General features: G+C 70.1%; 105 protein-coding genes, 2 pseudogenes and 2 riboswitches (2 of these 109 running past the window's edge). Of the genes and pseudogenes, 64 read left to right on the top strand and 43 right to left on the bottom strand.

Features of this window, described 5'->3' with window-relative positions:
• The 4 genes from ACVBD7_RS15380 to ACVBD7_RS15365 all read right to left on the bottom strand — a co-directional run.
• A protein-coding gene (locus tag ACVBD7_RS15380; protein ID WP_458094107.1) for a methyl-accepting chemotaxis protein crosses the window boundary here: on the bottom strand, positions 1-1,497 show its 5' portion. 192 nt of this gene lie to the left of the window's left edge; only the first 1,497 of its 1,689 coding nucleotides appear in the window; it begins with the start codon at positions 1,495-1,497; its stop codon lies beyond the left edge, outside the window.
• Between the two features lie 86 nt (positions 1,498-1,583).
• Positions 1,584-2,324, bottom strand: a complete 741-nt coding sequence (locus tag ACVBD7_RS15375; protein ID WP_458094106.1) for a hypothetical protein — start codon at positions 2,322-2,324, stop codon at positions 1,584-1,586.
• Positions 2,325-2,410: 86 nt separating this feature from the next.
• Entirely contained in the window at positions 2,411-2,773 is a 363-nt protein-coding gene (locus tag ACVBD7_RS15370) for a hypothetical protein (RefSeq protein ID WP_458094105.1), read from the bottom strand.
• A gap of 86 nt (positions 2,774-2,859) precedes the next feature.
• A complete protein-coding gene (locus ACVBD7_RS15365; RefSeq protein WP_458094104.1) occupies positions 2,860-3,555 on the bottom strand; it encodes a Fe2+-dependent dioxygenase in 696 nt (231 codons plus the stop codon).
• Positions 3,556-4,076: 521 nt separating this feature from the next.
• Here ACVBD7_RS15365 and ACVBD7_RS15360 point away from each other — a divergent pair.
• The 4 genes from ACVBD7_RS15360 to ACVBD7_RS15345 all read left to right on the top strand — a co-directional run bounded on the left by ACVBD7_RS15360 (position 4,077) and on the right by ACVBD7_RS15345 (position 8,377).
• Positions 4,077-4,862, top strand: coding sequence for a hypothetical protein (locus ACVBD7_RS15360; RefSeq protein WP_458094103.1), 786 nt, complete (start codon positions 4,077-4,079; stop codon positions 4,860-4,862).
• Positions 4,859-6,226, top strand: a complete 1,368-nt coding sequence (locus ACVBD7_RS15355) for a cytochrome c peroxidase (protein ID WP_458094102.1) — start codon at positions 4,859-4,861, stop codon at positions 6,224-6,226. Before ACVBD7_RS15360 ends, ACVBD7_RS15355 begins: the two co-directional genes overlap by 4 nt.
• Before the next feature lie 170 nt (positions 6,227-6,396).
• Positions 6,397-7,680, top strand: a complete 1,284-nt coding sequence (locus ACVBD7_RS15350; RefSeq protein WP_458094101.1) for an ArgE/DapE family deacylase — start codon at positions 6,397-6,399, stop codon at positions 7,678-7,680.
• A 100-nt stretch (positions 7,681-7,780) separates the two neighbouring features.
• Entirely contained in the window at positions 7,781-8,377 is a 597-nt protein-coding gene (locus ACVBD7_RS15345; RefSeq protein WP_458094100.1) for a hypothetical protein, read from the top strand.
• A gap of 70 nt (positions 8,378-8,447) precedes the next feature.
• Here the strand turns inward: ACVBD7_RS15345 and ACVBD7_RS15340 are convergent, their stop codons facing one another.
• Genes ACVBD7_RS15340 through ACVBD7_RS15320 form a run of 5 tightly spaced genes read right to left on the bottom strand, consistent with a single transcriptional unit; the run spans position 8,448 to position 16,153 of the window.
• Positions 8,448-9,425, bottom strand: coding sequence for an NAD(P)H-dependent flavin oxidoreductase (locus ACVBD7_RS15340; RefSeq protein WP_458094099.1), 978 nt, complete (start codon positions 9,423-9,425; stop codon positions 8,448-8,450).
• A 29-nt stretch (positions 9,426-9,454) separates the two neighbouring features.
• A complete protein-coding gene (locus ACVBD7_RS15335) occupies positions 9,455-11,536 on the bottom strand; it encodes a hypothetical protein (protein ID WP_458094098.1) in 2,082 nt (693 codons plus the stop codon).
• A complete protein-coding gene (locus tag ACVBD7_RS15330) occupies positions 11,537-14,239 on the bottom strand; it encodes a DUF4159 domain-containing protein (protein WP_458094097.1) in 2,703 nt (900 codons plus the stop codon).
• Between the two features lie 41 nt (positions 14,240-14,280).
• On the bottom strand, positions 14,281-15,144 hold the full coding sequence (locus tag ACVBD7_RS15325; protein WP_458094096.1) for a DUF58 domain-containing protein: 864 nt from the start codon (positions 15,142-15,144) through the stop codon (positions 14,281-14,283).
• Positions 15,137-16,153, bottom strand: coding sequence for an AAA family ATPase (locus ACVBD7_RS15320; RefSeq protein WP_458094095.1), 1,017 nt, complete (start codon positions 16,151-16,153; stop codon positions 15,137-15,139). Before ACVBD7_RS15320 ends, ACVBD7_RS15325 begins: the two co-directional genes overlap by 8 nt.
• A gap of 117 nt (positions 16,154-16,270) precedes the next feature.
• On the opposite strand from ACVBD7_RS15320, the gene ACVBD7_RS15315 reads away from it, so the two are divergent.
• From ACVBD7_RS15315 to ACVBD7_RS15285, 7 genes are all read left to right on the top strand, one after another.
• The gene (locus ACVBD7_RS15315; RefSeq protein ID WP_458094094.1) at positions 16,271-16,918 is read left to right on the top strand and encodes a DUF1285 domain-containing protein; all 648 of its coding nucleotides are present in this window, start codon (positions 16,271-16,273) and stop codon (positions 16,916-16,918) included.
• Positions 16,915-17,544, top strand: coding sequence for a CoA pyrophosphatase (locus ACVBD7_RS15310; RefSeq protein ID WP_458094093.1), 630 nt, complete (start codon positions 16,915-16,917; stop codon positions 17,542-17,544). Before ACVBD7_RS15315 ends, ACVBD7_RS15310 begins: the two co-directional genes overlap by 4 nt.
• A gap of 423 nt (positions 17,545-17,967) precedes the next feature.
• A complete protein-coding gene (locus tag ACVBD7_RS15305; protein ID WP_458094092.1) occupies positions 17,968-18,285 on the top strand; it encodes a hypothetical protein in 318 nt (105 codons plus the stop codon).
• Positions 18,282-19,571: a CCA tRNA nucleotidyltransferase gene (locus ACVBD7_RS15300; RefSeq protein WP_458094091.1), complete on the top strand. Its 1,290-nt coding sequence runs from the start codon at positions 18,282-18,284 to the stop codon at positions 19,569-19,571. Before ACVBD7_RS15305 ends, ACVBD7_RS15300 begins: the two co-directional genes overlap by 4 nt.
• Before the next feature lie 45 nt (positions 19,572-19,616).
• On the top strand, positions 19,617-20,012 hold the full coding sequence (locus tag ACVBD7_RS15295; RefSeq protein WP_458094090.1) for a DoxX family protein: 396 nt from the start codon (positions 19,617-19,619) through the stop codon (positions 20,010-20,012).
• A gap of 93 nt (positions 20,013-20,105) precedes the next feature.
• Positions 20,106-21,884: an ABC transporter ATP-binding protein gene (locus ACVBD7_RS15290; RefSeq protein WP_458094089.1), complete on the top strand. Its 1,779-nt coding sequence runs from the start codon at positions 20,106-20,108 to the stop codon at positions 21,882-21,884.
• Positions 21,881-22,459: a HutD/Ves family protein gene (locus tag ACVBD7_RS15285; RefSeq protein WP_458094088.1), complete on the top strand. Its 579-nt coding sequence runs from the start codon at positions 21,881-21,883 to the stop codon at positions 22,457-22,459. The genes ACVBD7_RS15290 and ACVBD7_RS15285 overlap by 4 nt, the downstream gene beginning before the upstream one ends.
• A gap of 36 nt (positions 22,460-22,495) precedes the next feature.
• Here ACVBD7_RS15285 and ACVBD7_RS15280 read toward each other — a convergent pair whose 3' ends face one another.
• Positions 22,496-23,170 (bottom strand): tyrosine-protein phosphatase, encoded by a 675-nt coding sequence (locus ACVBD7_RS15280; RefSeq protein WP_458097711.1) that lies wholly within the window; start codon positions 23,168-23,170, stop codon positions 22,496-22,498.
• Between the two features lie 134 nt (positions 23,171-23,304).
• Here ACVBD7_RS15280 and ACVBD7_RS15275 point away from each other — a divergent pair, with 134 nt between their 5' ends.
• Positions 23,305-23,505 (top strand): hypothetical protein, encoded by a 201-nt coding sequence (locus ACVBD7_RS15275; RefSeq protein WP_458094087.1) that lies wholly within the window; start codon positions 23,305-23,307, stop codon positions 23,503-23,505.
• 3 nt (positions 23,506-23,508) lie between these two features.
• The gene (locus ACVBD7_RS15270) at positions 23,509-23,724 is read left to right on the top strand and encodes a hypothetical protein (RefSeq protein ID WP_458094086.1); all 216 of its coding nucleotides are present in this window, start codon (positions 23,509-23,511) and stop codon (positions 23,722-23,724) included.
• Positions 23,725-23,766: 42 nt separating this feature from the next.
• Here the strand turns inward: ACVBD7_RS15270 and ACVBD7_RS15265 are convergent, their stop codons facing one another.
• Both ACVBD7_RS15265 and hemF read right to left on the bottom strand, forming a co-directional pair.
• Complete coding sequence (locus tag ACVBD7_RS15265; protein WP_458094085.1) at positions 23,767-24,768, bottom strand: Bug family tripartite tricarboxylate transporter substrate binding protein; 1,002 nt, start codon at positions 24,766-24,768, stop codon at positions 23,767-23,769.
• Positions 24,769-25,038: 270 nt separating this feature from the next.
• Positions 25,039-25,959, bottom strand: a complete 921-nt coding sequence (hemF, locus tag ACVBD7_RS15260) for an oxygen-dependent coproporphyrinogen oxidase (protein ID WP_458094084.1) — start codon at positions 25,957-25,959, stop codon at positions 25,039-25,041.
• A 219-nt stretch (positions 25,960-26,178) separates the two neighbouring features.
• On the opposite strand from hemF, the gene petA reads away from it, so the two are divergent.
• Genes petA through ACVBD7_RS15245 form a run of 3 tightly spaced genes read left to right on the top strand, consistent with a single transcriptional unit; the run spans position 26,179 to position 28,881 of the window.
• Complete coding sequence (gene petA / locus ACVBD7_RS15255; protein WP_458094083.1) at positions 26,179-26,799, top strand: ubiquinol-cytochrome c reductase iron-sulfur subunit; 621 nt, start codon at positions 26,179-26,181, stop codon at positions 26,797-26,799.
• 13 nt (positions 26,800-26,812) lie between these two features.
• Positions 26,813-28,090 (top strand): cytochrome b, encoded by a 1,278-nt coding sequence (locus ACVBD7_RS15250; protein ID WP_458094082.1) that lies wholly within the window; start codon positions 26,813-26,815, stop codon positions 28,088-28,090.
• Positions 28,090-28,881, top strand: a complete 792-nt coding sequence (locus tag ACVBD7_RS15245) for a cytochrome c1 (RefSeq protein WP_458094081.1) — start codon at positions 28,090-28,092, stop codon at positions 28,879-28,881. Before ACVBD7_RS15250 ends, ACVBD7_RS15245 begins: the two co-directional genes overlap by 1 nt.
• A gap of 87 nt (positions 28,882-28,968) precedes the next feature.
• Here the strand turns inward: ACVBD7_RS15245 and ACVBD7_RS15240 are convergent, their stop codons facing one another.
• A complete protein-coding gene (locus tag ACVBD7_RS15240; RefSeq protein WP_458094080.1) occupies positions 28,969-30,786 on the bottom strand; it encodes a sensor domain-containing phosphodiesterase in 1,818 nt (605 codons plus the stop codon).
• A gap of 221 nt (positions 30,787-31,007) precedes the next feature.
• Here ACVBD7_RS15240 and ACVBD7_RS15235 point away from each other — a divergent pair, with 221 nt between their 5' ends.
• Positions 31,008-31,895 (top strand): S-methyl-5'-thioadenosine phosphorylase, encoded by an 888-nt coding sequence (locus ACVBD7_RS15235; protein ID WP_458094079.1) that lies wholly within the window; start codon positions 31,008-31,010, stop codon positions 31,893-31,895.
• A 63-nt stretch (positions 31,896-31,958) separates the two neighbouring features.
• On the opposite strand, the gene ACVBD7_RS15230 is transcribed toward ACVBD7_RS15235, so the two are convergent.
• Entirely contained in the window at positions 31,959-32,147 is a 189-nt protein-coding gene (locus tag ACVBD7_RS15230; protein ID WP_458094078.1) for a hypothetical protein, read from the bottom strand.
• Positions 32,148-32,194: 47 nt separating this feature from the next.
• Positions 32,195-32,866 (bottom strand): dienelactone hydrolase family protein, encoded by a 672-nt coding sequence (locus tag ACVBD7_RS15225; protein ID WP_458094077.1) that lies wholly within the window; start codon positions 32,864-32,866, stop codon positions 32,195-32,197.
• A 39-nt stretch (positions 32,867-32,905) separates the two neighbouring features.
• On the opposite strand from ACVBD7_RS15225, the gene ACVBD7_RS15220 reads away from it, so the two are divergent.
• Complete coding sequence (locus tag ACVBD7_RS15220; RefSeq protein WP_458094076.1) at positions 32,906-33,103, top strand: DUF4169 family protein; 198 nt, start codon at positions 32,906-32,908, stop codon at positions 33,101-33,103.
• A 9-nt stretch (positions 33,104-33,112) separates the two neighbouring features.
• Here the strand turns inward: ACVBD7_RS15220 and ACVBD7_RS15215 are convergent, their stop codons facing one another.
• From ACVBD7_RS15215 to ACVBD7_RS15190, 6 genes are all read right to left on the bottom strand, one after another.
• A complete protein-coding gene (locus ACVBD7_RS15215) occupies positions 33,113-33,541 on the bottom strand; it encodes a phasin family protein (RefSeq protein WP_458094075.1) in 429 nt (142 codons plus the stop codon).
• Between the two features lie 75 nt (positions 33,542-33,616).
• Positions 33,617-34,456 carry a TetR family transcriptional regulator gene (locus ACVBD7_RS15210; protein WP_458094074.1) on the bottom strand — a complete coding sequence of 280 codons (840 nt, stop codon included), beginning with the start codon at positions 34,454-34,456 and terminating at the stop codon, positions 33,617-33,619.
• 95 nt (positions 34,457-34,551) lie between these two features.
• On the bottom strand, positions 34,552-35,769 hold the full coding sequence (locus ACVBD7_RS15205) for an MFS transporter (RefSeq protein ID WP_458094073.1): 1,218 nt from the start codon (positions 35,767-35,769) through the stop codon (positions 34,552-34,554).
• Positions 35,770-35,897: 128 nt separating this feature from the next.
• On the bottom strand, positions 35,898-36,713 hold the full coding sequence (gene proC, locus ACVBD7_RS15200) for a pyrroline-5-carboxylate reductase (RefSeq protein WP_458094072.1): 816 nt from the start codon (positions 36,711-36,713) through the stop codon (positions 35,898-35,900).
• A 59-nt stretch (positions 36,714-36,772) separates the two neighbouring features.
• Positions 36,773-37,276 (bottom strand): YbjN domain-containing protein, encoded by a 504-nt coding sequence (locus ACVBD7_RS15195; RefSeq protein ID WP_458094071.1) that lies wholly within the window; start codon positions 37,274-37,276, stop codon positions 36,773-36,775.
• A gap of 153 nt (positions 37,277-37,429) precedes the next feature.
• Complete coding sequence (locus ACVBD7_RS15190) at positions 37,430-37,864, bottom strand: accessory factor UbiK family protein (RefSeq protein WP_458094070.1); 435 nt, start codon at positions 37,862-37,864, stop codon at positions 37,430-37,432.
• A 161-nt stretch (positions 37,865-38,025) separates the two neighbouring features.
• On the opposite strand from ACVBD7_RS15190, the gene ACVBD7_RS15185 reads away from it, so the two are divergent.
• The 7 genes from ACVBD7_RS15185 to ACVBD7_RS15155 all read left to right on the top strand — a co-directional run bounded on the left by ACVBD7_RS15185 (position 38,026) and on the right by ACVBD7_RS15155 (position 43,969).
• Positions 38,026-38,565 (top strand): hypothetical protein, encoded by a 540-nt coding sequence (locus tag ACVBD7_RS15185; protein WP_458094069.1) that lies wholly within the window; start codon positions 38,026-38,028, stop codon positions 38,563-38,565.
• 265 nt (positions 38,566-38,830) lie between these two features.
• A complete protein-coding gene (gene lgt, locus ACVBD7_RS15180) occupies positions 38,831-39,640 on the top strand; it encodes a prolipoprotein diacylglyceryl transferase (protein ID WP_458094068.1) in 810 nt (269 codons plus the stop codon).
• Between the two features lie 13 nt (positions 39,641-39,653).
• Entirely contained in the window at positions 39,654-40,640 is a 987-nt protein-coding gene (locus ACVBD7_RS15175; protein ID WP_458094067.1) for a class I SAM-dependent methyltransferase, read from the top strand.
• On the top strand, positions 40,637-41,404 hold the full coding sequence (gene pgeF, locus ACVBD7_RS15170) for a peptidoglycan editing factor PgeF (protein ID WP_458094066.1): 768 nt from the start codon (positions 40,637-40,639) through the stop codon (positions 41,402-41,404). Before ACVBD7_RS15175 ends, pgeF begins: the two co-directional genes overlap by 4 nt.
• A 132-nt stretch (positions 41,405-41,536) precedes the next feature.
• Positions 41,537-42,475 carry a hypothetical protein gene (locus ACVBD7_RS15165; RefSeq protein ID WP_458094065.1) on the top strand — a complete coding sequence of 313 codons (939 nt, stop codon included), beginning with the start codon at positions 41,537-41,539 and terminating at the stop codon, positions 42,473-42,475.
• Positions 42,476-42,633: 158 nt separating this feature from the next.
• On the top strand, positions 42,634-43,566 hold the full coding sequence (locus ACVBD7_RS15160) for a ribose-phosphate pyrophosphokinase (RefSeq protein ID WP_458094064.1): 933 nt from the start codon (positions 42,634-42,636) through the stop codon (positions 43,564-43,566).
• A gap of 187 nt (positions 43,567-43,753) precedes the next feature.
• A complete protein-coding gene (locus ACVBD7_RS15155) occupies positions 43,754-43,969 on the top strand; it encodes a hypothetical protein (protein WP_458094063.1) in 216 nt (71 codons plus the stop codon).
• Positions 43,970-43,984: 15 nt separating this feature from the next.
• Here the strand turns inward: ACVBD7_RS15155 and ACVBD7_RS15150 are convergent, their stop codons facing one another.
• Entirely contained in the window at positions 43,985-44,761 is a 777-nt protein-coding gene (locus tag ACVBD7_RS15150) for a helix-turn-helix domain-containing protein (RefSeq protein ID WP_458094062.1), read from the bottom strand.
• 122 nt (positions 44,762-44,883) lie between these two features.
• Between ACVBD7_RS15150 and ACVBD7_RS15145 the strand changes: the two genes are divergently transcribed.
• Positions 44,884-45,276: a hypothetical protein gene (locus ACVBD7_RS15145; protein WP_458094061.1), complete on the top strand. Its 393-nt coding sequence runs from the start codon at positions 44,884-44,886 to the stop codon at positions 45,274-45,276.
• Positions 45,277-45,323: 47 nt separating this feature from the next.
• Here the strand turns inward: ACVBD7_RS15145 and ACVBD7_RS15140 are convergent, their stop codons facing one another.
• From ACVBD7_RS15140 to ACVBD7_RS15130, 3 genes are all read right to left on the bottom strand, one after another.
• The gene (locus tag ACVBD7_RS15140) at positions 45,324-46,310 is read right to left on the bottom strand and encodes a cyclase family protein (RefSeq protein ID WP_458094060.1); all 987 of its coding nucleotides are present in this window, start codon (positions 46,308-46,310) and stop codon (positions 45,324-45,326) included.
• A 139-nt stretch (positions 46,311-46,449) separates the two neighbouring features.
• Positions 46,450-46,836, bottom strand: a complete 387-nt coding sequence (gene msrB / locus ACVBD7_RS15135) for a peptide-methionine (R)-S-oxide reductase MsrB (RefSeq protein WP_458094059.1) — start codon at positions 46,834-46,836, stop codon at positions 46,450-46,452.
• 247 nt (positions 46,837-47,083) lie between these two features.
• Positions 47,084-47,347, bottom strand: a complete 264-nt coding sequence (locus ACVBD7_RS15130) for a CBU_0592 family membrane protein (protein ID WP_458094058.1) — start codon at positions 47,345-47,347, stop codon at positions 47,084-47,086.
• A gap of 300 nt (positions 47,348-47,647) precedes the next feature.
• Between ACVBD7_RS15130 and ACVBD7_RS15125 the strand changes: the two genes are divergently transcribed.
• Positions 47,648-48,613, top strand: coding sequence for a LysR substrate-binding domain-containing protein (locus ACVBD7_RS15125; protein ID WP_458094057.1), 966 nt, complete (start codon positions 47,648-47,650; stop codon positions 48,611-48,613).
• 275 nt (positions 48,614-48,888) lie between these two features.
• On the opposite strand, the gene ACVBD7_RS15120 is transcribed toward ACVBD7_RS15125, so the two are convergent.
• The 3 genes from ACVBD7_RS15120 to ACVBD7_RS15110 all read right to left on the bottom strand — a co-directional run bounded on the left by ACVBD7_RS15120 (position 48,889) and on the right by ACVBD7_RS15110 (position 52,321).
• On the bottom strand, positions 48,889-50,073 hold the full coding sequence (locus ACVBD7_RS15120) for a trans-sulfuration enzyme family protein (protein WP_458094056.1): 1,185 nt from the start codon (positions 50,071-50,073) through the stop codon (positions 48,889-48,891).
• Between the two features lie 50 nt (positions 50,074-50,123).
• Positions 50,124-51,140 carry an amino acid ABC transporter substrate-binding protein gene (locus tag ACVBD7_RS15115; protein ID WP_458094055.1) on the bottom strand — a complete coding sequence of 339 codons (1,017 nt, stop codon included), beginning with the start codon at positions 51,138-51,140 and terminating at the stop codon, positions 50,124-50,126.
• A 146-nt stretch (positions 51,141-51,286) separates the two neighbouring features.
• The gene (locus ACVBD7_RS15110; RefSeq protein WP_458094054.1) at positions 51,287-52,321 is read right to left on the bottom strand and encodes an endonuclease/exonuclease/phosphatase family protein; all 1,035 of its coding nucleotides are present in this window, start codon (positions 52,319-52,321) and stop codon (positions 51,287-51,289) included.
• A 224-nt stretch (positions 52,322-52,545) separates the two neighbouring features.
• On the opposite strand from ACVBD7_RS15110, the gene ACVBD7_RS15105 reads away from it, so the two are divergent.
• Both ACVBD7_RS15105 and ACVBD7_RS15100 read left to right on the top strand, forming a co-directional pair.
• Positions 52,546-53,112: a YciE/YciF ferroxidase family protein gene (locus ACVBD7_RS15105; protein ID WP_458094053.1), complete on the top strand. Its 567-nt coding sequence runs from the start codon at positions 52,546-52,548 to the stop codon at positions 53,110-53,112.
• A 191-nt stretch (positions 53,113-53,303) separates the two neighbouring features.
• Positions 53,304-55,766: a PAS domain-containing protein gene (locus tag ACVBD7_RS15100; RefSeq protein WP_458094052.1), complete on the top strand. Its 2,463-nt coding sequence runs from the start codon at positions 53,304-53,306 to the stop codon at positions 55,764-55,766.
• A gap of 112 nt (positions 55,767-55,878) precedes the next feature.
• Here ACVBD7_RS15100 and ACVBD7_RS15095 read toward each other — a convergent pair whose 3' ends face one another.
• The 4 genes from ACVBD7_RS15095 to ACVBD7_RS15080 form a co-directional block, all read right to left on the bottom strand.
• Entirely contained in the window at positions 55,879-57,525 is a 1,647-nt protein-coding gene (locus ACVBD7_RS15095; RefSeq protein ID WP_458094051.1) for a DUF6351 family protein, read from the bottom strand.
• Positions 57,526-57,607: 82 nt separating this feature from the next.
• On the bottom strand, positions 57,608-59,647 hold the full coding sequence (locus tag ACVBD7_RS15090) for a 3-hydroxybutyrate oligomer hydrolase family protein (protein ID WP_458094050.1): 2,040 nt from the start codon (positions 59,645-59,647) through the stop codon (positions 57,608-57,610).
• Between the two features lie 396 nt (positions 59,648-60,043).
• A complete protein-coding gene (locus ACVBD7_RS15085) occupies positions 60,044-61,075 on the bottom strand; it encodes an amino acid ABC transporter substrate-binding protein (protein ID WP_458094049.1) in 1,032 nt (343 codons plus the stop codon).
• Between the two features lie 794 nt (positions 61,076-61,869).
• A complete protein-coding gene (locus ACVBD7_RS15080) occupies positions 61,870-62,739 on the bottom strand; it encodes an SDR family oxidoreductase (RefSeq protein WP_458094048.1) in 870 nt (289 codons plus the stop codon).
• A gap of 113 nt (positions 62,740-62,852) precedes the next feature.
• On the opposite strand from ACVBD7_RS15080, the gene ACVBD7_RS15075 reads away from it, so the two are divergent.
• From ACVBD7_RS15075 to ACVBD7_RS15050, 6 genes are all read left to right on the top strand, one after another.
• Positions 62,853-63,566, top strand: a complete 714-nt coding sequence (locus ACVBD7_RS15075; RefSeq protein WP_458094047.1) for a TetR/AcrR family transcriptional regulator — start codon at positions 62,853-62,855, stop codon at positions 63,564-63,566.
• Positions 63,567-63,909: 343 nt separating this feature from the next.
• Positions 63,910-65,874 (top strand): TonB-dependent receptor domain-containing protein, encoded by a 1,965-nt coding sequence (locus tag ACVBD7_RS15070; RefSeq protein ID WP_458094046.1) that lies wholly within the window; start codon positions 63,910-63,912, stop codon positions 65,872-65,874.
• A 3-nt stretch (positions 65,875-65,877) separates the two neighbouring features.
• Positions 65,878-69,756, top strand: coding sequence for a cobaltochelatase subunit CobN (gene cobN, locus ACVBD7_RS15065; protein ID WP_458094045.1), 3,879 nt, complete (start codon positions 65,878-65,880; stop codon positions 69,754-69,756).
• Positions 69,757-69,767: 11 nt separating this feature from the next.
• Positions 69,768-70,241 (top strand): MotA/TolQ/ExbB proton channel family protein, encoded by a 474-nt coding sequence (locus ACVBD7_RS15060; RefSeq protein ID WP_458094044.1) that lies wholly within the window; start codon positions 69,768-69,770, stop codon positions 70,239-70,241.
• Entirely contained in the window at positions 70,241-70,570 is a 330-nt protein-coding gene (locus ACVBD7_RS15055; protein ID WP_458094043.1) for a DUF2149 domain-containing protein, read from the top strand. The genes ACVBD7_RS15060 and ACVBD7_RS15055 overlap by 1 nt, the downstream gene beginning before the upstream one ends.
• A gap of 181 nt (positions 70,571-70,751) precedes the next feature.
• A complete protein-coding gene (locus ACVBD7_RS15050) occupies positions 70,752-72,128 on the top strand; it encodes a deoxyribodipyrimidine photo-lyase (protein ID WP_458094042.1) in 1,377 nt (458 codons plus the stop codon).
• A 106-nt stretch (positions 72,129-72,234) separates the two neighbouring features.
• Here the strand turns inward: ACVBD7_RS15050 and ACVBD7_RS15045 are convergent.
• Positions 72,235-72,603 (bottom strand): annotated as a pseudogene (locus ACVBD7_RS15045) (LysR substrate-binding domain-containing protein); the annotation flags it as partial.
• A gap of 146 nt (positions 72,604-72,749) precedes the next feature.
• On the opposite strand from ACVBD7_RS15045, the gene ACVBD7_RS15040 reads away from it, so the two are divergent.
• Positions 72,750-73,193 carry a hypothetical protein gene (locus tag ACVBD7_RS15040; RefSeq protein WP_458094041.1) on the top strand — a complete coding sequence of 148 codons (444 nt, stop codon included), beginning with the start codon at positions 72,750-72,752 and terminating at the stop codon, positions 73,191-73,193.
• A 362-nt stretch (positions 73,194-73,555) separates the two neighbouring features.
• Here ACVBD7_RS15040 and rnhA read toward each other — a convergent pair whose 3' ends face one another.
• The 3 genes from rnhA to ispH all read right to left on the bottom strand — a co-directional run bounded on the left by rnhA (position 73,556) and on the right by ispH (position 76,116).
• Positions 73,556-74,056, bottom strand: a complete 501-nt coding sequence (rnhA, locus tag ACVBD7_RS15035; RefSeq protein WP_458094040.1) for a ribonuclease HI — start codon at positions 74,054-74,056, stop codon at positions 73,556-73,558.
• Entirely contained in the window at positions 74,046-75,032 is a 987-nt protein-coding gene (locus ACVBD7_RS15030; protein WP_458094039.1) for a homoserine kinase, read from the bottom strand. The genes rnhA and ACVBD7_RS15030 overlap by 11 nt, the downstream gene beginning before the upstream one ends.
• A 64-nt stretch (positions 75,033-75,096) precedes the next feature.
• Positions 75,097-76,116 carry a 4-hydroxy-3-methylbut-2-enyl diphosphate reductase gene (gene ispH, locus ACVBD7_RS15025; RefSeq protein WP_458094038.1) on the bottom strand — a complete coding sequence of 340 codons (1,020 nt, stop codon included), beginning with the start codon at positions 76,114-76,116 and terminating at the stop codon, positions 75,097-75,099.
• 170 nt (positions 76,117-76,286) lie between these two features.
• Here ispH and ACVBD7_RS15020 point away from each other — a divergent pair, with 170 nt between their 5' ends.
• The 12 genes from ACVBD7_RS15020 to ACVBD7_RS14965 all read left to right on the top strand — a co-directional run bounded on the left by ACVBD7_RS15020 (position 76,287) and on the right by ACVBD7_RS14965 (position 87,447).
• Complete coding sequence (locus tag ACVBD7_RS15020; protein WP_458094037.1) at positions 76,287-76,835, top strand: hypothetical protein; 549 nt, start codon at positions 76,287-76,289, stop codon at positions 76,833-76,835.
• A 10-nt stretch (positions 76,836-76,845) separates the two neighbouring features.
• Complete coding sequence (locus ACVBD7_RS15015) at positions 76,846-77,403, top strand: DUF924 family protein (protein ID WP_458097710.1); 558 nt, start codon at positions 76,846-76,848, stop codon at positions 77,401-77,403.
• A gap of 64 nt (positions 77,404-77,467) precedes the next feature.
• A riboswitch (glycine riboswitch) is annotated at positions 77,468-77,560 on the top strand.
• 3 nt (positions 77,561-77,563) lie between these two features.
• A riboswitch (glycine riboswitch) is annotated at positions 77,564-77,652 on the top strand.
• A gap of 111 nt (positions 77,653-77,763) precedes the next feature.
• Positions 77,764-78,816, top strand: coding sequence for a glycine cleavage system aminomethyltransferase GcvT (gene gcvT, locus ACVBD7_RS15010; RefSeq protein ID WP_458097709.1), 1,053 nt, complete (start codon positions 77,764-77,766; stop codon positions 78,814-78,816).
• On the top strand, positions 78,813-79,190 hold the full coding sequence (gene gcvH, locus ACVBD7_RS15005) for a glycine cleavage system protein GcvH (RefSeq protein WP_458094036.1): 378 nt from the start codon (positions 78,813-78,815) through the stop codon (positions 79,188-79,190). Before gcvT ends, gcvH begins: the two co-directional genes overlap by 4 nt.
• Complete coding sequence (gene gcvP / locus ACVBD7_RS15000; RefSeq protein WP_458094035.1) at positions 79,187-82,090, top strand: aminomethyl-transferring glycine dehydrogenase; 2,904 nt, start codon at positions 79,187-79,189, stop codon at positions 82,088-82,090. Before gcvH ends, gcvP begins: the two co-directional genes overlap by 4 nt.
• On the top strand, positions 82,087-82,665 hold the full coding sequence (locus ACVBD7_RS14995) for an NUDIX hydrolase (RefSeq protein ID WP_458094034.1): 579 nt from the start codon (positions 82,087-82,089) through the stop codon (positions 82,663-82,665). Before gcvP ends, ACVBD7_RS14995 begins: the two co-directional genes overlap by 4 nt.
• Positions 82,662-83,111, top strand: coding sequence for a GNAT family N-acetyltransferase (locus tag ACVBD7_RS14990; RefSeq protein WP_458094033.1), 450 nt, complete (start codon positions 82,662-82,664; stop codon positions 83,109-83,111). The genes ACVBD7_RS14995 and ACVBD7_RS14990 overlap by 4 nt, the downstream gene beginning before the upstream one ends.
• 11 nt (positions 83,112-83,122) lie before the next feature.
• Positions 83,123-84,058: an alpha/beta hydrolase family protein gene (locus ACVBD7_RS14985; RefSeq protein ID WP_458094032.1), complete on the top strand. Its 936-nt coding sequence runs from the start codon at positions 83,123-83,125 to the stop codon at positions 84,056-84,058.
• An 80-nt stretch (positions 84,059-84,138) separates the two neighbouring features.
• Positions 84,139-84,897, top strand: coding sequence for an SDR family NAD(P)-dependent oxidoreductase (locus tag ACVBD7_RS14980; RefSeq protein WP_458094031.1), 759 nt, complete (start codon positions 84,139-84,141; stop codon positions 84,895-84,897).
• On the top strand, positions 84,898-85,536 hold the full coding sequence (locus tag ACVBD7_RS14975; RefSeq protein WP_458094030.1) for a ribonuclease HII: 639 nt from the start codon (positions 84,898-84,900) through the stop codon (positions 85,534-85,536).
• Between the two features lie 104 nt (positions 85,537-85,640).
• The gene (locus tag ACVBD7_RS14970) at positions 85,641-86,738 is read left to right on the top strand and encodes a DNA methyltransferase (RefSeq protein ID WP_458097708.1); all 1,098 of its coding nucleotides are present in this window, start codon (positions 85,641-85,643) and stop codon (positions 86,736-86,738) included.
• Between the two features lie 76 nt (positions 86,739-86,814).
• Complete coding sequence (locus ACVBD7_RS14965) at positions 86,815-87,447, top strand: hypothetical protein (protein ID WP_458094029.1); 633 nt, start codon at positions 86,815-86,817, stop codon at positions 87,445-87,447.
• A 28-nt stretch (positions 87,448-87,475) separates the two neighbouring features.
• Here the strand turns inward: ACVBD7_RS14965 and ACVBD7_RS14960 are convergent, their stop codons facing one another.
• From ACVBD7_RS14960 to ACVBD7_RS14950, 3 genes and pseudogenes are all read right to left on the bottom strand, one after another.
• The gene (locus tag ACVBD7_RS14960; RefSeq protein WP_458094028.1) at positions 87,476-87,649 is read right to left on the bottom strand and encodes a hypothetical protein; all 174 of its coding nucleotides are present in this window, start codon (positions 87,647-87,649) and stop codon (positions 87,476-87,478) included.
• 12 nt (positions 87,650-87,661) lie between these two features.
• Positions 87,662-87,892: an SDR family NAD(P)-dependent oxidoreductase gene (locus ACVBD7_RS14955; protein WP_458094027.1), complete on the bottom strand. Its 231-nt coding sequence runs from the start codon at positions 87,890-87,892 to the stop codon at positions 87,662-87,664.
• Between the two features lie 70 nt (positions 87,893-87,962).
• Positions 87,963-88,160 (bottom strand): annotated as a pseudogene (locus ACVBD7_RS14950) (hypothetical protein); the annotation flags it as partial.
• A gap of 252 nt (positions 88,161-88,412) precedes the next feature.
• On the opposite strand from ACVBD7_RS14950, the gene ACVBD7_RS14945 reads away from it, so the two are divergent.
• On the top strand, positions 88,413-89,390 hold the full coding sequence (locus ACVBD7_RS14945; RefSeq protein ID WP_458094026.1) for a Bug family tripartite tricarboxylate transporter substrate binding protein: 978 nt from the start codon (positions 88,413-88,415) through the stop codon (positions 89,388-89,390).
• Between the two features lie 43 nt (positions 89,391-89,433).
• Here ACVBD7_RS14945 and ftrA read toward each other — a convergent pair whose 3' ends face one another.
• Positions 89,434-90,471 carry a transcriptional regulator FtrA gene (ftrA, locus tag ACVBD7_RS14940; protein WP_458094025.1) on the bottom strand — a complete coding sequence of 346 codons (1,038 nt, stop codon included), beginning with the start codon at positions 90,469-90,471 and terminating at the stop codon, positions 89,434-89,436.
• Positions 90,472-90,524: 53 nt separating this feature from the next.
• Here ftrA and ACVBD7_RS14935 point away from each other — a divergent pair, with 53 nt between their 5' ends.
• On the top strand, positions 90,525-90,923 hold the full coding sequence (locus tag ACVBD7_RS14935; RefSeq protein ID WP_458094024.1) for a rhodanese-like domain-containing protein: 399 nt from the start codon (positions 90,525-90,527) through the stop codon (positions 90,921-90,923).
• Between the two features lie 63 nt (positions 90,924-90,986).
• Here the strand turns inward: ACVBD7_RS14935 and ACVBD7_RS14930 are convergent, their stop codons facing one another.
• Positions 90,987-91,517 carry a biotin transporter BioY gene (locus ACVBD7_RS14930; protein WP_458094023.1) on the bottom strand — a complete coding sequence of 177 codons (531 nt, stop codon included), beginning with the start codon at positions 91,515-91,517 and terminating at the stop codon, positions 90,987-90,989.
• Positions 91,518-91,608: 91 nt separating this feature from the next.
• Entirely contained in the window at positions 91,609-92,697 is a 1,089-nt protein-coding gene (locus tag ACVBD7_RS14925; protein WP_458094022.1) for an A/G-specific adenine glycosylase, read from the bottom strand.
• Here ACVBD7_RS14925 and ACVBD7_RS14920 point away from each other — a divergent pair.
• From ACVBD7_RS14920 to ACVBD7_RS14895, 6 genes are all read left to right on the top strand, one after another.
• Positions 92,684-93,298, top strand: a complete 615-nt coding sequence (locus tag ACVBD7_RS14920; protein ID WP_458094021.1) for a DUF721 domain-containing protein — start codon at positions 92,684-92,686, stop codon at positions 93,296-93,298. The genes ACVBD7_RS14925 and ACVBD7_RS14920 overlap by 14 nt on opposite strands.
• A gap of 62 nt (positions 93,299-93,360) precedes the next feature.
• Positions 93,361-93,993, top strand: a complete 633-nt coding sequence (locus ACVBD7_RS14915) for a DsbA family protein (RefSeq protein ID WP_458094020.1) — start codon at positions 93,361-93,363, stop codon at positions 93,991-93,993.
• Positions 93,993-98,264, top strand: a complete 4,272-nt coding sequence (locus ACVBD7_RS14910; RefSeq protein ID WP_458094019.1) for a chromosome segregation SMC family protein — start codon at positions 93,993-93,995, stop codon at positions 98,262-98,264. Before ACVBD7_RS14915 ends, ACVBD7_RS14910 begins: the two co-directional genes overlap by 1 nt.
• A 94-nt stretch (positions 98,265-98,358) precedes the next feature.
• Complete coding sequence (locus ACVBD7_RS14905; protein ID WP_458094018.1) at positions 98,359-98,751, top strand: hypothetical protein; 393 nt, start codon at positions 98,359-98,361, stop codon at positions 98,749-98,751.
• Between the two features lie 79 nt (positions 98,752-98,830).
• Positions 98,831-99,475, top strand: coding sequence for a uracil phosphoribosyltransferase (gene upp, locus ACVBD7_RS14900; RefSeq protein ID WP_458094017.1), 645 nt, complete (start codon positions 98,831-98,833; stop codon positions 99,473-99,475).
• A gap of 8 nt (positions 99,476-99,483) precedes the next feature.
• The gene (locus tag ACVBD7_RS14895) at positions 99,484-100,518 is read left to right on the top strand and encodes a YeiH family protein (RefSeq protein WP_458094016.1); all 1,035 of its coding nucleotides are present in this window, start codon (positions 99,484-99,486) and stop codon (positions 100,516-100,518) included.
• A gap of 6 nt (positions 100,519-100,524) precedes the next feature.
• Here ACVBD7_RS14895 and ACVBD7_RS14890 read toward each other — a convergent pair whose 3' ends face one another.
• Positions 100,525-101,139: a flavin reductase family protein gene (locus ACVBD7_RS14890; protein ID WP_458094015.1), complete on the bottom strand. Its 615-nt coding sequence runs from the start codon at positions 101,137-101,139 to the stop codon at positions 100,525-100,527.
• Positions 101,140-101,312: 173 nt separating this feature from the next.
• Here ACVBD7_RS14890 and ACVBD7_RS14885 point away from each other — a divergent pair, with 173 nt between their 5' ends.
• From ACVBD7_RS14885 to ACVBD7_RS14850, 8 genes are all read left to right on the top strand, one after another.
• Positions 101,313-102,365, top strand: coding sequence for a 2,5-dihydroxypyridine 5,6-dioxygenase (locus ACVBD7_RS14885; protein WP_458094014.1), 1,053 nt, complete (start codon positions 101,313-101,315; stop codon positions 102,363-102,365).
• Between the two features lie 51 nt (positions 102,366-102,416).
• Positions 102,417-103,631 carry an ABC transporter substrate-binding protein gene (locus tag ACVBD7_RS14880; RefSeq protein WP_458094013.1) on the top strand — a complete coding sequence of 405 codons (1,215 nt, stop codon included), beginning with the start codon at positions 102,417-102,419 and terminating at the stop codon, positions 103,629-103,631.
• Between the two features lie 19 nt (positions 103,632-103,650).
• The gene (locus ACVBD7_RS14875; protein ID WP_458094012.1) at positions 103,651-105,492 is read left to right on the top strand and encodes an ABC transporter permease; all 1,842 of its coding nucleotides are present in this window, start codon (positions 103,651-103,653) and stop codon (positions 105,490-105,492) included.
• Complete coding sequence (locus ACVBD7_RS14870; protein WP_458094011.1) at positions 105,489-106,247, top strand: ABC transporter ATP-binding protein; 759 nt, start codon at positions 105,489-105,491, stop codon at positions 106,245-106,247. Before ACVBD7_RS14875 ends, ACVBD7_RS14870 begins: the two co-directional genes overlap by 4 nt.
• Position 106,248: 1 nt before the next feature.
• Positions 106,249-106,950 carry an ABC transporter ATP-binding protein gene (locus tag ACVBD7_RS14865; RefSeq protein WP_458094010.1) on the top strand — a complete coding sequence of 234 codons (702 nt, stop codon included), beginning with the start codon at positions 106,249-106,251 and terminating at the stop codon, positions 106,948-106,950.
• A gap of 12 nt (positions 106,951-106,962) precedes the next feature.
• Positions 106,963-107,439, top strand: coding sequence for a (2Fe-2S)-binding protein (locus tag ACVBD7_RS14860; RefSeq protein WP_458094009.1), 477 nt, complete (start codon positions 106,963-106,965; stop codon positions 107,437-107,439).
• Positions 107,436-110,951: a molybdopterin cofactor-binding domain-containing protein gene (locus ACVBD7_RS14855; protein WP_458094008.1), complete on the top strand. Its 3,516-nt coding sequence runs from the start codon at positions 107,436-107,438 to the stop codon at positions 110,949-110,951. Before ACVBD7_RS14860 ends, ACVBD7_RS14855 begins: the two co-directional genes overlap by 4 nt.
• Positions 110,952-111,015: 64 nt before the next feature.
• Positions 111,016-111,249, top strand: partial view of an FAD-dependent monooxygenase gene (locus ACVBD7_RS14850; protein ID WP_458094007.1) — the beginning only. Its footprint extends 918 nt past the window's final position; 234 of the gene's 1,152 nt are visible here — the first part of the coding sequence; the start codon lies at positions 111,016-111,018; its stop codon lies beyond the right edge, outside the window.

The raw sequence follows: 111,249 nt of genomic DNA, 5'->3' as shown, positions 1-111,249 counted from the left end.
GATCTCGCGGGTCGCCGCCGTCTGCTCCTCCGCGGCGGCGGCCACCTGGGTGGTGATGCCGTTCATCTCCTCGATGGTGCGCACGATGCCGCCGATGGCCTGCACCGCCCGCTCCGTCTCGCCCTGCATGGCCGCGATCTGGCTGCCGATCTCCTCGGTCGCCTTGGCGGTCTGGGCAGCCAGCGTCTTCACCTCGCTTGCCACCACCGCGAAGCCCCGCCCTGCCTCGCCGGCCCGTGCCGCCTCGATGGTGGCGTTGAGCGCCAGCAGGTTGGTCTGGCCGGCGATGTCGTTGATCAGGCGCACCACGTCGCCGATGCTGCGCGCGGCCTCCGACAGACCCTGCACCGCGCCGTCCGTCGCCCGCGCGTCATCGGCCGCGCGGCGGGCCACCTCGGCCGAGCTGTTCACCTGGCGGGACACCTCGGCGATGGAGGCGGCCAGCTCCTCGGCGGAAGCCGCGACAGTCTGCACATTCGCGCTCGCCTGCTCGGAGGCGGCGGCGACCGAGGTGGCGCGCGCCACGCCATCCTGCGCCGTGCCGGCCATCTCGCCCGCGGTCGCGTCCAGCTGCACCGAGGCCGCCGCCACGCCGCGCAGCACCTCGCTCGCCTCCGCCTCGAAGTCGCGAAGCAGCGCATCCACGCGCGCGGCGCGGCCGGCCTTGGCCTCCTCCTCCTCGGCCCGGGCGGCGGTCAGCGCATCGGCCTCGCGCAGCCCGTCCCGGCAGGTGCCGACCGCGCGGGCCATCTCGCCAATCTCGTCCCTGCGCGCCGCCTCCGGCAGGTCGAAGCCGTAGTCCCGGCGCGAGAGGCGAAGCATCGTGGCCGAGAGGCCGCGGATGCCACCGCCGACGCTGCGCGCCAGCCAGGCGACGCTGACGGCCGAGAGGATGGCGGCAAGAAGGACGGTGCCAAGGACGATCCAGATCGCGCGGTCATAGATCGCCTCGGAACGCTCGCCGGCATCCCCGGCACCCTCCTTGGCATGGACACCCGAGCGGTCGAGCGCCTCGACCACCGCGCGGAACCTGCGGACGGATTCGCCATTGAACTGGGCGATGGCGGCAGGGGTGGCGCCGGACTGGAGCAGCGGGGCGGTGAACTCGCCATAGGCCCGGTAGGCGGCCTGATAGGCCTCGAACAGCGCGCGCTCCTCGGGCGAGCGGATCATCCCGGAATAGGTGCGGGAGGTGTTCTCCACCTCCTTCTGCCAGCGCGCGAGATCCGCCAGGACGCCCACGCGCTGGGCCGGATCCTCCGTGGCCATGATGCGCGCCGCATTGGTGCGCTCGCGGCTCACCAGCAGCTTCATCTCGGCGATGGTAACCATCGCGGGCATCCAGTTGTCCCGGATCTCGCGGGTCGCGCCGTTCATGAGGCGGAGCTGGAGGACCGAGAGGCCGCCCAGCACCAGGAACAGGAGGAACATGGGTCCGAAGGCGGCGAGCAGCTTGCCGCGGATGGACAGGGTGGCCTTGGGGCCGGATCGGGGCATGGGGCGGGCTTTCACGACTGCGATACCGCGCAGCATGCCCGACCGATATTGACGCCCCTTTAATCGTGCCCGGACAAGCCGGGCGCCTAGCCCCGGCGGCTGCGCCGCGCCGCGGGGCGCGGCTGGTACTCGGGCAGCGGCTCGGCACCGGCCGGACGCCCGGCATCGAAGCCCAGGAACCCGACCTCCGGACGCGGCGAGCCACCATCCCCGGCGAAGAGCCGCGCGCGCACGGGCGTGGCCGGGCCAGCGGAGCCCGCGCGATCCCCGCCGCGAGGGGGGGAACTCAGCGGGCCGGACGGGCGCAGGACGGCTTCCTCGCCCTCCTCGGCCGCGGCGCGGGCGACTGCGGGCGGCACCTCGCGCCCGCGGCCGCGGCGTGCGGCGGCCGGGGGCGGGGCCGGCTCGGCGGGGGCGGTGAGGGGACCGCTGCCGGCGCTGCCGCGGGCGGAGAGAAGGTAGAAGGCGATCTCGTTCCGCCCCTGGTCCACCGCAGCGTCCACCGGGGTGAGGCCGAGCTGGTTGCGCGCGTTCAGGTCGGCGCCGCGGGCCATCGCGTCGCGGGCCGCGCCCAGGTCGCCGCGGTTCACGGCGTCGAACAGCGCGTCGTTGGGGGAAAGATTGATGGCCGGCGTCTCGGCCGGGATGGGCTCCGCCGCGCGGCGGTTCGCTAGGCCCGGCAGGGCAGGCGGCGGCGGCCGGCTGGCGGGGCCGGCGCTGGGCGGCGGCGCGCTGCGGCCAACGCCCATGCCACCCTGGGCAAGGACGGGGCCGGGGAGGGCCAGCAGCGGGGCTGCGAGGGTGAGGAGGAGGGGGAGGCGGCGCATGCTTCCCTGCCTATAGCGGTCCTGCCGCCCCGGAGCCAATCCGGGGAGCAGGACAGGGTTCGGCAAGCGGGCAGCGCCGCGTTCCATCAGGCGCAGCCCTGACCGCGGAAGGTGTAGGCGGAGACCCGGCCTCCCTGCAGCGCGAAGGTCACGTCGCACTGCACGGGGGCGTAGGTGGTGGCGCCGAAGCCGCCGAACCCGCCATAGAAGCCGCGGCCGTAGGGGCCCCAGGCGCCGCCGGCGAAACCGCCGGGCAGGGCAACCGTGCGGCTCTCCTCGTACTGGAGGAATTTCTGGCCGCCGGTCTCGTAGCTGCGAGTCGGCACGCCGAGGGTGGACACGAGATCCAACTCGGACCGGCCGACGAAGGTGGAAAGCCGCTCGTTGATCGTGGGCCCGACCGCGCAGGCCGAGAGGGCGAGGAGGGGAAGCAGAAGGGCGCGTTTCATAGGCTGGATTTGGGAAGGCAGAGGCACAGGCGGAAGGGTGCCGCGCGGCTTTGGGATGCGTATCCTGGCATGCCGTTTCGTGCCGCTCAGGTCTCGGCCCAGCGCCGCAGTAGGGCGGCGCGGGACTTGGCCAGAAGATCGAAGGCGCGCGACTTTCCCTCCCGCGCGAAAAGGTCGCGGCGCGCGGTATCGAGGTCGAACAGGATCTCTCGCGCGGCCGGGTCCCGCACCAAGCTCTGCACCCAGGTCACCCCGACCAGCCGTTCGCCGGCGGTGACGGGCGCCACGCGGTGCAGAGTGCCGGCAGGATAGGCCACCGCCTCCCCGGCGCCGAGACGCACGGCCATCTCCCCCGCCGTGGTCTCGATCACCAGCTCGCCGCCTTCGTAGGTCGCGGGGTCGGAGAGGAAGAGGGTGACGGCGACATCGCCCCGCAACGGCGCCTCGCCGCGCGGGTCCGACGGCGCGCCGCCGCCCATCAGCGCATCGTCCACATGGGTGCCGTAGGTGCCGCCTGGGGCGTAGCGCGCGAAGAGAAAGGGGCGGATGCGCCGGGGCAGGGCGGCGGCGCGGAACACCTCGCTCGCTTCCAGGGCCGCCGCGGCGATCTCGCCGGCCTCCCGCGCCAGCGGGTCCAGCAGGTCGGCCTGCTCGTTGCTCTTCACGCCGCGGGCGTGCCAGCCGGCGGTGGCGCCGCCATCGCCGAAGGCGGCCCCGGCCAGCAGGGCGCGCAGCTTGCCGAGCGGGCCGGGCGGCAGCACATAGGGGATGCAAACGATCATCGCTCGCAGCGTGCCAGAGAGGAATACCTATGGGGAGTGGTCCGGTCCGTTTCGGCCCGCTGCGGCTCTGGCTGGGCGTGGGTGCCTTTGCCCTGGCGGGGGCCCCGGTCCCGCCTGCCGGCGCGCAGCCCTCCGCCACCGAGGAGGCGCGCCCGGCGGCCCCGGCCATTCCGCCCGAGGCCATTCCCGCGCCCGAGCCGCCCCCCGAGGACGTGCCCGTGACCTTCCCGGACGCGTCTGCCGCGCCCGCACCGCAGACAGGGTCGACCGCCGCCGACCAGGCCACGCCGCCCGTGGTCGCGCCTGCACTCCCTGCCGCCCCAGTCTCAGCCCAGCCTCCAGCGTCGGCCGGCTCCGCGCCTCCTGACCCGGCGCCCAGCCCTGCCCCGCTCGCCCCAGCGCCTGCGCCTGCGCCGACAACGGCTGAGCCGGCGACGACTGCGCCGACTGTGACCGAACCGACGACGTCTGCGCCGAAGACGCCCGGTGCGACGACTGCACCGACGACAACGGCGCCTGTCATGCCAGCCCCGGCCGCGACCACTCCCACCAGCCCGACGCCCGCTTCACCCCATGCCGGGCATGGTTCGATGGCCGGCCAGGGCGGCGAAGGGGGTGAAGGCGGTGAGGGAGGGGAGGGCGGCGTTCTCTTCGGTGCTTCGCCCGATGTCGCCTATGCCGGGCGGCTGATGCTCGTGCGCGGGCATCTCGCCGTCGGGATCGAGCTGGCGCGCGCCGGCGCTTGGGACGACGCGGTGGTGCATTTCCTCCACCCGCGCGAGGAAATCTACGAAGACCTCGCCCCCGAGCTCCGCCGCCGCCGCGTGCCGGGCTTGCTGCGCGAGCTGGACACGCTGGCCGCCCGGGTGCGCGCCAGGCGAGGCGGGCCGGGGCTGGAGAGTGCCTTTCGCCAGGCCGTGGCATCGGTGGACCGTGCCTTCACCGCCGGCCTGCCGCCGCGCGTGAGGAACTCGCCCGCCTTCACCGCCGAGGTCGCCGCCCGCGCACTCCGCTCCGCCGCTGCCGAGTACGAGGCGGCGATCGAGGAGGGCCGGTTCGCCAATGTGGTCGAGTACCAGGACGGCCGCGGCTTCCTGATCGAGGCCGATGCCTTCCTGAACCGCAACACCGCCGCCCTGCGCGGCGCGGCGGGCGGGCAGGCTGCCTGGGCCGAGGCGCAGGCCGCCCTGGCCGCGCTGCGCCCGGTCTGGCCGTCGGCGCGCCCGCCCGCCGCGCCGGTGCGGAGCGCGACCGAGGTGATTGCCCTCGTCTCGCGCTTCGAGCGGGCGGCCCTGGCCTGGCGGTGAGCCGGCGGCCTCTCGACGGGCTGCTGGCCGGGGCTCTGCTGCTTCTCGGGGCCGTCAGCCTTTCCGCGCTGGTGGTGCCCGCCGGTTCGGCCGATGCCGGATCGGCAGCCGAGAGCGCGGCCCTGCGCGCCTCCTATCGCCGCCCCGCCGAACCGCCGCCCACCCCGCTGGAGAACCCCTTCACCGCGGAAAAGGCGCAGCTCGGCCGGCGCCTGTTCTTCGATCCCTCGCTTTCAGCCTCCGGCGCCATGTCCTGCGCCACCTGCCACGAGCCGGCGCGCGGCTTCACCGACGGCCGCCGGCTGGCGCGCGGCCATGAGGGCCAGGACCTGCGCCGCCGCGCGCCCACCCTGTGGAACCTGGCCTGGGCACCCTTCCTGTTCTGGGACGGGCGCGTGGAGGGGCTGGAGGCGCAGGCCGAGGCCCCGATCGAGGCGCATGAGGAGATGGGCCAGCCGCTCGGCGCGCTCGTGGAGCGCATGGCCGGCGATGCCGGTTGGCGCGCCGCCTTTGCCGGCGCATTCCCGGGAGAGGCGACCCCGGTGACCCGAAACAACCTCGTCCGCGCGCTGGCCTCCTGGGAGCGCACGCTGGTTGCGCCGCGCACCCGCTTCGATGCCTGGGTGGAGGGAGAGGACGCCGCGCTGACCGCGCAGGAGCGCCGCGGCCTGTCCGTGTTCAACGGCCCGGCCGGCTGCGCGAACTGCCATGAGGGCTGGGCCTTCACCGACCACGCCTTCTACGACATCGGGCTGCCCGTGGGCGGCGCGCCGGATCTCGGCCGCGGCCCCGTGCTGGGTCTCGAGCGCGCCGATCACGCCTTCAAGACGCCGACGCTGCGCGAGGCCATGCGCCGCGCGCCCTACATGCATGACGGGTCGCTGCCCACGATAGAAGCGGTGCTGGACCACTATGCGGAGGGGGTGGTGGATCGCCCTACCCTGCCGCCGGAGTTGCCGCGCCGCCTGGCGCTCAGCACGGAGCAGCGGGCCGATCTGATCGCATTCCTCGGCACCCTGACCAGCCCGCCCGACACACCCCTGCCGGAAATGGCGACGCCGCCCGCGGCCATCCCGGCCGTCGTCGCGGCCGTTGCGCCCATGGCGCGTGTGCGCGTGTCCCAGCGCGGCCGACAGTTCACGCCGCTGCGTACGGCTGTGACCTTGGGAGGGGTGCTGGAGATCGCCAATGACGACAACACCGCGCACAACATCCGCATTGATTCGGCTGAGATGAAGCGCAACAGCGGCATCCAGGACCCTGGGCAGACGGTGACCTGGCCGATGACGACGGCCGGGCGGTTCGTGGCCTTCTGCGGGATCCATCCACGGATGCGGCTGGAGGTGACGGTGATGGCGCCGTGAACGCGGGGGAGAGGTGTCCCTCCGTGACGCTGATAAGCGGGTGTCACCGGCGCGCCCTCTAATCTGGCGGAAAAAGATGAGGGGTCCGGGGAAAAATCCTTCTCTCCGGCCTTTTCTCTACGCCGCCGCAGGGCCCACCATCAGGTCCCCACTGCCCAGGACGCACCCCCTTGCCCGACCAAGCCACCCTCGACCGCCTGCGCGCCGCCGTGGACAAGAACTTCGAGGCGCAGACCGCCTTCCTGGCCGATCTCGTCCGCTTTCCCAGCCTGCGCGGGCGCGAGGCGCCGCTGCAGGACTGGTTCGCGCGGCAGATGGCGGGGCGTGGCTACCAGGTGGATCGATACACCCTCGCCGATGTGCCGTTGGAGACGCATGAGAAGGCGGCGCCGATGGTGGATGTGGATCCCGCCGGTTCCGTGCAGGTGGTGGCCACGAAGCGCGCGAAGAATGCGGGCGGGCGCAGCCTGATCGTGCAGGGGCATATCGACGTGGTGCCGGAAGGCCCGGTGGAGATGTGGACGCATCCGCCCTATGCCGGCGTGGTGCGAGACGGCTGGCTTTATGGGCGCGGCGCGAATGACATGAAGGCGGGCGTGTCCGCCATGGTCTTCGCCATGGATGCGCTGCGCGATGCCGGGATCACGTCCGCCGGTGACATCCACCTGCAGACGGTGACGGAGGAGGAAAGCACGGGCAACGGCGCCCTCTCCACCCTGCTGCGCGGCTATCGCGCCGATGCCTGCCTCATTCCGGAGCCCACGGCCGGCACCATCACCCGCGCGCATACGGGCACACTGTGGTTCCGTATCCGCGTGCGCGGCGTGCCTGTGCATGTGGCGGTGGCGGACACCGGGACAAACGCCATTCTCTCGGTGATGCATCTGATCCAGGCGCTGCAGCAGCACACCGTTGAGCTGAACGAGCGCGCGAAGTCCGATCCGAACTTCGGTGGCAAGGTGACGAACCCGATCAAGTTCAACCCCGGCATTATCCGCGGCGGCGACTGGGCGTCCTCGACGCCGGCCTGGTGCGAGGTGGATTGCCGCATCGGCCTCACGCCCTCGATGGAGGTGGCGGAGGTGATGCGCGGGGTGGAGCGTGCGGTGGAAGCCGCGCGTGCGGGCGACAGCTTCCTCGCCAACAACCCGCCCGAGATCACCTGGCACGGCTTCCAGGCCGACGGCTATGTGCTTGAACCCGGGAGCGAGGCGGAGCGGATTCTGGCCGCTGCGCATCAGTCGGCCTTCGGCGGTGAGATGGAAGAGCGGCTGTCCACGGCCGTGAACGACACGCGCTACTACGGCCGGTACTACGCCATGCCCGCGCTCTGCTACGGCCCAGGCGGCGAGGGAAACCACGGTTTCGACGAGCGAACAGACCTGGAGTTGCTGAAGAAGACGACGCTCTCGATGGCGGCCTTCATTGTGGACTGGTGTGGCGTGGAGGAATGATGAGCACTCGCCTTGGTCTGCGCCCGAAAAGGCTTCTGCCTTTCCGATGGAGCCACGGAATGATACTGGAGTGTACTGTAGCGGTTGTTGGGGGCTGAGCATGAATACGTCGTCACAGGTGCGCTTCCTGGCAGCGGCACTCGCCGACCGTTTGATTTATGGATCCATGGAGACGTTCCACGGGGAGGAGGCGGTCGAACTCCTCGACCTGCTTCCCCGGCCGGGTCTGGGCGCACAACTCTTGGCATATCTCCCTGGCATTGAAATGAAGGGGACAATTCCCAGAGGCGGGGTCCGCGGCGCAGCTGCAGGTGGCCTTGGAAACGTTAGCTTCGATCAGGGGAGCCATTCCTTCGAGTTCGACTCAGCTGGGCGGCGGGTGGTACGGGCGGGGCAGTGGAAACTTACCCGGACGGCCAGCCTCATGGACCGTATCCGCCAGCGTGAAACCGTGAGCATCACGCAGGTGATGGGCGATGCGAAGGACGAGTTGGAAGCGCAGATCCTGTTCCAGGAACGCCGGCCGTCGATGATGAAGCGCAGCGTCTCTCATACAACGTTTTTCGGGCCCACAGCCGTTATCGTCACGACTTTCAAACCCTGGAAGACGCCTGTCTGGGGAGAGGATCGTGAAGCGTGGCGCTATGAAGCCAGTAACAGGACCAGATCTGCCGGGTGGCCCTGTTTGCAGATGTGATCTAATCCTGCTTGGTGCGGCCAGCATCATCGGTGATAGCACTCTGAAGTCGCTCGCCTTTTGATGGCAGCTACCGACTGGCCTTGAGCATCCCGGCTTCTCCTACGGAGTGTAGGGCGTCGGTGTACTCAGCACGCAATCGGGCAATCAAAGCTGCCGTCGGTTGTATGCCGTTGATAGCCCCGATCCCCTGGCCGGATCCCCAAACATCCTTCCACGGCTTCACGCGGGTAGAGGAAAAATCGATCTTCGAGGGATCCGCCGCCGGCAGCGCGTCCGGATCCAACCCCGCGCGCTCGATCGAGGCGCGCAGGTAGTTACCGCGCACCCCAGTGAACAGGTCGCTGTAGACGATGTCGCCGGCAGCACCTTCGACAATCATCGCCTTGTACGCCTCGGCCGCGCGCGCCTCCTCGGTGGCGATGAAGGCGCTGCCGATATAGGCGACATCCGCGCCCATCACCTGGGCCGCCAGAATAGCGCGCCCGGTCGCGATGGCGCCGGAAAGCGCGATCACCCCGTCGAACCAAGCCCGTGTCTCCTGAACCAACGCGAAGGGGGAGATGCTGCCGGCATGCCCGCCCGCACCGGCCGCGACGAGGACCAACCCGTCCGCTCCCTTCTCCACCGCCTTGCGCGCGAAGGTCTGGTTGATGACGTCGTGCAGCACGTAGCCGCCATAGGCGTGCACGGCCTCGTTCACCTCCGGCCGCGCGCCGAGCGAGGTGATGATGAGCGGCACGTGATGCTTCGCGCAGAGGGCGAGGTCGTGATCCAGCCGGTCGTTGGAGCGATGCACGATCAGGTTGATGGCAAAGGGTGCCGAGGGCCGGTCGGGATGCGCGGCGTCATGCGCGTCCAGCCGCTCCCGGATCTCGGCCAGCCAATCCTCCAGCTGCTCCGCAGGCCGGGCGTTCAGCGAGGGCATGCTGCCCACGACGCCGCTGGTGCATTGCGCCACCACCAGATCCGGCACGGAGATGATGAAGAGCGGCGAGGCGATCACCGGTAGGGAGAGCCGCTGCCGCAGCAGGTCGCGCAAGCTCATCGTGTTCTCTCCGGACATTTCGCCGAAGTCTACCGCCCTTCGCGCCGCCAGGCGATCACGGCCACCCCGAGCACCAGCAGCAGCGCCAGCCAGGGCGGAAGCAGCGGCAGGGCGGAGATGCCGGTGACGCTGTGGTCCTCCCGCCGCACCAGCCCGATCCAGCCCGGCCCGGCCGCATCGCGCTCCATGGAAACCCGGCGCAAATCGGGCAGGGCGGACCCGTCCCCGATCCAGCGCGCGGCACCGCCGGAGGCCTGGACCACCGCGCCCATCCGGCCGGCATCGGCACGCAGGTCCGCGACCTCGGGCGGGTTCGCGGCCTCGGCGGCGGCGAAGGCCGTGCGGGTGCCATCGGTTGCGGCCCACACCCCCGCGCGCGTCACGGGCATCTCCACCACGGCCCGCCCACCATCCCGCCGCTCCGGCGCGTGGCGGGACTGCGTGCCATCCGGCGCAGTGACCGTGATCTCGGGCGGCGGTGTGTCCGCGATGCTGCGGCGGGTGACCGTCAGCTGCCCCTGCGCGATGGCGGCGGTGAGGTCCTCCTCCTCCAGCTCCGGCTCGCGCATCAGCCAGTGCGCGATGCGCCGCAGCAACTCCGCCTGCGGCCCGCCGCCATCATGCCCGCGGGACCACAGCCAGATTTGATCCGACAGCAGCAGCGCCACCCGACCCTCGCCGACGCGGTCGAGCAGAAGAAGAGGATTGCCGTCGGGGCCATTCATCACATTGGCGCCGCTGCGCGCCTCGGCGCGCAGCATGCGGTACCAGCGGCCCCATCCGGCCTGCGCGGCGGCATTGGCATTGGCCCCGGTCAGCCCTTCCGTCACGGGATGGCGCAGCCCGGTCTCGCTCACCTGGGCGCGAAAGGCGCTCTCCAGCAGCGCCTGGCTTCCCGGCAAGGGCCGCGCCGGCAGCACGGCGCCGAGCGGGGTGTTGGCCAGGGAAGCCGGGCCGGTGAATTCCGGCCCCACCGACATCAGCAGCGCGCCGCCCTGGCGCACGTGTTCCGCGATGTTCCGCAGATATTGCGGCGGCAGGATGCCCCGGTTGGAGAAGCGGTCGAAGACGATCAGGTCGAATTCGCGCAGCTTCTGCTGGAACAGCTCGCGCACGGGGAAGGCGATCAGCGCCAGCTCGTTCAGCGGCGTCAGATCGTCCTTCTCCGGCGGGCGAAGAATGGTAAAGTGGACGAGATCGACATTCGGGTCCGCCTTCAGCAGCCGCCGCCAGGTGCGTTCGCCCGCATGCGGCTCCCCGCTCACGAGCAGCACGCGCAGCCGGTCGCGCACGCCGTTCACCGTGACGATGGCGCTGTTGTTGACAGTGCTGACCTCGCCGGGGCGCTCCTCGGCCGTGATCTCGATCACGCTCGGCCCGCCGCGCTCAATCGGAAGCGCGATCCGGTGTTCGCGCCCCGGCACCACGCTCTCCGTGCGCGGCGCGGCGCCGTCGCGGCGGATGGAGAGGCGCACGGGCGCGCCATTCGCCGGCGCGCCGAGATCCTCCACCACCAGCCGCAGCTCCACGCCGCGGCCGACGATGCCGAAGCCCGGCGCCTCGATGATGCGAAGCCGCCGGTCCACCTCCCCCGCGCGTCCGGGCAGCAGCAGGTGAACAGGCGCTTCCGCCGAGAAGTTGGCGGGCACGTCGTGCACCTGGCCGTCGCTCAATGCGATGATCCCGGCCAGCCGCGTGCGCGGGATGTCGACAAGCCCGCGCTCGATTGCGGCAAACAGCCGCGTGCCCTGGCGCCCGCCTTCCTCGGCGGTGACGGTGCGCAGCTCGAGATCGGGCAGCCGGCCCGCGCGCGCCTCAATCTGCGCGCGCGCGGCGGCGATGGCGGCCTCGCGCCCGGCCACGGTGGTGGAGGCGCTGTTGTCCACCGCCAGCAGTGCGATGTCCGGCCGCGTCTCGCGGGTCTGCTGCACCAGCCGCGGATTGGCGATGGCGCCGAGGATGAGCAGGAAGGCCAGCGCCCGCCACCAGGCCCCGCGCGCACGCCGCAGCAGCGCCGGCACCAGCGCCAGCACGGCGATCGTGGCCAGCACCACCAGCAGCCAGGCCGGCAGGATGGGCGCGAGGTCGATGGAGGTGAGGGAGCGCATCATCTAATTGCCCAACCTCTCCAGGATGGCCGGCACATGCACCTGGTCGCCCTTGTAGTTGCCGGTCAGCGCGTAGATCACGAGATTGACGCCGAAGCGGTAGGCCAGCACGCGCTGCCGCGTTCCCCCGGGCATCACGGCATAGGGGTTGGAGCCGCGCGCATCCACGGCCCAGGCCGCCGCCCAGTCATGCCCGCCGATGATCACGGGCGAGACGCTGTCATTCGCCCGGTCCGTGTCGCGCGCGATCCAGACGGGGCCGCCGGCATAACGGCCGGGCAGGTCGGGCAGCAGGTAGAAGGCACGCTTCAGCACATGGTCCTCGGGCAGGGGCGCCAGCGGCGGCACCTGCAGGTTGCGCGTCAGCCGACGCAGTGCGGCGTCGGCGCCGAGCGACACGCCCTCGCCCGAGCCCTCGTTGCGTGTGTCAAACAGGATGATGCCGCCGTTGCGCATGAAGGCGTTCAGCGCGGCCACGGCCTCTCCGCTCGGCGCCGGCGCATCGGGCAGCACCACCCAGTACAGCAGGGGGTAGAAGGAGAGATCGTCCTGCCCCGGCCGCAGTGGGACGGGATCGGCCAGCCCCGCGGCGGTGCGGCGGTTCACATAGTCTGACAGGCCGGCCAGGCCCTGACGCGAGACCTCATCCGCCTGCGCATCGCCCGTCACCACATAGGCCAACCGCGTGGCCAGCGCCGCAGCACCTTCCTGCGCAGAGGCCACCCCCGGCAGGATCAGCGCCAGCGCCACCGCCGCCGCGCGTGCCCGCAGCCCGAGGCCGCGGCTCTGCAGGGACAGCAGCAGGTCCGCCGCCATCAGCAGCAGCGCCGCCGCCAGCAGCCAGGGGCCGAGATCGCGCTCCGCCGGCACGCCGCCGATCCGCGTCTCCCGCGCGCCCGAGGGCGTCGGCGCGGCCGCGCGCGGCGGGGGCAGATGGGCGGAGAGGTTGAGCGCGCGGCGTTCCCCGCCCTCGGCCGCCGTGCCGTACCAGCCCGGAGGATGCCGCGGGTCGGGCATCGTGCCGTCGAGCCGCGCCGCGGTGATCGGCCCGGCGGCCGGCGGCGGGGCGCCGAGGCGGCCGTACCCGTCCAGCGTCTCGAGCGGCGCGAGCGGCGCCTCGCCCTCGCCGCCTGCAACCCCGGAGGAGAGGGCGACGACGCGGCGGAGCATGTCGATATACAGGCCCGAAAGCGGCAGGTCCGACCAATCCGCATTGGCGGTGACGTGGAACAGCACGATCCGCCCGGCGCCGCGGTTCTCGAAGGTGACCAGCGGCGTGCCGTCGGACAGCCGCGCCCAGCTCCGCTCCGCCAGCCGCGGCACCGGCTCGGCCAGCACCTGGGTGGAGACGGTCACCTCGGCGGGGGGCGTCAGCCCGGCGAAGGGGCTGCCCTCGGGGAAGGGGGCAAGGGTCTGCGGCCGTTCCCAGGACAGGGCGCTGCCGAGTGCGCGCTCGCCGGCGCGCAGCGGCACGGGCAGCAGGGAATCGCCGCGTTCGGCCAGGCGCGGGCCGGCAAAGCGCAGCAGAAGCCCGCCGCCCTCCACGAAGCGCGTCACCGCCTCCGTCTCCGGCCCATCGGCCAACGGCCGGTCGGCCAGAACCAGCACGGCGAGGCGGCGGGAGAGGAGTTGGTCCAGCGTCCCGCGCCGGATCTCGGCGGTGGGGGAGAGGGCGCGGTCGAGGTAGTAGAGCGAGCCGGTCAGCGGCGCGTCGGCCGCCTCCTCCTGCGCGGCCAGCAGGCCCACGGGGCGGCGGCGGTACCGCTCGTCCAGCAGCACCACGCCCGCGGCGCCGGGCGCATCCGATCCCGTGCCCTCCAGCAACAGCTGGGTGACGCTGTTGCGGACCTCCACCGGCAGCTCCAGCGCGCCCTCCGTCTCGGTGGCGCCGGCGGCGAGCGGCAGCACGGCGCGGCCGAGGGCGCGACCATCGCCGGTCATGGCCAGCACGGCCGCTTCGCCTGCCGGCCCACCCGGGGCGCGACGCAGGCCGAGAACGAGGCGATCCGCCTCCGCGCGCGGCGGCAGCAGCACGCGCGCCGAGCCCGGCGTGCCGCGCGCCACCTGCAGCGTGCCCGCTTCCGAAAGGGCTGCCATCAGCGTGGCGGCATCGTCGGCGCCATGGGCGAGGTCGTCGGTCACGTAGAGGCTGGCGAAGGCGCCGCCGCCCCAGCCACGCAGCGCGGCCAGGGCCGCCGCGCGATCCGGCGCCCAGGGCTGCGGCCGCAGGGCAGCGAGACGCGCGCGCGCCTCCTCGGCCGGCATCCAGCCGGTGGGGCGGGGCGGCTCGCCGGTCGGGGCGGGGGCGGTGGCCAGCAGCGCCACGCGACGGCCGGCGCGAGAGGCCGCGTCCAGCGCCGCCCCGGCTGCCGCCATCCGGTCCGGCCAATCCGTCGCCGAGGCCCAGCCATTGTCCACCACGACGAGAAGCGGCGCATCCGCGGCCTCCCCCTGGGCGGCGTTCCAGACCGGCCGCGCCAGGCCGAGCACGATCAAGGCCGCCGCCGCCAGGCGCAGCAGCAGCAGCCACCAGGGCGTGCGGGCAGGGGTCTCCTCCACCGCCGGCAGGTCGCGCAGGAAGCGGGCGGGCGGAAAGGCCTGCCGCCGCGGCGTGGGCGGGGTGACGCGCAGCAGCCAGTACAGCGCGGGCAGGGCGGCCAGCGCCACCAGCAGCCAGGGGGCGGCGAAGGAGAGTGCGCCCATCATAAAAGCCCTTCGTGGGGTCCGGTCCCACCCTGTCGGTTCATTTAACGCGCCCCCTGCGGGGCCAGCGCCTGCCACAACGCCATCAGCGCGGCCTCGGGCGGGTGGTCCGTGCGGTGCGACAGCACGCGGAAGCCGAGCGAGGCCGCGAGCGCCGAAAGCCCCTCGCGATGCGCGACCATCCGCTCCTCATACAGCGCCCGGATGCCCTCCACCCGCGGCACCAGCGCCGCATCCCCGCCATCCAGCGGCTCGAAGCGCACCCGGCCGCCATAGGGCAGGGTCTCCTCCGCCGGGTCGAGCAGCGCGACCAGCGTGGCCCGCGTCCCCGCGGCCGCGAGGGGGGCGAGGGCGGCGCGGGTCACCTCCAGCGGGGCCAGAAAATCGCCGAACAGCACCGCGCGGGTATGGCGGGGCAGGGCCTCGTCGGCGGGCGGGCCGGACTGGCCCCCCAGCTGCATGGCCAGCGCCGGCAGGGCACCGCGGCCCGAGATCCCGCGCCCGCCGCCGAGCAGCCGCACCCGCTCCCCGCCCCGCAGCAGGAGGGAGGAGAGCGCCAGCAGCAGCAGATCGGCCCTTTCCCGCTTCGTCGCCCGCCCGGGCGTGCCGGACCAGTCCATCCCCGGCGCGGAGTCCCGCCAAAGGGCGACGGTCTGGGCGGATTCCCACTCCGTCTCGCGCAGATACAGCCGGTCGGACTTCGCGCTCTGCCGCCAGTCCACGCGGCCGGCATCGTCGCCGGGCAGATAGGGGCGGAACTGCCAGAAGGCGTCACCAGGACCCGCGCGGCGGCGACCATGGACGCCCTGCATCACCGTCGCCGCTATGCGCTCGGCGGCCACCACCAGGGGCGGCAGCCGTGCGGCCGCCGCCTCGGCACGAAGGGAGAGTGGTCCCGCTTCAGCCAAGATCGGCCTTCAGCGCGCCGATCACCTCGGAAAGCCTGACGCCATCGGCGCGGGCGGCGAAGCCCAGCGCCATGCGGTGGCGCAGGATCGGCTCGGCCAGCGCCAGCACGTCCTCCACGCTGGGGGAGAGCCGCCCGTCCAGCACCGCCCGTGCCCGGGTGGCCAGCATCAGCGCCTGGGCCGCGCGGGGGCCGGGGCCCCAAGCCAGGTGCTGCTTCACCGCGGGCAGGGTGGCCGTATCCGGACGCGCACCGCGCACCAAGCGCAGGATGGCGTCCAGCACCGCCTCACCCACGGGCAAGCGGCGGATGAGGGTCTGGGCGGCGATCAGCTCATCGGCCCGCAGCGCCGCCTCGGGCCTTGCCTCGCGGGCGCCGGTGGTAGCGAGCAGCATGGCGCGCTCCGCCGCCTCGTCGGGGTAGCCGATCTCAATCTCAAGGAGAAAGCGGTCCAGCTGCGCTTCGGGCAGCGGGTAGGTGCCCTCCTGCTCGATCGGGTTCTGGGTGGCGAGAACATGGAAGGGAGCGGGCAGGTCCAGCACCTCGCCGCCCACCGCCACGCGCCGTTCCTGCATCGCCTGCAGCAGGGCGGACTGGGTGCGGGGGGAGGCGCGGTTGATCTCGTCGGCCATCAGCAGCTGGCAAAACACCGGCCCGCGCAGGAAGCGGAAGGCACGGCGGCCGCCCTCGGCCTCCTCCAGCACTTCCGAGCCCAGGATGTCGCTGGGCATGAGGTCCGGGGTGAACTGAACGCGGCGGGCATCCAGCCCCATCACCGTGCCCAGCGTCTCCACCAGCTTGGTCTTGCCCAGGCCGGGCACGCCCACCAGCAGCATGTGCCCGCCGGCCAGAAGGGTGACGAGCGCCTGCTCCACCACCTCCTCCTGGCCGAGGATCACCCGGCCGACCGCGGCCCGCACCCGGGACAGCCGGGCGGAGAGCGCCTCAGCCTCGGAAAGCAGCTTCTCGGCATCAACTGGCGCTTCCGTGATCCCGGGCCCTTCAACCATGCCTACTGCCTTTCCATATTGCCCGAAGGTAACGCCCGAGCCCGCCTCTCCCAGCAGATGGAGGCGGGAGAGGGGGATGGCGAGGGTAAGGCCCTTCGATGGCGCGGAGGAAGTCACATGGCGCTGGGGATGCATGACGTTACAGGCGGGGCGAAACCGGCTGCGCCGCCCATTTCGGGAGCGCTGGCGCGGGCGCCTCGAACCATCTGCGGCGACTTCCGCATGCGGATCGCGCGCGACGGATCCTGGCACTACCAGGGCAGCCCAATTGGCCGGAAGGAGCTGGTCTGCCTCTTCGCTTCCGTACTGAAGCGGGAGGCGGATGGCAGCTACTGGCTGGAAACCCCCGTCGAGCGCGGCCGGATCGAGGTGGAGGATGTCCCTTTCGTCGCGGTGGAGCTGACCTGGGGCCATTGCTGTGGGGAAGGGGCCTGCGACAGCGGCGCCACCCGCAAGCGCCCTGCCCGGCAGTGCCTGACCTTCCGCACCAATCTGGACGAGATGGTCACGGCCGATGAGAACCACCCTATCCGGGTGGAGATCGACCCCGTCACCCGCGAGCCCCGCCCCTATGTCACCGTCCGCCCCGGCCTTGAGGCCCGGATCAGCCGTCCGGTCTTCTATGAGCTCGTCGCGCTCGCCCAGCCCGAGACGGTGGATGGCCGCGAGGTGATGGGCGTGTGGAGCCAGGGCGTGTTCTTCACCATCGATGACAGCCCGGCCGAGGAGATCCCCGCCGAGGAATTCGACGACGAGGTGGCGTGACCGCCCCTCCCGCCGACGGCGTTCCCGCGGTTCTTGCAGCTGACCTGGATGCAGGCTTCAGCCCCGCCTGGGTGGAGGAGCGACTGTCGGACCCCGCCCGCCTCCTCCACGGCGCGGGGGACGCCCAGCCGCCGGAAGACATGCGCCGCTCCGCCGTGCTCGTGCCCATCCTGTTGCATGGCGCGCCCAGCGTTTTGCTGACCCTTCGTGCCGCCACGCTTTCGGCCCATGCCGGGCAGGTCGCCTTCCCCGGCGGGAGGATTGAGCCGGGCGAGACTCCCGAGGCCGCTGCCCTGCGCGAGGCCGCCGAGGAGGTGGGACTCGACCCCCGCCTGCCCCGGATCGCCGGCCGCCTGCCGTCGCTGATCACGGGAACTGGCTTCCATGTGGTTCCCGTCGTCGCCCTGCTGGACCCGCCGGTCACCCTCACCCCCGCGCCCGCCGAGGTAGCGGAGGTGTTCGAATACCCGCTCGCGCGCCTGCTGGATCCGGCCGGGCCGGAGAGGCGCAGCGGCGTCTTCGGCGGGCGGGAGCGGCATTACTGGGCCTGGCCGCACGAGACCCAGACCATCTGGGGCGCCACCGCAAGCATGCTGCGCAGTCTGGCTTTGGCACTGCGCGACTAGGCGGCGCGAGCCGGCCTTGTTCCACCGCCGCTTCGTACCCGGCCAGCCTGTCCCGCACGGCGGCATTCCCGGCATGCCGGCGCTTCAGCCGCGCCAGCTCCGCATCCGTGCCCCGGCAGTTGCGGCGGAGCTGCCGGGTGATCTCGGCCGCGCGGGCGGGATCCTCGGATTCCTCGCCGCGGAAATGGTCGCATCTGTCCCGCCGGGCGACGAAGGCGGCCACCTCAGGCGGCAAAGCCGACCCGGGCGGCCGGTCCGCCGCTTCCGACGTACTGGCCGCCAGCACAAGCGCGAGAAGGAAGAGGCGCGTGATCCAACGCATCCGGTATCTCCGATCCGGCCGGGAGATTGGGCCGCACATCGCAACGCCGCCAAGCCCGCGCCCCTACCGATGCCGCACGCGCGTCGGCATATAGGCGGGGCATGCCCTATCTCGCCGAGGCGATCCTCTTTCTCTCGCCCTTCGCCATCTACGCGCTCTGGCTGCGGTTCAATCCGGGCCGGGCCGTGGGGACGCATATGATCGCCCTCGCCCTGGTGGGGCTGGCCATCGGCATTGGCGGGGCGATTTTTTACGGGCTGTCGCGCGGGATGGAGCCGGGTTCTGCCTATGTGCCCCCGCGCGTGACGGCTGACGGGATCGAGCCCGGCCATTCCGCGCCGACCCGCCCTGCCCAGCCCTGGCCGCCCGGCCCGGTGCTCTCGCCCCCGCCGCCGCATGAGGGCCCGCCGCGCCGATGAGCGAGGCGGCCGACCCACCTGTCGGGCGCATCCCGCCGCCCACCTTCCTGGCCGATCGGGCACCTGCCGCCGTGCTCGCAGCCCTGCCCGGGGCGCGCGCGGTCGGCGGGGCGGTGCGCGATGCGCTGGCCGGCCGCGAGGTGGCCGACGTGGATGTGGCCGCGCCTTTCCCGCCGGAGGACATTGCTGCCCGGCTGGCCGCCGCCGGCCTGCGTGTCCACGAAACGGGACTGGCCCATGGCACCCTGACCGCGGTTCTGGACGGACAGCCCGTGGAGGTGACCAGTCTGCGCCGGGATCTGGTGACCGATGGACGCCACGCCGTGGTGGAATGGACCACCGACTGGCGCGAGGACGCGGCCCGGCGGGACTTCACGATGAACGCCCTCTCGCTCTCCGCCACCGGCGAGTTGTGGGATTATTTCGGGGGTCGCGCAGACCTTGAGGCCGGGCGGGTGCGCTTCGTCGGCGACCCCGCAACACGGCTGGCCGAGGACCATCTTCGTGCCCTGCGCTATTTCCGCTTCCAGGCCCGCTACGGCCGCGGCGCGCCCGACCCGGCGGCGGTGGCGGCCATCCGGTCCTCGGTGGGCAACCTCGCCCGGCTCTCGGCCGAGCGGGTCTGGATGGAGCTCAAGCGGCTGCTCCTGGCGCCGGACCCGGCGGAGGCCGTGGCGCTGATGGAGGAAACGGGCGTGCTTCCCGCGATCCTCGGCCCGGATTGCCTGGGCGCCGCGCGGCACCTGCGCGCCCTGGCCGAAATCGGCGCTCCGTCCGACCCGATGCTGCGCTTCGACGCGCTCCTTGCCCATGGCGCCGCCGAGGCCGCGCGGCGGCTGAAGGCCTCGAACGATGAGGTGCAGCGCCTGGTCGCGCGTTACCGCGCCGGGCACGACCTGCTGCCGTTGCAGCCCGCCATCGCGGAGGGCGGCCCGGATGACGATGCGCTGCGCCGCCTGCTGGCGGAGCAGCCCGCCGGTGCCTTGCTGGACGCCACCTGGCACCGGCAGGCGGTGAACCGCGCCTGGGGCTGGCAGGGGCCGGACGATGAGGCCTGGGCCCGGTTGCGCGATCGGTTGGCCGCCATGCCCGTGCCCGTCTTCCCCCTTCTCGGCCGCGACGCGCTCGCCCTGGGGGTAAAACCGGGGCCGGAGATGGGCCGGCTGCTGGCCGAGGCGCGCCGCTGGTGGCTGGAAGGTGGCTGCACCGCAGACGCGGAGGCCTGCCGCGCCCGATTGGCAGAGATGATGAAGCCCATTCACGGGAAGCCGCTTCCGGAAGGCTGACCGCTCGGGTTACGTCTGATTCATACCCGAATCGGAGCCACCGCCTTGTCCTCCAACCTAATCCTCTGGGCGCCGCGCGTGCTCTCGGTGCTGCGCATCGTCGCGGCGCTGATCTTCCTGCTGCACGGCACGCAGAAGCTGTTCGGCTTCCCGGCGCCGCCGGCGAACGGCCTGCCGCCGGTGATGTCGTTGTTCTGGATTGGCGCGATCCTGGAGCTGGTGGGCGGCCTACTGCTTCTGATCGGCGCCTTTACCCGCCCGGTGGCCTTCATCCTCTCCGGCGAGATGGCCGTGGCCTACTGGATGTTCCACGCGCCGCGGAACCTCTACCCCACGCTGAACGGGGGCGACGCGTCCATCCTGTACTGCTTCATCTTCCTCTACCTCGTCTTCGCCGGCCCGGGCCCGTGGAGCGTGGACGCCGCGCGCCGCCGCGCCTGACCCGGCGGCCGGGGAGGGACCCCCTTCCTCTCCCCGGCCTCTCTTCCCCGCCGGCCCTGGCCATGGGCCGGCAGTGGGAGTAACCGCCCGACCATGGCCTCCCCGTCCAAGCCGCGGCGCGTCGATCCCGATACGAGCCGCGCCCTCATCGCCCGCCTCTGGCGCGAGGAACTTCGGCATCATCCGCGCCGCATCCTCATCGCTCTGCTCTGCACCGGCCTCGTTGCCGCGCTCACCGCCCTGTATCCGGTGGTGATCCAGCAGGCCTTCGACCTCTTCACCGCGAACGACCAGCGGATCGTCTGGGCCATCCCGCCCGCCATCGTCCTGCTCACCGTCGCCAAAGCATTGGCCCAGTACGGCCAGGCGGTCTCGATCCAGTCTACGGTGCTGCGTGTGATCGAGGGCCTGCAGAACCGTCTGTTCCACGCCCTCACCCGCGCCGACTTCGCGATGGTGTCGCGCGAGGCCCCCGCCCGCCACGCCGCCCGTTTCACCGCCGATGCCGCCGCCATCCGCGAAGCGCTGACCAAGGCCATCAACGCCATCGCCGACGTGCTGACGGTGGTGGGGCTCGTCGGCTCCATGGTCTGGCTGGACTGGCGGATGTCGCTCGTCGCCGCGCTGCTCTACCCGGTGGCGGTGGTGCCGATCCTGCGGCTTGGCAAGCGAATCCGCCGCGCCTCGGGCGGCATGCAGGAGCGGGTGGGCGAAGCCGCCGCCGCGCTGACCGAGAGCTTCGCCGCCGCCCGCGTGGTGCGCTCCTACCGGCTGGAGGAGGCGGAGGAGGGCCGGGCGGCGAAGCTGTTCGCCAACCTGCGCGCCAGCCTTCTCTCCATCGCCCGGACGCGGGCGAGCCTCGACCCGATGCTGGAGGCGATCGGGGGCGTCGCCGTGGCGGCGATCCTGGCGATCGTCGGCTGGCGGGTCTCGCAGGGCGAGGGGACGGTGGGCGAGTTCACCGGCTTCGTCGCCGCGCTGCTGATCGCCGCCCGCCCCGTGCGCGCGCTGGGCAGCCTGAACGCGGCTTTGCAGGAAGGCCTGGCCGGGCTCGCGCGGGTCAATGCCGTGATCGACGCGCCGCGTGCCATCGCCGCCCCGCCCGGCGCGCCCGCCCTGCCGGACGGTGCAGGCCGCGTGGCTTTCGAGAATGTGCATTTCTCCTATGAGGACGACCGCGCCGCGCTCCACGGCGTGAGCTTCCTGGCCGAACCCGGGCGCACCCTTGCCCTCGTCGGCCCCTCCGGCGCCGGCAAGTCCACCGCGCTGGCCCTGGTGCCGCGCCTGTATGACGCGACCGCCGGCCGGGTGACTCTGGACGGGGCGGATGTGCGCGGCGTGTCGCTGGAGAGCCTGCGCGACGCCATCGCCTATGTCGGCCAGGACGCCACGGTGTTTGACGACACCGCGCTGGCCAACATCGCATGCGGCCGCCCCGGTGCTACCCGCGCCCAGGTGGAGGAGGCGGCCCGTGCCGCCGCCGCGCACGACTTCATCACCGCATTGCCCCAGGGCTACGACACCGTGCTCGGCCCGGGCGGCGCGCGGCTTTCGGGCGGGCAGCGGCAGCGCATTTCCCTCGCCCGAGCGCTGCTGCGCAACCCGCGCGTGCTCCTTCTGGACGAGGCGACGAGCGCGCTCGACACTGCTAGCGAGGCCGCCGTGCAGTCCGCCCTCGCCGCGCTGCGCGCCGGGCGGACGACGCTGGTGGTCGCGCACCGCCTCTCCACCGTGCGCGATGCCGATCTGATTGTGGTGCTGGAAGGCGGCCGCGTTGCGGAATCCGGCACGCATGATGCCCTTCTGGCCCGAGGTGGCGCCTATGCCGGGCTGGTGCGCGCCCAGGCTTTCACCGTGACGGAGACCGCATGACCCCCAGCCTCATCCGCGCCGCATCGCTCACCCCGCGCCCCTGGCCGAACGGGCTGGGCATCACGCGCGACGTTGCCGGGAGCGATGGCGAAGGGATGGGCTGGCTGATCAGCATCGCCGACCTGACCGGCGAGGCCGCCTTCTCGTACTTCCCCGGGGTGGACCGGATCTTCACCCTGATCGAGGGGGCCGGCGCGACGCTGACCGTCGACGGGATCGTCCTGCCCTGCCGTCCCTTCGTGCCCTCGCTGTTCCCCGGCGACCGGCCGACGCATTACGTCCCGCAAGGTGGTCCCGCACGCGCCTTCAACGTCTTCACCGCGCGGGAGGCCTTCGAGGCGCAGGTTTTCGTGCAGGCCATTTCCGCGAACCATCCCGCACCCAGCGGAGGGAAGACCCTGGCCGTCCATTGCGCCGAGGGCGTGCTGGCTATCGGCGATGCGCGGCTGGAGGCTGGCGATACGCTGCTCCACCCGGGCGACGCGCCCATCGAAGCCGCTGGGGCAGCAGCCATCGCCATCATCGTCGCATTGCGCCCTGCCAACCCGCGGACCAGCGCACTCCCACAAGAATAGAAGGGGGGCCGGGGGATACCTCCCCCCGGCCTTGCCTCACTCCCGCCGCAACACCCCATCCACCAGCCGGTCCGCCCAGGGCCGGCTCTGGAAATCCGCCCGCAGCGCGGCCTCGTCGTACTCGTCCCGAACCCAGTCCAGGAAGGGCAGCCGCCCCTCGGCCTTTTGCGCGTAGAGGCGGAAGAAGGCGTCCAGGATGCCGGTGCGGGAGGCGCTGACATGACCGTGCCGCCAGTGCAGCTGATCCAGCGCCTGCGCGCTCGTCCCGCCTTCCAGCAGAAGGAAGATTCCCGCCGCCAGGCCAGTGCGATCCGCGCCGGATTTGCAGTGAAGAAGAGCGGGCTCGGCCATATCGGCCAGGATGCCCGCCAAGCGCAGGATGCGGTCGCGGTGCGGGGCGCCGCGGCTCTCGAAGGGCGCATCGATATGGGTGAGGCCGAGCCTGTAAGCTTCGGCACGGGAGAGGGCATCGGAGCCGCAGCTCACCCGCTCTCCGCGGAGGTTGATCACCGTTTTTAGCCCGAAGCGCTGGGAGGCATCGCGCAGCTGCCAGGGGGAGGGGTGGTTCGAGCGGTACAGTCGCCCCGGCGCCACCACGCCCCAGTTGCGCCAGCCCTGGCGAAGGACGGCATGGTCCACGAACAGGCTGTTCATCAGTGCGGCCCGGCGTCCGGCTGGCGTTGTAAGGTCCTGGGCGGCGCGGGCGGGCATGGGCGGGAGATAGGGCGGGAAGGGGGGCAGGGGCAACGGCGGGTGAAACATGCCTGGGTACATTCCCTTGGGGGAAACGTCCGTCGTCGCCGCGGCGTTAACCATCCTCCACGGAAGAGTTGAGGAGGCTTGCCATGTCCAAGGCCCATATGCCGCCCGTCCCGCCCGCCAACCAGGCTCCGCACGGCGGCAACAACCCTGGCGAGGGTGAGGTCAATCCGAAGGACGCCCGCAACACCGCCGAGAACCGCGGCAAGTTCGACCCGGGCCAGCAGGGCCAGCAGGGGAACACCGGGATCAACACCCACCACCAGGGTTATCAGCAGGATCGTTGAATCATGGTCAAGGGAACCGAGGACAAGAACAACTCCGCCGGCGGTCCGGGGAGCAGCCACCAGGGTGGCAGCCACGGCGAGGCGCATCGGGAGAAGGGCAAGACACAGCCCGGCCCAGCCACGAACAGCGCCAAGAGCCAGGTCTCGGGTGGTGGTGGCGAGCTTGACAGCCACCACACGCACGATCCCGAGCTGAAGGGCGATCGTACCGGCAACTGAGCCGGAAGGCGGCCGGGGCGGCAGTACCGCCCCGGTTCTTCCCTAATCCGCCCGTGCGCCGGTGAGGCGAACCGCCTCCTGCCACATCGGCCGCTCGCGCTTGCCACGCTCCGCCGCCCCTTCCGGAGTGGACCAGAGCAGTTTGGTCCCGGCCTGGAGCGCGCGCCGCTGCATTGCCGGATCCTCCGCCACCGATTTCAGTGCGGCGTTCAGCCGGTCCACGACAGGGCGCGGGGTGGCTGCTGGCGCTACCATGGCGGCCCAGGAGGTGATGACGAAATCGGGCATCCCGGCTTCCGCCATGGTGGGGATGTCCGGCAAGCTCGGCCAGCGCGCGGCGTCGGTCACCGCGAAGGCCCGCATCCGTCCTTCCTGTATGATGGGGATGTAGGAGGCCAGGTTGTCGATCGCGCAGGTGAGGTCGCCCGAGAGCATGGCCGGGATGATCTGCGCCGCGCCGCGGAAGGGCACGTGCTCGGCGTTCAGCTTCAGTCGATGGGTGAAGAGGGCGCCGGAGAGATGCGCCGTGGTGCCCACGCCCGGGCTGCCATAGCTGATCCCCTGCGGCCGCTCCCGCGTCCAGGCGATAAATTCCTGCAGGGTCTTCGCCGGGCAGTGCTGGCTGCTGACGATGACGACGTTCGGTAGCTCATAGGTGAGGGCGACGGCGACGAAGTCGCGGTCGATCTCCCAGGGCATGCGGGAATAAAGGAACTGGTTGATCGAGAACTGCCCGATCGTGGCCATGCCCAGGGTATAGCCGTCGGCGGGCGCTTTCGCGATCGCGTCCATCCCGATATTGCCGCCGGCGCCCGGGCGGTTCTCGATGACGAAGTTCTGGCCAAGCTTCTGTTGAAGCTGCTCGGCGTAGATCCTGGTCATCACGTCCGTGGAACCGGCGGGAGGAAAGGGGACGATCACCCGGACCTGGCGGTTGGGCCACTCTCCGGATTGGGCGCCGGATTGGGCACCGGACTGGGCGAAAGCCGGGCGGATGAAGGGCAGGGCAAGTCCTGCCCCGAGAAGGGGACGGCGCGCGATCATGGAAGCTCCCGTGCTTTATTGTTATGGCCAGCTTGCCATTCGATAGACGCGATGGCCAAGCGCCACAGCGGCAGGAAGACCAGCGATGCACTTCAAACGAGGGCGGCCCAAAAGCCGTCGGGCCGGCTGCCTGCTCTGCAAGCCGCACAAGGCCAATGGCTGCTGCGCGGCGGACCGGAACATGCGGTTCGGCAATCGCCGCCGCTATGAGGCTGGCCGGGAGGAGCTCCGCTGCGCTGTCGTCACGGGTTCCGCCCGAGCTGGTGCCCTCTAGGGCCAGCGCACCTCCGGAGGCATCGACATGAGAATTGCCTCCACATTGCCGCCCGTGCGCAGGCCGAACAGCGTGCCGCGGTCGTGCAGCAGGTTGAACTCCACGTAGCGGCCGCGGCGGATGAGCTGGGCCTCCCGCTGTTCCGCCGTCCAGGGCTCGTGCATGCGGCCGCGGATGATGGTGGGATAGGCGGCCAGGAAGGCCTCTCCGACATCGCGGGTGAAGGCGAAATGGTCGGGCAGGCGCCGCTCGTCCGGCTCGTCCCGGCCCAGCCAGTCGTAGAAGATGCCGCCCAGCCCGCGCGGCTCGTTGCGATGGGGCAGGAAGAAGTACTCGTCGCACCATTTCTTGAAGCGGGGATAGTGCTCGGGGTCGTGCCGGTCGCAGGCCTCGCGGAAGGCGGCGTGGAAGGTCTCCGCATCCTCCCGTGACTCGGGAAGATCCGGGAACATCGGGGTGATATCCCCGCCGCCGCCGAACCAGCTGCGCCGCGTGGTGATGAAACGGGTGTTCATATGAGCGGCCGGCACCAGGGGTGACCGCAAGTGGGCGACCAGCGAGACCCCGGTGGCCAGGAAGCGCGGATCCTCCTCTGCGCCGGGGATCTGGCGGCGGAATTCCGGGCTGAACTCGCCCCAGACGGTTGAGACGTTCACCCCCACCTTCTCGAAGACCCGCCCCTTCATGACGGACATGACGCCACCGCCGCCTTCCGGCCGCTTCCATGGGGTGCGGACAAAACGGCCAGGGGCCATCCCGCCATGAGGCCCCGACCCGCCCTCGTCCTCGATCGCCTCAAAGGCGGCGCAGAGCCGGTCGCGAAGCTCTTCGAACCAGACGCGGGCCGTCGGTGCAAAAGGGTGAAGGGCGGGTTCGGCGCCGTCCTTGGCATGCTGCAGGTCAGGGCTATGTGTCATTTGCGCCATCGGGTGTTGCGGTGCGGGGCGCTGCCGTTGCCACCCCCCGTTCCGCACCGTTATATGGCGGCACAACCGGCTTGGCACCGCGCTCGCGCGCGCGCCAGGCCCGCGCCCCGCCCGGCCGAAAGCCGGTCTCCCGCGCAAGGATGCAACGGCCCCAGCCGGCGCCCCAACCCGGCGCCAGGGATGGGGACGGAGAACAGGACGAGCGATCGAATGGCCGATGTGCTGGCAAACCCGCCAAAGACGAGCCCCTCCGAACCTGGGCCGCGGCAGGCCGATGCCGTCGGCACCCTGCCCTATGGGGACCAGGACCATGGCCCGGTCCGCCGTGACTTCCTGAAGCTTGCTGCCGGCTCCTTCGCCGCGGTCGGCGTGGCCGTGGTTGCCTGGCCCTTCATCAACTCGATGAACCCGAGCCAGGACGTGCTGGCCCTGGCCAGCACCGATGTGGAACTGGGCCCGATTGCCGAGGGCCAGGCCGTCACGGTCATGTGGCGCGGCAAGCCGGTCTTCGTCCGCCGCCGTACGCCGCAGGAGATCGAGGAAGCCCGCGCTGTTCCGATCGGCGAGCTGCGCGACCCGGCGACCGACCAGTCCCGCGTGAAACCGGGCAAGGACCAGTGGCTGATCGTGCTGGGTGTCTGCACCCATCTCGGCTGCGTGCCGCTGGGCCAGAAACCGACCGACGACCGCGGCGCCTATGGCGGCTGGTTCTGCCCCTGCCATGGCAGCCATTACGACACGGCCGGGCGCGTGCGCCGCGGGCCGGCGCCGCTGAACCTTGCTATCCCCGATTACTCGTTCACCTCCGACACCCGTATCCGGGTCGGCTGAGGAGCCGCCACACATGGCCGAAGGCCTCTCGAACTCAGAAGTCAAGAACCCCGTCCTGCGCTGGGTCGATCGGCGGCTGCCGATCATCTCCATGGTGCAACGGGAATACGGCACCTTCCCGACGCCCCGGAATTTCAACTATTTCTGGAATTTCGGTGCGCTCGCGATGATCAGCCTGGTGATCATGATCGCCACCGGCGTCGTGCTCTCCATGCAGTATGCCGCCAACACCAACCTGGCCTTCGATTCCGTCGAGCGCATCATGCGCGACGTGAACTACGGCTGGTTGCTGCGCTACATCCACGCCAACGGGGCCTCGATGTTCTTCATCGTGGTCTACATCCACATCTGGCGGAACCTGTTCTACGGCTCCTACAAGACGCCGCGCGAACTGCTGTTCATGATCGGCGTGGTAATCTTCATCCTCATGATGGCCACGGCCTTCATGGGCTATGTCCTGCCCTGGGGGCAGATGTCCTTCTGGGGCGCGACGGTGATCACCAACCTGTTCTCGGCCATTCCCGTGGTCGGCAACAGCATCGTCACCTGGCTGTGGGGCGGCTTCTCGGTGGATAACCCCACGCTGAACCGCTTCTTCTCGCTCCACTTCCTGCTGCCCTTCGTGATCACCGGCGTGGTGTTCCTCCACATCGCGGCGCTTCACATCGTGGGCTCGAACAACCCGCTGGGCATCGAGCCCAAGGGCCCGCAGGACACCGTGCCCTTCCATCCGTACTACACGATGAAGGACAGCGTCGGGATCATCATCTACCTGCTGGTCTTCGCGATCCTCGTCTTCTTCATGCCGAACGCGCTGGGCCATCCGGACAACTACATCCCGGCTAACCCGCTGGTGACGCCCGCCCATATCGTGCCGGAGTGGTACTTCCTGCCCTTCTACGCGGTGCTGCGCGCTGTGCCGAACAAGCTGGGCGGCGTGGCCCTGATGGGTGGCGCGCTGGTGATCCTGTTCGTCCTGCCCTGGCTGGACAGCTCGCCGGTGCGCTCCATGCGCTTCCGCCCGATCGCCAAGTGGCTGTTCCTGCTCTGGACGGTGAACTTCTTCGTCCTGGGCTGGGTGGGCGGCAAGCCGGCCGAGCAGCCCTACATTCTGATCGCGCAGATCTGCACGGCCTACTACTTCGCCTACTTCCTGGTGGTCCTGCCGCTGCTGTCGAAGTTCGAGCGCCCGCTACCCCTGCCCGAGAGCATTGCCCAGGCAGTGCTCGGACGGCGCGGCGGCGGACCGCTGCCCGCAGGCGCCACCGCCAAGCCGATGGAGAAGGCGTGATGCGCCGCTTTGTTCCGACCCTGAAGGCGGCCGCCGTTGCGGCCGCCCTGGCCGCCGGCCTCTTTGCGGCACCGCAGGCCGCGCGTGCCCAGGGGCATGAGGTGATCCATATCCCGAACACGAATTTCTCTTTCGACGGGATTTTCGGAACCTTCGACCGCGCCTCCGCTCAGCGCGGCTTCCAGGTCTACAAGGAGGTCTGTTCGGCCTGCCACTCCATGCGGCAGCTCTCCTATCGCCACCTGACCGGTATCGGCCTGACGCCTCCGCAGATCGCGGCACTGTCCTCGCAGTTCCAGGTGCAGGATGGGCCGAACGACAATGGCGAGATGTTCGAGCGCCCCGCCCGTGCCTCGGACCGCTTCCGGCGGCCCTTCGCCAATGACGCCTCCGCCCGCGCTGCCAACAATGGTGCGCTGCCGCCCGACCTGTCCGTGATTGTGAAGGCGCGCGAGGGTGGGGCCGACTACCTGCACGCCCTGCTGACCGGCTACGAGGATCCGCCGCCCGGCGTGACCATCGCCAATGGGATGCACTACAACAAGTACTTCCCGGGCCATCAGATCGCCATGGCGCCGCCGCTGAACACGGATGGCCAGGTGACCTACGCCGACGGCACTCAGGCAACCGTGGACCGGATGGCGACCGACGTGGCCACCTTTATGGCCTGGGCTGCGGAGCCGGAGCTGGAGCAGCGCCGCGCCATGGGCGTGCGGATGATCATCTTCCTCACCATTCTCGGCGGTCTGGTTTATGCCGTGAAGCGGAAGATCTGGTCCGACCTGCACTGATCCCTGCGGGACGACGACGCGAAAAGGGCCGCCCCGGAAAACCGGGGCGGCCCTTTCTGATTCAGGGATCGTGGCGGCGCGGGCGTCTCAGGCGCCGATAGGCACATCCTGGCCGAGCGCGGCGCGGAGCCGGGCGGGGACGCCCGCGGCCACTTCTTCCAGCCGGTCCCAGGATACGGGGCGCGAGATCAGGAAGCCCTGCACCCGCTCCACCCCCAGCCGTGCCAACACGGCGAGCTGCGCCGCATCCTCCACACCCTCGGCCACGGCGGGCACCAGCATGGCATGGGCCATCCCGGCCACCGCCTCCATCAGTGCCCGGCCCTGCGTGTCGCGCGCGCAGTCGGTGATGAGGGAACGGTCGATCTTGATGGACGCGAAGGGGTAGCCGCGCAGCCGCGCCAGTGTCCCATGCCCACCGCCGAAATCGTCCAGAACCACGCGCACGCCCAACTGCCCGAGGCCGCGCATGTTGGCGAGCGCCGCATCAGGGTCGCCGGCCAGGGATCCCTCGGTCATCTCGATGATCAGCCGGTCGCCGGAAACGCCGTGCCGCCGGAGGATCGCGCCCACCTCGGAGTCGAATCCCGGCATGCCGAAGGTGCTGGCCGAGGCGTTGACGGCGATGGTGAAGGGCGGATGGCCGAGGGCGATCAGCCGGCAGGCCTCGTCCACCACCCAGCGGTCGAGCGAGCCGGAATACCCCATGCCCTCGATCACCGGCAGAACGTCGACGGGCCGGAGCGAGAGGCCGGTGCCGGTCCGCCAGCGCAGCAACGCCTCGACGGAGCAGACCTCCCCCGTCTTCATCTCCACGATCGGCTGGAACACGAGGTGAAAGGGCACAGTGCCGCCGGGCGCGAAGGCCTCGCGCAGCCGTGCCTCAAGCACAGTGCGGCCCACATTGTCGCTGCCCGTTGATGCATCGGCGGCGCGGGTGATGCCGCGGCCGGCTCGCTTGGCGGCATAGAGGGCCGCATCGGCCCGTTCCATCAGGCTGTGGACGTCGCCGGCATGCCAGGGCACGGCCGCGAAACCGATCGAGGCGCGGAGCGGCACTGTGGAGCCGTTCAGCACGAAGGTATCAGCCAGAGCCGCGTGTATGCGGGCGGCAAGCGCCAGCCCGACCTCCGTCCGGTCAATCCGGCGGACCAGCACGGCAAACTCGTCGCCGCCCAGGCGGACCACCATGTCGTCGCCGCGCACCGTCTCGCGCAGCCGGCGGGCCACCTCGACCAGGGCCTTGTCGCCGCCGCCATGGCCATAGGTGTCGTTAATGGGCTTGAACCCATCCAGGTCGATCATCAACACGCCGATCTGATGCGGGTCGATCGTGGCGATCGCCTCGTCCCAGGCCTTGCGGTTGCATACGCCGGTCAGCGGGTCTGTCCGAGCGGCGCGATGCACCTCATCGATTGCGTGGCGGAGGGAGAGCGCGGCCGAGACGCCGCGCGCCAGATCCTGGAGTCGCTCGATCGCCGTCGCGGAGACCATGCGCGGCACATGGTCCATCACGCACAAGGTGCCGATCGGCAAGCCGCGTGCGCCCAGCAGCGGCGCGCCTGCGTAGAAGCGGAGATTGGGGTTCTGCGTGACGAGGGCGTTGGCGCTGAAGCGCGGATCCTCCTTCAGATCCGGCACCACCATCACCTCCTGCGGGTTGAGGATGGCGTGGGCGCAGAATGCGTTATCCCGGGGGGTGTGACCCGCGGTAAGCCCCTTCACGGCAGGGAAGAACTGCTCACTCTCGCCAACCAGGGAAACGCCAGAGATTGGCGCACCCATCAGGTCGCTCGCCACTCGGATGAAGGCGCCGAGGAGATCCTGGGTCACCTTGTCGAACCGCGCCACCTCGGCCACGTCCAGTAGCCGCTCCGCCTCGTCAACAGGGCGAGACACGGGCATCTTGCCAATCCTCTCTGAGCTGCGAGTTGAACGTGAATATTCAACTACAGGTTGCGAAAGGCAACCTGTAGTTGCCGTAAATCCGGAACTGACGTTTTCGCCTGTGGCATGGCGCTGCATTTCTTGGGCAAAGTGGCAGGGTGGACGACTTGGCGGGACCGGATTCCCGATCGGCGTGATCTGTTCTAGACGGAAGCGCTCAGCCGGAACCGGAGCCTCCCATGTCCGACCAGATTACCCCCGTCATCGGCCTCATCGGCGGGTCAGGCCTCTATGACATCGAGGGCCTGGAGGACCGGCGCTGGCAGAAGGTCGATAGCCCCTGGGGCGAGCCCTCGGACGAGCTGCTATTTGGCACGCTCTCCGGCGTGCGCTGCGTCTTCCTGCCGCGCCACGGCCGTGGCCACCGCATCCCGCCGGGCGAGCTGAACTACCGCGCCAATATCGACGTCATGAAGCGCGCGGGCTGCACGGAGATCCTGTCCCTCTCCGCGGTCGGCAGCCTGAACGCCGACCTGCCGCCCGGCAGCTTCGTCATCCCCGACCAGTTCATCGACCGTACCTTTGCCCGCAAGAAAAGCTTCTTCGAGACGGGCTGCGTCGCCCATGTCTCGATGGCGCACCCGCTCTGCCCGCGCCTCGGCGATGCGCTGGAGGAGGCTGCGCGCGGCATCGGCCTGAAGCACAAACGTGGCGGCACCTATCTCGTGATGGAGGGCCCGCAATTCTCCACCAAGGCAGAGAGCGAGCTTTATAGGACCTGGGGCTGCGACGTGATCGGCATGACCAACATGCCCGAGGCCAAGCTCGCCCGTGAGGCGGAGCTCTGCTACGCGACCGTCGCCATGGTCACGGATTACGACTGCTGGCACCCCGACCATGACCATGTGACGGTCGAGGCGGTGGTGAAGGTGATGCACGCCAACGCCGGGCGGGCGCAGGACCTGGTGCGGGCCGTGATCCCGATGCTGGCCGCGCCCCGCGGTCCCTGCCCCTCGGGCTGCGACCGCGCGCTGGACAGCGCGCTCGTCACCCCGCCGGCCATGCGGGACCCGGCGCTGATGGCGAAGCTTGACGCGGTGGCCGGGCGGGTGCTGCGCGCGGCCTGATCGGGTCGGGGCGCTGGGGAGGCACTCTATCCCCGGCCCCTCGTGAGGCTTGCTCCGGGACGGTCAGGCGCTGGAACTGGTGCCCCAGCCACGGGCCCGGCGCCGGCGGCCTACGATGAAGGCCACCACAGCCGCAATCACGAGCAGCCCGATCATCACGAAGGGAGGCTCCGAAAAGCCGTTCGGCCACACGAAGGGCATCCCCACGAGCAGCGCGAGGAAAATGACGATTCCGACCAGCGTCTGGATCATGGGTGGCTCCTTCTGGGTCCAGGTGCAATGACGCCGGGCAACCCGCCCTAGGCTGGCCCGCCCAGATGCGCCGAGAGAAAGGCGATTGCCCGCTCCTCGGCCAGCGCGGTCGCGGCCGCATCATAGCTCGAACGGTCCTCGCAGGCGAAGCCATGTCCGGCACCGGGATAGACATGGACTTCGACATCCGGTTGCGCCTGCCGGACCAGTTCCACATCCGTGAGCGGGATGCCCCCGTCCGTCTCGCCGAAATGCAGCTGCACCGGGCAGTGCGGCGTCTCCGTCCGGGTGCCCGCGATACCGCCGCCGTAGTATCCCACCGCCGCGCCGAAGCTGTTGGAGCGGGTGGCGCCCCACCATGCGATGGTGCCGCCCCAGCAATAGCCGATGATGCCGCGCGATGCGCCTGCCGGCAGCGCCCGCGCTGCTGCCTCGATGTCGAGCATGACAGCTTCGTTCGAGACCTGGCCGCGGAGCTTCATGCCGCGCTCGCGGTCTGGCGCCTCGTAGCCGAGTTCCACGCCGCGCTCTGCGCGGTCGAACAGGGCAGGGGTGATAACGGCCCAGCCGAGGCTGCCGAGATGGTCCGACAGGCGCCGCATATGCGGGTTCACGCCAAAGATCTCCTGCACCACGACCAGCGCGCGCCGCGCATCGGCGGAGCCGGCGCGCCAGGCCGAGAGGCGATGGCCATCCGCCGCGGTGAGCTCGATCTGCATGGGGTGGCTCCGCCAAATCCAGGGGGCTATCCTGGGGCCATGGCCGAGATCGTCAACCTCAACCGGGCACGGAAGGCGCGGGAGCGCGTGGCGGCGGAGGCGGAGGCTGCAGCGAACCGTGCCGCCAATGGCCGTACGAAGGCGGAGCGGGCAAGGGACGCCGAGGCGAAAGCGAAGCGGGACGCGTTGCTGGACGGCGCGCGGCTCGATCCGCCGCGCACCGACGAGCAGAGATAGCGGAGGGCCTCAGCCCTCCTTCTTGGCCACCAGCCCGCGCACCTCGTCCATTGCCTCCGAGAAGCGGCGGTTCAGCACCGTCAGCGCCTCGGCATTTGACTTCTGGATGAGATCGGCCAGCTCCTTCATGTTGGTCACGGCCTTCTCATAGGTGGCCTTGACCATCTCGGCCTGCTTGGTGGCCTGGTCGGTCGGATTGCCCGAGGCGGCGCCGCGCACCGCGTCGGTCATCTCCGACATCGACTGCTGCAGGATCTCCATGTGGCGGCGAGCGACGGCCTGCGCGCCCTCGAGCGCCACGCGGTTGGCGGCAGACAGCGCCTCGAGGTTGCGGCGCTGGGCTTCCGCCAGCGCCTGCACATCGACCATGGGAAGTCGCATCTCGGACAGGAGGCGCATGGGGTCCATCTCCGGCGGAAGGGCAGGGCGGTCGGACATCGGCGTTCCTCCTTTTGAAAGTGCCCTATCCTGGCCCGGCGCACCCTGGTGCCGCAAGCGCGGCGCGCGGCCGGGTCAGGAGGGAAGCATGTCCCCAGGGCCGCCCGGCTTGCGCGGCGCGGCAGGTTCCGGCGCCGCGCCCGATGCGTCCGGCCCTGCCGAAGGGCCGGTGCCGGGGGCATTGAGGGTGTCCGCGCCGTTCGCGGGATGCAGGCCCGAGGGCGGCACCGGCGCGGAGGCGGCTGAAGCATCAGCCATCATAATTCCGGTATCGGCCAGCGGCGGCTCCACCATGCCGGGGGAGACCTCGCCGGTATCGCCGTCCGTCATCTCCGGCTCGGTCAGCCGCAGCGTGCGAGCGATGGATTCGGCGCGGTCCAGCGCGCGGTCGAGCGCGGCCATGGTGGCGCCGAGATCGACGCTCTCGTCACCCTCCCAGGCCCGGGCGGTGGCGAGCCAGACCCCGGCGAGGCCCTGCACCCGCAGCCCGCCCTGGAAGCCGGCGGTGGAGACCCCGGCGCCTTCCAGCGTCCAGGCCATGGAGGCCATCAGGATGGGGGAGAGAAGCAGGGCGGAAAGCGGGTCCCGCATCAGGTCCCGCCGCATGCGCAGGATGCCCTCCCGATGCGGCGCCAGCGCGTCGAAACGGCGCATCAGAAGGTCGAACACGCGGTCCCGCGCGCTGCCGAAGCCCATCTGGCCGGGCACCGTCCCCTCCAGCACCTGCTGGTCCACCACGCGCGCATGGGCGCGCAGCAGATCAACCGGCGTGGCGTAGCGGCCGCGCAGCTCCGCCAGGCTTTCGCCGCTGCTCTCAGCGATGCGGGCAAAGGTGGTGCCGTGCCAGCCATGCTGGGCGACGACCTGCCAGAGGGCGTCCAGAAGGGCTGGGGAGGGGGCATCGCGCGTATCCATCGCGTTGCAAGATGGCGCGTCCCGCCCGGGGATCAACGGCGGAAATGGATGGCGGGACTGATGGCCGGAACCGGCCGCGTGGATCGGACGCATTGTCAGGGGCGGGAGCGCCTGCCGGCCAGGGCGGCGGCGATGGCGGCCAGCTGGATGGCCCCGGCCGCCAGAAACAGCGCCTCGCCGCCTCCTGCCTCCCGCAGCAGGCCGAAGCCCGCCGGGGCGAAGGCATAGCCCGCCTGACCGGTGGCGGTGATCAGCGCCACCACACGTCCCGTCTCGGCCGGCGCGAACTCGGCCTGGGCGATGAGCGGGGGCAGGGAGGTGGCATTCCCGATTCCCAGCCCGAACAGCGCGAGACCGAGCAGCATCGTCGCGGCCTCCCCGCCCGCCAGCAGCAGGATGAGCGAGCCCACAACCTGCACGGACACGCTGCCTGCCGCCGCGAGCCGCCGGTCCGCACCCGGCTTCAGCAGCCAGCCCATCGTGGTGCGACCCAGCACAGCGCAGGCCGTGGCCATGCCCATCGCCACTCCCGCCCCTTGAGCACCCAGCACCGGCACCAACAGCGAGAAGAGATGCGCGATGAGTCCGATCTGCGCAAAGAGGCTGAGGGTGATGAGCGCGGCCAGAGTGACGAAGCGCCGGTCCTGCCAGGACCGGCCGAGCGGCGGCGCATCGCGCCCCGACACCGCGGCGGCAACCCCGGCGGCATCGCCATCCGGCCGCTGGCCCATCCCGGCCGGGCTGCGGCCGATCACCTGCCCTGCCAGCACCCAGAGGGTGAGCGCCATCACCCCGCCCACCAGCGCCACCGCGACCGGCAGTCCGAAGCCGCCGATCAGCGCGACCCAGAGCGGCGACATCACCACGCCGCCGATGCTCGCTCCGTTATAGGCGGCCGAGAGCGCTGCCGGGCGCCTGCGCACGAACCAGGGGGCGATGAAGGCGTTGATGGCTGCCGCCCCGGTGGCCGCCCAGCCCGTGCCGCTGACCAACGTGGCCGCGAAGAGCTGCCAGGGCGCCTCCGCCAACGCCCAGCCGAGCATTCCCAGCCCCGAGGCGATGCCACCCGCCCGCGTCACCGCCACAAGGCCGAAGCGTGCGTGCAGGGCCGGAAGACGCGCCACCACCAGCGCGCCCAGCAGGAAGTGGCAGGTCACCGCCGCGGAAACCGTGGAGAGTGGCCAGCCGCGGACCTGGCGCAGCGCCTCCAGCAGAATCGGCGGGCCGTAGAAGCCCACCCCCCAGCCAAAGACGGCGACGGTAAAGGCCGCCCACACCACGCGCCAGCCGTAGAAACCTACCTGCCGATCCATCCGCCCGCCCCTTATCCGCCAGGCCCGCACCCTGCCCTCGAAAGAGGCGCAGGTGCTTCGGTGCGGACCGTTGGATGGGGGCTTGCCAGGATCTTGCCCGGCCGCGCGCTCCGCCCGTTGCCCTGGCTTCAGCCGAGGGCGAGTTCGCGGGACCGCTTGGTGGCAGCGTCGATCGCTTGGGGGATCAGCGCGGGCCAGCCGTGCTCGGCCATCAGCACGGCTAGGGCCTGCTCCGTCGTGCCCTTGGGTGAGGTGACGTTCTGGCGCAGCACCGCCGCATCCTCGGCGCTTCGGCCAAGCAGCGCGCCCGAGCCGATGACGGTGGCGCGGGCCATGCGGCGGGCGAGGTCGGGCGGCACGCCCTGGGCGATCCCGGCCTGCTCCAGCAACTCGGTCAACAGGAAGACATAGGCGGGGCCACCGCCGGAGATGGCGGTGACGGGGTCGATCAGGCTCTCCTGATCCACCCAGGCGACCTCACCGGTCGCGGCCAGCAGCCGGTCGGCCAACGCCTTCTGCGCCGCCGTCACGCGGCGGCCGGCGCAGGCAACGGTGAAGCCCTGGCCGATCGCGGCCGGGGTATTGGGCATGGCCCGCACCACCGCCGCGCCGTCCAGCATCCCGTCCAGGCCGGAGATGGTCTTGCCCGCCATGATGGAGAGGAACAGCGCGCCGCCGCGCGCGAAGGGGCGGTAGGCGGGCAGGGCGTCCTCGGCCTGCTGCGGCTTGGTAGCGAAGATCACGGCATCGGGGACGAAGCCCGTGGGGATGGCGTCCACGCCCGGCACCACCTCCACCCGATGGGCGAAGGCCTCGGTGGACTGCTTGTGTGGCTCGACCACCACGGCGCGGGAGAGGCCACGCTCCAGCCAGCCATGGAGGAGCGCACCCCCCATCTTGCCGCAGCCGACGAGCAGGACGGGCGGCAGAATCTCAGCGGACATCAGGCGATTCCTCGAAACCTCGGACACCCCCGCCCAAGCCGGCGGGGGCGCGGAAGGTTTCAGGCTTCGCCGACGCAGTCCAGCATCGCAGCCGCCAGCGCCTCGGCCGGGGGCTTGCCCCCCCAGAGCACGAACTGGAAGGCGGGGAAGAAGCGCTCGCACTCGGTGATGGCGATGTCCACCATGTCCTCGAGGCTTTCCACGCTGGCCGAACGCGCACCGCGGAGCAGCACCGCGTGGCGGAAGACGGGGATACCCTCCTCGCCCTCCAGCCCGAAATGCCCGATCCAAAGCTTCTCGTTCGCCAGGGCCAGCAGCTCGTGCAACTTGGCCCGCGACCCGGCGGGCACCTTCATGTCGAAGGCGCAGGTGAAGTGCATGGCGCTGATCTCGGTGGACCAGGCGAAGTGCAGGCCGTAGTCGCACCACTTGCCGGGAGCCTCGGCCGCCATCTCCCCATCGGAGCGGCGATCGAAGGCCCATTCGTTGGACGCCACAATCTGCTCGACGACATCGAGCGGATTAGCGGCCCTGTCCCGGTCGGCTACGAGGGTGGCTGACATGACGTCACCTCCTATCCCGAGACGGGCAGGCCCCCGAGTCTGGTAGCGAATCGGCGGGACAGCCCCCACAGATTGATACTGCGATGCCGAACGCAGCGGCAAGGCCGAAGGCTGCAAGTGATGGGCAGCACTTCGGCCCGCACGTCACCCCAATCAGACGATGATGGGGGCTGAACCACCGTCGTTCACCGGGCCCTGGGGCTCGGGCGGCGCGTCGCGGGTCATGTCGTCCAGCCGCGCTTCCAGCGCGGAGACACGGGCGGACAGGGATTCCGCCTCCTCCCGCGCGCGGCGGGCGACCTCGAGCGCCGCGTCCAGCTCTTCGCGCTTCACCAGGTTCAGCCGGGCGCTCAGCGCCTCTACCTGGGCCTGCACCGCGGCCTCGATCTCGGCCTTGGCGCCGGACAGCACGGAGAAGGCGCCGCCCGCGACACCGGCCAAGTCATCGAAGAACTTGCCGCGGCCGCCTGGGCCCGCACCGAAGCCGCCGAATCCCTTGAAGCCGCCAGCGCCGAAAGGCCCGCCCGTGCCGGAATTCCCGGCACCAGAACCACCAGCACCAGAACCGCCCTGGCCACCTTCCTGCATAATCGCCTCCTGAAATCCCCCTCAACATGGTCCCGGCACCCCGCCGGGCGTAGTCCCTGCCGCGCATTTCCCGTCCGCCTGCCCGGGAATGGCTGCTTGCTGCACCGCCGCCATCCGCCTACCTCTCGCCGGGCATGTGGCGGATGCGAGCGGGGGTGGCGATGAGGCGACAGGCTGCGCTGATCCTTTTGGTCGTCCTTGCCTGCCTGACCGGCCGGGATGCCGGTGCCCAGCTGCCAGATGCGGCTCCGTCGTCCCGCTCGGCGCTTCCGGGTGCCGCTGCCACCGGCAATTCTGTCGCCGGCCCCACGGGAGTTCCTGGACGCACGGATCCGGGGCGCGGAGGGCCCGGTGCTGTCCCGCCCGCGCCCGGATCCGGCTTCAGCGCCTTTCCCGATGCGGCAACCGGCCAGAACGGCGCCGCCTCCGCCCTGCCGGGCGCCGCGCGCGGGGCCACGCCCACACCACGAGGCGAATCCGGCAGTGGGGGCAGCCCGGCAGCGCCCGGCGGGGCTGCGCCGACGGTTCCGCTCATCGGCGCGGGCAATTTCTGCGCGCAGCCGGCGGGGCTGTGCGGCCCGGCCTGCAGCATCAGCTGCCGGGAGGGCCGGATTGCCTATTGCAGCGGCGGCCAGGGCGGCCCGACCAGCCCCACCGGCGCCGGCTCCTGCGTCTCACCGCCGACCTGCCGCTGCCGGTGAGCCGGCCGGCGGCCTGGGCGCTGCGGGCTTCGACGCGGTCCGACTTGAACGTCAGTCCCGATCGTCCAGCCGGGGATATTGGGCCCGCTTCCTGCTCCTGCATTCCCGCCCGCATTCCCGCCTTAGCCGATCGGCTTTATACCCGCGCGCCCGGTGCCTTCGCGCAGCGGGCGAGGGGGCGTTTTCCACCCCTCTCGGCACTCACGACCCGGCCCGGCCCTGCCGCGCCCCTTCCGACCCCTAGGCGACGCAGCACGGGCCCCCGATGATCCCCGCTATTCTCTTCCCCGCCTTCGACCCGGTGGCGATCGCCATCGGGCCTCTCGTCATCCGCTGGTACGCGCTGGCCTATATTGCTGGCATCGTGATCGGCTGGCAGCTGGCCCGGCGGCTCGTGCCGAAGGCACCGGTGGCCGGCACGCCGGAGCAGATGGACGACTTCATCACCTGGGCGACGCTCGGCGTGATCCTCGGTGGCCGCATCGGCTACGTGCTGTTCTACCGGCCCGACCTTCTCTGGACCGCGCCCTGGGAGATCTTCTATCTCTGGCACGGAGGCATGTCCTTCCACGGCGGCGCGGCGGGGGTGATCATCGCGCTGGCCTGGTTCTGCCATCGCAACCGCATGCCCTTCCTTCTCTTCTCCGACCGGGTGACGAGCGTGGTGCCGGTGGGCCTCGGGCTCGGGCGCATCGCCAACTTCATCAATGGCGAGCTGTGGGGCCGCACCACCGACGTGCCCTGGGGCGTGATCTTTCCCCATGCCGGGCCGGAGCCGCGGCATCCCTCGCAGCTGTACCAGGCAGCGATGGAAGGGCTGATCCTCTTCGTCATCCTGCAGATCATCGTGCGCACGCCGCGGTTGCGGGCTCGGCCGGGCTTCACGGCCGGCGCCTTCCTGGCCGGCTACGGCACGGCCCGCATCATCGGCGAGTTCTTCCGCCAGCCGGACGCGCAACTCGGCTTCCTCTTCGCGGGCGCCACGATGGGGCAGCTCTTGTCCATTCCGATGGTGCTGGTGGGAATTTGGTTGATGGCGCGCAGCCGGCCGGTGGCGCACCTGCCCGCCGCGTGATGGACATGCGGTGATGGAGCGGCTCGATGCCTTCATGGCGCGCGCCAACGCCGCCTATTACGCCGGGCGCGATCCCTTCGGCGCGGCCGGCGACTTTGTCACCTCGCCCGAGATCACCCAGGCTTTCGGCGAGTGCCTGGGCCTCTGGGCCGCCGTCACCTGGACGCTGATGGGCCGGCCAGACCCGGTGATCCTCGCCGAGGCCGGACCGGGGCGCGGCACGCTAATGGCCGATGCCCTGAGGGCCACTGAGCAGATGATGCCGGATTTCGCCCGTGCCGCCCGGCTGCACCTGATCGAGACCTCGCCGCTGCTGCGAGCGGCCCAGCGCACCCGCCTGCCCGGTGCCGTTTGGCACGACGAGGTCGCCGGGCTGCCTGATGGGCCGATGATCCTGCTGGCAAACGAGTTCCTGGACGCGCTGCCGATTCGCCAGTTCGTCCGGCGTGATGGCGCCTGGATGGAGCGCTTCGTGGCCGGCGGTGCCTTTCTCGAACAGCCAGTGACGGACGAGAGACTGCCAGATGATGGGGCCGAAGGAGAGGTGCGCGAGGTGAACGAACCCGCCCTCGCCCTGGCCGCCTCGCTGGGCACCCGGCTGGCGGGGCAGGGGGGCGCCGCCCTTTTCATCGATTACGGGCCGGCCGAGAGTGGGCCAGGCGACAGTCTGCAGGCCATCCGGGACCGCCAGGCGGCCGATCCGCTGGCTGACCCCGGCCGTGCGGACCTGACCGCCCATGTTGATTTCTCCGCCCTTGCGAGGAGAGGCCGCGCGACGGGTGCGGCGGCGTATGGCCCCATCCCGCAGGGCGTGTTCCTCGCCCGGCTCGGGCTGCACAGCCGCGCTGCGGCGCTGGCGGCCTCCGACCCCGGCCGGGGCGCGCGCCATCTCGAGGCCGCCAGCCGCCTGTCCGCACCGGAAGCCATGGGGCGCCTGTTCAAGGCGCTGGTCCTGTGTCACCCGGGCCTTTCCACCCCGCCGGGTTTCGAAGCCGAATGACCGCTGATTTCCTGACCGCCCGCGGCTTGGCCGGGACGCCGCATGGCTTCTTCACCCGCCGCGGCGGCGTCTCGACCGGCCGCTTCGCCAGCCTGAACTGCTCCTTGTCCAGCCCGGACGATCCAGAGGCCGTGCAGGAGAACCGGGCCAGGGCCATGCAGGCCATCGGCCGGCTGCCTCAGTCCCTGTCCGGCCTCTACCAAGTGCACGGCATCGACGTAGCCGTCGCGGACGCGCCCATCCCCCATGAAAACCGGCCCCGGGCCGATGGGGTGGTGACCAACCGGCCGGGGATCACGCTGGGCATCATCACCGCCGATTGCGGCCCCGTGCTGTTCGCCGACCGGCGGGCCGGGGTGGTGGGCGCCTGCCATGCCGGCTGGCGCGGCGCGCTGGCCGGGGTGCTGGAGGCGACGATCGAGGCGATGGAGGGGCTGGGTGCGAGGCGGGCGGATATCGCCGCCGCCCTCGGGCCCTGCATCCGCCAGCCGAGCTACGAGGTGGGCGCGGACCTGCGGGCCGAGCTGCTGACGAGCGACCCGGAGGGGGACCGCTTCCTCGCCCCCGGCCGGCGGCCGGAGCACTGGCACTTCGACATGGCCGGGTTGATCCTCGGCCGGCTGCACGCCGCCGGCGTGGCCGCCGAGGCGCTGCCGAACGACACGCTGGCGGAGGAGGCGCTGTTCTTCTCCCACCGCCGCCGCACGCTGGAGGGCGGCGGGCCGATCGGGCACCAGCTCTCGGCCATTGCCATCCCAGGTTAAGGCTCGCGCCGGATATCGCTGGCGCGGTGCCGCCCCGCCGTGGATAAGGGCGACGCCCATGCCTGGACGCTCCTTTCCTCCTGGCGCCGCGTTCCTCGCCCCTCTTGCCTCCTGTTTGATCGGCTGAGCTTCATGCGCCCCTTCCTGAGCCTTCTCCTGCCGCTGGCGATGCTGGCGGCCTGCGGGCCGCTGCCGCAGCCCTTCCGGGGCAATCCGGGCGCCGAGGGCCGCCGCCTCGCCGCCCCGCCCGCCTATCGCATTGCGGTGCCGCGCCCGAATGCCGCGCTGCTGCCCGACATGGCGTCCTCCGATTTCGCGGTGGCGGTGGCCGAGGCGCTGGAGGCGGCCGAGGTGCCGGCCGTGGCCGGTCCGCCCGCGCCGCTCGACTGGCGGCTGGACATCACCGCGGACCAGGATGGCCGGGGCGTGACGCCCGCCTATGCGGTTGTGGATGCCGACGGGAAGGTGCTCGGCCAGGCCCGCGGTGCTTCGGTGCCGGTGCGGGACTGGAGCGAGGCGCAGGGGGCGATGCTCCGGCAGGTGGCGGCGCGCGATGCCGGCGTGGTCGCGGGCCTGCTCGCGCGCGGCGAGGCGGCGCGGCGCGCGTCCGAGACGGTGGCCTTCAACGGCCAGGGCGGCCCGCCGCGGGTGCGCTTCGTCGGTGTGAAGGGCGCGCCGGGCGACGGCAACCAGGCACTCGCGACCCGCATGCGGGACTTCCTGGCCACCCGTGGCTTTGTGGTGCAGGACGGTGCCGAGGGCGCTGCCTTCGCCGTGACCGGCGAGGTGACGATGAGCCCCGTGGCCGACCGCAAGCAGCGCGTGGAGATCCAGTGGCGGGTCTCGCGCCGCGACGGGCACAGCCTGGGCTTGGCCGCGCAGATTAACGAGGTTCCGGCGGGCACGCTGAACGGGCTGTGGGGCGACGTGGCCTATGTGGTCGCCGAGGAGGCGGCGACGGCGGTGCGCGACATCATCGCCAATGCTGGCGGGCTCGGCGAGGCGGCCGCGCGCCGGCCGGAACCCGCGGCCCAACCGGCCCCGGCCGAGGCCGCGCCGCCGGTGCGCTGACCGGGTGCGGCAGGTGTGGCCGCATTGACATGCGTTAAGCGTGGGTCGGGTTTGATGCCCCGGTGGCATGGACTTGGCGGGCCCTGGTTGCTATCCCCCGGCCGCCCCCACGCTGCGCCATGCCCAGACCTGCCGGCGCGCCCGGAGATCCCACGCGGATGAAGATCCTCGCCTGCAACAGCAACCGCCCGCTCGCCGAGGCGGTGGCCGCGGCCCTCAACCTGCCGCTTACCCAGGCATCCGTCCGCCGCTTCGCCGACCTCGAGATCTTCGTCGAGATCCAGGAGAACATCCGCGGCGAGGATGTGTTCGTGATCCAGTCCACGAGCTATCCGGCCAACGACAACCTGATGGAGCTTCTGATCACGCTCGATGCGCTGCGCCGCTCCTCGGCCCGCCGCATCACCGCCGTGGTTCCCTATTTCGGCTATGCGCGGCAGGACCGGAAGTCGGGCCCCCGCACGCCGATCTCGGCCAAGCTGGTGGCGAACCTGATCACCCAGGCGGGCGCGGACCGCGTGCTGACGCTTGATCTCCATGCCGGGCAGATCCAGGGCTTCTTCGACATTCCCGTGGACAACCTCTTCGCTGCGCCGCTCTTCGCGCGCGACATCCAGGAGCGGTTCAAGGGCCGCGACCTGATGGTGGTGTCTCCTGATGTCGGCGGCGTGGTGCGCGCGCGGGCGATCGCGACCCGGTTGCACACCGACCTCGCCATCATCGACAAGCGGCGCCCGCGCGCCGGCGTGTCAGAGGTAATGAACGTGATCGGCGACGTGTCCGGCCGCGACTGCATCCTGGTGGACGACATCGTCGATTCCGGCGGCACGCTGTGCAACGCGGCCGAGGCGCTGCTGAAGAACGGCGCGCATTCGGTGAGCGTCTATGTCACCCATGGCGTGTTCTCGGGCGGGGCCGTGGCGCGCATTGGCGCCGCGCCGATCCAGCACATGATCACGACCGACAGCATCCAGGCCACCGAGGCCGTGCGCGTTTCCTCGAATATCAAGCAGCTGACCATCGCGCCGCTTCTCGCCGAGGCGATGCGGCGGATCAGCGAGGAATCCTCGGTCTCCACGCTCTTCAACTGAAGGCGACCCCGGGCCCTTCCGGGGCAATCCGTTTCAGGGGCGGCGGGCGTGAGTCTGCCGCCCCGACTGCTTCCTGGGCCTTCATCACGCGGGCGGGCGCGTGGGCTGCACCGGGGAGGCGCAAGATTGGGCAGGCCGGTGCGGAAAGACGCGCAACGGGCGACTCCCTGCAACGTTCCGGATGGGTATGAGCGACGAGCCATCACCCAAAGCCGTCACTCGGCACCTGGCGGAAGAGGTCGTCGCCAAGACCGCGAGCCTTCGGCGCACCATCGACCAGACCCAGGAGCTCATCGCGGAGAGTGCCCGGGACCGTGAGGAGCGGCAGGCCAGCGCCGGCCCTGGCAGTCCCTATGCTTCCGGCCTGATCGGCAGCCCAGGCGACGGGCCCGGCTACGAATAGGGCCGTCGCGTTGCCCTAATGCAGCCCGCGCAGGACCTCCCGCGTCGCTTCGTCCATCGGGAAGAACGTCTCCACGGTCAGTTCGGACAGCGCCACCTCATGCGCCGTGCCGAAGACCATGGTGGTGGTGAGGAAGGACAGCACCGCTCCGCCCAGTCGGAGGGCGAAGGGCAGGGCCAGCGCGTCCGGCTCCTCTGCACCTCCCGGCGGCGCGGGGAAGGCGCGCAACTCCCCCAACAGCTTCGGCAGCACTGGGTCCCCTGATATCGTGGCCTGCCGCGCCAGGCGGGCGAGCAGATGGCCCTTCAGCGCTCCGAGATCGACGATGCGCGGCGCCAGCCCGCCGGGATGCAGCACCAGCCGCAGCACGTTCAGTGGCGGTGCGAGCAGCGCGGGGTCGGCGCCGGCAATCAGCGCGCCGACGGACGCATTGGCCGAGACGAGGTTCCAGTGCCGGTCCACGGCCAGGGCCGGGTTTGGCGCATGGGCGGCCAGCACCGCCTCCATTGCGGCCCGGGCCGGGCGCATCGCGGGGTCGTCCAGCGCGCGTTCGGGATAGGCTGGGGCGAAGCCCGCGGCGGCCAGCCAGAGGTTGCGCTCCCGCAGCGGAACTTCGAGCTGCTCGGCCAGGCGCAGCACCATGGCGCGGCTGGGCATGGCGCGCCCGGTCTCCAGGCAGCTGAGATGGCGGGTGGAGATCTCGGCGTCGAGCGCCAGGTCCATCTGGCTCATGCGCCGGCGCTGCCGCCAGTCGCGCAGGTAGTCGCCGATCGGGGCGCGGTGCGTGCTCATCCACTCAGCCTAGCCGGGCAGGGCGCGGCGCCTCCATGACCTCCGAGGTCATCGACCCGGTGCGGTGGGGTGGATCAGCTTCGGGCCACCGGCAATCCCGCCGGGTGACTGGAACCGAACCCATGAACGCCTCCCCCCTCCTCCGCCGCGCCCTGCTGCTCGACGCGGTGGCGAGCGGCGCCACTGGCGCCTTGATGCTGCTGGCTGCCGGGCCGTTCTCCGGCCTAACCCATCTGCCGCCCGGGCTGCTGCGCGGGGCCGGGGCGGTGCTTCTGCCCTATGCGGCCTTCGTCCTCTGGCTCGGCCTGCGGACCGCGCCGCCGCAGGGGCTGGTGAGGGCCGTGGTTGCCATCAACGCGCTCTGGGTGGTGGAGAGCCTGGGCATCCTGCTGCTCGGCTGGGTGGTGCCGAACATGCTGGGCGCGGGTTTCGTGCTGGCGCAGGCGCTGGTCGTGGCGGTCTTTACGGGGCTCCAGGCCGCAGCCCTGCGCGGGAGCGCTGCAGTGGCTGCCTGATGCCGTATGGATGATCCGGGGGCAGCAATGCCCCCGGATCGGTCGCCTCAGAACAGGGCGGAGGGAGCCACGGTGGAGCCGGAGCCGCCCTGGATCTTCAGGGGCTGCACCGCGAAGGCGAATTCATGCTGGCCGCGCCGCGCCAGCACGTCGAGCTTCATGTTCTCCAGCAGGTGCACGCCATAGACCGCCAGCGCCAGCTGATGCACCGGCAGGCTGGCATCGGGCAGGGTCTTGGAGGGCGAGCACTCCACCGGCCAGTTGTCGGACCCCATCAGCATCGGGTTCTGGCGCAGGATCCACTCCGCTGCAGCCACGCCCAGCCCGGGGCAGGAGGCGACGAAGCGCGCGTTCTCCCGGCCCCAGAGCAGGCCCCAGCCGGTGTGGATGATCACCGCATCGCCCTCCTCCATCCGCGTGTTCTGGCGGGCAAGCGCGGCCTGCAGGTCGTCCGGCGTGATCTCATAGGTGTCGGGCAGGGTGGGCACGCCCTTCAGCGCTGCAACGTCGATCAGGATGCCGCGGGTGAAGATCGTGCCCACGGTGTTCACGCCCATTTCGGTGAAGCCGCCGCGGGACATGATCCGGGGGATCTGCACGCAGTTGTAGCCATCCTCGCCGATCGTCTGGTGGGGGAAGGCGTCGAGCTGGGTGCCGACCTGGCCGATCTCGGCCACCACCAGCTCCTCGTTCGAGCCTCGGCGGTTAGGTTCCGGGTTCATGAAGGTTTGCTTCAGGTGCTGGTCAAAGCGGCGGGTGCCGAAGAAGGGCATCTGCTGATTCAGCGTCTGGCCGCATTCCACGATCTCGCCGGTGCGGATCAAGGCGGCGGCCCGCTTGGCGCGCTCGGGCGTCATGAGGTTCATCGAGCCACGGCGGTCGGCGGCGCCCCAGCGGGAGGGGCAGCGGTCGGCGCTGGCGGGCGGGCTCCAGCGCTGGGGGGTCTGGGCGACGGCGCTGGCCAGCAGGCCGTGGCCGCCAAGGCAGGCGCAGGCTGCACCGAAGACGGCGCTGCGGCGGGAGAGGGCGTTCATGGGCGTGGTCCTCCGATGGCCACGCTCTCCGGCCGCGGGGGCGCGACGTCGGGCGGGCCTGGGGGGGAGGATGGCAGCCGGGCCGCTACCAGGGCCAGCCCGAAACGGGGCGACGCGTTGTTCCGCGCGCCGAGCCCGATCAGGCTCGGGCCGGACGGAAGCCCAGGGCCACACCATTCATGCAGTAGCGCAGTCCGGTCGGTGGCGGTCCGTCATCGAAGACGTGCCCGAGATGGCCGCCGCAGCCGGCGCAGTGCACGGATGTTCGCACCATGCCGAGCGACCGGTCGCTCTCGGTGGCGATGCCGCCTTCCAGTGGCGCCCAGAAGCTTGGCCACCCCGTGCCGCTCTCGAACTTTGTCGTGGACGAGAACATTGCTCGACCGCATCCCGCGCAGGTGAAGGTTCCCCGCCGGTGCTCGGACTGCAACGGGCTGCTGAAAGGCTGCTCCGTGCCGTTTTGCCGGAGCACGGCGTACTGAGCGGCTGTGAGCTGACGCCGCCACTCGGCGTCGGTCTTACTCACCTCAAAGGCCTGTGCGGCCTCTGAGGATCGGATAGCAGCCTTTCCAAGGAGGAAGGCCAGTACTCCTCCTCCGGCTTGATTCACGCGACGTCTCGCCAGCATGACTGGATCTCCACTCGGCAGGTGACCGAACAGCAGGAACAGACGGGACCAAACTCCTTCCCATATGGGATCAGACATAACGAATGGAATGGTCTCTTCGAGGCCTGGGCGAGGGCAGCACGGAACCTCGCCTGGAGAGTGATCGCTATCTGCGCTCCGTCTTGCCGCCGTGACGTCTGGCACGAAGGAAGCCGACGATCGTGAAGATCAGCCAGAGGCTTTGCGTGATGAAAGAAGGCAGGTTGAAGCTGTGGCTCAGGGAGACGAGGATCAGTACCGATCCGGCACCGTTCAGCAGCAGATAGAGATTGTCGCTGCCCCGCAGCTTTTCCAACTGCAGCATTGCGTAGGCACTGACATAGGCCACCACCCCAAAGAGCCCAATCACGTCCCAGATTGTTGTGTTCATCAACGCTCCCTCGCTCCACGGTAACTGTTCATAGACCTGGGCGGCCTGCCCTATACACCTCAACGGCGAGCAGCCGTCTCGTGCACCGGTGCGGGTCGCATGGTGGCTGGGTTGCTCGGTGTGCTTGCCTGCTCGCACCCGGAAACGCCCTTCGCCCCGAGAATTTATTTGCCTCTCTCTGCCGGACGCTTTCGTTCGATAATGTTTGCGCATGGGGTCCAACGGTCCGGCTAATATCCGCCCTGCATATGCGAAGGATGCGCCCGCCTGGTCGGGTCGGTGGAACAGAAGGGGCGGGCCTTGCATCATCGCCAGATTGAGGTCTTCAACGCGGTCATGGTCAGTGGCTCCGCCTCCCGGGCCGCGGAACTGCTGCAGGTGACCCAGCCTGCCGTGAGCCGTGCGATCGCTGATCTCGAAGAGGCACTCAGCTTTCCCCTGTTCAACCGGATCCGGGGTCGCCTGGTGCCGACACCCGAGGGTCAGCTCTTCTACGCGGATGTCCGCACAAGCTTCGTCGGTCTCGACCGCCTCAGGATGTCCGCCGCGAGGATCCGGGATTTTGGCGCCGGGAGCATCCGCATCGCGAGCCTCGCGGCATACGGCAACACTCTCGTCCCCCGTGCGATCAGGACGTTCCGAGACAAGCACCCGGAGATTGCCATCACCTTCCAGATCGCCTCCTCGGCGCAGGTCCGCGAGCTCGTCGTGAACGGGAACTTCAGCCTCGGCCTGGCTGCCGACGAGGTCGACCTTTCCGGGGTCGAGCACCGTGCCTTCTCCAGTGGTCGCGCCAACTGCGTCATGCCGCCCGGGCACCCGCTGGCCGTAAAGGCCGTGATCCGCCCGACCGACCTGGACGGCGTGGATTTCATCGCGCTGGCCCCCGAGGACCGGGCCAGGGCGCGCATGAACGCCGTGCTCGATGCCGCCGGCGTCCGGCCGAACGTGGTCGTGGAGACGCCCTTCGCCGCTACTGTTTGCGCCCTGGCGCTGGCAGGTGTCGGTGTCGGCCTTACCCAGGCGGTCACGGCCGAGGGATTCCTGGAGCGCGGCCTGGTGATGCGGCCCTTCGAGCCGGAGGTCTACTTCAAGACCTACCTGCTGTTTCCCCCGGACACCCAGCGATCCATCCTGGTGAAGGATCTCGTGGCGGCGCTGCTGGCCGCGCGGGACCGGGGCACCGCGGATCACCCGGCCCGCCAGCGAACCCGCTCAACGAAGGGTACAGATCAGCGCCCGGCGACATCCGTGAGGACGCGGTAGTCCACTCGGTTCCTGGATCGAGCGCCTTGATTACGATGTGTTCGCTGTTGCCGTGCATCCCACCCATGGTCTCGTTGTCCACGGGATAGAGGCGAATGCCGTGGACCGGGACGCCCCGCATGCTCCAGGCCAGGGCATCGGTCCCTGCCTCGGAAGAAGCGAGTGTCACCTCCGCCTGTGGCCAGCGCGGAGGTGCAAGACAATTGTGCTCCTGTCGCGCGTGGTGATGGTCACCTGGCGCGCGGGGCCGCTCCTGACAACGAAGGCGGTTGCGCTCAAGCTGCCGCTTGGACCCGGCCTGAGGCCAGGGTGCCAAGGAGGCTCTCAAGGTCGGACCAGAGGTCGTCCTCCTGCTCCAGCCCGACGCTGATACGCAGGATCGCGCCCTCATGGGTCCAGGGCGTGACGTTGCGGTCGCCCTTCACCGCCATGGGCGCGATCAGGCTGCGCGTCCCGCCCCAGGAAGCACCGATCGCAAAGACCTTCATCGCCGTCAGCGCCGGGTTGAGCGAAGCCTCGGCACCGGGCTTCAGGACGATGCTGAACACACCGCCCGAGCCCCTGATGTCCCGCGCCCAGACCTCGTGGCCCGGGCAGGACGGCAAGCAGGGGTGCAGCACGCGCTCGACGAGCGGATGGTCCTGCAGGCGCCGGGCGAAGGTTTCGGAGACGCGGCCGACATGGGCGAGGCGGACGCCCATGGTTTCGATGCCGCGCAGGGCGAGCGAGACCTCGTCCGGGGAGACACCCACGCCGAGGGCCCGCAGTACCACCTTCATGCGCTGGCGCAGCTCGATGTCCTTCACGGTGATAGAGCCGAGAAGCAGGTCCGAGTGGCCGCCCACATACTTGGTCAGCGCTTCCGACGCGAAGTCGCAGCCATGCTCGAGCGGCTTGAACAGCAGTGGCGTGCACCAGGTGTTGTCGCAGCCGACCAGGACGCCGCGGGCCTTCGCCGCGCGGGCGATGGCCGGGATGTCCTGCACTTCCATGGTGCCGGAGCCAGGCGATTCCACCCAGACCAGCTTGGTGCGGTCGTCGATCAGGTCGGCGATTCCCGCGCCGATCAGCGGGTCGTAGAAGGTGTATTCGATCCCCCGCGAGGCCAGGTAGTCGCGGCAGGCACTACGGACCCCGCTGTAGACGTTGTCCGGCACCAGCACGCGGTCGCCCGGCGCAAGGAAGGTCAGGAAGACGAGCATGACGGCCATCTGGCCGGAAGGAACGAGCACGGTGCGCACGCCGCCATGCAGCGCCGTCATCTGCGCTTCCAGCACCCGCATCGTCGGCGTGCCGTGCAGCCCGTAGGTGTAACCATCGAAACCGCGCGTGCCGCGGGCGGCGAAGCTCTCGGCGTCCGGATAGGTGATAGTGGAGGCGCGGTAGGTCGGGACGGTGAGGCTGCGGAAGCCCTCGTGCGAGACCTCGGGGTGCTGAACGCAGCGGGTCAGGTCGTGCATGGGTGTCTCGGTGCGGGAATTGAGGAGGTTAGTCGGGACGCGGCAGGGTGTCAGCGGATCGGCGGCGCGTATTGCAGGCCGCCCTGGGTCCAGAGCCGGTTCTGCCCGCGCGGGATACCGAGCGGCGCGATGGTGCGATCCCAGACCTCGCCGTAGTTGCCGACCTGCCGGATGACGTTGAAGGCCCAGCGATTGTCGAGGCCCATCGAGCGGCCGAGATCGCCGTCCACCCCCAGCAGGCGCCGGACATCCGGGTTGGCGCTCGCAAGGCTTTCCTGGACGTTGGCACTCGTGATCTCCAACTCCTCCGCGGCCAGCATGGCGTGGTGGGTCCAGCGGACCACGTCGAAGAACTTGTCGTCACCCTTGCGGACGAAGGGGCCGAGCGGCTCCTTGCTGATCACCTCCGGAAGGAGAAGGTAGTCACCGGCGCGCGGTCCCTCGCCGAAGCGGAAGGAGGCCAGGGCGGAGGCATCCGTCGAGTAGCTGTCGCAGCGCCCGGCCCGGAAAGCGGCCCGCAGCTCCGATACATTGTCGATGAGGACCGGGGTGAAGCGCATATTGGTGCGCCGGAAATAGTCGGCCACGGCCAGCTCGGTCATCGTTCCGGGCAGGATGCAGATCGTCGCGCCATCCAGCTCGCGCGCGGACTTCACGCCTGATGACGAGTGCACCATGAAGGCCGTTCCGTCATAGAAGGTGGTCCCGGCAAAGAGGAGGCCGAGGCTCGTCTCCCGCCCCAGCGACCAGGTCGCGGTGCGGACGAGCAGGTCGATCTCACCCGACTGCAGGGCAGTGAAGCGGTTCGTGGAGGTGAGGACGACGAAGCGGACCTTGGCTGCATCGCCGAGCGCGGCGGCGGCCACGGCCCGGCAGAAATCGGCCTCGCTGCCCCGCATCTCGCTCCGGCTGTCCGGGAAGGCGAAGCCGGGGTTGGTGCCGGACACGCCGCAGGCCACGAAGCCGCGGGCCCGTACCGCATCCAGGGTCGGCGAGCCGGACCCCTGTGCCAGTGCGGCCGAGGCCAGCAACGTGGCCGCAAGACAGGAGAGGATGGACCGGATCATGGGGACGTCCTGCGGTGATTGAGGCCCAGGGACAGTGACGCAGGAGAACCTTGGCAAGGAACTGACCTGGCAGGCGGAGTCTATGCACAGATGTTATACATGTGAGTATTCCGGGACCGGCAGGGAAACATGCCGACGGTTCTCTCTCACACGGATCTTGCGGGCCTGAACCGAAACCGCGCGCAGACAATTCCATGGTCGTTCGTCCCGTCAGCCTTGTGGTCTGCAGAGTCGAGGTGATCGTTCCGGACGGACATGCCGTCGAAGATCCAGAGGCGCCTGCGGCTGTTGTCGTAGAATTCCTGGCTGACAAGGATGTGGTCCAGGGATTCCATGATGTCCTGGTGGATATGGGTGTAATAGACGTCCCGGGTGTTTCGATACTCCTGCAGCGTCTGTGCGGTGTAGAGGGCGGTGTCGCCGCCGCCGCGCGCGTCTCCCACCAGGTAGCGCGGTTGCTCGGTCAGGATGTTCACGGTGTTGCTGTGCTGGCCATCGTTGATATCGCCCAGCACGACGACAGGGGTCCCTGTCCCCTTCATTCCCTGTGTGAGCATGAAGCGCAGCGCGGAGGCTTCAGCGGTCCTTCGGATCGTCGACAGGGCGGCACCCATATTGTTCCTGTGCGGCCGGTAGGCATCCTCGTCCCCGCGGTACCACGCCTCACTCCAGACCTGCGTCGGGGCTTTCGACTTGAAGTGGCAGACATAAACGTGGACCGGGTCGTGGTCGTCCCGCACCCTTGCCCTGAAGTGCAGCACTGGCCTGGAGAAGCTGCCGATCCGCACCTCGATGGCGGGAGTCTGCGGGTCATCGCCTGAGCTTTCCAGACGGAACTTGTCCGGGAAGTCCGCCACCCACTCTGGCTCGCCGTCGAGCAGCCCTTTGCGAAGAATGGCCGCGTTCACGATACGCGCGCCATCCGCATCCGCCGGAGCGAGCAGGTCATAATCGTCGGACAGCCCCGAACGATCGAGGGCGCGCTGCAATGCCGCGCGGTGCCAGAGCTCCTGGAAGCCGAGGATGTCGGGCCTGAGCGATGCGATGTGCGACGCCGTCCAGGCAATCTTACGCTCGTACTCCTCCTCGGACCAACCTTCCCGGTCTGTGTAAATGGCCCGACCGGGCTCGTTGAGATTGAACAGGTTAAAGGTTCCGAAACTCAGCCGGTCCAGGTTCATCGTGGTGCCCCCTCAGTCGGCCACCGATGCTAGGCGAGGCTCTTCGGAACGGTGAGACATTTGCGTGTCAGCGACCGATCCTCTGACAAGAAGCAGGTTTCGCTGGGTTCTTGGAATACGTCGATCCTGGCTGCTCCTTCGAATGCGGGCAGCCAGGTGGCCCTCGTCGCGTTCATCTCCTGCCCGGTGACCAGTTCCGGGACCGGATGGAAGAGGACTGTCACATGGCTGAAAAGACCTTGCGGGACGCGTTCCACGAAACGCTGAAGGACGTCTACTACGCCGAGAGGCAGTCGGTTCGGGCGCTCAAGAAGTCTGCCAAGGCGGCGAAGGCGCCGGAGCTCAAGGAGGCTTTCCTGACGCATGCCGAGGAAAGCGCGAACCAGGTCGAGCGCCTGGTTCAGGTGTTCGAGATCCTCGGCAAGCCCGCCCGCGCCAAGACCTGCGAGGCCATGCAGGGCCTGACCGCGGAGATGGAAGAGGACCTGGAGGATTTCGGCGGCACCGAGGCGGCAGACGACGTGCTGATCGGCTGCGCCCAGGCCATCGAGCACTACGAGATCGCCCGCTACGGGCTGCTAAAGACCTGGGCCCGTAAGCTCGGCCTGGATGACGCGGTAGACCTGCTGGAGCAGACCTTGGAGGAGGAGAAGAAGACCGACCTCCTCCTGACGGAGATCGCCGAGGCCCTGGATGACGCCGAGGGTGAGGACGGAGAGGAAGCCGAGGAGATGCCGGAGCCGAAATCCGCCCCCAAGCGCGCTTCCGGCGGCAGGAAAGCGAAGGGCTGACATCGACTTTGTGCCGCGGGCCTCAGTGAGGCCTGCGGCACTTCCAGGCAGGAGAGATCTGCACTGGCCACGACCGCCTTCCTGATTGTGTATCCAAAACTGCACCGTGACCCTTGTCATGCACATACCAGGTAGTAGTTCCGCTCCTCGGCCTGACGGCATTAACGGTCACGATCCGAGGGGTTGACGTGATGATGGCGAGTCCGGATGCGGGTGCTGGGCCTGGCGCAGAGCTCGCCTTTCCCTTCCTGGCCAGCGGCGGCTGCATGGGCGTACTCTTTCGCGGCTTCGACTGGGCGGCGACTCCTCTCGGCCCTGTCGAGGAATGGCCGCAGAGCCTGCGCACGGCTGTGTGCCTGATGCTGCATGCCAGGCAACCCATGTTCATCGCCTGGGGGCCGGAACTTACCTTCCTCTACAACGACGACTACCGTCCCGTGCTCGGCTCCAAGGATCCTGACGCGCTGGGGAAGCCCTTCCAAACCGTTTGGTCCGACATCTGGGCGCAATTTGGGCCCCTCGTGCAGCAGGTCATGGGCGGGGAGGCACTCTCCTTCGAGGACCTCCCGATTCCGATGCAACGGAATGGGTACCTCGAGGAAACCTTCTTCAGCTTTTCCTACACGCCGATCCACGACGAGGGCGGCCGGATCGTCGGCATCTTCTGCGCCTGCACGGAAACGACCTCGAAGGTCCGGGGTGAGCGCGCGCTGAGGGCGAATGAGGCACAGCTCGAGGCCCTGGTCACGGCCAGAACCGCGGAACGCAACCGCATCTGGCAGGTCAGCCGGGACATGCTGCTGGTGACCGACCAGGACGGCACCTGGCTCAGCGCAAATCCATCCTGGACCCGCGTCCTGGGCTGGGAGGAGCACGAGCTGCTCGGCCGCGTCTCGGAGTGGCTGGAACACCCGCAGGATCGCGAGAAGACCCGCCTTGAACGTGCGCGGCTCACCGCAGGAAAGGAGAGCGCGGCGTTCGAGAACCGCCTGCGTCGGCGGGACGGCACCTACCGCGTCCTGTCCTGGACCGCGGTGCCTGCGGAAGACCGGATCTACTGCGTGGCGCGCGACGTCACCGAGGAGAGATCACGCGACGCGACACTTTTCCTCTACGAGCACATCATTCAATCCGACGTTGCCCCGATCTGCGCTTTCGACACCGAGTACCGCCTGATTGCCTTCAACAAGGCCCATAGTGACGAGTTCTTCCGCATCTACGGGTACCGCGTGAGAGTCGGCGATGTCTTTCCTGACCTCTTCTTGCCAGAGCAGGCACCCACCATGCGCGCCCTCATGAAACGCGCCCTCACCGGCGAGATATTCCGGGTGGTCGAGGAGTTCGGTGACCCTGCTCTGGCGAAGCCCTATTGGGAGGTGTCCTACTCGCCGCTCAGGGACGAGAACGGCCAGATCATCGGCGCCTTCCATCACGCCCAGGACATCTCCGCCCGCCTTCGGGCCGAGGGAGAACTGGCGAGAACACAGGAGGCCTTGCGCCAGGCACAGAAGATGGAGCTGGTCGGCCAGCTCACCGGCGGTGTGGCACATGACTTCAACAACCTGCTGACGGTGATCAAGTCGTCGACCGACCTTCTCAAGCGGCCCGGTCTGTCCGACCTGCGCCGCGATCGCTATGTCGCCGCAATCTCGGACACGGTGGACCGGGCCTCCAAGCTCACCGGACAACTCTTGGCGTTTGCCCGTCGCCAGGCTCTGCGGCCGGAGGTCTTCGACGCGGTCGAGAGCGTGAGGTCGATGGGCGACATGATGGGGACGCTGACCGGATCGCGCGTGACAGTCACCACGCAGCTGGCGGACGAGCCCTGCTTCGTCAATGCCGATCCAAGCCAGTTCGACACGGCGCTCGTCAACATGGCTGTCAACGCCCGCGACGCCATGGACGGCGAGGGGCACCTCGCGATTCGCTTGCGGCCAGTGAACGAGTTGCCCGCAATCCGCTCGCATCCGGCGCGCCAGGGCTCCTTCATCGCGGTGTCGCTCACCGACACCGGGGCAGGCATCCCGCCCGAACATCGGGAGCGCATCTTCGAGCCGTTCTTCACCACAAAGGGCGTTGGCCAGGGCACCGGCCTCGGCTTATCGCAGGTCTACGGCTTCGCGAAGCAATCCGAAGGCGAGATCATGGTATCGAGCGAGGTCGGCAGAGGCACGACCTTCACGCTCTACTTGCCACGTGTCTCAATAGATGCCGTCAAGCCGGACAGCGAAGTCGAGCCTGAGCCACTCATGGACGGGCATGGCACCTGCGTCCTGGTCGTGGAGGACAACCCTGGCGTCGGCACCTTCGCGACCCAGACCCTGACCGAGCTCGGCTATGTGAGCGTGTGGGCGGCCAATGCCGAAGAAGCCCTCGCCGAACTGGAGAAGGACGCCGATCGCTTCGATGTTGTCTTCTCGGACGTGATCATGCCGGGAATGAACGGCATCGAATTGGGGCAGAAGATTCGGCAGGAGTACCTTGACCTACCCGTGGTGCTGACCTCCGGATACAGCCACGTCCTGGCCCAGAACGGGACCTATGGATTCGAACTCCTGCACAAGCCCTACTCCATCGAGCAGCTGTCGCGCGTGCTCCGCAAGGCCGCGACATGGCAGCGGCGCAGACGGATCATTGGTGCGGCCGAGGAGTAGCGCCGATCGGCAGGACGGTGACGGTGAAACCTTGGATGGCCGGTAGCCTGGATGACCTTGGATGCCGAAGGATCAGCCGAAGCGCACGGCTGTTGTCACATCGCGTGAATGATCATCGCAGGTACGACCGTCCGATCTCCGGAACTGCCATGCCCGGGAACTCGGCGCACCGATAGCTGCCGGCGCTTGCCGGATCGCCTGATCCGTCATGGATTGCGCGCTGCGGGTAGGGGCAGAGCGGACGGCTGAAGCGAAGCTGGCCGTTGGGCCGGTTGCCCTCGCGGTTGTGCGCCAGGATTTGGGCCGGTGGCGTGCCCTCGTCGACCCAGCGCTCGAGTGCCGCCTGGAGTTCTGGCTGGTTGGGCCCAGGGCCACCACGGCAATGCTCCATGCCCGGCACCAGGAACAGGCGGTAGAAGGAGCCAATCTCTTGCCCCGCCGTCGCCAGATCACCGCCCTGCGCCGCAACGGCCCGGTCATGATAGGCGATGGACTCGGCGAAGGGCACGACCGGGTCGGACATGCCGTGATACGCGATGAGCTTGCCGCCGCGCTGCCGGAAGGCGGAAAGGTTGGTGCTCATCGCATTGATGACGGGCGCGAGGCGCTCATCGACGGCGGCCATGTCCCGGTCGAAGTCGAAGCGCCACCAACTCCAGCCCGCACCAAACCCTGCCCAGTGGCGCCAGTAGTTCACCCGAGCGGGTGCTGTAGGATTGCCCGGGTCCGCCCAATACAGACTCCAGCCCGGCAGGTTCTGTGTGCCGCCACTGTTCTCGCTGCCGCGCGGGAAGGGAAAGTGGATCAGCTCGCCGGTGCGCGGGTTCCGGGGGCCGTCATACATGGTCCGCAGGGCGTTCACTTGCGGGTCTGTTAGGCAGCTTGCGCCATCCTCCCCCGTGCAGCGGAGGCGAGCCGGGTCAAAGCTGCAGGCCAGCGGGTCGTTCAGCCAGGTATCTCCTGGATGTCCTCCGCCGCGGGCGCCGTTGTCGGCCCGGCAGGCCGCCTGCACGGCGTCTCCGATCAGGCGCAGCTTTGCCGCAGGGATGATCTGGGCCGCGTCGTCGCCCGTGCGGTGGTTCCGCAGGTACTGCCAAAGGAAGCCCGCGTTCAGGTGGGTGCGATTGCCGCCCGAGGCCCCGGCAATGATGCCGTCGAAATCCTCCGGGTAGCGTTGGGCCGAACTCATGGCCTGGTGGCCGCCGGTCGAGCAGCCCGCGAAAAAGGTTTGGCGGGCGGACCTGCCGTAGAAGCTCGCGACGATCTCCTTGGCCCGGACGACGGATTCGTGCACCGCACGATGCCCCCAATCCACGATCGCTTCCGGTCGTCCCTCGGCGAAGGAGGGATCGTCGCCCTGATGCCCGGTATCCGTGCCCAGCGTGGCGTAGCCGCGCCGGAGGAGCCCGGCCATTTCGCCATAGGAGATGGCGGAGCTGTAGCCGCCGTTGCCGAACATCTGGAGACGCCCGTTCCAGCCATCCTTCGGCATCCAGAGCTCGAAGCCGATCCGCGAGCCCGGCACCGGCGTCACGACACCGTGGACGCGGCAGAAGGCCGGGAGTGCCTCCTGGGCCGGGCCGGTGGGCGGCCTGTACCCGCCCGCCGCCACTTCTTCCGCCACTTCCACCCGTGCCTGCGGAAGCGCCATCGAGGCAAGGGCTGAGCAATTCGCTGCGCGAGCAGCACCGGGCACGCTCGCGACGAGAGCAAGCAGGGGCACTGCCGCCAGCATGGAACCCGTCCACCACGGCTTCATCCGGATATCCTCCTCTGGGGGCTCATCGGCCCTTCTTGTTCCGCGTGCTGCGGCAGCAATCCGCCCGGCAAGGTTGGCTCGGTCAGTCCGGGATCGTGACCCTGCCCGCGCCGACGGCGATCCGGTTTCCGACCACGGGTTCCGCCTGCGGAGGCGGTACCGCCGCGGCCTGGAGGGGTGGTGCCGTTCCCGCGCTGCCACCCCGGGGCGCGGTCCGCACTACCTGGCTGGGCGGCAAGGGCGCCTGCGCGGTGAGATGCGCCCAGAGCGCGTCAAGACCGCGCAGCAGGTACAGGTTCAGGGGCACGAAGCGCGTGTCGAAGCCGGGCCCGGAAAGGCCGAAGTGCTCGGCATTCTCTACCTCCCAGTAGCGCAGCTTTCCCCGATCCCCCTCCACGAGGCTGTTCAGCGCGAGGTAGGGCCGCGAGGAGAAGGCCGCTGGCACGCGGTCGTCCATGCGGCCATGCACGATGATGGCAGGGCGGCCACGCAGGTTTCCGTTGGCGAGAAACTCGGCAATCCCTGCCTGGACACGGCGCGCCTCCGGGCTGCTGCCGACGGCCATCTCCCGCAGGCAGAGAGCCCCATCGAGGTTGTAGTCCTGGCGGCCCGTGGAGGGGGAAGCGGACATGCCGTTGCGCCGGGGGCCGGTCGGGTCGCGATCGTTCACGATGTCCACCGGCCCGAAGGGTGCGCCGCCGGGCGCCGTGGCGAAGCTCTGCGCCAGCACCTCGGGCGGCACGGGCATCGGCCGCCCCTCCGCGTTCACCGCGGCGAAGCTGAACCCGCAGACCCTATCCTCCACCCCGAAGCGGCCGTGGGCCGAGACGTATTTGGCAGCGGTAGCGTCCGGCACAACGGAGTAGTTGTGTGCGTGGAGGATTTCCAGCGCCCGGTCGTAGCCGTAGGCATAGACACGCTCGAGCGACTCCCGCGCCTGCGCCGCCGTGTCATTTGCCTCCAGCAGCCCCTTCTCGCGAAGCGAGGTGCAGCGATCGGCGGCACGGGTGATCCCGGCGCGGGCGGGGGCGTCCTCCGGCAAGGCCAGCACGGCGCAGGGCAGGTACAGGTTGCCGTAGGTGAAGTAGTCCAGCAGCGTCCTGCCGGGATTCCGCCTCTCCCGTTCGCCATAGGCCACGACGGTCCGGTCATCGGGCCGGACCTGCACCTGAGGCTCGCCTGCAAGGACCGCGTCCACCAGGCCCTCGTCATCGGCTTCCACCGCGTAGAGGGCCGCACCGCCGCCATTCGAGTTCCCGGCTACGATGACAAGGGTGTTGGCGCCGGTGAACCGCTCTGATTCGGCGCGCTCGTTAAGCTGCCAGAAGGCGAAGCGGATGGAGTGGAGCACATCTCGCCCCCAGCTCGCCTCTGCGTTGCGACGGGAGTGGGCGTGCTTGAAGGCGATCCGGTGCGGCGCCTCGGCCAGCAACCGCTGTCGTGCCTCCGCCGTCAGTTCCGCGGCGAAGTGAACGTGCTCGCCCGCCTCGGCAGCCGAGGCGCGGCTACCATCGATGCGGTGCACCGTGTCACTCTCGAGGTCGTGGACGCCGTTGCCCGCACCCTTGTCCGTGTAGACCACGGCGCAACCACGGCGCAGGCCCCAGAAGCCAAATTCGGTGATATCGCGAAACAGCGCCGAGGAGCCGTTCACCGGGACGGCGAGGATGCAGTTCCGCTCCCGAGAGAGCTCCTGCGGCACCTGCAGCAGCATCGCGACGTTGCGGGATCCGCGACCGGTAGGGTCGTCCGCGAAGGCTAGGTATTCCTCACCGGCAATGCGCCCATCGTCCTCCAGCAACTGACCCGTGAGGCTGTCTACGTTCGGCCCGAAGATCCGGCCGAACCCAGATCCCGCATCGCCCCGGCGGAACATGACGGCGCGCCGCAGCTCATCCGCGGTCGGTGCGCGTGGGTCGGCGTAGCCAGGTGGCGGGCCGGAGAGAAGGCGGGCGACGCCCAGCCCTGCCGTCACCAGGTCGTCCGCGCGACCATCGACCACGCGGTGCCGCTCGACACGAAGCCACTCGGGCTGCGGCGCCACTTCGGCCGCAGCCGGATGGAGTGGCGCCAGGACCGTGCCGGTCAGGACAAGGAGGTTCAGGAGTCTGACAATGCTCATCAACGCGTCCTCACCACTTCAGCGCCCTTGTGGGCGTCTTGCCGCAGCAGTCTTTCGAGGGTGGAAGTCCCGCATGGAAACGGGCATCGGACAATCGAAAGTTCCTGATCCCTTCTATAGGTTCGTTCTATGGGTGACCTCGGCTGCCCGTCTCCATGCCGCTATTCAGGTGGGCGATGGCGGCATCATGCCGACCGAGCGGAGACGTTAGGATCAGTTCGCGGCGGCGGACCGCTGGGAAGGTAAGGGCGAGCCGTTGCCGAGTGCTTGTCCCGGTCGGTGTGCCAAGGTGGGAGCGGACGCCGCCGCAACGCCGAAGCGTGTGCTGCAGCGCCGCCCAGCTTCCGTGAAGTCAGCCGGTCCCAATGGGCCTTGCTGGATTTCTACAAGTTGAGCCTAACGGAGAGGCCACGCATACATGAGACCACCTGCTGTCCAGAGCGCGTTGGGGCCGCGCTCCATGGCGAGCGGTGTTGCCTTGCCCAGGTTACGCTCAAAAATCTCACCGTAGTTCCCGACGGCGCGGATCGCATCATAGGCCCAGCTTGCAGAGAGCTTCAGGCCCTGGCCGAGCACCGGGTCGGTTCCGAGCAGGCGCCGAACCGCGGGGGCGGCATCGCTCGCACGGCGTGCCTCGGCATTGGCCGCGGTGATGCCGAGTTCCTCCGCCTCAATCAGGGCGTTGAGCGTCCAGCGGACCACGTCGAACCATTCCTGATCGTCGCGCCGGACCATCGGGCCCAGGGGCTCCTTGCTGATCCGGTCCGGCAGGACGATGAAATCATCGGGGTTAGGGAAGGAGGACCGCACCGCCGCGATCTGGGATGCATCCGTCGTCAGCGCGTCACACCGGCCGGAGCTGAAGGCAGTGGCAACCTGGTCGATGCGCTCGAACAGCACCGGCGTGATCCGGATGCTCGCGGCCCGGTACCAGTCCGCAAGATTGCCCTCTGTGGTGCTGCCCTGCTGGACGCAGACGGTCGCGCCGTCGAGCTGGGCGGCGCGGGAAAGCCCGGCATCCCGGCGCACCATGAAGCCCTGGCCGTCGTAGAAGTTGATGCCGACCGTGCGCAGGCCGAGGGTCGTGTCGCGGCCCATCGTTGCCGTGGTCTGGCGCACGAGGACGTCGATCTCGCCCGATTGGAGCGCCGGGAAGCGCTGCTGGCCCGAGAGCGGGACGAAGCGCACCTTCGTCGCGTCCCCGACTGTTGCGGCAGCAAGCGCGCGGCAGATATCGGCATCCAGGCCACGCCAGTTCCCCTGACTATCCGGCTGGGAGAAGCCCGCGACGCCCGTGTTGACGCCGCAGGTCAGCGTGCCCCGGCTCCGGATGGCATCGAGCGTCGCGCCCGCCTTTGCGGGTGCCGCAGCCATGAGGGAGAGGGCTGCGATCGAGGCAGCGGCAACCGTTTGTCTGATGCGAGCCATGTCGCGTTTCCATCCTCTTGTTGTCAGGCTGCTCGCGCCGGATAGGGCTCGCAGGCGACGCAGGCCAATTTTGGCAGAGTGCGCGCGCAGTGCATACTGGCGGGCGCGGACATGTGGCGTCTCGGATTGTCCAGGGCAGGCACCTTTTCGGGCCAGCTGCCGAGCCCAGTGTCCAACACTCGCGCGAATGCGCTTTCCGCGTCCTCGATGTGCCTGCTGACGGCCAGGCAAGGTGAGCCGCCTCGACAACCACATGGAGCGGCGCGTCCTGCAGCTGAACGAGTTGGTTGGCGGCGGCGCGTTGCGCGATCATGAAAGGCATCGGCTGCGCCGCAGCTCAGCCGACCAGGTGAAGGGGCGTTGGGACGGTTACGCTTGGATCGGCTTGGCGGACTTTGGAGGACGCGTGGTCTCCACTTCAGGTGGCTTGCTGGACAGCATCGGCGTCCGGGGGCCTTGCCCGAGGCGATCGGCCGCATGAACGAGGCCACAAATGCCGCGCTCGCCAGGGCGGAGCTCCGGGGCGACTGGAAGAACTAAGTGTCACCGTGGTGCCGGACAGCACTCCGGCATCGGTCGAGGCCTTTCTATCGGCCAAGGCCGGTAAGTGGCAGCAGGTACTCCGGGAGGCAGGGTTGGAAGCCGATCGATGAGTAAGGGTTGGGAGAGCCGGGCGAATGTCGGCTTCCTTTGGCTTCGGCGCGCATAAGCCGACATCGGCTCGTTACCGACGAGCAAGCAGCCTTCCGCGGAGGTAGGCTCGCCACCATCCCGGTATTCGTGAGAGGCTTGCGCTAGTCTGAGCCAGGCTTGAAAACAGCGGCAAGGACATCGCGCATCGTTTGAGGACGGCGGCCGAGCAGCGTCTCCAGCGTGGGGCCGGTTTCGGAGAAGTCACCACGCCGAGCGGCCCGAAACATTCCGAGCAGCATCTCCGCTACGGGCTCAGGAGTTCCCTGTGCCACCATTGTGTCGCGCCATTCAGCGTCAGACACAGTGATCCACCTGATCTCGCGCCCGGTCAGTTCGGAGGCGATGTTCGCCACCTCTGCCATTGTGAAAGCCTCTGGCGCTGTGAGCGCCGGCGTCACGCCCTCCAGGCTCTTCTGTCCGGCGAGCACGATTGCGTCCGCCTCCGCCAATTCCGCGCGCGCAGTCCAGCTTACAGGGCCGTCCTCGGGAGCACGGATCTCCCCTGCTTCAATGCCGCGGCTGATGAGGTGCAAAGCGCTTTCGGCGTAGAAGCCATGTCTAAGCGCTGTGAATGGCTGACCCGCCTCCACGAGAAATGCCTCGGTGGCGGCGTGATCTGCGGCTGGTGCAAAGAGCGCATCGTGCCGCGCACCCATATGGCTGGTATAGAGCACCCGCTGTGCTCCGGCCATTTGGGCGGCCTTGATCGCCGCATGGTGCAGCCGACGCGCTGGCTCCCCGACCTGGTTGGCGGAAATCACCAGCACCTGCTCCGCACCCTCGAACGCCGTGACCAGCTTATCGGGCTTGGCAAAGTCCCCTTGCCTGACGATGACCCCGAGTTCGGCGAGATAAGCCGCCTTGGTGACGTCGCGGACACTGGCGATAACGCTGTGCGGCTGAGTGTGGCGAAGCAGTTGCCTGACGACCTGCTGGCCGAGTGCTCCTGATGCTCCTGTGACAACGATCATCAATCTCTACTTCCCCAGCGCGTTAACGATGATAACACGGCAGAGTTAGCGATGGATGCCGCTGGAAGCAAGCGGCTGCTATCAGCGCTAACGGCCCGGTGATAGGATCCGGTATGCCTTCCGCGAAGCAGCCTGCGGCTGTTGCCCTTCCTCCGGGTGCCAAAGCCCGCATTCTTGCGGCCGCCACTCGCCTGATTGCCGAAGGCGGAAGCGAGGCTGTCACCACCCGCGCGGTCGCGGAGGCAGCATCGGTTCAGGCACCGACAATTTATCGCCTATTCGGCGACAAGCAGGGCCTCCTTGACGCCGTCGCGGAGCAGGCTTTCGCCCGATACGTGGCAGGCAAAAGCCAGCGCGTGCCAGATTCCGATCCTGTCGAGGAACTGCGTCAGGGTTGGAAGGCACACATCTCCTTCGGTCTCGAAAATCCGTCTGTGTTCGCACTGATGTGCATGCCGCGGTCAGATGGCCTGTCACCCGCCGCTGCAGCGGGCCTGGATGTCCTTCATGCGCGCATCCACCGGATTGCCCTCACCGGAAGACTGCGCGTGACCGAGGAAAGGGCGGTGGCGCTGCTTCACGCCGTGGGAACAGGCACGGTTCTCACCCTGCTTGGGACGCTGCCCGCGAAGCAGGTTGGCCTCTCGGATGCGGCCTTTGAATCAGTGCTGGCTGCCATTCTGGATCAGCCGGTACGGACTCCCGAAGGGGGCCCCGCGGGTATGGCTGCGGCACTCAGGGCGTGTCTGAACGACATCGCTTCTCTCTCGCCTGGGGAGCGGCATCTGATGGGTGAGTTGCTCCACAGAATTTCTGAGAAGGCCTAAGCTGAGCATTATCGACGCCTGCAGCGCTCGCGGCACTGGGTGATGTGGCTTCGATAGGGAAATGGCCGCCCTAAGCGCCGAGTCGAGTTGGCCGGGTCAGGCGAGAGCCGCCGGGCCGAGTCAATTGGCGGTGGGTGAGCGTGCCACGTTGGCACCGTCGTCCACCCGCCTCTCATCCTTCGGTAGGGCGCCGGACAGAGGCTCTGGAGGCGGGCTGTGGCGATGAAGTAACACCTACTCGGCAAGGACCATCTACCCGCGGCCGCCCCTCTAGGCCGGATGTTATGTTATAATGTATCGAGAATGGCCACGACGTAACCTTCTGGCCAGAAATGTTGTCTCCATGAATGTCCCGACCTCCCGTCGCCGCTCGACGGTCGCTGCGATCCTTCTCGTTTCCGGGTTGGCTGGCACTCCCGGGGCCGAGGCGCAGGAGGCGTTGCAGGTGCCGATGGTCACCGTGACCTCGACGGGCACCGACCGCTCGCTCGAGGATGCCCCGGCCAGCATGACCGTGATTACCCGTCAGGAGTTGGAGAGCCGTCCGATCCAGGATCTGGCCGACGCCCTCCGGGACTCCCCAGGCATCACTATCCAGGGCGTTGGCCTTGGACGCCAGGGTGTCAGCATACGCGGCATGCCGTCAGACCAGACGCTGTACCTGATCGACGGACGGCGTGTGAACGTGGCGGGCAGCGCTATCGCGCATGCCGATTTCGACCTGAACTGGGTGCCCAAGGAGGCGATCGAGCGCATCGAGGTCGTGCGCGGCCCGCTCTCGTCCCTGTACGGCTCGGACGCGCTCGGGGGCGTGGTCAACGTCATCACGCGCGCGGCGACGGACCGCTGGGTCGGGGCCTTTTCCGGCTGGGGCGGACTGGCCGAGCGTGGTGAGGGGAGCCAAACGCAGTTCGGCGCCTATGCGGGTGGGCCGCTCATTCCTGGCGTCCTGGGCCTGACCCTTTCGGCCCAGGGCCAGACCCGGAGCGAGGTGCCCGACGTGGTCAACCCGCGCGTGACCGCGCTCGAGAACCGGGACAGCATCAGCGGCAATCTCGGCCTGACCTGGACGCCGACGACGTCGCAGCGGGTCGACTTCAATTACAGCCGGGGCCATGACGACCGCTGGCGGAACCTGCTCTCCAGTGGTGCACGGCCCGTGCCCTACCGCTCCAAGGACGACATCGAACGGGAGCAGATCTCGCTCTCCCACCGCGGCGCCTGGGGGTGGGGTGACACGCTGATCCGGGGCTACCGTTCCCGCCTTCAGCGCGACAACAGCGTCTCCATCGGCACGCCGACCGGGCCACAGACCCTGACGGACGACGTGCTGGACGGCCGCGTCACCATCCCGGCCTGGGGATGGCATCGGTTCTCGGTCGGCGGCGAGCTGCGTGAGGAGCGCCTCGAGGATCGGAGCGTGAACGCCAGCGGCAAGGACCGCGTAACCCATGGCGCGCTCTTTCTGCAGGACGAGATCGCGCTCACCGAGCGCCTGTCCCTGACGGCAGGCGCCCGCTTCGATCACCACGAGGCATTCGGCTGGCACACCAGCCCGCGCGCCTACCTCGTGTGGCGGGCGACCGACGAGCTGACCTTCCGCGGTGGCGTGGGCAGCGGCTTCCGGGCACCGACGCTCAAGCAGCTCTCTCCCGGCTACAATGCGGTGGGTGGCGGCGGTCGCTTCACGATCACCGGCAACCCCGACCTGCGGCCCGAGACGAACACCAGCTACGAGGCCGGAGTGTCCTACGCGCCCGGGCCCTGGGAGGTGCGGGCCACGGTATTCCAGGCCAACTTGGAAGACCTGGTCGAGACGCTCTGCACCCGCTCCTGCGGCGTGCGCGGCCGCGAGCTGCGGACCTACCGCAACGTGGACGAGGCACGCATCCGCGGCATCGAGATCGGCGGCGGCGTCCGCCTGCCAGCGGACTTCCGCGTGGACATCAACTACACCTATCTGGACGCCCAGGACCTCACGGACGATCGTGAGCTGACCGAGCGCCCGCGCCACGGGATCAACGGGGTGATGCGCTGGGAGCCGGAGGGACCGTTCTCCGCACAGTTCCGGGCGAACTACGTGGGCCGCCAGACCGTGGCGCAGACGGTGGGTACTGGTACCGTCTACACCCCGCTCTCGTCCTATACGCTCCTATCGCTCGAGGCCGGGTACCGGGTCACGGACAAGGTCACCCTGCGTGCAGGTGTCGAAAATATCGGCGATGTCCGGCTGGCGAATGACCGCGAGCCGTACACCTACGCCGATGCGGGGCGACTCTATTTTGTCGGGCTGCAGGCGAGCTTCTGAACCGTGCGCGCCCTGTTCCTCGCGCTTGTCCTGTTCATCGCACCGGTCCTTGCCCGTGCGGAGGCGCCGCGAATCCGGGTGATTGCAAGCGACTTCGTCCTGCCCGGCAAGTTCGAACGCCTGGCCCGCTGGGCGAGGCAGGCCGGGTTTCGGGTCGAGGGCGCGCGCGTCGGCAAGGACGCGGGCGAGCCACGTGACTGGATCGCGGGAGCCGCGCTGGTCATCCTGGACACGCCGCGCCCTGCGGACCTGGCGCGGGTGCAGCAGCGCCTGGGCGATGCTTTGGAGGCCGAGGGACGGCCATGGATCCGCGTGGGGGGCGGCGCGCCTGGGTCCGGAGGACTGTCCCAGGAGCACGCGCGGCGGCTTGCGGCCTACTATGCCGCTGGTGGGGAGGCTAACCTCCGCACGCTGTTCACCTATCTTCGCGGCGTTCGCGACGGCCAGGACGTATCGAGCCTGCCACCGCCTCAGCGGCTGCCGCGGGCGGGCATCTATCACCCGGCAGCCCCGGCGGCCTTTGCGTCGGCTCAGGACTACCTTGCATGGGGACAGGACCGCTGGCCCGCCAATGTACCGCGCGTGGCCTTTGCCATCGGTGACGGCGTGCTGGCGGACGGCGACACGGGCCTGATCGACGCGCTCATCGCCCGCGCCGAGGCGAGAGGGCTCGCACCCGTCGCCTTTTGGTTTGACTCCGCGCGGGAGGACGGCATGCGCAGCGTGCTGGAGCCGGCCAGGCCAGATGTCCTGGTGAGCCTCACACACATGCAGAACGGCGAGGCCCGGCAGAAGGAACTGGCGGCGCTCGGCATTCCCGTCATCTCCGCTCTCACCCGGCGGGAGGGGGATCCTGCCGCTTGGGAGGCGTCCGCCTCCGGTCTGGGCGCCGCCACGGCAGCCGCCCTCCTCGTGGCGCCCGAGGCATGGGGCATGAGCGATCCAATGGTCGTCGCGGCCGTCTCGGGCGGCGAGGTGGTGCCGATCCCCGGGCAGGTGGAGGCGCTCATGGCCAAGCTGCGCCGCCTCGCCGTGCTCCGCCACCGGCCTGCTGCGGAGAAGCGCGTCGCTGTGATGTTCTGGAACTACCCAACGGGGGATAAGAACCTTTCCGCCTCTAACCTGAACCTTCCCCGCAGCCTCGCCGCCACGACCCGCGCACTAGGTCATGCCGGCTATGCGGTCCCGGAAACGGGGGAGGCGCGCGTCATCGAGGCAGGGCAGGCGATGCTGGGCGGCATCTATCGGCCGGATACGCTGCACGCGCTGCTGCGGGATGGCCTGGCCGACACGTTGCCCGTGTCGCGCTATCGCGCATGGCTGGACACGCTGCCGCAGGCCCGGCGCGACACCATGCTGGAGCGCTGGGGGCAGCCCGAGACCGACCGCGCCGTGCGCGAGGTCGAGGGCGAGCAGCGCTTCGTCATCCCGCGCCTGATCCTCGGCAACCTCACCTTCCTCCCGCAGCCACCGCGCGGCGGGGCGCCAGGCGAGGGGTACCACGACGCCGCCCTGCCGCCCCCGCACCTCTACATGGCCGCCTATCTCTGGGTCCGAGAGACCTGGGGCGCCGACGCCCTGATCCATCTCGGCACCCATGGCACGCAGGAGTGGCTGCCCGGCAAGGACCGCGGACTCTCGGCTGGCGACTTCCCCTTCCTGGCCCTGGGCGACCTGCCCGTCCTCTACCCCTACATCCAGGATAATGTGGGCGAAGCCATGCAGGCGCGGCGGCGCGGCCGGGCCACGACCATCAGCCATCAGACGCCCGCCTTCGCGCCCTCCGGCCTCTATGACGAGCTTCGTGACCTCCATGCGCTGATCCACGAGTACGGGCAGCTGGAGGTTGGCGCCGTTCGTGACGGGACGCGCGACCGGATTCTGGACGCCGTGCGCAAGGCGAACCTGCAGCGCGACATGGGGTGGGACGAGGCGCGGATCGGCGGCGACTTCTCCGGCTTCCTCTCGGCGCTGCACGACCATCTGCACACCCTGGCAGCCCAATCCATGCCGCTCGGCCTCCATACCTTCGGCGAACCCGCCGCGCCGGAGCACCGGATCGCGACCGTTATCCAGCAGCTCGGGCGTTCCTTCCTGGAGCGGGTGGAAGATGATGCGGACGAAGTTTTCGCCGGACCACCTGAGGCCTTCCGGGCGAGCGCGGCCTACCGCCTGCTGCACCGACATCTGCGGGAGGGAACACCCGCCGAGGAGGTCACGGACCCCGACCTGCGCGCGATGGTGGAGCGCGCGATCACGCTCGACCGGCACCTGGCCGAAACGGGTGAGATGGAGGCCCTGCTGACCGGGCTAGCAGGCGGCTTCATTCTCCCTGGCAGCGGTGGCGATCCGGTGCGCAGCCCCGAGGTCCCCAGCGGCCGCAACCTCTACGCCTTCGAGCCGGACCGGCTGCCGACCGCGGCCGCATACCAGGCAGGCGAGGCCGCCCTGCGACAGCTGGTCGATGCCTACCGGGCGGAGCATGGAGGACAAGCACCGACCAAGCTGGCCTTCAGCCTGTGGTCCTCGGAGGCGATCCGGCACCTCGGTGTGTTGGAGAGCCAAGTCCTGCACGCGCTTGGGCTGCGGCCCGAGTGGGACGCCGCCGGGCGTGTTCGGCGGCTGGCAATCATCCCCGCGGCAGAACTCGGACGCCCACGCATCGATGCAGTGGTGCAGGTGACCAGCGTTTACCGCGACCAGTTCGACGGCTTCATGCGGCTGCTGGCCGATGCCATTGAGCGGCTCGCAACACTGGACGAGCCGGGCAACTCCGTCTTCGCCAATAGCGTGGCGGTCAGAGAGCGGCTGATCGGACGAGGCTTGGCCACGGACCGCGCCAATGTCCTGGCGTCCTCGCGCATCTTCAGCAACGCGCCGGGCGACTACGGCAGTGGGCTGCCGGGCGCGGTGCTGGACTCCACAGCCTACGAGAACGACGCCCCGCTGACGGAGCGTTTTCTCGACCGCATGCAGCACGCCTACGGCGCGCGAGGCTGGGGGGAGCGCGAAGAGGGCGCCAACCTCTTCGCCGAGCAGCTCCGAGGCGTGCAGGCGGCGGTGCTGTCGCGTTCCTCCAATCTCAACGGTGTGCTCTCCACGGATCACCCCTTCGAGTATCTTGGAGGGCTTTCACTAGCTGTGAGGCACCTCGACGGGGCCAGCCCGTCCCTTTACGTCGCCGACCTCCGGCGCCCCGAGGCGCGGATGACCGGGGCGGCTGCCTTCCTGTCCGACGAGCTTCGCGGCCGCTACCTGAACCCGCAGTGGATCCAGTCCATGCAGGCCGAAGGGTATGCGGGCACTCTGGCCATGACGAACCTGGCGAACAACCTCTTCGGATGGCAGGTCTCCGACCCGGCGATGGTGCGCCCCGACCAGTGGCAAGCCGTCCACGACACCTTGATCCGGGACAGCCGGAACCTTGGCTTGGATGCTTGGTTCGAGCAGCACAATCCGACCGCGCAGGCGCAGGTCATTGCCCGCATGGCCGAGGCTATCCGCAAGGGGTACTGGAACGCGGACGCCCAGACCCGGCAGGAACTGGCCGAACGCTTCGCCGAGCTGGCGGAGCGTCACGGAGCAGAGGCGGGCGCCCCCGCCACACGAGCCTTCCTCGCCGCTGCAAGTGCGGGCTTCGGACTGGAGGCGGCGAGTGCGCCAGAAACAGCCTCTCAGTCCATGCCTGCCGCCGCGCCACAGCAGTCCGCTTCTGCGGGTGAAGCAACGGAGACCGTACGCGGCCAGATCCTGCAGCAGGCTGCCTCCGCGGCCCCAAAGCAACTGCCCTGGATGAAGTGGGCGTCACTCGCGGCGCTTTCCCTCTGCCTCCTGGCCGGTGGTGTCCGGCAGGCTCTTCTCACCCATCAGACCGAGGCCTGAACGCAGTCCCGATGAACGCACTCGAATCCGCACTCTACGATCTCTCCGGCCTGCTGCTCGTTCCCGTGCTGCTGCTTATCCTGCTCTCGCTCGCCTACGCGGTCTTCGCGCTGGGCGCGTTCCTGATGGAGGCGGTGCAGCGGTGGCGCGGAACTGCTGCCTCTCCATTACATGCCCACCAGCGCCGGACAGGTGCGGTGAGCGACGACCTGGAGCTGTGGATCATGAAGCGGCTGGAGTGGCTGCGCATCACGGCGCGCAGCGCTCCCATGCTGGGCCTGATCGCGACCATGATCCCGATGGGTCCGGCCTTGCTGGCACTAACGCGGAGCGACGCGCGCGGTGTGGGCGAGAATCTCGTTGTTGCATTCTCGGCCGTCATCCTCGCCCTGACAGCGGCCGCGATCAGCTTCCTGGTGCTGACAGTCCGGCGCCGCTGGCTGCTGGAAGAGCTTCGGGCCATTGAACGCGAGGCCGCCGTCTGATGCGCTTCCTGGATAACGACGAGGCAGACGACCCGATCCTCTCGGTGGTGAACCTCGTGGACCTCTTTCTCGTCGTCATCGGCATTCTGATGATCGTCATCGTCCGCAATCCGCTCAATCCCTTCGCGGCCGAGCGGGTTGTCGTGGTCGAGAACCCCGGGCAGGCCGACATGCGGATCACCGTGAAGGAAGGGCAGGAACTGACGCGCTACGAAGCGAGTGGGCAGATCGGCGAGGGACAGGGCACGCGGGCAGGGGTGACTTATCGACTGCCTGACGGAAGGATGGTCTACGTTCCGGAAGGCACCGCTCAACAGGCTCGTCCGTGACTATGCCCGGGCACTAACCCCCTCACGCATCACACATTTGACGCACCGGGAAGGGACTTCACCCTCCAAGATGAATAGGTGAGAGTTTGGGCGAGCCATGCTCGCTTGATACCCGTGGGCCCTGGAAGGCAGGCGCCTTGATACCTAGGCATTCTGCAATGCCTCACCAAATCCGGCCTCGATGATCCAGGCCACCCGTATCCAGTCCCTTAACGACCGACCCGGGAACGCTTCGGCGTCCTATGTCCTGTACTGGATGGGCCTGTCTCAGCGTGCGGCCTTCAACCCGGCCCTCGAGCATGCCGTCGATGAGGCGAACGCCCGCGGTCTTCCCGTCCTCGTGTGCTACGGCATTGCGGAAGGACTTCCTGAGGTCAACGCTCGCCATTGGAGCTTCCTGCTCGAGGGCATGGCGGAGATCGGGCCCGCTCTGGCGAGGAGAGGTATCGCCTTCGTTGCCCGCCGGACTCCGCCAGTGGAGACGGCGCTTCAGTACGCCGCCGATGCTGCCCTTGTTGTGTGCGACCGCAGCTACCTGAAGCCCGTCGTCCAGTTCTACGCCGACTTCGCGGCGCGGGCGCCCTGTCACGTTGTGCAGGTCGAGGGTGACGTGGTGGTGCCGGTGGAGACTGCTTCCCTCAAGCACGAGGTAGCCGCGCGCACGCTGCGCCCCAAGCTCAACCGGTTGCTACCGGACTACTTGGTGGGCTTGGAGGAGCGCGAGGTGGCGCATCCCGCAGGGGAGTTGCGGTTCGAGAGCACGCTCGATCTGGAAAACGTGCCGCGGGTGGTAGCGAGTCTGAAGGCTGACCAGAGCGTCAGGCCCGTTCGGCGCTTCAGGGGCGGCACCTCGAAGGCTGAGAGTAGATTACGCCAGTATCTTGGCTCCTCCTTCGCCCGTTACGCTACGGTGCGTGGCAGGCCGGAGGCCGGAGCGGCTTCGCATATGAGCCCCTATCTGCACTACGGGCAGATCTCGCCTGTGGCCATCGCACTTGCCGTGAGGGCTGCCGGAACCGGGGATGCGGAGGACAAGGCCGCTTACATCGAGGAGCTGGTAATTCGGCGTGAACTCGCCGCCAACCACATCCGCTACGAACCGCTCTACGACGACTACGCCTGCGTGCCCGGCTGGGCTCGGAAGACGCTCGAGCAGCATCGGTCCGATCCGCGCGTTCATCTGTACACGCCCGAGCAGTTCGAATTGGGTCTAACGCACGACCGGTACTGGAATGCTGCGATGATGGAGATGCGGGAGACGGGCTACATGCACAACCACATGCGGATGTACTGGGGCAAGAAGATCGTCCAGTGGTCTGCATCGCCCGAGGAGGCCTGGAATACCGCGCTGCGGCTGAACAACCGGTATTTCCTCGACGGCCGCGACGCGAACTCATTCACGAATATTGGCTGGCTTTTCGGCTTGCATGACCGGCCTTGGGGTCCTCAGCCGGTGTTTGGCAATGTGCGTTCGATGAGTGAGGCGAGCCTGAAGAAGTTCGATGCCGATGGCTATATACGGGACGTCGAGCGGCTTGCGGCTGCTGAGCAAGAGTAGTCAGGCTTGCAGCCGGCCTGGAACGCTCGACCTTTACGGCGCTCGTCTCCAACGCGCCGACGAAGTTTTGCGCCAGCCTCGACGCCAGGCGCAGGCGCGCCGTGACCAAGCGTGCGGTGCTCAGAAGGGTGGGCCGGAAGGGACGGCTGGACAGGCCGTCGGCCCGCAAGCCCATCAAACCGAAGGCGTCCATTAGCGCGACGCCTACCCCAGCCCGGACATGGGCGCGGGCGGCGTGGGTATGGGACACCTCCGCGGCAATGTGGAAGGGCACGGTCTGCCCCGCGAAGGCGCGCGCCAGCTGCTCGCTCAGGACAAGGTTGCGGCTCGGGCAGCTGAGCGGATAGTCGACCAGCGCTTCTGGCCTGATGCTGCGCTGGCCCGCTAGGGGGGACGATTTCTTTGGCGAGATGTGTCTCCCGGACGAACCGTCGGTGATGCGGCCCCCATCCACGCGGCGCCTACGGAACCGCATGGCCGCGGTCGCCTCCCACCTCGCCCGCAGCGACCAGCGCCACTGGGCCGGGGAGCTGGACGGGCTGGCGACGCGCCTGGCCCGTTGAGCCGGGCACCGTGGCTCGCGCCGTGCTCGCGCTGTTTGAGGGGCCGGGCGCCTGGAGCGTGAGGCCGACCGAGGGCGACTGGGCGTTGGACAGCATTGCACTGACCACCGACGGCGTGGCCAAGGACCGGCCCGGCATCACCTGGGAGGAGGTACTGGACTACCCCCGCCAGCGTCACCGCATGTACCAGGCCGCGGTGGACCTGTGGTTGGATGCGGGCGACCACGCGGCGCTGCCGCAGGGCGAAGATGGGCCGGTGAAGCTCGTGGATTACGGCTGGGGCTGCCAAATCTGGGCGCGCAGGGGCGTGTACTTCATGCGCTATGACCGCGGTGGGCATCAGTCCGCATGGCGGGAGGACACGATTTCGGAGAGGGAGGCGCGGTGGGGCCTGCTCGGCGGCAAGCACTTCAGCTTTCTCATTCTAGCACTCACTAATCGCCTGCGGGCGGCCGGGCTCGATGCCTGGCAGGGTAGCCCCACGCCGTTGCCTGAGCCGTAGATCCCGAGGAACAAGCGCGATTCAGAGGGCACCCGACTTGCAGCTTCTAATCTCGCAAGGGCGGTGCAGCCCGCAGCCACGAGAACACGTGCGAGACAACAGCATCCCAGCGCGATCGCTCCGCTTCGGTGGTGAGTGACAACGAGACTTGTGAGAATGCTGGGCGGGAACGCCTCCCGGGGTGCCAGGAAGGCATCAGTAATTGCCCTGGTTTTATTGGGTTGTCGTGGCTGATGTTCGGTCAGATCTTGGCGGCCGTGATCGAAGGTAATTGAGATCTTCTTAAAGTAGAGGTTCCGGTGCTTTGAGTGCGAAGGCGGTGTGGTTTGAGGTAGTGGGCTAACAGTTGGTCAAAGCCGTCCTCATGTCTTGGCAGACAACTGCTTGGTGGTGAGCCCCATCCGCGCGGCGGTCGCCAGCTTGTCCGCGCGCTCGTTCATCACGTCCCCCGCATGGCCGCGCACCCACTTCCACTCGATGTCATGCGGCTTGGCGGCGGCGAGCAGGCGTTGCCACAGCTCGTAATTCGCCACCGGGTCCTTGGCCGCGTTGCGCCAGTTGTTACGGACCCAGCCATGGACCCAGCGCGTCACGCCGTTGCGGACATACTCGCTGTCCGTGTGGATCACGACGCGGCAGGGCTTCTTCAGCGCTTCCAGCGAGGCGGCCGCGGCGGTCAGCTCCATGCGGTTGTTGGTGGTGGCCGGATCAAAGCCGGTCATCTCCTTCTCGATCGTGCCGAAGCGGAGGATGGCGGCCCAGCCGCCCGGGCCGGGATTGGGCTTGCAGCCGCCATCGGTCCAGATCTCGACGATGGTCTGGCCGGGAGCTTCAGCGGCGGGGGTGACGTTCTCAGATGCCATAGGCGGCCACCTCCGTGGCTTGGGCGTGGAAGCGCAGGCGGCGCAGGTATTCGAGCGGGTCCTTGCGGGTCACGAGGGCTCCGGGCGGGGTGTTGGTCCAGTCGTACAGCCGCGTCAGCAGGAAGCGCAGCGCGGCGCCGCGGCAGAGCACGGGAAGCGCCGCCAGCTCGGCCGGCGAGAGCGGGCGGGCGGCGTTGTAGCCGCGCAGCAGGGCGCGGGCCTTGGTCACGTTGAAGGACAGGTCCGGCTCAAAGCACCAGGCGTTGAGGCAGATGGCGACATCGAGGGCCAGGATGTCCGTGCAGGCGAAGTAGAAATCGATCAGACCGGAGACATGCGGCTTACCGCGTTCCGCCTCAAGGAAGAACACGTTGTCAGGGAACAGGTCCGCATGGATCTGGCCGCGCGGAAGGTCGCGCGGCCAGTCGCGCAGAATGCCCTCCAGATGTCCGTCCAACTCGGCGCAGAGGCCGGGCTGAACCGTGTCGCCATTCGGGCGGCAGCGGTCCAGCAGCGGGCCCCAGCCCTGGGGGCCAAGGGAATTGGCGCGCTCGGCCGTGAAGCCCTGGCCGGCGGCATGGAGGGAGGCCAGCGCCGTGCCGAGCGGGCCGCAATGCGCGACGGAGGGACGCCGGGGCCAGACACCGGGCAGGAAGGTGCAGATGGCGGCCGGGCGGCCGGCGAGCTCGCGCAGCGCCTCGCCATCGCGCCCCGCCACGGGCTCGGGGCAGGCGAGTCCATTGGCCGCGAGATGGCGCATCAGCCCAAGGAACCAGGGCAGCTCCGCCGGGTCCACACGCTTCTCGTAGAGGGTGAGGATGAAGTCGCCGCCCCCCTCCGGATGGGTGGTCTTCAGCGCGTAGTTGCTGTTCTCCACCCCCTCCGCGATGCCGCGGAAGGCAACCAGCTCGCCCAGCGCATAGTCGGAGAGGAAGGCGCGCAGCGCCTCGTCCGACACCTCGGTATAGACAGCCATGGCACCCCCTGGCCGGGGGGCATGCCCCAGCCCTGCCGGGACGGCAAGGTGCCGGGGCCGTGAGCTACTCGGCGGGGCTGGGCGCCCGGGCCGCGTTGGGCGTGCGGAGGGGGCGCGGCAGGTTGAAGACGATCTTCTCCTCCGCCACCGTCACATCCTCGGTCACCACATCGAAGCGCTCACGCAGCCGGGCAATCACCTCCTCGACCAGCACCTCCGGCGCGCTGGCGCCGGCCGTGATGCCGATGGTGGCCAGCCCATCCGCCAGGGCAGGGTCGAAATCCCGTCCGCGGGGCACCAGCACGGCGCGCGGACAGCCGGCCTTCTCGGCCACTTCCCTCAGGCGGACGGAGTTGGAGGAATTGGCCGCGCCCACCACCACGATCAGCTCGCAGCGCTCCGCGATCGCCTTTACGGCGGCCTGGCGGTTGGTGGTGGCGTAGCAGATGTCCTCCTTCACCGGCGCCGAGAGGTCCGGGAAGCGAGCCCGCAGAACATCCAGCACCTCGGCCGTGTCGTCCACGGAAAGAGTGGTCTGGGTGGCATAGGCCAGGGGCCCGGGTGGGGGCTGGACGGTCGCGGCCTGCTCGGCATCCTCCACCAGCGTCACGGCGCCCGCGGGAAGCTGGCCCATGGTCCCGACCACCTCGGGATGCCCGGCATGGCCAATCAGCAGGATATGGCTGCCATTGGTGTGGTGGCGCTCGGCCTCGCGGTGGACCTTGCTGACCAGGGGGCAGGTCGCATCCAGGTACAGCATCTGCCGCGCCTCGGCCGCAGCCGGCACGGATTTCGGCACGCCATGGGCGGAGAAGATCACGGGCCGGCCGTCATCGGGGATCTCGTCCAGCTCCTCGACGAAGACGGCGCCCTTGGCCTCCAGCCCCTCGACCACGAAGCGGTTGTGGACGATCTCGTGCCGGACGTAGACCGGGGCGCCGTAGCGCTCGATCGCCAGCTCCACGATCTTGATGGCGCGGTCCACGCCCGCGCAGAAGCCGCGCGGGCCGGCCAGCACGACCTTCAGCCGGGGCTTGGCGGCGGCCGGAACGGCGGGCTGGGTCAGGTTTGCGATCTGGTCCATGGCGTGCGACTTGGTCCTTCGGCGCCGGCGAGAACAGCCCCCGGCCGGACCGTGGGCACGTCTTTCTAGCGGCCCTGCGTCTCGCCGCCCAGGGCTTGCGCACCGCTCCGCCGATCCTGCCACTCGGCCGCGTCCTGCCGTATGGCTCCTGTTGCCCCGGAGTGCCCCGCGTGACCCGACCCCTCCGTCCCGCCGCCCTGCTGGGTCTTTCGGCGCTCATCCTGGCCGGCTGCGGCGGCCGGAACGTGATGAGTCAGCGGCCGCAGGCGCCCTGCCCACGGGTGGCGATGCTGGCCGAGGCGGTGGACCTTACCCGTTACCGTTCCGGCGCCAGGCCCGATCTGGGGGCGATGGAGGTGGATGCCCGGCTGCTGGGCTTCCAGGCACGCTGCGACTACGCCCCCCGGGATGGCGGGCTCGACGTGACGCTGCTGGTGGAGGCCTCCGCCGAGCGCGGTCCGGCCGCGACCGCGCCGGTTGCGGAGCTGCCCTTCCTCATCGCGGTGACCGAGGAGGGGGAGGGGCGCGTCTTGAGCCGCGGCAGCGACACCATCCGTATCACCTTCCGCGGCAATGAGAGCCGGGCCGTGGCCAGGAGCGAGCAGATGATGGTCCGCATTCCCGGCGATGTCCGGCGGGCGGCGGAGAAGGTGGTGCTGATCGGCTTCCAGCTGACGCCCGAGCAGCTGGCCGACAACCGCCGCCGCGGGGTACGCTGAGTTGAGCGTGATGGTGCAGGCCGGGGTGGTCCCGCCCGAGGCGCGGGCGCTGGCCGATTTCTGGCGGGCCGCCGGCTTCGAGCGCTGGTTCTCCCGGAACGACGATTTTGATGCCGAGCTGCGCGCCCGCTTCCTGCCGGCGCATGAGGCCGCCGCGAGGGGTGAGCTGGACGGCTGGCTTGAAACGCCGGACGGCGCCCTGGCCCTTCTTCTGCTGCTGGACCAGCTGCCCCGCAACCTGTTCCGCGGCACACCCCGTATGTACGCGACGGATGCCGCCGGCCTGCGGGCCGCCGAGAAGGCCATCACGCTGGGGCATGACCGACGCGTCGAGCCGGCCCTGCAGGTCTTTTTCTATCTGCCCCACATGCATTCGGAGGAGCTGGCGGACCAGGAGCGCTGCGTCGCCCTCACCGCCGGGCTGGAGGAGCGCGTGACCTCCGCGGCGCGGGAGCACCTGGAGATCGTGGCGCGCTTCGGGCGCTTCCCGCACCGAAACGCCATCCTGGGGCGGGAGACGACGCCGGAGGAGAGGCGCTTCCTGGACGAGGGCGGCTTCGCCGGTTGATTCGGCGCTGACCCGCAGGATGGTTGCGCCTGCCCGCGCCTTCGGGCACCAATGACCCACCCGTAGCTTCCGCGCGGGAGAGAGGGGCACCCGATGCCCCCGCCGAAGGCGCAACCGGCCCCCGGAAACGCTCAGGCAGAAGGACCGCGCGGCGAAGGGTCTCTGGAAAGCCCATGGCTGGATAAGGCCATGGCACCGACGGAGTAACGGAAGCCCCGCTTCCCGAATCTCTCAGGTCTCGGGACAGAGGGGGGCCACGATCTGAACCGGCCGCATCCGTGCGGCGATGGGGGATGCGTGGCCGAGAACGAGCTGCTTGAGACACCGCTGGCCGGGCTGCACCGCGAATTGGGCGGGCGCATGGTGGGCTTCGCGGGATATGCGATGCCGGTCCAATACCCGGCCGGGATCATCGCCGAGCACGGGGCCTGCCGCACCGGCGCGGCGCTGTTCGACGTCTCCCATATGGGCCAGGCGGAGCTGCGCGGCGAAGGCGCCGCCGCCGCGCTGGAACGGGTGACGCCGGCCGAGGTCCAGGCGTTGCGCGCCGGCCGCCAGCGCTACGCCCTGCTGATGAACGAGACTGGCGGGATCGTCGACGATTTCATGGTCGCCAATCTCGGCGACCGGCTGTTCCTGGTGCTGAACGCCTCCCGTAAGGCGGTGGACCTGGAGACGATCGGCTCGGCCCTGCCGGCCGGGGTCTCGCTGGTGCCCAGGCCCGACCGCGCGCTGCTGGCGCTGCAGGGACCGGGGGCGGAATCCATCCTGGCCCGGCTGGCCGAGGGCGTGGCCGCCATGCCCTTCATGGGCGTGCTCGAAACCCCGGTGGCGGGCATCCCCGCCCTTATCACCCGCTCCGGCTATACCGGGGAGGACGGGTTCGAGATCGGCCTGCCCGCGGAGGGCGCCGAGACGGTGGCCCGCGCCCTGCTGGCGGGTGGCGCGGCCCCAGCCGGGTTGGGCGCGCGGGACAGCCTGCGGCTGGAGGCCGGGTTGCCGCTTTACGGGCAGGATATCGACGAGACGACCTCCCCGGTGGAGGCCGCGCTCACCTTCAGCCTCGGCAAGCGTCGCCGGATGGAATGGGACTTCCCCGGCGCCGAGCGCGTGCGGGAGGAGCTGGATAGCGGCCCGAAGCGGCTCCGCGTCGGCATCCTCCCCGATGGCCGCCAGCCGGCGCGCGCGCATACCGAAATTGCGCTGAACGGGCTGCCGATTGGCGAGATCACCTCGGGCGGCTTCGGCCCCTCGCTCGGGGCGCCGGTCGCCATGGGCTACGTCGCCCGCGCCCATGCCGGGGATGGCACGGCGCTTGATCTGATGGTGCGCGGCCGGGCCATTCCCGCCAGCATCGCGCCCACCCCCTTTGTTCCCCATCGCTACAAGCGCATCGCAGGAGCCGTCGCATGAGCCAGACCCGTTTCGCCCAGAGCCATGAATGGGTGCGCCTGGACGGCGATGTGGCCGTGGTGGGTATTTCCGACCACGCCCAGGGCGCGCTGGGCGATGTCGTCTTTGTCGACTTGCCCGAGGTCGGGCGCGAGGTGGAGGCGGGCGATTCCGTCGCCGTGGTGGAGAGCGTGAAGGCGGCCTCCGACATCTACGCGCCCATCTCCGGCACCGTCGCCTCGGTGAACGATGCGCTGGTGGACAATCCCGGCCTGGTGAACAGCGGTGCGATGGGCGAGGGATGGTTCTTCACCATCACCCCGCGCGATGCCTCCGAGATCGAGACGCTGATGGATGCCGATGCCTATGCCAGGCATGCGGAGGAAGGTCAGTGAGCGCCCTCGACGAGCTGGCGGATCTCGAGCAGACCGCCGCCTTCGCCACGCGGCATATCGGGCCGACCGAGACCCAGATCGCCGCCATGCTCCATGTGGTCGGCGCGGAGAGCCTGGAGGCGCTGGCAGCCCGCACCGTGCCCGCCGGCATTCGCGACAGCCATCTGGATGCGCTGCCGTCACCCATTGGTGAGGCCTCCGTCATCGCGGAGCTGCGCGCGCTGTCCGAGAAGAACCAGCGCGTGAAGTCGCTGATCGGCTGCGGCTATCACGGCACCTACACGCCGCCGGTGATCCTGCGCAACGTGCTGGAAAATCCGGGCTGGTACACGGCCTACACGCCCTACCAGGCGGAACTCGCCCAGGGGCGGCTGGAAGCGCTGCTGAACTTCCAGACCATGGTGTGCGACCTCACCGGCCTGCCCGTCGCCAATGCCTCGCTGCTGGATGAAGCCACCGCCGCGGCGGAAGCCATGGCGCTGGCCCTGGCCGCGCACAAGGGCAAGTCCACCACTCTCGCGGTGGCGCCGGACCTGCACCCGCAGACCCTGGCCGTGCTGCGCACCCGGGCGGAGCCGCTGGGCCTCGCCATCGAGGTGACGGACGATGCCGGCGCGATCGCGGCGCTGAAGCCCTTCGCCCTCGTGCTCTCCTATCCCGGCACCACGGGCGAGGTGCGGGACCTCGCGCCCCTCATTGCTGCCGCGCAATCGGCCGGCGCGCTGGTCATCGTCGCCGCCGACATCCTGGCGCTCACCCTGTTGACCCCGCCCGGCGAGATGGGCGCGGATGTGGTGGTGGGCAGCACCCAGCGCTTCGGCGTGCCCATGGGCTATGGCGGCCCGCACGCCGCCTACATGGCCGTGAAGGACAATCTCAAGCGGCTGATGCCCGGCCGCCTCGTCGGCGTCTCGGTGGATGCGGCAGGCCGTCCGGCCATGCGCCTGGCGCTGCAGACCCGCGAGCAGCATATCCGCCGCGAGAAGGCGACGAGCAACATCTGCACCGCCCAGGTGCTGCTGGCCGTGATGGCCAGCATGTATGCCGTGTGGCACGGGCCGGAGGGGCTGACCCGCATCGCCCGCCGCACGCATCTCCTCGCCACGCTGCTGGCCGATGCCGCCCAGCGCGCCGGCTTCGCCCTGCGCCACGACTGCTTCTTCGACACGGTGGCCGTGGAGGCCGACGACCGCGCCGATGCGCTGGTGGAGGCCGCGCTGCGCGCCGGCTTCAACCTGCGCCGCGTGGATGCGGGCTGCGTCGCCTTCGCGCTGGACGAGACGGTGACGCGCCAGGATGTCATCGCGCTCGACACCGTGCTCTGCGAGGTGGCGGGCTGTGGGCGCACGGGGCTGGGCGAGCTCTCCGCCCCCGGCCGCATGCCCGCGGCGCTGGAGCGCCGCACGCCCTTCCTCACCGCCGCCGTCTTCCGCGCGCATCGTTCGGAACACGCGATGCTGCGCTACCTCAAGCGGCTTGAGGACAAGGATGTCGCGCTGAACCGCAGCATGATCCCGCTGGGCTCCTGCACGATGAAGCTGAACGCCACGGCGGAGATGATCCCCGTCACCTTCCCCGGCTTCTCCGACATCCACCCCTTCGCGCCGAGCAGCCAGGCGCGCGGCTATATCGAGATGATCCGCCGGCTGGAATCCTGGCTCTGCGCCTGCACGGGATTCGCGGCGGTCTCGCTGCAGCCGAATGCGGGCAGCCAGGGCGAGTATGCCGGGCTTCTGGCCATCCGCGCGTATCACCGCGCGAACGGGCAGGGGCACCGGGATATCTGCCTCATTCCCTCCTCCGCCCATGGCACCAACCCGGCCTCCGCCGTGATGGCCGGGATGCGCGTGGTGGTCGTGGGCTGCGACCGCGACGGCAACGTGGACTTCGACGACCTGCGCGCGAAGATCGGGCAGCATGCCGAGAAGCTCTCGGCGCTGATGATCACCTACCCCAGCACGCATGGCGTGTTCGAGGAGGGCATTCGCGCCATCTGCGATGCCGTGCACGCCGCGGGCGGCCAGGTTTACATGGACGGCGCCAACATGAACGCGCAGCTCGGCCTGACCAGCCCGGCCGCGATCGGCGCCGATGTCTGCCACCTCAACCTGCACAAGACCTTCTGCATCCCGCATGGCGGCGGCGGCCCGGGCGTCGGGCCGATCGGCGTGGCGAAGCATCTCGCCGCGCATCTGCCGAACCACCCGATGGTGGCGGAAGCCGGGCCGGAAACCGGCTTCGGCCCTGTCTCCGCCGCGCCCTTCGGCAGCGCGAGCATCCTGCCCATTTCCTACGCCTATATCCGCATGATGGGCGCCGCCGGGCTGACGCGCGCGACGCAGGTGGCGATCCTGAACGCCAACTACGTCGCCCGCCGCCTGGATGGCCACTTCCCCGTCCTTTACCGGGGCCGGCAGGGGATGGTGGCGCATGAGTGCATCCTGGATTGCCGCGGCTTCCAGCAGGGCGGCGGCGTGCTGGTGGAGGACATCGCCAAGCGCCTGCAGGATTACGGCTTCCACGCGCCCACCATGTCCTGGCCCGTGACCGGCACGCTGATGGTGGAGCCGACCGAGAGCGAGCCGCAGGAGGAGCTGGACCGCTTCGTGGATGCCATGATCGCCATTCGCGCCGAGATCCGCGCGGTGGAGCAGGGCGTGGCGGACAAGGCCGACAACCCGCTGAAGAACGCCCCGCACACGGCGGAGGAGGTGACGGCGGAGGGTTGGTCCCACCCCTACACCCGCCAGCAGGCCGCCTTCCCGCTGCCCTGGGTGATGGCGAACAAGTACTGGCCGCCGGTGAAGCGCGTGGACAACGTGTATGGCGACCGCAACCTCGCCTGCACCTGCGCGCCGCTGGAGGCCTATATGGACGCGCCCAGGGTGGCGGCGGAGTGACCGCCCCGCCTCTCTGGGAAATCCTGTCCTCCCGCACCGCGCTGCGCGACCGCTGGATCGATGTCACAGCGGATGCGGTGCGGGATTCCAAGGGCAACGTGCTCGATCCCTTCTACACCCTGTCCTACCCGGACTGGGTGCATGCGGTGGCGATCACGCCGGCGGATGAGCTGGTGCTCGTGCGCCAGTACCGCCATGGTAGCCGGTCCTGGGCGCTGGAACTGCCCGCCGGCGCCGTGGACAAGGCGGATGCGGACCCGGCCGTCGCCGCCGCGCGCGAGCTGCGCGAGGAAACCGGCTACACCGCGCCGGAATACCGCTATGTCGGCGGGATGAGCCCAAACCCGGCCACCCACCGCAACCGCGCGCATACCGTGCTGGCGCTGAACGCGACGCTGACCCACCCGACCGCCCATGAAGTGGGCGAGGACATCACGGTGGAGCTGCTGCCGGTGCAAGGGGTGCTGGACGGCCTCGGGGATGGCATCATCCATCACGGCCTGCACGTCTCCTCCCTGCTGCTCGCGCTCAGGGCCGCGGGCCGCCTGGATCTCCGGCTGAAGGACGCCTCATGAGCGACATCCGCATCCTCCCACTCGAGCAGCGCCACCGCGCCGACTGGGACAGGCTCTATGCCGGCTATGCCGAGTTCTACCGCGTCACCCAGACGCCCGAGATGCGGGATCGCGTCTGGTCCTGGCTGCACGACGCCGCGCATGAGAGCAACGGCCTCATCGCCGAGGATGCCGAGGGCCGCGCCGTGGGCCTGGCCCATTACCGCGCCTTCGCCCGCCCGCTTTCGGCAACGACCGGCGGCTATCTGGACGATCTGTTCGTGGATCCCCAGATGAGGGGCAAGCGCGCTGCCGATGCGCTCATCAATGCCCTGGCCGAGATTGGCCGCCAGCGCGGCTGGAGCGTCATCCGTTGGATCACCGCCGAGGACAACAGCCGCGCCCGTGCGGTGTACGACCGGGTCGCGAAGCTGACGCCCTGGAAGACCTACGACATCCCCCTCTGAACCGCCGGGCATTGCTCGCGGCGCCTGCCCTGCTGCCCTTCCTGGCGGCTTCGGGTTGCGCCGCGGCTCCGTCGGCAACAGTCCGGCCGACGGAGGCCCGCATCACCGAATCCCGCACCGTCTGGCGCGATGCCGCCCGCGCGCGCGACATCCCCGTCCTCATCCGTGAGCCTGCCGGCAGCGCCCCCGCGCCCACGGTCCTCGTCTCCCACGGTCTCGGCGGGTCCCGCGAGGGGCTCGCCTATCTCAGCCGCGCGCTCGCCGAGAACGGCTATCTCGCCATCCATCTCCAGCATATCGGCTCCGATGACAGCCTGTGGCGCGGGGGAGGGGACCGCATGGTCAGCCTCGCCGCCGGCGCGCTGAACGTGCAGGCGGCGCTGGACCGGCTGCTGGACGTGAAGTTCGCGCTGAACAACCTGCCGAATCGCGCCGATCCGCAGCGCCTGGCCATCGCCGGCCATTCCTTCGGCGCCTGGACCGTGCAGCACATGCTGGGCGAGCGCCTGCCCGGCGGCGATCGCGGCCTGGGCCTGCCTGACCCGCGGCTGAAGGCCGGCGTGGCGCTCTCCCCCATCCCCGCCATCGGCCTGCCGCCCCGCCTGGCCTATGCGGGGTACGCCGTGCCCATGCTGCACATCACCGGCACCGAGGATCACGGATTCATCGAGGGCATCCGCGCCCCCGCCCGCCGCGCGCCCTTCGAGGGGTCCCGCAACCCCGGCGCGCTGGCCGTGCTGGCCGGCGCCGCCCATGCCTCCTTCGCCGACGAGGCGGAAGCGGGCGGCCGCTACGCCGAAAGCACCTACCACGCCCGTGCGGCCGCGCTTTCCATCACCTTCCTCGACGCCGTTCTGCGCGGGGATGCGGCGGATCGGGCGCTTCTGCGGGGCGGGGCCACGGGGCTGCTCGGGCCGGGCGACGAGTTCGTGGAGCGCGGGCTGTAGGAGGGGCCGGGAAGGTTCGCCTCCCCGGCCTTGCCTCCCGACCCCAACCCGGCCGATTCTCCCGCGCCGGAGGAACAACCATGCCCCGCTACGACCTCGCCGGCCGCGCCGCCCTCGTCACCGGCGCCGCATCCGGCATCGGCCTTGCCACCGCGCGGGAACTGGCCGCGAATGGCTGTGCCGTCGCCCTGAACTTCCTGCCCGGTGACCCGCGCGGCCCCGAAGCCGCTGCCGCCCTGCGCGTGGACGGAGCGATCATCCTCGAGGCCCCCGGCGCCATCGGCGGCGGGGACGAAGCGGCGATGGTGGAGGCTGCCGTCGCCGGGCTCGGCCGGCTGGACCTGCTGGTGAACAATGCCGGCACCCCCGGCGCGGCCCGCACCATCCCCGGCAACGCGCTGGACGAGATCACCGACGCGCTCTGGGACACTATCCTGGACACGAACCTCGTCGGCCTGTTCCGCGTGACCCGCGCCGCCGTCCCGGCCCTGCGGGAAACGCGCGGGGCGGTGGTGAACCTGGCCTCTGTCGCCGGCCTGTCGGGCCGCGGCTCCTCAATGGCCTATGCGGCGAGCAAGGCGGGGGTGATCGCGCTGACCAAGCACCTTGCCCGCGGGCTGGGCCCGGACATCCGCGTGAATGCCGTGGCGCCCGGCGCGGTGGACAGCACCTGGCAGATCGAGTGGACGGAGGCGCAGCGCGCGCAGTCCATCCAGAACTGCCCGATGGGCCGCCGCTGCGTGCCCGAGGACATCGCGGAAGCGATTCTCTTCCTCGGCTGCGCCGGCGCCATGATCACCGGCCAGACGCTGACCGTGGATGGAGGGCTGATCCTCTAGATGGCGCGCGCGCCCCGCCCGAACTTCGCGCTGGAATCCGCCCATTCCGGCCATGTGGCCGGTGTGGATGAGGCCGGGCGCGGCCCGCTGGCCGGCCCGGTCATGGCGGCCGCCGTGATTTTTCCGGTGAAGCCACCGCGCCTGCTGGCCGCGCTGCTGGATGACAGCAAGCGCCTGGATGCCGCGCGCCGCGAGGCCGCCTACGCCGCGTTGCGCGAAGCCCATGCGGCAGGCACCGCCTTCATTGCGTTGGGGGCCGCGAGTGCCGCCGAGATCGGGCGGCTGAACATCTTGCGCGCCACGCATTTGGCCATGCTGCGCGCGGTTTCCCGCCTTCCTGTCGTGCCAGACATGGCGCTGGTGGACGGCAACGCGCCGCCGCGCCTGACCTGCGAGGTGCGCTGCGTGGTGGGCGGGGACGGCCTGTCCCTGTCCATCGCGGCGGCCTCGATCCTGGCGAAGGTGGTGCGGGACCGCGCGATGGCGCGGTTGCACGCGCGGTGGCCCGGCTACGGCTTCGACCGCCATGTCGGCTACCCCACCGCGATGCATCGGGAAGCCCTCGCGCGGCTCGGGCCTTGCCCGCATCACCGGCGCGGATTCAGTCCCGTCGATCAAGCCGTTCTGGCACTTTCTTGACCCGAAACTTGACCGGGCGACTCGGCCATGGGCATGGTGACCCAGGGGTTCGGCCCGGCGCGACGCGGGGGCGTGGCGCCACCGCCGACCTGATGCCGGGGGATATGGCGCGCGTGGGTACGACGGGTCTGGACCTGCCGCTGGACAGCGTCCTGCGCGGGGATTGCATCGAGAGCCTGAAGAGCCTGCCGCCGGCCTCGGTGCACGCCATCTTCGCGGACCCGCCCTACAACCTCCAGCTCAAGACCGAGCTTCGGCGGCCGGATGACAGCCTGGTCGATGGCGTGGATGACGCCTGGGACCGTTTCGACGACCTCGCCGCCTATGACGCCTTCACCCGCGAATGGCTGACCGAGTGCCGCCGCGTGCTGCGCAAGGACGGCACCATCTGGGTGATGGGGTCCTATCACAACGTTTTCCGCCTCGGCGTCGCGCTGCAGGATCTGGGCTTCTGGATCCTGAACGACGTGGTGTGGCGCAAGTCCAACCCCATGCCGAATTTCCGAGGCCGCCGCTTCACCAACGCGCATGAGACCCTGATCTGGGCCGCGCGGGGCGAGGAGAGCCGGTACCGCTTCAACTACGCCGCCATGAAGTCGATGAACGACGACAAGCAGATGCGGAGCGACTGGCTCATCCCGCTCTGCACCGGGCATGAGCGGCTGCGCGGCGAGGACGGGGTGAAGCTGCACCCCACGCAGAAGCCCGAGGCGCTGCTGCACCGCGTGCTCCTCTCCTGCACCGCGCCGGGCGATATTGTGCTCGATCCCTTCCTCGGCACCGGCACCACCGCCGCCGTCGCGAAACGCCTGGGCCGTCGCTACATCGGGCTGGAGCGCGACCCCGGCTACGCCGATGCGGCCGAGGCGCGGCTGAAGACAATCGAGCCGCTCTCGGAGAGTGTCGCGTTGACGCTGCCCGCGAAGCGCGAGCAGCCCCGCATTCCCTTCGGCGCGCTGGTTGAGCGCGGCCTGGTGCCGCCCGGTACGAAGCTGTGGGACCGGCACCGCCGCTGGCAGGCCGAGGTGGGCGTGGACGCGACGCTACGCTGCGGCCGCATCGCCGGCAGCATCCACCAGGTCGGCGCCGCTGTGCAGGAGGCGCCGACTTGCAACGGCTGGACCTTCTGGCATGTCGAGCGCCGCGACGGCACGCTGCGCGTCATTGACGAGTTACGCGCGGAGCTGGCGCCTGGGTCCTGATCCGGTCATCGGCCCGCATTGGCCCGGGGCGTTCCGCGGGATAGCCTGATCCTCCCGCTTCGCCGGATACACTGGAATGCGTCCTCTCCTCGCAGCCCTCGCTCTGCTTCTCCTGGCCGGATGTGCCGCGCCGGGGCCTGATCTCTCCGCGGGCCCGCAACGGACGGCCTTGCAGGAGGTCGAGGCCCTTCCGGCCGAGTTCGGGATGTTCCGGCGCAACGGCCCGCTGCTGAACTTCGAGGCCCAGCCGGGCGGGGCCGGGATGGGGGCAGGCGCCCGATATGTCCCCTCTAACGGCGAGCGGATGGCCGTTACTGTCTACGTCTATGATCGCGGTCGAAGCCGCGCACCCGAGGGAGCCGGCAGCCCCGAAGTGGCTGGGGAACTCCGCAATTCCGCGGCGGAATTGACTGTCGCTGCGCGCGCGGGGCTCTATCGATCCGTGAAGTCCGAAACGGCACTGACGGTCGGCAAGGCTGGCGTGCCGGAGGCGAGCTGCGCAAACTTCTCCATCGTGCAGCGCGACGGCACGCGCACGGGGGACAGTATCTGCCTGACGATCTGGCAGGGCCGCTTCGTCAAGCTGCGTGTGACCATCTGGAACCCACCCGAATCCGTGCTTGCGGGAACCCTCGCGGCCGCGGTCCTAATAAACGTCCGGGCGATCCTGAGCGGCGAGGGCGCGCCGGGCCCTGGCGCGCGCACCTGAAGACAGGCTTCGGAACGGAGGGCACGGCTCAGGGCCAGCCGACGTCGCCCGTCTCGCCGAAGATCTGGCCGGTCGTGGAGCTCGAGGTCGAGGCCGCGAGCTCCACATAGACCGAGGCCAGCTCCACCGGCTGCCCCGGGCGCTTCATCGGCGCCTCGGCCCCGAATTTCTGCAGCCCCTCCGGCGTCTGCCCGCCTGACACCTGCAGCGGCGTCTAGAACGGCCCGGGCGCCATGCCGTTCACGCGGATGCCCTTGTCGATCACCTGCTTCGCCAGCCCGCGCACGAAGATCATGATCGCGCCCTTGGTGCAGGCGTAGTCGAGGATGTTGGCCGAAGGCGTCTGCGCGTTGATCGAGGTGGTGCAGATGATCGCGGAGCCCGGCTGCAGATACGGCATCGCCGCCTTCACGATCCAGAACATCGCGTAGACATTGGTCTTCATCGTTTTGGTCGAGCTGCTCGGTGCTGATATTCATTAGCGAGGTCTGCGCGTGCTGGTAGGCCGCGTTGCTCACCAGGATGTCGAGCCCGCCCAACTCCTGCACGGCACGCTCCACCAGGCTTTGGCAGAAGGCCTCGTCGCGGAGGTAGCCGGGGATCAGCACCGCCTTGCTGCCGGCCTGGCTTGCTCCGGTCGGGGCTGCTCCGGTCTGGGCCGCGGCGGGTATTGCGACCGCTGCGGCGATGCCGCTGGCCGCGACACCGCGCATAAGGTCGCAGCGGGAGGAGGACGTGTCACCGGTTACGGCGAAGGCTTCGGAAGGTGGGGGTTACGTTCTGTAGAACGGACTTAACGTCCAGGATTTAAGCCCGGGGCGCAAGACGTCCCCGCTAGGGGCCGCTTCGGTTTGCGTCCCGACGAATCCGCCCTCAATCTCCGGGCGATCGCGCCGGCCGCAGGGTCGGTGGATGCCGAAGGCCCTCTCGAAGGGCTATGGAAACCAGCAAGGGAAACCGCCCAGATGAAGCGCCGCGACCTGATCCGAACCAGCCTTGCCGCCACCGCGGCCTGCACCCTCGCCGCACCCGCGCTCCGGGCCCAAACCTTCGATCACACGATCCGCATCATCGTCCCGAACGCTCCGGGCGGCACGAGCGACATCCTGGCCCGGCTGATTGCGCCGGAGCTGACGCGCGCTCTCGGCCAGAACGTGGTGGTGGAGAACCGTGCGGGTGCTGCGGGCAATATCGGCGCCGATGTCGTGGCCAAGAGCCCGCCCGACGGCCACACCCTGCTGCTGATGGACGTGACCACCATCGCGACCAACCCGGCGCTCTTTCCCCGCCTGCCCTTCGACAATGCGAAGGACCTCGCGCCGGTCACGATGCTGATCTACGCGCCCTACATCCTCGGCGTCGCCAACACACTGCCCGTGCAGGACGGGCCCGGGCTTGCGGCCTTCGCCAAATCCCATCCGCGCCCGCTGAACGCCGGCAATGCGGGCGTCGGCAGCTCCTCCCACCTCACCCTTATCGAGCTCTCCGACCACTTCGGGAAGGAGATGACGCATGTGCCCTATCGCGGCGGCGCCCCGGCACTGACCGCCGTGGTCTCGGGCGAGGCGGACCTGACGCTGCAGGGCGCCACCCAGTCCCAGCCCTATGCGGTGAACAACCAGATGCGCGCAGTCGCCGTCACCGGCGCGCATCGCCTCTCCACCCTGCCCAACGTGCCTACCTTCCGCGAGCTGGGCTGGCCGGCGGCGGATGCCGGGACCTGGCAGGGGATCATGGTGCAGGGGAACACGCCTGCTCCGCTGGTCGATCGCCTGCACAAGGAACTGGGCACGATCCTGGCCCTGCCGCCGATCGCCGCCCGCCTCGCCCAGCTCGGCGCCGAGCAGCGCACGGACGGGCCGGAGGCCTTCAGGACTTGGCTAACGCAGACCACCGACAACTACACGCGGCTGATCCGCGCCAACAACGTGCGGCTCGACTGAGTCCCGGGCCCGGCGGGGTGGCCGTTGCCGCCCCGCCACCTGCTCACGGCACGGCATCGCGCTGTGCTGCGGGCCCGGCGAAGCCCAGCCGCCAGGCCGCGGGCGCCATGCCCGTGCGGGCGCGGAACCGGGTACGCAGCGTGGCCGCCGAGCCTAGCCCGCTCCTTTCCGCCACCACCTCCATTTTCAGCGCCGTGGTCTCCAGCAGGTCCCGCGCATGGGCCAGCCGTGCCGCGGCCAGCCAGGCGGCAGGGCTCTCACCTGTCGCGTCCCGGAAATGCCGGATGAAGCTCCGCCTGCTCATCCCGGCCTCCTCCGCCATGCGGTCCACCGGCCAGTCCTCGGCCAGTGCGATGCGCATCCGGTCCAGCAGAGGGGAGAGGCGGGAGCCCTCCCGCGCGCCGGGCACGGGGCGGGCGATGAACTGGGCCTGCCCGCCCTCCCGATGCGGCGGAACGACCAAGCGGCGGGCCACCGCATTAGCGGCGGCGGCCCCGTGGTCCCGCCGGATGAGATGCAGGCACAGGTCGATTCCTGCCGCCGTTCCGGCCGCGGTCAGTACCGGGCCGCCATCCACGTAGAGCACATCCGGCACCACCGTGACCGCCGGGTGGCGCGCGGCCAGTGCCTCGGCGTAGCGCCAGTGCGTGGTGGCCCGGGTGCCGTCCAGCAGCCCCGTGGCGGCGAGGACGAAGGCGCCGGAGCAGAAGGAGAGCAGGCGGGCGCCGCGCGCATGGGCCGCGCGCAAGGCCTCAATCAGGGCAGGGGGCACCGGCGCATCCGTGCCGCGCCAGCCCGGCACGATGATCGTGCCCGCCTCGGCCAGAAGCTCCGGCCCACCATCGGTAAGCACCTGGATGCCGCCTGCGGCGCGCAGCGGGCCGGGTTCGATGGCGGCGGTGGCGAAGCGGTACCAGCCCGGCCCCACTTCCGGCCGCGCCAGGCCGAAGACCTCCACCGCGACCCCGAATTCGAAGGTGCACAGCCCGTCATAGGCGAGCGCGACGACCAGGGAATTGGCGGGCGGCGTGGGGCGCGGCGTCTTTGGCACGATCCCGACGGTAATCGGCCCGCGTGCCACTCGCCAGCATCACGTGGGCCGGCCGAGGCTGCCCTTTGGAAGGAGCCCTGCCCATGATCAATCCCGTTACCGCTATCCCCGCCGCCCCTGCCACCGAGGCCAAGGCCCATTTCGCCCGCCGCCTGTCGCTGGAAACGGATTGTTCGGACGTGCAGGCCGGGATGACCGCGGGCGATCCGGGCTTCGTGCTGCTGGATGTACGCGGCCCCAACGCCTTCGCGCGCGGCCATGTCCTGGGTGCGCTCAACCTGCCGCATCGGGAGATGGAGGCGCAGCGTATGGCGGAATGGCCGGCGGGGACGCTCTTCGTCGTCTACTGCGCCGGACCGCACTGCAACGGCGCGGACCGTGCGGCGCTGCGGCTGGCGCAGCTGGGTCGGCCGGTGAAGATGATGATCGGCGGCGTGATGGGCTGGCTGGATGAGGGCTTCAGCCTGGAACAGGGTACCTGAAACAGGAACCGCCCGCCCCGGGATGCCGGGGCGGGCGGTTGGTGTCCGCAGGCGGCCCGGGGATCAGCCCCGGCGCAGGGCCCGCATGGTGGCGAAGGCCAGCGCCGTCTTCACCGCCGTGCCCGGCACGAACAGCAGGAAGCCGGCCATCCACGCCTTCTCGAACCCGACGAAGGAGGAGAGCCACAGCACGCCGGGGATGAAGACCACCAGATGCGCGGCGGTCAGCACAGCCGCCTGCCGCGCCGCGCCACGACCGGCAAGGCCGGCGATCCAGGCGGAGGCCACGAAGCCGAGCAGGAAGCCCGCCGTCGGGCCCATCAGCACCGCGGGGCCACCCGTGGCATGGGCGAAGACCGGCAGGCCCATCGCGCCCTCGGCCAGGTAGAGCAGCACGGCCGCGGCACCCAGGCGCGATCCGCCCAGTGCACCGAGCAGCAGCACGGCCAGGGTCTGCAGCGTCGCCGGCACCGGCCACATCGGCAGGCTCACCTGGGCCGAGGCGGCGAGCACGGCCGAGCCCAGCAGGGCCAGCGACAGGAACCGGATGGCAGCGTGGCGCAGCGGGCGGGCGTCCAGGGCGGGTGCGGTCATCTGTGCGGCGTCCAAATCTCTCGCGGAGAGAGCCTCCGCCCCCTCGCTGTGCCACGTCCGGCGCGGGGCCGTCCAGACCGCGCCGGTGCGATCAGCCCCTGTCGGGTGCGGCCAGGGCCAGCAGGCGCCGCATGACGGTGGGCAGGGCCTTCGCCGCCGCCTCCGGCTCCATCCAGGTGGCGCCGGGAGGGGCCGGCATCTCCGGCGCAGCTGCCTCCGCCAGCAGCATATCCAGATCCATATGGGTGAAGCCGTGCCGCGCAATGCCCGGGCGCAGTTGCCAATTCAGGCTTGGCAGCGGGGCATGGGGCAGGGCCTGCTCCAGCGACCAGGACTCCTCCCGCCAGGGGGCGCCGGGAATTTCCAGCATGCCGCCCAGCAGACCCTTGGGCGGGCGGTGGCGCAGCAGCAAGCGGCCGGCGGGGTCGCGGGCCAGGAAATGCAGACCGTGCTTCAGGCCACGCGCCAATTTGGGCGCCTTCACCGGAAGGGTATCCTGGATGCCCAGGCGCTGCGCGGCGCAATCCCCCCGCCACGGGCAGATCCCGCAGGCCGGGCGGCGCGGCGTGCAGATGGTGGCGCCGAGGTCGAACAGCGCCTGGACGAAATCCGACGGCCGGACCCGCGGCTCGTCTTGTTCCATGAAGCGCGCGGCGGCGGGGCCGATCAGGCGGCGGGCGCCGGGCAGGGGAGCCTGAATGGCCAGCAGCCGAGCCACCACCCGCTCCACATTGCCGTCCACCGGCACGGTCGGGCGGCCGAAGGCGATGGCGGCGACGGCGGCGGCCGTGTAGGCGCCGATCCCCGGCAGGTCCCGCAGCCCCGCCTCGGTATCCGGGAATCCCCCGCGCGCGGCGATCGCCTTGGCCGCCGCGTGCAGGTTGCGGGCACGGGCGTAGTAGCCGAGCCCGGCCCATTCGGCCGCTACATCCTCCCATGGCGCGTCCGCGAGGGCCTGCACATCCGGGAAGCGCGCCAGGAATTGGGCGTAGCGCGGGCCGACGGCCGCGACGGTGGTCTGCTGGAGCATCACCTCCGACAGCCAGATGCGGTATGGATCGGGCCGGGCCGCCGCGGCGCCCAGGCGCGTGTCGATTCGCCAGGGCAGGGTGCGGCGGTGGCGATCATACCAGGCCAGCAGGGGGCCGGCGGGGGGAGGGGCAGGGATGGCGTCGGGCAAGCGGGCAGGGGAGGGCGGGAATGGCGCCGAGGCAAGCCCCCGGGGGACCGGATCAGGGCGGGCGGCGGCCCCGCGCCGGCGCGCCGCGACCGGTGCCGCGCCCGGCAAGCCCGCCACGGGAGCCTCACCCACGCCTGCTCTGCGCACCGTGCCCGAGGATCCGCGCCGCCCCGATCTCGGCCTGCGCTCGCTCGGCGGCTTCATCCCACGCCTGACCCGCCCGGCCTTCAAGAAGCGCAGCCCGGCCGGTGCCCTGCTGATGGCGGACTGGGCGGGCATCGTCGGCCCGGCTATCGCGGCGGTGACGGTGCCGAAGCGCCTGACCGGGGGAACTCTGACCATTGGCTGCTCCGGCCCCGTGGCGATGGAACTGCAGCACCTGGCGCCGCAGCTCATCGGCCGGGTGAATGCGGCGCTGGGCACGGTGACGGTGGAGACGCTGCGATTCGTGCAGCAGGCCCCTTCCAGTCCCCCCGCGGCCCGGCGGCAGGCCGAGGCACCGCTGCCCGATGCGGTTCGTGGCGCGCTGGATACGGTTGGTAGCCCCGAGCTGCGGGATGCCCTGGCAAGATTGGCCCGCGGGGTTTATCGAGCCCGCTGAACCGACACGCCCAAAGACCAGGCCCTTTCAGGGTCCACCCTCAAGGACGGAACTCCGGACCGATGCCCATCGACCGCCGCAACCTCCTCCTCGCCGCCCCCGCCGTGGCGCTTGCCCCTTCCCTGGTGCAAGCCCAGGGCACGCCGGCACCGGGCACACCCGCGGCCGATCCGCGGCTGGGCGACCGCTCGGCCGGCCGGCCGGAGGCGCCGGTGACGGTGATCGAGTACTTCTCCCTCACCTGCTCCCACTGCGCCGATTTTCACAAGAACACCTGGCCGCAGGTGAAGGCGCGGCTGGTGGATACGGGCAAGGTGCGGATGGTGTGGCGGGACTTCCCGCTGGACCAGCTCGCCCTGGCCGGCGCGGTCGTCGCGCGCTCCCTGCCGGCGGAGCGGTACGAGGGGTTCATCAGCGCCCTCTTCGCCTCCCAGGACCGCTGGGCCTTCGCGCGCGGTGCGGACAGCATCGGCGAGATCGCCAAGATCGCGGCACTTGCGGGCATGTCCCGCGCGAAGGTGGACGAGGCGCTGGCCGACCAGGCGCTGCAGCGCGGCATCCTCGAGGGGCGGCTGAAGGCGCAGCAGGAGCACAGCGTGGCCTCCACCCCCACCTTCGTCTTCGGCAACCGCCCGACCCCTGGCGCCCTGACCTATGAGCGCTTCGCGGAGCTGGCGGGCGTCTCCGGCAGCTGATGGACAACAACCCCGTCGAGATGGCCGGGGCGGAGGCCCTGGAGAGCCCGGCGGGAGGGGCGGCGGCCGATCCCGCCGCTCCGGCGCCCATCGGCACGCCCGCCGGGGAGGCGCGGGCTGCCCCTGCGGCTGCCGACTCCGTGGCTGTCGGTTCGACGACGGCCGCGCCCGCGGATGCGGGCGGCCCGGCGGCCAGCGATGGCGTGTTTGCTGAGGGCACGGCCGAGGCTGGCGAGGAGTCGCCTGCCGAGGATGAAGGCCCGCGCAAGCCGCGCACGGCCACGCTCTCGCGCCTGCGCATCGCCGGCTTCAAGTCCTTCGCCGAGGCCACCACAGTGGAGGTGCTGCCGGGGCTGACGGGCATCGTCGGGCCCAATGGCTGCGGCAAGTCGAACGTGGTGGAGGCCCTGCGCTGGGCCATGGGCGAATCCAACGCCCGCCACATGCGCGGCGAGGGGATGGATGACGTCATCTTCGCCGGCACTTCCTCCCGCCCTGGCCGTAACCAGGCCGAGGTGACGCTGAGCCTGGAGGAGGCCGCGGGCCTTGCCCCGCCACCGAATGCCGAGGTGGCAGAGCTGGAGATCACGCGCCGCATCGAGCGCGGCTCGGGCACCGGCTATCGGATCAACGGGAAGGAGACGCGCGGGCGCGACGTCGCCACCCTGTTCGCCGATATCGGCTCGGGCGCGCGCGCCTCGGGCATGGTCAGCCAGGGGCGGGTCTCCGCGCTGATCGGCGCGAAGCCGGAGGAGCGGCGCGGCGTGCTGGAGGAGGCGGCGGGAACAGCCGGCCTTCGCGCCCGCCGGCACGAGGCGGAGTTGAAGCTGCGCCAGGCCGAGACCAACCTCACCCGCGCCGATGACCTGCGCACCCAGCTGGAGACGCAGCGGGAGAGCCTGAAGAAGCAGGCCCGGCAGGCGGCGCGATACCGCAATCTCTCCGGCCTGACGCGGGCTGCCGAGGCGGAGTGGATGGCCTTGCTCGCCGCCCGCGCCGAGGGTCAGCTCCTGTCCTCGCGTCACGCGCTGGAGGCCGCGCGTGCCGCGACCAAGGCCGCCGAGGCCGCGGCGGAAGCCGCCACCCGCCGTGCCCATGCCGCCGATATGGCTCTGCCCGGCCCGCGCGCCGCCGAGGCCCATGCCCGCACCGCGCTGGAGCGCCGCCGGGTGGAGGGCGAGGGGCTCGCCGCCGCCGAGGCCCGTGCCCGCGCCGCGCTGGATGCCGCGACGGGGCGCCTCGCGCAGATCCAGGCCGATCACGACCACGCCGCGACTGTGGTGCATGACGCCGAGATGGCCGAGGCGCGGCTGACGGCCGAGGCGCAGGAGATCGCGGGCGCCCTGGCCGCCATGCCCGCCCGCGCCGAAGCCGCTGCCGAGCGGCTTGCCCTGGCCGAGGATGCCGCCCGCGAGCGCGAGGCGGAGGCCGAGCGCGCGGCCGAGGCCGCGTCGGAGGCCGCCCTGGCCTTCGAGCGGCTGCAGGACGCTCGCCGCGCGGCCGAGAACACCGCCCGCCGCCTGGCCGCGGAGACCGCGCGGCTGGAGGAGGAGCGGGCGAAGGCGCTGGCCGCCAATGTCTCGCCCGAGGCGCTGTCGAGCGCCGCCACCGAGGCGGAGAACGCCGATACCGCCTTGGCCACGGCTCGGGCCGATTTCGAGCGCGCCGAGGGGGCGCGCGCCGCCGCCGCCGCCGCCGAGGCCGATGCCAAGCGCGCCGCCGCCGCCGCCGAGGCTGACGAGGCCGCCGCGCGTGAGGCCGCGCGCGCCGCCGCCGAGCGCGCCCGCCGCGCCGCCGAGGGCCATGAGCGGCTGAAGCGCGAGCATGAGGGGGCGCTGGCCGCCTGCATCCCCGCCGAGCGTCAGGAGGCCGCGCGCCGCGAGGAGGCCGAGGCTGCCCGCGCTGCCGAGACCGCCGCCGAGGCGATGACCGATGCCGAGATGGCCCGTGGGGCCGCCGCCGCCGCGCTTTCGCGCGCGCGCACGGCCGAGTCCGAGGCTGGCGCCACCCGCGCCCGCGCCGCGGCTGAAGCACAGGGCTTGGCCGCTCTGCTGCGCGCCGGGGATGGCGGCACGTCCGCGCCGATTCTCGATTCCGTGGCCGTTCCGCCCGGGCTGGAGGCCGCGCTGGGCGCTGCCTTCGGCGAAGGGCTGGAATCGCCGGCCGATCCGAAGGCGCCACGCCACTGGCGCGTGCTTCCCGCGCTGGATGGGGCGCCATCACTGCCCGAGGGCGCGACGCCCCTGGCCGAGCTGGTGCAGGCACCGCCGGAGCTGGCGCGGGCGCTGTCGCAGATCGGGCTGATCGAGGACGAGGCGCGCGGGCCGGAATTGCAGGGTTTGCTGGCACCGGGGCAGGCGCTGGTGGCACGCAGCGGCGGGTTCTGGCGCTGGGACGGGCATGGCGCCAATCCCGGTGCACCGAGTGCCGGCGCCGAGCGGCTGCGCCAGCGCAATCGCCTGCGCGCGCGGGAAGCGGCGCGGGATGCGGCCGAGGCCGCTTTGGTCACTGCCCGCGCTGAGGCGGAGGCCGCGAGGACGGCCGAGGCCGCGGCTTCGGCGGCGGAGCAGGCCGCGCGCAACACGCGGCGTGAGGCCGAGGCGCGGCTGGGGCGGGCGCGGCAGGAAGCATCGCGCCTCGCGGCCAGCGCGGCCCTGGCCGACAGCCGGCTGAGCGCGCTGGCGCCGGCCCTGGAACGGGCTGCAACGGAGCGCGCCGAGGCGGAGAAGCTGCTCGAAGCCGCGAAGGCGGCCCAGGCCGCCGTGCCGGATGCTGCGGCGGCGCGGGCCGCGCGCGATGCGGCCGTGGCGGCGCTGCGGGGGGCGAGCGCGGAGGAGGAAGCCGCACGGAATGCGCGCCGGGCGGCCGAGAACCGGCTGGATGCGGCCCGCAGCGCGCAATCCGCCCTGGCATCGCGCGCAGCAGCGGCCGAGGGACGGCTTGCGGCGCTGGAGCCGCAGATCGCGCGGCTGGCCGAGCAGCGGGCGGAAGCAGAGACAGCCCGGGCTGCGGTCGAGGAGGCCGGGGCCGGCAACACCGATCCCGAGCAGGCGCGCGCAGAAGCCCAGGCCGCGCGCACGGCGCTGGCCGAGGCGCGGCGCGAGGAGGCGGAGGCTCGTGCAGCGCGGCTGGCGCTGGAAGCCGAGGGCGAGCGGCTTTCCACTCGGCGTACGGCGCTGGAGGAGGAGGAGGCGTCCTGGGCCGGCCGGCGGGCCGATGCGGCCGCGCGCCTGATCGAGCTGCGGGGGCGGCAGGAGGCGGCCGCGATCGAGGCCGCCGCAGCCGCGGAGGCGCCGGAGGAGGCTGCCGCGCTGCTGGCGAGTGCCGCGCGGATGCTGGCCGAGGTGGAGGCCGCGCATAACGAGGCCGCCGCCGCGCTGGCCGCGGCCGAGACGGAGGCGCGGGATGCCGCCGAGGCGCGGCGGCTGGCCGATTCCGCCTTCGCCGCCGCGCGCGAGGCGCAGGCGCGGGCGGATGGCAATGCCGCGCGCGCCGAGGACGAGGGGCGCGGGGTGGCTGTGCGCATCATGGAGCGGCTTGGCCCGGATACGGAGCTGCCCGAGGCGCCCGAGGACCTGTCCGACGCCGCCGAGGAGAGGGCGCGGCGAAAGGCCGAGCGCCTGGCGCGGGAGCGCGAGGAGATGGGACCGGTCAATCTCCGCGCGGAAGTGGAGATGGAGGAGGTGGAAGACCGCCTCGCCAATCTCGAGCGCGAGCGGGACGAGATCGGCCACGCGATCGCCAAGCTGCGCGGCTCGATCGGGCATTTGAACCGCGAGGGACGGGAGCGGCTGCGCGCCGTGTTCGAGCGGGTGGATGGCGAGTTCCGCGCGCTGTTCACGCGGCTGTTCGGTGGCGGGCGGGCGCATCTGGCGCTGGTGGGATCGGACGACATCCTGGAGGCGGGGCTTGAGATCTATGCCGAGCCGCCGGGGAAGAAGCTGTCCTCGCTCTCGCTGCTCTCGGGTGGCGAGCAGGCGCTGACGGCGCTGTCGCTTATCTTCGCGGTGTTCAAGTGCCAGCCCGCCCCGGTCTGCGTGCTGGACGAGGTGGATGCGCCGCTGGACGACGCCAACGTCGAGCGGCTCTGCAACCTGCTGGAGGCGATGACGGAGGGCGGCACGCGATTCCTCGTCGTCACCCACCATCCGCTGACCATGGGGCGGATGCACCGGCTGTACGGGGTGACGATGCAGGAGCGCGGGGTGTCGCGGCTGCTTTCCGTGGATCTCGGCCGCGCCGTGGAACTCGCCGAGGCCGGCGCGGCCTGAACTCCGGCACCGCCGATCACGGGCGTTCATCTTTGGCCAAGATGGGCCGGGTAAGGTCTCCCCAGGGCTGGAAAGGCCCGGGGAGCTCGCGCCGATGCCGTCCGAAATCCGCCATGTCCTGTTTCGGCCGGCCGAGGTGATTGATGCCATCCGCCTTTACCATCAACGCCTCGGCTCCCCCCTGCCGACCGGGACAGTGAGCCGTTGCGGCCCGGAAGCCGACGGGGCAGGGGGCAATGTGCGGTTCCGCATCACCGTGCAGCCGGACCGGACCAGGGATGCACCGCCCTCGGCCGTGCAGGAGCTGATCGAGGTGGTGGTGGAAGGGTCGAACCTGGCGGCGGCCCTCATCCTGTACTGCCGCGAGCGGCAGGTGCCGCTGCCGGCCGGCGCCCATAAGTCCCTGCAATGCTTTGGGGAGCAGGTGGGGCTGGTCGCCACCATGAACACGCGGCTGGAGGTGTCGCAGCAGATCCTGCGTATCTAGCGCCGTCCGGTCCTCTTGCCCTTCGCCGGGGCGCCGCGCCGCGCTAAGGGAGAGGCGCGGGCAGGAGAGGCGGCGTATCATGGACCAGGCGATGCACCCCAGGCTGACCCTCCTCACCCACCCGCTGGTCCAGCACAAGCTGACGCTGATGCGCCGGCGCGAGACCTCCACGGGCGAGTTCCGGTCCCTGGCGCGCGAGATCAGCCTGCTGATGGCCTATGAGCTGACGCGGGACCTGCCGATCCAGCGCGTGCCGATCGACACGCCGCTGGAGCCGATGATGGCGCCCGCCATCGCCGGCAAGAAGCTGTGCATCGTCTCGATTCTCCGGGCCGGGGACGGGCTGGCCTCGGGGATGCTGGACCTCGTGCCCTCCGCCCGCGTCGGCCATGTCGGGCTGTACCGGGACCCGGCGACGCAGCGGCCGGTGGAGTACTACCTGAAGCTGCCCGAGGATGTGGCGGAGCGGCTGGTGATCGTGGTGGACCCGATGCTGGCCACCGGCCATTCGGCCGCGGCCGCGCTGGGCCGGCTGAAGGCGGCCGGGTGCAACAACCTGCGCTTCGCCTGCCTGCTGGCGGTGCCGGAAGGGCTCTCAATTCTGGCCGCGGCGCATCCTGACGTGCCGGTCTATGCCTGCTCGGTCGATCGGGCGCTGGATGAGCATGCCTATATCCGGCCCGGCCTGGGCGATGCCGGGGACCGGCTGTTCGGCACGAAGTGACCGGCCCAGTGACTGGCCCGTTCCGCACGCTGCCGGGCCTGGTCCCCGGCCTTCTGCTCTGTGCCGGCGTGACGCTGGTGGCGCTGGCGCTGGCGCGGCTTGAGGCGGCGCTGTTCGGCCGCGCCTGGCTGGAGGTGCTGGTGCTGGCCATCCTGCTCGGTGCCGCGATCCGCACCGCGTGGCGCCCGGGGCCGCGCTGGAAGCCGGGAATCGACTTCGCGGCCAAGACGCTGCTGGAGGTGGCCGTCGTGCTGCTCGGTGCGTCATTGAGCGCGGCCACGGTGCTGGCGGCGGGATGGCAGCTTCTTCTGGGCATTTCGCTGGTGGTCGCCGTCGCAATCCTGGCGAGCTACGGCATCGGACGCCTGTTCGGCCTGCCTGCGCGGGTGGCGGTGCTGGTGGCCTGCGGCAATTCCATCTGCGGCAACTCGGCCATTGCCGCGGTCGCGCCCGTGGTGGGCGCGGATGGGGAGGAGGTGGCCTCCTCCATCGCCTTCACGGCGGTGCTGGGGGTTGCAGTGGTGCTGCTGCTTCCGTTGCTCGTGCCGGTTCTGGGGCTGAGCCTCGGGCAGTACGGGGTGCTGGCGGGGCTGGTGGTCTATGCGGTGCCGCAGGTGCTGGCGGCCACTGCGCCGGTCGGGGCGCTGGCGGTGCAACTCGGTACGCTGGTGAAGCTGGTGCGGGTGCTGATGCTCGGGCCGGTGGTGCTGGTCCTGTCGCTGTTGGCGCCGCGCTGGAGCAGGGAGGGCGGCGGACCTGCCGCGGTGCGGCCGCCGCTGAGCCGGTTGGTGCCCTGGTTCATCCTGGGCTTTCTCGGCCTTGCGGCGCTGCGCTCGATGGGGATGCTGCCGGAGGCGTTGGTGGCGCCCGCCGCGCTGCTGGCGGGGGCGCTCACCACCCTATCCATGGCCGCGCTCGGGCTGGGCGTGGATCTGCGCAGCGTGGCGCGCTCGGGCGGGCGAGTGGTGGCGGCTGCCGTCCTCTCGCTGCTCGTGCTGGGCGCGATCAGCCTGGGGTTGATCCATCTGCTGGGCGTGGCGTAGCGCCGTTCAGGGAAGGGTCGGGCGGATCATCTCGAACATCTCGCCAATTTCGGCATAGTCGCCGCGATAGCCGCAGCGGCCTATGGGCTTGGCCGCCTTGGTGTCGAAGATGCCGTCCTTCAGGTAGGCACGGTCGATATGCACGCCGACGACCTGGCCGAGCACGAGATGCGTATCCAGCGCCTGCCCGTCCAGGCCGCGCATGGTGACGACCTGCAGCAGGCGACATTCGAGTGCGGCGGGCGTTTCCGCCACGCGGGGCGGGCGGATGAGGCGGGAGGGGGCGGCGGCAATGCCGGCGTGCTCCATCTCCGATTGGCCCGGGGGAAGCGGGATGCTGCTGCGGTTCATCGCGTCTGCGAGCGGGCGGGTGACGAGGTTGCAGACGAACTCGCCCGTCGCCTCGATGTTGCGCAGGCTGTCCTTGCGACCCTCGCTGGCGAAACCGACGATCGGCGGGTTGGAGTTGAAGGCGTTGAAGAAGCTGTAAGGAGCGAGGTTGACGCGGCCGGCTTCGTCGACCGTCGTGATCCAGCCGATGGGGCGGGGGGCGATGATCGCCTTGAACGGATCATGCGCCAGCCCGTGGCCGAGCCGGGGCTCGTAGAAGTGCTGGTCCATGCTGTCTCCCGGTCCTGTGCAGGAAATGGTCATCCAGCGCGCGGGATGCATGCAAGATGGGCGGAATAGGGATCCCGGCGGCCTTTTGGCCGCGCAAGGGGCGTCGAATCCTCTTCCCCTTCCGAATTTCATAACTGTACGCTCAGTTAGTTCCAGCGAGAAGGCACGGCGCGATGGCCATCAGCGACGCGGACATGATCGAGGCATGGAAGACCGTGCTCGGGCTGTCCCAGCTCAAGCGGGGCGAGGTGGTGACGGTGCTGACCGGGCCGAGCACCCATCCACAGACGCTCTCCACCGCCATGATCGCGGCGCGCGGCATGGGCGCGATCGTCAATCGGCTGGACCTGCCGGCGATGAATGGCGAGGCCTCGCTCAGCCGCGACGCGCTGGCTTTCGTGGGCGACACGCCGCTGACGGGGAACCCCGCGGGCATGGCGGCGCTGAAGGCGAGCGACATGGTCATCGACCTGATGCTGCTGCTGTTCTCGCCCGAGCAGGGGGAGATCCTGGAGAGCGGCACGCGAATGCTGCTGGCGGTGGAGCCGCCGGAGGTGCTGGCGCGGCTGGTGCCGACCATGGCGGACAAGGTGCGCGTGAAGGCGGCGGCCGAGAAGCTGAAGGCCGCGCGCGAGATGCACGTCACCTCCCCTGCCGGGACCGACCTGCGCTGCGCGCTGGGGGAGTATCCGCTGCTGGAGGAATACGGCTTCGTCGACGCGCCGGGGCGGTGGGACCACTGGCCCTCGGGCTTCCTGGCGACCTGGCCGAACGAGCGCAAGTCCAACGGCACCATCGTGATCGACCGAGGCGACATCCTGCTGCCGCAGAAATCCTATGTGTCGGAGAAGATCACGCTGACGGTGAGGGACGGCTTCGTCACCAAGCTCGAGGGCGGGCTCGATGCGGAGCTGCTGCAGGATTACATCGACAGCTTCAAGGACCCCGAGGCCTACGCCATTTCGCATATCGGCTGGGGGCTGCAGGATCGGGCGCGCTGGTCCGTGCTGTCGCTCTATGATCGGGAGCAGACGATCGGGATGGATGCACGGGCCTTCGCGGGGAATTTCCTGTTCTCGCTCGGCCCGAACACGGAGGCCGGCGGCACGCGCAACACGCCGTGCCATATCGACATCCCGCTCCGCCGCTGCACCGTGCGGCTGGATGGGGAGATGGTGACGCAGGACGGCAAGGTTCTGGACGCGGCCGCGCTGGCCGCCGAGTGACTGCCGGCCGCGCTGCGGCCGTTCCCCGAACCCAGCTTCAGGAGTAGCACCATGCAAGTGACACGGCGCCTTGTGCTCGGCGCGACCGGCACGCTCGCGCTTCCCGGCCTCCTGCGGGCGCAGGGGAACAGCAATCCAGTGCGCATCGGCGAGATCAACAGCTACACCTCTCAGCCGGCCTTCACCCTCCCCTATCGCAACGCGATGCAGCTGGCGGTGGAGGGGATCAACGCGCGGGGCGGCGTGCTGGGCCGGCCGCTGGAGCTGATCACGCGCGACGATGCGGGGCGCCCGCAGGATGCGGTGCGGCTGGCGGGCGAGCTGTTCAACGACCAGAAAGTGGACGTGCTGGCGGGCGCCTTCCTGTCCAATGTCGGGCTGGCGCTGGGTGAGTATGCCGCGCAGAACAAGCGCATCTATGTGGGCGGCGAGCCGCTGACGGATGCGATGGTTTGGGACCGCGGCAACCGCTACACCTTCCGCCTGCGCCCCTCCACCTACATGCAGGCGGCGATCCTGGCGGAGGAGGCGGCGAAGCTGCCGGCGAAGCGCTGGGTGACGGTCTCGCCGAACTACGAGTACGGCCAGTCTGCCGTGAAGTGGTTCAAGCAGCTCCTGTCGGCCAAGCGGCCGGACGTGCAGTTTGTCGCGGAGCAGTGGCCGGCGCTGGGGCGCGTGGACGCGGGCGCCACCGTGCAGGCGCTGGAGCAGGCACGGCCGGAGGCCATCTTCAACGTACTGTTCGCGACGGACCTGACCAATTTCGTCCGCCAGGGCAACACGCGCGGGCTGTTCGAGCGCCGCGCCGTTGTGTCCATGCTGACGGGTGAGCCTGAATATCTGGATCCGCTGGGCGACGAGGCCCCGGAGGGCTGGATCGTGACCGGCTATCCCGGCGAGGCGATCGATACCCCCGCGCACAAGGCCTATGCGGCCGCCTACCGCGCGAAGTTCAACGCCAAGCCGATGTGCGGGTCCCTGGTGGGCTACGCGCTGATCAACTCCATCGCGGCCGGCATCGCCAAGGCGGGTTCGACCGAGACGGAGCGGATGGTAGACGGCTTCCGTGGTGCGAGCTTCGACACGCCGGCAGGGCAGGCGACCTATCGCGCCGTGGATCATCAGGGCACGCTTGGCGTCTATGTCGGCAAGACCGCGCTGCGCCGGAACGAGGGCGTGATGGTCGATTGGCGCTATGTGGACGGCAAGGACCTGCTGCCCGGCGACGAGGCGGTGCGCGGCATGCGCCCCGCGAGCGCAAACTAGGCGGTGCCCCGGCGAGACCATGGACAGCATCCTTCCGCAGCTGCTGACCGGGCTCGCCGGAGCCTCGTCGCTGTTTCTTGTCGCATCCGGGCTGACGATCATCTTCGGCGTCACCCGTATCGTGAACTTCTCGCATGGCAGCCTGATGATGCTCGGCGCCTATATCGGATGGAGCATCATCACGCGGCTGCCGCGTGAGCCGGAGTGGTTCGTGCTGGGCATTCTGCTCACCGCGCTGGCAACGGCCGCGATCGGCGCGGTGCTGGAGCTGACGGTGCTGCGCCGCGTGTATCGCGCGCCGGAGCTGTTCCAGCTGCTGGCCACCTTCGGCATCGTGCTGGTGCTACAGGACGTGACTCTGTGGCTCTGGGGCGCGGTGGAGTTGCCGCTGCCTCGCCCGCGCTGGCTGCGAGGCTTCGTGGAGGTCGCGGGGGGGCGGTTTCCTTTCTACGACGTGATCCTGATCCTCGTCGGGCCGGTGGTGCTGGGACTGCTCTGGCTGCTGATGAATCGCACGCGCTGGGGCACACTGGTTCGCGCCGCGACGCTGGACCGGGAAATGGTCGCAGCGCTGGGCGTGAACCAGCGCACGCTGTTCACCACCGTCTTCGCGCTGGGCGCGGGGCTGGCGGGGCTGGGGGGCGCGCTGTCGCTGCCGAATTCCTCGGCCAATCTGAACATCGACCTCGCCGTCATCACCGACGCATTCGTGGTGGTGGTCGTGGGCGGGCTGGGCAGCCTGCCCGGAGCGTTCGTGGCCAGCCTTCTGATCGGCATCCTGCAGGCCTTCGGGATCGCGCTGGTGCCGAAGATCACGCTGGTGCTGGTTTTCCTCGTGATGGCTGTGGTGCTGGTGTTCCGCCCCAACGGGCTGATGGGCCGGCCGCAAGCGGAAGCGCGGGAAGCGAGCCTGGCCGCGCCGGTGATCCGGCCCGCACCGCCAGTGTTGCGTGCGGTGGGGCTGGTCGCGCTGCTGGTTGCGGCCATCGCGCCGCTTTTGGTGGGCGACTACTACCTGACGGTGCTGACAGATGCTTGCGTGGCCGTGATCTTCGCCACCAGCCTGCATTTCATGATGGGGCCGGGCGGAATGGCGAGCTTCGGCCATGCGGCCTGGTTCGGTATCGGCGCCTATGCGGCGGGGTTGCTGATGCAGTGGCTGGGCGCGCCGATGCCGCTCGGGCTGCTCGCCGCGCCGATCGTCGCCGGGATCGTGGCGGCGCTGTTCGGCTGGTTCGTGGTGCGGCTCTCGGGCGTGTATCTCTCCATGCTCACCCTCGCCTTCGCGCAGATCGTCTGGGCCATCTCCTTCCAGTGGGTGGAGGTGACGGGCGGCGATAACGGGCTGTTGGGGATGTGGCCGCCGGATTGGGCGCGTAGCCCTCGGGTATTCTACTGGCTCGCGCTGGTCCTGGCGGTCGCGGTGGCCCTGCTGCTGCGGCGGGCTCTCTACGCGCCCTATGGCTACGCGCTGCGGGCGGCGCGGGATTCGGCCTCGCGCGCGCAATCCATCGGGCTGGATGTCGCGCGACTGCGAATGGCGGCGCTGGTAATTGCGGGCGCGGCCTGCGGGCTGGCGGGGGCTATCTTCTCCTACGGCAAGGGCGGCATCTTCCCGACCTATATCTCCATCCCGCACTCGGTGGAGGCGCTGCTGATGGTGCTGCTGGGTGGGCTGCAGACGGTGGCGGGACCAATCATCGGCGCGCTTGTTTATACGGGGCTGGCCGATATCCTCGTGCGCTCCACCGATCTGTGGCGGCTGGTGCTGGGCGCGGTGATCGTGATCCTCGTCGTCGCCTTTCCGGAGGGCATCGCGGGCGCCGTGCGGCGGCTGTGGCTGCGGGGGCGCGAGGCATGAGCGTTCTCGTCGTGCAGGGCCTGAGCAAGTCCTTCGGCGGCGTGCAGGCTGTGTCGGACGTTTCTTTCGCCGTCGCCCCGGGCGAGATGCTGGCACTGATCGGGCCGAACGGGGCGGGGAAGTCCACCTGCTTCAACATGGTGGGCGGGCAGCTCAGGCCGGATACCGGTTCGGTGGTGCTGGACGGGGCGGCGATCACCGGGATGGGGCCACGCGCCATTGCGCGCCACGGCGTCGGCCGCACCTTCCAGATCACGGCCACCTTCGGCTCGATGACCGTGCGCGAGAACGTGCAGATGGCGCTGCTCTCGCACAACCGGGAGATCTGGCAGTTCTGGCGACCCGTGGCCGGGCGCCATGCGGCGGAGGCGGATGCGCTGCTGGCCCAGGTGGGGCTGAAGGCGCAGGCGGATCGCGCGACAGGGGTGCTGGCCTATGGCGACCTGAAGCGGCTGGAGCTGGCGATCGCGCTGGGCAACGCGCCGCGCCTGCTGCTGATGGATGAGCCCACCGCCGGCATGGCGCCGACCGAGCGCGTGGCGCTGATGCACCTCACCCGCCGGCTGGCGACGGAGCGCGGCGTGGCCGTGCTTTTCACCGAGCATGACATGGACGTGGTTTTCGATGTGAGCGACCGCATCCTCGTGCTGAACCGCGGCGTGCTGATCGCGGAAGGGGACGGCGCGTCCATCCGCACGAATCCGGCGGTGCGGGAAATCTATCTCGGGTCAGGCGCGACGAGCGGGGGGCATTAGGATGCTGTCGGTCCGCGAGCTGAACGCCCATTACGGCCGGGCGCACATCCTGCAGGGCATGGCGCTCGAGATCGGCGCGGGCGAGGTGCGGGTGCTGCTCGGCCGCAACGGCGCGGGGAAGAGCACGACGATGAAGTCCATCATCGGGCTGGTCCGGCCGAGCAGTGGGCATGTCACCTTTGGCGGGCATGAGATCGCGGGCGAGGAGCCTCACCGGATCGCCCGGCGCGGGCTGGGCTATGTGCCGGAGGACCGGCGCGTTTTCGCCGACCTGACCGTGATGGAGAACCTGGAGGTGGGGCGGCAGCCCGCGCGCGACGCGACACGCCCCTGGACCCCCGAGCGGCTGTTCGAGCTGTTCCCCAATCTCGGCCGCATGCGGGACCGGCCCGGCGGGCGGATGAGCGGCGGCGAGCAGCAGATGCTGACCATCGCGCGCACGCTGATGGGCAACCCGCGCCTAGTACTGCTGGACGAGCCGAGTGAGGGGCTGGCGCCCGTGATCGTGGAGCAGATGGCCACTGCCATCCTGGCGCTGAAGGGCGAGGGGCTGACCGTGCTGCTGGCCGAGCAGAACCTGCATTTCGCCGGCGGCGTGGCCGACAGCGCGACGGTGATGGAGAAGGGCCGGGTGGTCTGGTCCGGCACCATGGCCGAGCTGCGCGCGGACGAGGCGGCGCGCACGCAGTACCTTGCAGTTTGAATGGGCCGTGTGATGCCGGCACCGCGGGACGTCATGCTGGAGGTGAACGGGCGGCCGGAGATGCTGCATCTCGACCCCTCGGCGCCGCTGCTCAACGTCCTGCGGAACGACCTGGCGCTGAACGGGCCGAAATACGGCTGCGGGCTGGGGGAGTGTGGTGCCTGCACGGTGCTGCTGGACGGGCGCGCGGTGCGGTCCTGCGTGCTGCCCGTTTCCCGCGCCGAGGGACGGCGGGTGACGACGCTGGAAGGGCTGGGGACGATCGAGGCCCCGCATCCCGTGCAGGCTGCCTTCATCGCCGAGCAGGGCGCGCAGTGCGGCTACTGCCTGAGCGGGATGATCATGACGACGGTCGCGCTGCTGGACCGCAACCCGGCACCGAGTGAGGCGCAGATCCGGGACGCGCTGGCGCACAACCTGTGCCGCTGCGGCACGCATCTGGAGATCCTGGCCTCGGTGCGCCGGGCGGTGGCGGAGCGCGCGGCATGACGATGCGGGCGCGCCAGGACTTGACCCGCCAGGAGGTGCTGCAGGCGGACGGCGTGCTGGCCATCACCCGCCGGCGTCTGCCGGTTCCGGGCACGGAACCTGGCGCCAATGCACGGGATGAGGACGATGTCTTCGTCGCCATTTTCGATGATGGCAGTGTGGCCGCCTTCAACGGGCATGTGGACCTTGGTACGGGGGTCCGCACGGCGCTGGCGCAGATCGTGGCGGAGGAGCTGGATGTCCGCCTGGAGGCGGTGACGGTGGTGCTCGGGCACACTGCGCGCGCGCCGGATCAGGGCCCGACCATCGCCAGCGAGACGATCCAGATCGCCGCCGTGCCGCTGCGCCAGGCCGCTGCGGAAGCGCGGCGGGCGCTGCTGGCCCTGGCCGCGGTGCGGCTGGGGACGGAGGCGCTGACGGTCGCGGACGGTGTTGTCTCCGACGGCGCCGGGCAATCTGTTTCCTATGCCGAGTTGCTGCGCGGGGCGCAGCAGGTGCTGCCGCTGAGCGGGACGGCGCCGCTGAAACCGGTGGAGAGCTACCGCATCGTCGGCACCCCGGTGCCGCGAGTGGACATCCCCGCCAAAGCCACGGGCGGGCTGGTCTTTGTGCACGACATGCGTGTGCCGGGGATGCTGCACGGCCGGGTGGTGCGGCCGCCCTATGCCGGGCTGGATGCGGGCGCCTTCGTGGGCCGCAGCCTGCTCTCGGTGGAGCGGGATTCGGTGTCCCACATCCCCGGGCTCGTGGATGTCGTCGTGATCGGCGACTTCGTCGGCGTGGTGGCGGAGCGGGAGGAAGAGGCGGCCCGCGCGGCGCGGGACCTGCGCGTGGCGTGGAAGGCCTTCACCGTGCCCGCTGGGCTGGAGGATGTGGACCAGGCGCTGCGGTTAAACCCTTCCACCCGCCGCGTGCTGAAGGATACGGGCGATGTGGATGTCGCTCTGGCGAGTGCTGCGAAGCGGCTGACGCGCAGCTATTCCTGGCCCTACCAGATGCACGGTTCCATCGGCCCGTCCTGTGCGCTGGCGGATTGCGCGGAGGGGCGGCTGCAGGTTTGGTCGGGCACGCAGAACCCGCACATGCTGCGCGCCGACCTGGCGCGGCTCATGGCAATGCCGGAGGCGCGGATCGAGGTCACGCGCATGGAGGCGGCCGGCTGCTACGGCCGCAACTGCGCGGATGACGTGAGCGGGGATGCGGCGCTGCTCTCCCGCGCCGTCGGGCGGCCGGTGCGCGTGCAGCTGACCCGCGAGCAGGAGCATCTGTGGGAGCCGAAGGGCTCGGCGCAGCTCGTGGATGTGGATGGCGGGTTGGATGCGGGTGGCGGCGTGGCCGCCTACGATTTCGTCTCGCGCTATCCCTCGAATGACGCGCCGCTGCTGGCGCTGCTGCTGACCGGCATCGTGGAGCCGGAGCCGGCGGTGCTGCAGATGGGCGATCGCACGGCGATCCCGCCCTATGACTACCCCGCCCTGCGTATCGCGGTGGAGGACATGCCGCCGATCGTGCGGGCCTCCTGGATGCGGGGCGTCTCCGCGCTGCCCAGCACCTTCGCGCATGAATCCTGGATCGACGAATGCGCGGCGGAGGCCGGGGTCGATCCCGTGGAGTACCGGCTGCGCTACCTGCGCGACCCACGCGCCATCGACCTCGTGCGCGCGGTGGCGGAACGCGCGGGGTGGGAGCACCGTACCGGCCCGCGCATGGCGGGGGAGGGCGACATCCTGCGCGGGCAGGGCTTCGCCTATGCGCTCTACGTGCACAGCAAGTTCCCGGGCTACGGCGCCGCCTGGGCGGCCTGGGTGGCGGAGGTGGAGGTGAACCGCCGCACGGGCGAGGTGACGGCGACGCGCATCGTCACCGGCCATGATGCCGGGCTGATGATCAACCCCGACGGCGTGCGTCATCAGGTGCATGGCAACGTCATCCAGGCCACCAGTCGCGCCCTGAAGGAGCGCGTGCGCTTCGAGGACGGGCTGGTCGCCAGCCAGGAATGGGGCGGCTACCCGATCCTCGAGTTCCGGGAGGTGCCGGCGGTCGAGGTGATGATGATGCCGCGGCCGGAGGAGCCGCCGTTAGGTGCGGGAGAATCCGCCTCGGTGCCCGGTGCCGCCGCCATCGCCAACGCCATCTTCGACGCGACCGGCGTGCGCTTCCGCAGCGTGCCCTTCACGCCCGAGGTGATCCTGGCCGGGCTGCAACCGGCGCGGCAGGCGGAGGCGAAGCGAAAGCGCAGGCGGTGGTTCGCGGGCTTTGGCGCGCTGGCCGGCGGGTTGGTGGTGGCGGCAGGGGCGGCGATCGGCTGGGCTTCGGCCATAGCGCCGGTGAGGCCGCCCGGGGCGGATGTGTTTTCTGCGGCGCAGATCGAGCGCGGGCGGCTGCTGGCGGCCGCCGGCGATTGCGCGGTGTGCCACACGGCGCCAGACGGCGCGCGGAATGCGGGCGGGGTGGCGCTGGAGACGCCCTTCGGCACGGTGTGGTCCACCAACATCACGCCGGATGCGGAGACGGGGATCGGCGCCTGGTCCTTCGCCGCCTTCGAGCGCGCCATGCGCCAGGGCGTCGCGCGCGACGGGCGGCATCTCTATCCGGCCTTTCCCTACACCGCCTACACGAAGATGGCGGATGAGGACCTGCTCGCCCTCTACGCTTATCTGATGGCGCAGGCGCCGGTGCGGGCGGTGGTGCCGGAGACGGAGCTGGCCTTCCCCTATAACATGCGCCCGCTGCTGGCGGGCTGGAACCTGCTGTTCCATCACCCCGGTGCCATGCAGCCGGACCCGGCGCGGTCAGCCGAGTGGAATCGCGGCAATTACCTCGTGAACGCCGTCGGCCATTGCGGCGCCTGCCATACGCCGCGCAACGCGCTGGGGGCGGAGAAGGGCGGCGCCTCGGCGTTCGCGGGTGCTGTCGTGGAGGGCTGGGAGGCACCCGCGTTGAACGGGTTCTCGCGCGCGCCGGTACTGTGGACCGAAGCGGATTTCTTCGACTATCTCCGCACCGGCCATTCGCCGCGGCACGGGGTGGCAGCGGGCTCCATGGCGCCCGTTGTCGCGGAGCTTCAGGCTGTGCCGGACGCCGACATCCAGGCCATGGCTCATTACCTCGCCTCGCTGAACCCTGAGCCGGCGGCGGTGGACCCGGCCCCGTTGGTTGCCGCCGCCGCCATCGCACCGCGCCAGGGCGGCAGTGAGGGCGCGCGCCTGTTCCAGGGCGCCTGCGCATCCTGCCACGGGGGTGGAGCGCAGGAGGGGCCGGAGGTGGCGCTGGCGCTGAACAGCAGCGTCCATAGCGACCGGCCGGACAACCTGCTGCGGGTCATCCTTCACGGGATCCGCCCGCCCATGCCCGGCCATGGCGAGATGCCCGGGTTCCGCGACAGCCTGACCGACCGTCAGCTCGAAAGCCTGGCGCGCTTCATCCGCGGGAACTTCGCGCCGGGCCGCCCGGCCTGGGATGGCCTGCCCGAGGCCGTCGCGCGGCTTCGAAGCCCTGTCGCCGCGCACTGACGATTGCGCTTCTATCTAACTGAACGTACATTTAAATAGCCCGAGCTGTCCAGGAGACCGGATCATGAGCAAGCCGCGGATCGCCATTGTCGGAGCCGGACTGGGTGGCATCGCCGCCGGGCTGCTGCTGCGGCAGGAAGGCTTCGAGGCCACGCTGTACGAGCAGGCGCCGGCCTTCGCGCGGCTGGGCGCCGGCATCCATGTCGGGCCGAACGTGATGAAGATCATGCGCCGCATCGGGCTGGAGCCGGCGATGGAGGCGATGGGCTCGCATCCCGATTTCTGGCACAGCCGCAAC

The sequence above is a fragment of the Roseomonas sp. WA12 genome, from assembly GCF_054165765.1.
This window is presented reverse-complemented; position numbering and strand designations above follow the sequence as displayed.

Bases quoted from the DNA above. Each gene is read 5' to 3' on its own strand.
- ACVBD7_RS15345 (WP_458094100.1), top strand. From the start codon at position 7,781: ATGAATACGTCGTCACAGGTGCGCTTCCTGGCAGCGGCACTCGCCGAC.
- ACVBD7_RS15280 (WP_458097711.1), bottom strand. From the start codon at position 23,170: ATGCCCGCCCGCGCCGCCCAGGACCTTACAACGCCAGCCGGACGCCGG.
- ACVBD7_RS15120 (WP_458094056.1), bottom strand. From the start codon at position 50,073: ATGCACGACCTGACCCGCTGCGTTCAGCACCCCGAGGTCTCGCACGAG.
- ACVBD7_RS15190 (WP_458094070.1), bottom strand. From the start codon at position 37,864: ATGCAGGAAGGTGGCCAGGGCGGTTCTGGTGCTGGTGGTTCTGGTGCC.
- ACVBD7_RS14945 (WP_458094026.1), top strand. From the start codon at position 88,413: ATGAAGCGCCGCGACCTGATCCGAACCAGCCTTGCCGCCACCGCGGCC.
- ACVBD7_RS15240 (WP_458094080.1), bottom strand. From the start codon at position 30,786: ATGCCCGTGTCTCGCCCTGTTGACGAGGCGGAGCGGCTACTGGACGTG.
- ACVBD7_RS15140 (WP_458094060.1), bottom strand. From the start codon at position 46,310: ATGAACGCCCTCTCCCGCCGCAGCGCCGTCTTCGGTGCAGCCTGCGCC.
- upp (WP_458094017.1), top strand. From the start codon at position 98,831: ATGGACCAGGCGATGCACCCCAGGCTGACCCTCCTCACCCACCCGCTG.
- ACVBD7_RS15155 (WP_458094063.1), top strand. From the start codon at position 43,754: ATGAGCGACGAGCCATCACCCAAAGCCGTCACTCGGCACCTGGCGGAA.
- ACVBD7_RS15105 (WP_458094053.1), top strand. From the start codon at position 52,546: ATGGCTGAAAAGACCTTGCGGGACGCGTTCCACGAAACGCTGAAGGAC.
- ACVBD7_RS15085 (WP_458094049.1), bottom strand. From the start codon at position 61,075: ATGGCTCGCATCAGACAAACGGTTGCCGCTGCCTCGATCGCAGCCCTC.
- petA (WP_458094083.1), top strand. From the start codon at position 26,179: ATGGCCGATGTGCTGGCAAACCCGCCAAAGACGAGCCCCTCCGAACCT.
- lgt (WP_458094068.1), top strand. From the start codon at position 38,831: ATGATCCCCGCTATTCTCTTCCCCGCCTTCGACCCGGTGGCGATCGCC.
- ACVBD7_RS15230 (WP_458094078.1), bottom strand. From the start codon at position 32,147: ATGATCCAGACGCTGGTCGGAATCGTCATTTTCCTCGCGCTGCTCGTG.
- ACVBD7_RS15220 (WP_458094076.1), top strand. From the start codon at position 32,906: ATGGCCGAGATCGTCAACCTCAACCGGGCACGGAAGGCGCGGGAGCGC.
- ACVBD7_RS15100 (WP_458094052.1), top strand. From the start codon at position 53,304: ATGATGGCGAGTCCGGATGCGGGTGCTGGGCCTGGCGCAGAGCTCGCC.
- ACVBD7_RS15340 (WP_458094099.1), bottom strand. From the start codon at position 9,425: ATGAGCTTGCGCGACCTGCTGCGGCAGCGGCTCTCCCTACCGGTGATC.
- ACVBD7_RS15360 (WP_458094103.1), top strand. From the start codon at position 4,077: ATGCCAGCCCCGGCCGCGACCACTCCCACCAGCCCGACGCCCGCTTCA.
- ACVBD7_RS15060 (WP_458094044.1), top strand. From the start codon at position 69,768: ATGAACGCACTCGAATCCGCACTCTACGATCTCTCCGGCCTGCTGCTC.
- ACVBD7_RS15370 (WP_458094105.1), bottom strand. From the start codon at position 2,773: ATGAAACGCGCCCTTCTGCTTCCCCTCCTCGCCCTCTCGGCCTGCGCG.
- ACVBD7_RS15320 (WP_458094095.1), bottom strand. From the start codon at position 16,153: ATGGTTGAAGGGCCCGGGATCACGGAAGCGCCAGTTGATGCCGAGAAG.
- ACVBD7_RS15285 (WP_458094088.1), top strand. From the start codon at position 21,881: ATGACCCCCAGCCTCATCCGCGCCGCATCGCTCACCCCGCGCCCCTGG.
- ACVBD7_RS14970 (WP_458097708.1), top strand. From the start codon at position 85,641: ATGGCGCGCGTGGGTACGACGGGTCTGGACCTGCCGCTGGACAGCGTC.
- ACVBD7_RS15080 (WP_458094048.1), bottom strand. From the start codon at position 62,739: ATGATCGTTGTCACAGGAGCATCAGGAGCACTCGGCCAGCAGGTCGTC.
- ACVBD7_RS15030 (WP_458094039.1), bottom strand. From the start codon at position 75,032: ATGGCTGTCTATACCGAGGTGTCGGACGAGGCGCTGCGCGCCTTCCTC.
- ACVBD7_RS15160 (WP_458094064.1), top strand. From the start codon at position 42,634: ATGAAGATCCTCGCCTGCAACAGCAACCGCCCGCTCGCCGAGGCGGTG.
- ACVBD7_RS14885 (WP_458094014.1), top strand. From the start codon at position 101,313: ATGGCCATCAGCGACGCGGACATGATCGAGGCATGGAAGACCGTGCTC.
- ACVBD7_RS15210 (WP_458094074.1), bottom strand. From the start codon at position 34,456: ATGGATACGCGCGATGCCCCCTCCCCAGCCCTTCTGGACGCCCTCTGG.
- ACVBD7_RS15275 (WP_458094087.1), top strand. From the start codon at position 23,305: ATGTCCAAGGCCCATATGCCGCCCGTCCCGCCCGCCAACCAGGCTCCG.
- ACVBD7_RS15075 (WP_458094047.1), top strand. From the start codon at position 62,853: ATGCCTTCCGCGAAGCAGCCTGCGGCTGTTGCCCTTCCTCCGGGTGCC.
- ACVBD7_RS14965 (WP_458094029.1), top strand. From the start codon at position 86,815: ATGCGTCCTCTCCTCGCAGCCCTCGCTCTGCTTCTCCTGGCCGGATGT.
- ACVBD7_RS15110 (WP_458094054.1), bottom strand. From the start codon at position 52,321: ATGAACCTGGACCGGCTGAGTTTCGGAACCTTTAACCTGTTCAATCTC.
- ACVBD7_RS15090 (WP_458094050.1), bottom strand. From the start codon at position 59,647: ATGAGCATTGTCAGACTCCTGAACCTCCTTGTCCTGACCGGCACGGTC.
- ACVBD7_RS15245 (WP_458094081.1), top strand. From the start codon at position 28,090: ATGCGCCGCTTTGTTCCGACCCTGAAGGCGGCCGCCGTTGCGGCCGCC.
- ACVBD7_RS15055 (WP_458094043.1), top strand. From the start codon at position 70,241: ATGCGCTTCCTGGATAACGACGAGGCAGACGACCCGATCCTCTCGGTG.
- ACVBD7_RS15305 (WP_458094092.1), top strand. From the start codon at position 17,968: ATGCCCTATCTCGCCGAGGCGATCCTCTTTCTCTCGCCCTTCGCCATC.
- rnhA (WP_458094040.1), bottom strand. From the start codon at position 74,056: ATGGCATCTGAGAACGTCACCCCCGCCGCTGAAGCTCCCGGCCAGACC.
- ACVBD7_RS15145 (WP_458094061.1), top strand. From the start codon at position 44,884: ATGAACGCCTCCCCCCTCCTCCGCCGCGCCCTGCTGCTCGACGCGGTG.
- gcvH (WP_458094036.1), top strand. From the start codon at position 78,813: ATGAGCCAGACCCGTTTCGCCCAGAGCCATGAATGGGTGCGCCTGGAC.
- ACVBD7_RS14920 (WP_458094021.1), top strand. From the start codon at position 92,684: ATGGCGTCGGGCAAGCGGGCAGGGGAGGGCGGGAATGGCGCCGAGGCA.
- ACVBD7_RS14930 (WP_458094023.1), bottom strand. From the start codon at position 91,517: ATGACCGCACCCGCCCTGGACGCCCGCCCGCTGCGCCACGCTGCCATC.
- hemF (WP_458094084.1), bottom strand. From the start codon at position 25,959: ATGACACATAGCCCTGACCTGCAGCATGCCAAGGACGGCGCCGAACCC.
- ACVBD7_RS15215 (WP_458094075.1), bottom strand. From the start codon at position 33,541: ATGTCCGACCGCCCTGCCCTTCCGCCGGAGATGGACCCCATGCGCCTC.
- ACVBD7_RS15290 (WP_458094089.1), top strand. From the start codon at position 20,106: ATGGCCTCCCCGTCCAAGCCGCGGCGCGTCGATCCCGATACGAGCCGC.
- ACVBD7_RS15365 (WP_458094104.1), bottom strand. From the start codon at position 3,555: ATGATCGTTTGCATCCCCTATGTGCTGCCGCCCGGCCCGCTCGGCAAG.
- ACVBD7_RS14875 (WP_458094012.1), top strand. From the start codon at position 103,651: ATGGACAGCATCCTTCCGCAGCTGCTGACCGGGCTCGCCGGAGCCTCG.
- ACVBD7_RS15185 (WP_458094069.1), top strand. From the start codon at position 38,026: ATGAGGCGACAGGCTGCGCTGATCCTTTTGGTCGTCCTTGCCTGCCTG.
- ACVBD7_RS15250 (WP_458094082.1), top strand. From the start codon at position 26,813: ATGGCCGAAGGCCTCTCGAACTCAGAAGTCAAGAACCCCGTCCTGCGC.
- ACVBD7_RS14860 (WP_458094009.1), top strand. From the start codon at position 106,963: ATGCCGGCACCGCGGGACGTCATGCTGGAGGTGAACGGGCGGCCGGAG.
- ACVBD7_RS15235 (WP_458094079.1), top strand. From the start codon at position 31,008: ATGTCCGACCAGATTACCCCCGTCATCGGCCTCATCGGCGGGTCAGGC.
- ACVBD7_RS15195 (WP_458094071.1), bottom strand. From the start codon at position 37,276: ATGTCAGCCACCCTCGTAGCCGACCGGGACAGGGCCGCTAATCCGCTC.
- ACVBD7_RS14870 (WP_458094011.1), top strand. From the start codon at position 105,489: ATGAGCGTTCTCGTCGTGCAGGGCCTGAGCAAGTCCTTCGGCGGCGTG.
- ACVBD7_RS15335 (WP_458094098.1), bottom strand. From the start codon at position 11,536: ATGATGCGCTCCCTCACCTCCATCGACCTCGCGCCCATCCTGCCGGCC.
- ACVBD7_RS14980 (WP_458094031.1), top strand. From the start codon at position 84,139: ATGCCCCGCTACGACCTCGCCGGCCGCGCCGCCCTCGTCACCGGCGCC.
- ACVBD7_RS15375 (WP_458094106.1), bottom strand. From the start codon at position 2,324: ATGCGCCGCCTCCCCCTCCTCCTCACCCTCGCAGCCCCGCTGCTGGCC.
- ACVBD7_RS14915 (WP_458094020.1), top strand. From the start codon at position 93,361: ATGCCCATCGACCGCCGCAACCTCCTCCTCGCCGCCCCCGCCGTGGCG.
- ACVBD7_RS15165 (WP_458094065.1), top strand. From the start codon at position 41,537: ATGCGCCCCTTCCTGAGCCTTCTCCTGCCGCTGGCGATGCTGGCGGCC.
- ACVBD7_RS15095 (WP_458094051.1), bottom strand. From the start codon at position 57,525: ATGAAGCCGTGGTGGACGGGTTCCATGCTGGCGGCAGTGCCCCTGCTT.
- ACVBD7_RS14910 (WP_458094019.1), top strand. From the start codon at position 93,993: ATGGACAACAACCCCGTCGAGATGGCCGGGGCGGAGGCCCTGGAGAGC.
- ACVBD7_RS15225 (WP_458094077.1), bottom strand. From the start codon at position 32,866: ATGCAGATCGAGCTCACCGCGGCGGATGGCCATCGCCTCTCGGCCTGG.
- ACVBD7_RS14990 (WP_458094033.1), top strand. From the start codon at position 82,662: ATGAGCGACATCCGCATCCTCCCACTCGAGCAGCGCCACCGCGCCGAC.
- ACVBD7_RS15265 (WP_458094085.1), bottom strand. From the start codon at position 24,768: ATGATCGCGCGCCGTCCCCTTCTCGGGGCAGGACTTGCCCTGCCCTTC.
- ACVBD7_RS15015 (WP_458097710.1), top strand. From the start codon at position 76,846: ATGGTGCAGGCCGGGGTGGTCCCGCCCGAGGCGCGGGCGCTGGCCGAT.
- ACVBD7_RS14880 (WP_458094013.1), top strand. From the start codon at position 102,417: ATGCAAGTGACACGGCGCCTTGTGCTCGGCGCGACCGGCACGCTCGCG.
- ACVBD7_RS14890 (WP_458094015.1), bottom strand. From the start codon at position 101,139: ATGGACCAGCACTTCTACGAGCCCCGGCTCGGCCACGGGCTGGCGCAT.
- proC (WP_458094072.1), bottom strand. From the start codon at position 36,713: ATGTCCGCTGAGATTCTGCCGCCCGTCCTGCTCGTCGGCTGCGGCAAG.
- ACVBD7_RS14955 (WP_458094027.1), bottom strand. From the start codon at position 87,892: ATGAAGACCAATGTCTACGCGATGTTCTGGATCGTGAAGGCGGCGATG.
- ACVBD7_RS14975 (WP_458094030.1), top strand. From the start codon at position 84,898: ATGGCGCGCGCGCCCCGCCCGAACTTCGCGCTGGAATCCGCCCATTCC.
- ACVBD7_RS14905 (WP_458094018.1), top strand. From the start codon at position 98,359: ATGCCGTCCGAAATCCGCCATGTCCTGTTTCGGCCGGCCGAGGTGATT.
- ACVBD7_RS14935 (WP_458094024.1), top strand. From the start codon at position 90,525: ATGATCAATCCCGTTACCGCTATCCCCGCCGCCCCTGCCACCGAGGCC.
- ACVBD7_RS15050 (WP_458094042.1), top strand. From the start codon at position 70,752: ATGATCCAGGCCACCCGTATCCAGTCCCTTAACGACCGACCCGGGAAC.
- ACVBD7_RS15205 (WP_458094073.1), bottom strand. From the start codon at position 35,769: ATGGATCGGCAGGTAGGTTTCTACGGCTGGCGCGTGGTGTGGGCGGCC.
- ACVBD7_RS15175 (WP_458094067.1), top strand. From the start codon at position 39,654: ATGGAGCGGCTCGATGCCTTCATGGCGCGCGCCAACGCCGCCTATTAC.
- pgeF (WP_458094066.1), top strand. From the start codon at position 40,637: ATGACCGCTGATTTCCTGACCGCCCGCGGCTTGGCCGGGACGCCGCAT.
- gcvT (WP_458097709.1), top strand. From the start codon at position 77,764: ATGGTGGGCTTCGCGGGATATGCGATGCCGGTCCAATACCCGGCCGGG.
- ACVBD7_RS15315 (WP_458094094.1), top strand. From the start codon at position 16,271: ATGGCGCTGGGGATGCATGACGTTACAGGCGGGGCGAAACCGGCTGCG.
- ispH (WP_458094038.1), bottom strand. From the start codon at position 76,116: ATGGACCAGATCGCAAACCTGACCCAGCCCGCCGTTCCGGCCGCCGCC.
- ACVBD7_RS15070 (WP_458094046.1), top strand. From the start codon at position 63,910: ATGAATGTCCCGACCTCCCGTCGCCGCTCGACGGTCGCTGCGATCCTT.
- ACVBD7_RS15150 (WP_458094062.1), bottom strand. From the start codon at position 44,761: ATGAGCACGCACCGCGCCCCGATCGGCGACTACCTGCGCGACTGGCGG.
- ACVBD7_RS15115 (WP_458094055.1), bottom strand. From the start codon at position 51,140: ATGATCCGGTCCATCCTCTCCTGTCTTGCGGCCACGTTGCTGGCCTCG.
- ACVBD7_RS15130 (WP_458094058.1), bottom strand. From the start codon at position 47,347: ATGAACACAACAATCTGGGACGTGATTGGGCTCTTTGGGGTGGTGGCC.
- ACVBD7_RS15330 (WP_458094097.1), bottom strand. From the start codon at position 14,239: ATGATGGGCGCACTCTCCTTCGCCGCCCCCTGGCTGCTGGTGGCGCTG.
- ACVBD7_RS15300 (WP_458094091.1), top strand. From the start codon at position 18,282: ATGAGCGAGGCGGCCGACCCACCTGTCGGGCGCATCCCGCCGCCCACC.
- ACVBD7_RS14855 (WP_458094008.1), top strand. From the start codon at position 107,436: ATGACGATGCGGGCGCGCCAGGACTTGACCCGCCAGGAGGTGCTGCAG.
- ACVBD7_RS14865 (WP_458094010.1), top strand. From the start codon at position 106,249: ATGCTGTCGGTCCGCGAGCTGAACGCCCATTACGGCCGGGCGCACATC.
- ACVBD7_RS15270 (WP_458094086.1), top strand. From the start codon at position 23,509: ATGGTCAAGGGAACCGAGGACAAGAACAACTCCGCCGGCGGTCCGGGG.